At 63.5% G+C, this 89,053-nt stretch carries 81 protein-coding genes, 4 tRNA genes, 2 pseudogenes and 1 riboswitch; of the genes and pseudogenes, 28 read left to right on the top strand and 59 right to left on the bottom strand.

The genetic code is table 11. The features are described from left to right. From B5G12_RS08330 to B5G12_RS08295, 7 genes and pseudogenes are all read right to left on the bottom strand, one after another. A partial coding sequence (locus B5G12_RS08330; RefSeq protein ID WP_242955979.1) for an alpha-amylase family glycosyl hydrolase occupies positions 1 to 575 on the bottom strand: 575 nt, incomplete at its 3' end. A gap of 241 nt (positions 576 to 816) precedes the next feature. Continuing rightward, a pseudogene (locus B5G12_RS14950) lies at positions 817 to 2,372 on the bottom strand (alpha-galactosidase). A gap of 166 nt (positions 2,373 to 2,538) precedes the next feature. Beyond that, positions 2,539 to 3,361 (bottom strand): annotated as a pseudogene (locus B5G12_RS08315) (glycoside hydrolase family 130 protein). Further along, positions 3,348 to 4,064, bottom strand: coding sequence for an AGE family epimerase/isomerase (locus tag B5G12_RS08310; protein ID WP_087324581.1), 717 nt, complete (start codon positions 4,062 to 4,064; stop codon positions 3,348 to 3,350). The pseudogene B5G12_RS08315 and the gene B5G12_RS08310 overlap by 14 nt, the downstream one beginning before the upstream one ends. A gap of 72 nt (positions 4,065 to 4,136) precedes the next feature. Beyond that, a complete protein-coding gene (locus B5G12_RS08305; protein ID WP_204245667.1) occupies positions 4,137 to 5,126 on the bottom strand; it encodes a glycoside hydrolase family 130 protein in 990 nt (329 codons plus the stop codon). A 239-nt stretch (positions 5,127 to 5,365) separates the two neighbouring features. Beyond that, positions 5,366 to 6,403, bottom strand: coding sequence for an ABC transporter substrate-binding protein (locus B5G12_RS08300; RefSeq protein ID WP_087324580.1), 1,038 nt, complete (start codon positions 6,401 to 6,403; stop codon positions 5,366 to 5,368). A 271-nt stretch (positions 6,404 to 6,674) separates the two neighbouring features. Then, a complete protein-coding gene (locus B5G12_RS08295; protein WP_087324579.1) occupies positions 6,675 to 7,670 on the bottom strand; it encodes a LacI family DNA-binding transcriptional regulator in 996 nt (331 codons plus the stop codon). Between the two features lie 625 nt (positions 7,671 to 8,295). Between B5G12_RS08295 and B5G12_RS08290 the strand changes: the two genes are divergently transcribed. Together B5G12_RS08290 and B5G12_RS08285 are read left to right on the top strand one after the other, a co-directional pair. Next, positions 8,296 to 8,871 carry an SGNH/GDSL hydrolase family protein gene (locus B5G12_RS08290; protein ID WP_158099701.1) on the top strand — a complete coding sequence of 192 codons (576 nt, stop codon included), beginning with the start codon at positions 8,296 to 8,298 and terminating at the stop codon, positions 8,869 to 8,871. Then, positions 8,808 to 9,599, top strand: a complete 792-nt coding sequence (locus B5G12_RS08285; protein WP_242955978.1) for a phosphohexomutase domain-containing protein — start codon at positions 8,808 to 8,810, stop codon at positions 9,597 to 9,599. Before B5G12_RS08290 ends, B5G12_RS08285 begins: the two co-directional genes overlap by 64 nt. An 86-nt stretch (positions 9,600 to 9,685) precedes the next feature. Here the strand turns inward: B5G12_RS08285 and B5G12_RS08280 are convergent, their stop codons facing one another. The 6 genes from B5G12_RS08280 to B5G12_RS08255 all read right to left on the bottom strand — a co-directional run bounded on the left by B5G12_RS08280 (position 9,686) and on the right by B5G12_RS08255 (position 13,104). Then, positions 9,686 to 10,270, bottom strand: a complete 585-nt coding sequence (locus B5G12_RS08280) for a macro domain-containing protein (RefSeq protein ID WP_087324577.1) — start codon at positions 10,268 to 10,270, stop codon at positions 9,686 to 9,688. Next, entirely contained in the window at positions 10,267 to 10,890 is a 624-nt protein-coding gene (locus B5G12_RS08275) for a 4Fe-4S binding protein (RefSeq protein ID WP_087324576.1), read from the bottom strand. The genes B5G12_RS08280 and B5G12_RS08275 overlap by 4 nt, the downstream gene beginning before the upstream one ends. Before the next feature lie 5 nt (positions 10,891 to 10,895). After that, complete coding sequence (locus B5G12_RS08270; protein ID WP_087324575.1) at positions 10,896 to 11,117, bottom strand: nitroreductase family protein; 222 nt, start codon at positions 11,115 to 11,117, stop codon at positions 10,896 to 10,898. Then, positions 11,098 to 11,616 (bottom strand): SPASM domain-containing protein, encoded by a 519-nt coding sequence (locus B5G12_RS08265; RefSeq protein ID WP_087324574.1) that lies wholly within the window; start codon positions 11,614 to 11,616, stop codon positions 11,098 to 11,100. Before B5G12_RS08265 ends, B5G12_RS08270 begins: the two co-directional genes overlap by 20 nt. A 571-nt stretch (positions 11,617 to 12,187) precedes the next feature. Then, positions 12,188 to 12,541: a type II toxin-antitoxin system PemK/MazF family toxin gene (locus tag B5G12_RS08260; protein ID WP_087228910.1), complete on the bottom strand. Its 354-nt coding sequence runs from the start codon at positions 12,539 to 12,541 to the stop codon at positions 12,188 to 12,190. 155 nt (positions 12,542 to 12,696) lie between these two features. Next, the gene (locus B5G12_RS08255) at positions 12,697 to 13,104 is read right to left on the bottom strand and encodes a holo-ACP synthase (RefSeq protein WP_087324573.1); all 408 of its coding nucleotides are present in this window, start codon (positions 13,102 to 13,104) and stop codon (positions 12,697 to 12,699) included. 173 nt (positions 13,105 to 13,277) lie between these two features. On the opposite strand from B5G12_RS08255, the gene B5G12_RS08250 reads away from it, so the two are divergent. Then, entirely contained in the window at positions 13,278 to 13,523 is a 246-nt protein-coding gene (locus tag B5G12_RS08250) for an IreB family regulatory phosphoprotein (RefSeq protein ID WP_087228904.1), read from the top strand. 52 nt (positions 13,524 to 13,575) lie between these two features. On the opposite strand, the gene B5G12_RS08245 is transcribed toward B5G12_RS08250, so the two are convergent. Next, positions 13,576 to 14,508, bottom strand: coding sequence for a tRNA dihydrouridine synthase (locus B5G12_RS08245; RefSeq protein WP_087324572.1), 933 nt, complete (start codon positions 14,506 to 14,508; stop codon positions 13,576 to 13,578). 120 nt (positions 14,509 to 14,628) lie between these two features. Further along, on the bottom strand, positions 14,629 to 15,246 hold the full coding sequence (locus B5G12_RS08240; protein WP_087324571.1) for a flavodoxin family protein: 618 nt from the start codon (positions 15,244 to 15,246) through the stop codon (positions 14,629 to 14,631). Between the two features lie 364 nt (positions 15,247 to 15,610). Here B5G12_RS08240 and B5G12_RS08235 point away from each other — a divergent pair, with 364 nt between their 5' ends. Then, positions 15,611 to 16,966 (top strand): MATE family efflux transporter, encoded by a 1,356-nt coding sequence (locus B5G12_RS08235; protein ID WP_087324570.1) that lies wholly within the window; start codon positions 15,611 to 15,613, stop codon positions 16,964 to 16,966. A 288-nt stretch (positions 16,967 to 17,254) separates the two neighbouring features. Here B5G12_RS08235 and B5G12_RS08230 read toward each other — a convergent pair whose 3' ends face one another. Further along, positions 17,255 to 18,250, bottom strand: coding sequence for an alpha/beta hydrolase (locus tag B5G12_RS08230; protein ID WP_087324569.1), 996 nt, complete (start codon positions 18,248 to 18,250; stop codon positions 17,255 to 17,257). A 16-nt stretch (positions 18,251 to 18,266) separates the two neighbouring features. Continuing rightward, positions 18,267 to 18,503, bottom strand: coding sequence for a hypothetical protein (locus B5G12_RS08225; protein ID WP_087228888.1), 237 nt, complete (start codon positions 18,501 to 18,503; stop codon positions 18,267 to 18,269). A gap of 167 nt (positions 18,504 to 18,670) precedes the next feature. On the opposite strand from B5G12_RS08225, the gene B5G12_RS08220 reads away from it, so the two are divergent. Then, positions 18,671 to 19,564, top strand: a complete 894-nt coding sequence (locus B5G12_RS08220) for a LysR family transcriptional regulator (protein WP_087324568.1) — start codon at positions 18,671 to 18,673, stop codon at positions 19,562 to 19,564. A gap of 53 nt (positions 19,565 to 19,617) precedes the next feature. On the opposite strand, the gene B5G12_RS08215 is transcribed toward B5G12_RS08220, so the two are convergent. The 3 genes from B5G12_RS08215 to B5G12_RS08205 form a co-directional block, all read right to left on the bottom strand. Beyond that, the gene (locus B5G12_RS08215) at positions 19,618 to 20,178 is read right to left on the bottom strand and encodes an ECF transporter S component (protein WP_087228882.1); all 561 of its coding nucleotides are present in this window, start codon (positions 20,176 to 20,178) and stop codon (positions 19,618 to 19,620) included. A gap of 179 nt (positions 20,179 to 20,357) precedes the next feature. Continuing rightward, complete coding sequence (locus tag B5G12_RS08210; RefSeq protein ID WP_087324567.1) at positions 20,358 to 20,978, bottom strand: cytidylate kinase-like family protein; 621 nt, start codon at positions 20,976 to 20,978, stop codon at positions 20,358 to 20,360. 41 nt (positions 20,979 to 21,019) lie between these two features. Continuing rightward, positions 21,020 to 22,363, bottom strand: coding sequence for an MATE family efflux transporter (locus tag B5G12_RS08205; protein ID WP_087324566.1), 1,344 nt, complete (start codon positions 22,361 to 22,363; stop codon positions 21,020 to 21,022). Positions 22,364 to 22,801: 438 nt separating this feature from the next. Between B5G12_RS08205 and B5G12_RS08200 the strand changes: the two genes are divergently transcribed. The 10 genes from B5G12_RS08200 to B5G12_RS08155 all read left to right on the top strand — a co-directional run bounded on the left by B5G12_RS08200 (position 22,802) and on the right by B5G12_RS08155 (position 31,140). Beyond that, positions 22,802 to 23,284 (top strand): YbaK/EbsC family protein, encoded by a 483-nt coding sequence (locus B5G12_RS08200; RefSeq protein ID WP_087324565.1) that lies wholly within the window; start codon positions 22,802 to 22,804, stop codon positions 23,282 to 23,284. A 19-nt stretch (positions 23,285 to 23,303) separates the two neighbouring features. After that, entirely contained in the window at positions 23,304 to 24,218 is a 915-nt protein-coding gene (locus B5G12_RS08195; RefSeq protein WP_087324564.1) for a ribonuclease Z, read from the top strand. Next, positions 24,215 to 25,426 carry a CCA tRNA nucleotidyltransferase gene (locus tag B5G12_RS08190; protein WP_087324563.1) on the top strand — a complete coding sequence of 404 codons (1,212 nt, stop codon included), beginning with the start codon at positions 24,215 to 24,217 and terminating at the stop codon, positions 25,424 to 25,426. The genes B5G12_RS08195 and B5G12_RS08190 overlap by 4 nt, the downstream gene beginning before the upstream one ends. Beyond that, entirely contained in the window at positions 25,423 to 26,193 is a 771-nt protein-coding gene (locus B5G12_RS08185) for a tRNA threonylcarbamoyladenosine dehydratase (RefSeq protein WP_087324562.1), read from the top strand. The genes B5G12_RS08190 and B5G12_RS08185 overlap by 4 nt, the downstream gene beginning before the upstream one ends. 15 nt (positions 26,194 to 26,208) lie before the next feature. Continuing rightward, on the top strand, positions 26,209 to 27,090 hold the full coding sequence (locus B5G12_RS08180; protein ID WP_087324561.1) for an HAD family hydrolase: 882 nt from the start codon (positions 26,209 to 26,211) through the stop codon (positions 27,088 to 27,090). Further along, positions 27,087 to 27,572 carry a DNA-deoxyinosine glycosylase gene (locus B5G12_RS08175; RefSeq protein WP_087324560.1) on the top strand — a complete coding sequence of 162 codons (486 nt, stop codon included), beginning with the start codon at positions 27,087 to 27,089 and terminating at the stop codon, positions 27,570 to 27,572. Before B5G12_RS08180 ends, B5G12_RS08175 begins: the two co-directional genes overlap by 4 nt. Positions 27,573 to 27,687: 115 nt before the next feature. Continuing rightward, a complete protein-coding gene (locus B5G12_RS08170; protein WP_087228854.1) occupies positions 27,688 to 28,311 on the top strand; it encodes a 5-bromo-4-chloroindolyl phosphate hydrolysis family protein in 624 nt (207 codons plus the stop codon). Between the two features lie 45 nt (positions 28,312 to 28,356). Beyond that, complete coding sequence (locus B5G12_RS08165; RefSeq protein ID WP_087228851.1) at positions 28,357 to 29,511, top strand: toxic anion resistance protein; 1,155 nt, start codon at positions 28,357 to 28,359, stop codon at positions 29,509 to 29,511. A 1-nt stretch (position 29,512) separates the two neighbouring features. Next, positions 29,513 to 30,235 carry a LemA gene (locus tag B5G12_RS08160; RefSeq protein ID WP_087324559.1) on the top strand — a complete coding sequence of 241 codons (723 nt, stop codon included), beginning with the start codon at positions 29,513 to 29,515 and terminating at the stop codon, positions 30,233 to 30,235. Continuing rightward, complete coding sequence (locus B5G12_RS08155) at positions 30,232 to 31,140, top strand: TPM domain-containing protein (protein WP_087324558.1); 909 nt, start codon at positions 30,232 to 30,234, stop codon at positions 31,138 to 31,140. Before B5G12_RS08160 ends, B5G12_RS08155 begins: the two co-directional genes overlap by 4 nt. A 396-nt stretch (positions 31,141 to 31,536) precedes the next feature. Here B5G12_RS08155 and upp read toward each other — a convergent pair whose 3' ends face one another. The 5 genes from upp to B5G12_RS08130 all read right to left on the bottom strand — a co-directional run bounded on the left by upp (position 31,537) and on the right by B5G12_RS08130 (position 35,077). Then, positions 31,537 to 32,163, bottom strand: coding sequence for a uracil phosphoribosyltransferase (gene upp, locus B5G12_RS08150; RefSeq protein ID WP_087233081.1), 627 nt, complete (start codon positions 32,161 to 32,163; stop codon positions 31,537 to 31,539). 34 nt (positions 32,164 to 32,197) lie between these two features. Beyond that, positions 32,198 to 32,644: a ribose 5-phosphate isomerase B gene (gene rpiB, locus B5G12_RS08145; RefSeq protein ID WP_087233078.1), complete on the bottom strand. Its 447-nt coding sequence runs from the start codon at positions 32,642 to 32,644 to the stop codon at positions 32,198 to 32,200. Between the two features lie 9 nt (positions 32,645 to 32,653). Continuing rightward, positions 32,654 to 33,361, bottom strand: coding sequence for a tRNA (adenosine(37)-N6)-threonylcarbamoyltransferase complex dimerization subunit type 1 TsaB (tsaB, locus tag B5G12_RS08140; protein WP_087324557.1), 708 nt, complete (start codon positions 33,359 to 33,361; stop codon positions 32,654 to 32,656). Then, positions 33,358 to 33,783: a tRNA (adenosine(37)-N6)-threonylcarbamoyltransferase complex ATPase subunit type 1 TsaE gene (tsaE, locus tag B5G12_RS08135; RefSeq protein ID WP_087233072.1), complete on the bottom strand. Its 426-nt coding sequence runs from the start codon at positions 33,781 to 33,783 to the stop codon at positions 33,358 to 33,360. Before tsaE ends, tsaB begins: the two co-directional genes overlap by 4 nt. 88 nt (positions 33,784 to 33,871) lie before the next feature. Then, positions 33,872 to 35,077: a hypothetical protein gene (locus B5G12_RS08130; protein WP_242955977.1), complete on the bottom strand. Its 1,206-nt coding sequence runs from the start codon at positions 35,075 to 35,077 to the stop codon at positions 33,872 to 33,874. A gap of 223 nt (positions 35,078 to 35,300) precedes the next feature. Here B5G12_RS08130 and B5G12_RS08125 point away from each other — a divergent pair, with 223 nt between their 5' ends. Then, positions 35,301 to 36,521 (top strand): FtsW/RodA/SpoVE family cell cycle protein, encoded by a 1,221-nt coding sequence (locus tag B5G12_RS08125; RefSeq protein WP_242955976.1) that lies wholly within the window; start codon positions 35,301 to 35,303, stop codon positions 36,519 to 36,521. Between the two features lie 57 nt (positions 36,522 to 36,578). Here B5G12_RS08125 and B5G12_RS08120 read toward each other — a convergent pair whose 3' ends face one another. The 8 genes from B5G12_RS08120 to B5G12_RS08085 form a co-directional block, all read right to left on the bottom strand. After that, on the bottom strand, positions 36,579 to 36,962 hold the full coding sequence (locus tag B5G12_RS08120) for a DUF5655 domain-containing protein (protein WP_087233069.1): 384 nt from the start codon (positions 36,960 to 36,962) through the stop codon (positions 36,579 to 36,581). Between the two features lie 20 nt (positions 36,963 to 36,982). Continuing rightward, on the bottom strand, positions 36,983 to 37,336 hold the full coding sequence (locus tag B5G12_RS08115) for a DUF2200 domain-containing protein (protein WP_087324556.1): 354 nt from the start codon (positions 37,334 to 37,336) through the stop codon (positions 36,983 to 36,985). 161 nt (positions 37,337 to 37,497) lie between these two features. Further along, positions 37,498 to 38,253, bottom strand: coding sequence for a pyruvate formate-lyase-activating protein (pflA, locus tag B5G12_RS08110; RefSeq protein ID WP_087233063.1), 756 nt, complete (start codon positions 38,251 to 38,253; stop codon positions 37,498 to 37,500). After that, positions 38,240 to 40,492, bottom strand: a complete 2,253-nt coding sequence (gene pflB / locus B5G12_RS08105; protein ID WP_087324555.1) for a formate C-acetyltransferase — start codon at positions 40,490 to 40,492, stop codon at positions 38,240 to 38,242. The genes pflA and pflB overlap by 14 nt, the downstream gene beginning before the upstream one ends. A gap of 546 nt (positions 40,493 to 41,038) precedes the next feature. After that, the gene (locus B5G12_RS08100; RefSeq protein WP_242955975.1) at positions 41,039 to 42,091 is read right to left on the bottom strand and encodes a lysylphosphatidylglycerol synthase transmembrane domain-containing protein; all 1,053 of its coding nucleotides are present in this window, start codon (positions 42,089 to 42,091) and stop codon (positions 41,039 to 41,041) included. Positions 42,092 to 42,345: 254 nt separating this feature from the next. Beyond that, on the bottom strand, positions 42,346 to 43,959 hold the full coding sequence (locus B5G12_RS08095; RefSeq protein WP_087233057.1) for a glycosyltransferase family 4 protein: 1,614 nt from the start codon (positions 43,957 to 43,959) through the stop codon (positions 42,346 to 42,348). Positions 43,960 to 43,983: 24 nt separating this feature from the next. Continuing rightward, a complete protein-coding gene (locus B5G12_RS08090; RefSeq protein ID WP_087233054.1) occupies positions 43,984 to 44,778 on the bottom strand; it encodes a hypothetical protein in 795 nt (264 codons plus the stop codon). 141 nt (positions 44,779 to 44,919) lie between these two features. Next, complete coding sequence (locus B5G12_RS08085; protein ID WP_144064121.1) at positions 44,920 to 46,050, bottom strand: acyltransferase family protein; 1,131 nt, start codon at positions 46,048 to 46,050, stop codon at positions 44,920 to 44,922. 520 nt (positions 46,051 to 46,570) lie between these two features. Between B5G12_RS08085 and B5G12_RS08080 the strand changes: the two genes are divergently transcribed. The 7 genes from B5G12_RS08080 to B5G12_RS08050 all read left to right on the top strand — a co-directional run bounded on the left by B5G12_RS08080 (position 46,571) and on the right by B5G12_RS08050 (position 52,455). Beyond that, a complete protein-coding gene (locus tag B5G12_RS08080; protein ID WP_242955974.1) occupies positions 46,571 to 48,034 on the top strand; it encodes a class I adenylate-forming enzyme family protein in 1,464 nt (487 codons plus the stop codon). 84 nt (positions 48,035 to 48,118) lie between these two features. Next, the gene (locus tag B5G12_RS08075; protein ID WP_087233048.1) at positions 48,119 to 48,361 is read left to right on the top strand and encodes an acyl carrier protein; all 243 of its coding nucleotides are present in this window, start codon (positions 48,119 to 48,121) and stop codon (positions 48,359 to 48,361) included. Between the two features lie 3 nt (positions 48,362 to 48,364). Then, positions 48,365 to 49,600, top strand: coding sequence for a condensation domain-containing protein (locus B5G12_RS08070; RefSeq protein WP_242955973.1), 1,236 nt, complete (start codon positions 48,365 to 48,367; stop codon positions 49,598 to 49,600). A gap of 185 nt (positions 49,601 to 49,785) precedes the next feature. Beyond that, complete coding sequence (locus B5G12_RS08065) at positions 49,786 to 50,325, top strand: RNA polymerase sigma factor (RefSeq protein ID WP_191425959.1); 540 nt, start codon at positions 49,786 to 49,788, stop codon at positions 50,323 to 50,325. Next, positions 50,312 to 50,821 (top strand): anti-sigma factor, encoded by a 510-nt coding sequence (locus tag B5G12_RS14790; protein WP_204245666.1) that lies wholly within the window; start codon positions 50,312 to 50,314, stop codon positions 50,819 to 50,821. The genes B5G12_RS08065 and B5G12_RS14790 overlap by 14 nt, the downstream gene beginning before the upstream one ends. Positions 50,822 to 50,837: 16 nt before the next feature. Beyond that, positions 50,838 to 51,458: a hypothetical protein gene (locus tag B5G12_RS08055; RefSeq protein ID WP_087233045.1), complete on the top strand. Its 621-nt coding sequence runs from the start codon at positions 50,838 to 50,840 to the stop codon at positions 51,456 to 51,458. After that, complete coding sequence (locus tag B5G12_RS08050) at positions 51,439 to 52,455, top strand: hypothetical protein (protein ID WP_087324553.1); 1,017 nt, start codon at positions 51,439 to 51,441, stop codon at positions 52,453 to 52,455. The genes B5G12_RS08055 and B5G12_RS08050 overlap by 20 nt, the downstream gene beginning before the upstream one ends. Positions 52,456 to 52,540: 85 nt before the next feature. On the opposite strand, the gene B5G12_RS08045 is transcribed toward B5G12_RS08050, so the two are convergent. Together B5G12_RS08045 and B5G12_RS08040 are read right to left on the bottom strand one after the other, a co-directional pair. Continuing rightward, positions 52,541 to 53,683, bottom strand: coding sequence for a glycoside hydrolase family 88/105 protein (locus B5G12_RS08045; protein WP_087324552.1), 1,143 nt, complete (start codon positions 53,681 to 53,683; stop codon positions 52,541 to 52,543). 3 nt (positions 53,684 to 53,686) lie between these two features. After that, positions 53,687 to 55,243 carry a glycoside hydrolase family 28 protein gene (locus tag B5G12_RS08040; protein ID WP_087324551.1) on the bottom strand — a complete coding sequence of 519 codons (1,557 nt, stop codon included), beginning with the start codon at positions 55,241 to 55,243 and terminating at the stop codon, positions 53,687 to 53,689. A gap of 83 nt (positions 55,244 to 55,326) precedes the next feature. On the opposite strand from B5G12_RS08040, the gene B5G12_RS08035 reads away from it, so the two are divergent. Then, positions 55,327 to 56,139 carry a helix-turn-helix domain-containing protein gene (locus B5G12_RS08035; protein ID WP_087324550.1) on the top strand — a complete coding sequence of 271 codons (813 nt, stop codon included), beginning with the start codon at positions 55,327 to 55,329 and terminating at the stop codon, positions 56,137 to 56,139. A gap of 88 nt (positions 56,140 to 56,227) precedes the next feature. On the opposite strand, the gene B5G12_RS08030 is transcribed toward B5G12_RS08035, so the two are convergent. From B5G12_RS08030 to B5G12_RS08005, 6 genes are all read right to left on the bottom strand, one after another. Beyond that, on the bottom strand, positions 56,228 to 57,079 hold the full coding sequence (locus B5G12_RS08030) for a carbohydrate ABC transporter permease (RefSeq protein ID WP_522731431.1): 852 nt from the start codon (positions 57,077 to 57,079) through the stop codon (positions 56,228 to 56,230). Positions 57,080 to 57,096: 17 nt separating this feature from the next. Continuing rightward, positions 57,097 to 58,023 (bottom strand): carbohydrate ABC transporter permease, encoded by a 927-nt coding sequence (locus B5G12_RS08025; RefSeq protein ID WP_087324548.1) that lies wholly within the window; start codon positions 58,021 to 58,023, stop codon positions 57,097 to 57,099. Positions 58,024 to 58,231: 208 nt separating this feature from the next. After that, a complete protein-coding gene (locus B5G12_RS08020; RefSeq protein WP_087324547.1) occupies positions 58,232 to 59,590 on the bottom strand; it encodes an ABC transporter substrate-binding protein in 1,359 nt (452 codons plus the stop codon). 400 nt (positions 59,591 to 59,990) lie between these two features. After that, entirely contained in the window at positions 59,991 to 60,611 is a 621-nt protein-coding gene (locus B5G12_RS08015; protein ID WP_087233025.1) for a thymidine kinase, read from the bottom strand. A 109-nt stretch (positions 60,612 to 60,720) separates the two neighbouring features. After that, on the bottom strand, positions 60,721 to 61,362 hold the full coding sequence (locus B5G12_RS08010; RefSeq protein ID WP_087324546.1) for a redox-sensing transcriptional repressor Rex: 642 nt from the start codon (positions 61,360 to 61,362) through the stop codon (positions 60,721 to 60,723). Positions 61,363 to 61,649: 287 nt separating this feature from the next. Then, positions 61,650 to 62,378, bottom strand: a complete 729-nt coding sequence (locus B5G12_RS08005) for a ClpP family protease (protein WP_087324545.1) — start codon at positions 62,376 to 62,378, stop codon at positions 61,650 to 61,652. Between the two features lie 199 nt (positions 62,379 to 62,577). On the opposite strand from B5G12_RS08005, the gene B5G12_RS08000 reads away from it, so the two are divergent. Then, positions 62,578 to 63,936 (top strand): sodium-dependent transporter, encoded by a 1,359-nt coding sequence (locus B5G12_RS08000; RefSeq protein ID WP_087324544.1) that lies wholly within the window; start codon positions 62,578 to 62,580, stop codon positions 63,934 to 63,936. Positions 63,937 to 64,016: 80 nt separating this feature from the next. On the opposite strand, the gene B5G12_RS07995 is transcribed toward B5G12_RS08000, so the two are convergent. The 5 genes from B5G12_RS07995 to B5G12_RS07975 all read right to left on the bottom strand — a co-directional run bounded on the left by B5G12_RS07995 (position 64,017) and on the right by B5G12_RS07975 (position 73,158). Then, the gene (locus B5G12_RS07995) at positions 64,017 to 64,322 is read right to left on the bottom strand and encodes a hypothetical protein (RefSeq protein ID WP_087233013.1); all 306 of its coding nucleotides are present in this window, start codon (positions 64,320 to 64,322) and stop codon (positions 64,017 to 64,019) included. Positions 64,323 to 64,455: 133 nt separating this feature from the next. Beyond that, positions 64,456 to 65,454, bottom strand: coding sequence for an ABC transporter permease subunit (locus B5G12_RS07990; RefSeq protein WP_087324543.1), 999 nt, complete (start codon positions 65,452 to 65,454; stop codon positions 64,456 to 64,458). A 19-nt stretch (positions 65,455 to 65,473) separates the two neighbouring features. Then, a complete protein-coding gene (locus B5G12_RS07985; RefSeq protein WP_087324542.1) occupies positions 65,474 to 67,015 on the bottom strand; it encodes a sugar ABC transporter ATP-binding protein in 1,542 nt (513 codons plus the stop codon). Between the two features lie 127 nt (positions 67,016 to 67,142). Further along, positions 67,143 to 68,201, bottom strand: a complete 1,059-nt coding sequence (locus B5G12_RS07980) for a substrate-binding domain-containing protein (protein WP_242955972.1) — start codon at positions 68,199 to 68,201, stop codon at positions 67,143 to 67,145. Between the two features lie 454 nt (positions 68,202 to 68,655). Then, complete coding sequence (locus tag B5G12_RS07975; RefSeq protein WP_087324540.1) at positions 68,656 to 73,158, bottom strand: acyl-CoA dehydratase activase; 4,503 nt, start codon at positions 73,156 to 73,158, stop codon at positions 68,656 to 68,658. A 422-nt stretch (positions 73,159 to 73,580) separates the two neighbouring features. On the opposite strand from B5G12_RS07975, the gene B5G12_RS07970 reads away from it, so the two are divergent. Next, positions 73,581 to 75,131, top strand: coding sequence for an alkaline phosphatase (locus B5G12_RS07970; RefSeq protein ID WP_087324539.1), 1,551 nt, complete (start codon positions 73,581 to 73,583; stop codon positions 75,129 to 75,131). Positions 75,132 to 75,245: 114 nt separating this feature from the next. Here the strand turns inward: B5G12_RS07970 and B5G12_RS07965 are convergent, their stop codons facing one another. The 7 genes from B5G12_RS07965 to B5G12_RS14350 form a co-directional block, all read right to left on the bottom strand. Continuing rightward, positions 75,246 to 76,937 (bottom strand): M3 family oligoendopeptidase, encoded by a 1,692-nt coding sequence (locus B5G12_RS07965; protein ID WP_087324538.1) that lies wholly within the window; start codon positions 76,935 to 76,937, stop codon positions 75,246 to 75,248. A gap of 118 nt (positions 76,938 to 77,055) precedes the next feature. Further along, complete coding sequence (locus tag B5G12_RS07960; protein ID WP_144064120.1) at positions 77,056 to 77,454, bottom strand: hypothetical protein; 399 nt, start codon at positions 77,452 to 77,454, stop codon at positions 77,056 to 77,058. A 310-nt stretch (positions 77,455 to 77,764) separates the two neighbouring features. Then, on the bottom strand, positions 77,765 to 79,153 hold the full coding sequence (locus tag B5G12_RS07955) for a Sapep family Mn(2+)-dependent dipeptidase (protein WP_087324536.1): 1,389 nt from the start codon (positions 79,151 to 79,153) through the stop codon (positions 77,765 to 77,767). A gap of 125 nt (positions 79,154 to 79,278) precedes the next feature. After that, a complete protein-coding gene (locus tag B5G12_RS07950; RefSeq protein ID WP_087324535.1) occupies positions 79,279 to 80,694 on the bottom strand; it encodes an MATE family efflux transporter in 1,416 nt (471 codons plus the stop codon). A 23-nt stretch (positions 80,695 to 80,717) separates the two neighbouring features. Further along, positions 80,718 to 81,470, bottom strand: coding sequence for an exodeoxyribonuclease III (locus tag B5G12_RS07945; RefSeq protein WP_087324534.1), 753 nt, complete (start codon positions 81,468 to 81,470; stop codon positions 80,718 to 80,720). Positions 81,471 to 81,495: 25 nt separating this feature from the next. Beyond that, positions 81,496 to 82,875 carry an MATE family efflux transporter gene (locus B5G12_RS07940; protein WP_087324533.1) on the bottom strand — a complete coding sequence of 460 codons (1,380 nt, stop codon included), beginning with the start codon at positions 82,873 to 82,875 and terminating at the stop codon, positions 81,496 to 81,498. An 11-nt stretch (positions 82,876 to 82,886) separates the two neighbouring features. Beyond that, positions 82,887 to 83,237, bottom strand: a complete 351-nt coding sequence (locus tag B5G12_RS14350; protein WP_144064119.1) for a hypothetical protein — start codon at positions 83,235 to 83,237, stop codon at positions 82,887 to 82,889. A 252-nt stretch (positions 83,238 to 83,489) separates the two neighbouring features. After that, positions 83,490 to 83,590, top strand: a riboswitch (THF riboswitch). Positions 83,591 to 83,738: 148 nt separating this feature from the next. Between B5G12_RS14350 and B5G12_RS07935 the strand changes: the two genes are divergently transcribed. Both B5G12_RS07935 and B5G12_RS07930 read left to right on the top strand, forming a co-directional pair. After that, entirely contained in the window at positions 83,739 to 84,281 is a 543-nt protein-coding gene (locus B5G12_RS07935) for a folate family ECF transporter S component (RefSeq protein ID WP_242955971.1), read from the top strand. Further along, positions 84,278 to 85,555 (top strand): bifunctional folylpolyglutamate synthase/dihydrofolate synthase, encoded by a 1,278-nt coding sequence (locus B5G12_RS07930; RefSeq protein ID WP_087324531.1) that lies wholly within the window; start codon positions 84,278 to 84,280, stop codon positions 85,553 to 85,555. Before B5G12_RS07935 ends, B5G12_RS07930 begins: the two co-directional genes overlap by 4 nt. Before the next feature lie 51 nt (positions 85,556 to 85,606). Here B5G12_RS07930 and B5G12_RS07925 read toward each other — a convergent pair whose 3' ends face one another. The 6 genes from B5G12_RS07925 to B5G12_RS07900 all read right to left on the bottom strand — a co-directional run bounded on the left by B5G12_RS07925 (position 85,607) and on the right by B5G12_RS07900 (position 89,010). After that, positions 85,607 to 86,335: an acyl-[acyl-carrier-protein] thioesterase gene (locus tag B5G12_RS07925; protein ID WP_087324530.1), complete on the bottom strand. Its 729-nt coding sequence runs from the start codon at positions 86,333 to 86,335 to the stop codon at positions 85,607 to 85,609. 16 nt (positions 86,336 to 86,351) lie between these two features. Next, positions 86,352 to 88,415: an ATP-dependent DNA helicase RecG gene (gene recG / locus B5G12_RS07920; protein WP_087324529.1), complete on the bottom strand. Its 2,064-nt coding sequence runs from the start codon at positions 88,413 to 88,415 to the stop codon at positions 86,352 to 86,354. A 173-nt stretch (positions 88,416 to 88,588) separates the two neighbouring features. Continuing rightward, positions 88,589 to 88,663, bottom strand: a tRNA-Cys gene (locus B5G12_RS07915). 27 nt (positions 88,664 to 88,690) lie between these two features. After that, positions 88,691 to 88,766: transfer RNA gene (locus B5G12_RS07910), tRNA-Gly, on the bottom strand. A gap of 62 nt (positions 88,767 to 88,828) precedes the next feature. Next, a tRNA-Asp gene (locus B5G12_RS07905) sits at positions 88,829 to 88,905 on the bottom strand. Positions 88,906 to 88,934: 29 nt separating this feature from the next. Continuing rightward, positions 88,935 to 89,010, bottom strand: a tRNA-Gly gene (locus tag B5G12_RS07900). Positions 89,011 to 89,053: the final 43 nt, after the last annotated feature.

Raw genomic sequence — 89,053 nt, 5'->3', positions numbered from 1 at the left:
ACGATCTCGCAGATCATCCGGATCATCCGCACGATGGTGTGGACCTGGGGCAGGTTGCGGCAGCTGGTGCCCAGCTGCTTCCAGATGTAGGGCACCGCGTCCAGCCGCACCACGTCCACCCCCTGGTTGACAAGGTAGAGCAGGTTGCCCGACATCTCGTTGAAGACCACCGGGTTTGCGTAGTTCAGGTCCCACTGGTAGGGGTAAAAGGTGGTCATCACCATCTTCCGGCAGTCGGGCAGCCAGGTGAAGTTGCCCGGCGCGGTGGTGGGGAACACCTGCGGGCAGGTCTGCTCGTACTGGTTGGGGATGGTGTCGTCGTCAAAGAAGAAGTACCGGTCCTGGTATTCTTTCTCTCCGGCGCGGGCGCGGCGGGCGGCGATCCGCTGGTTCCAGTCGTCCACGCTGGCCTGGTAGGCGGCGCATTCGGCCTCGAACTGGGCGTCGGTCTTGCCGCCCACACGTCCATCGTACCAGCGGATCCGCTCCTGCCCCTCGGGAAAGGTCTCCAGCAGGCTGCGGGGCATCCAGCAGTGGGCGTAGGTGCCGCCCCAGAAACATTCCAAGATGCCCACATGGACATCCAGAGCCCGGGCCAGGGCCGCCGGCGGGCAGGGCCGGCAGGCCGGCGCGCCAGCATCCGCTGCCGTCGGCCTGGCAGCAGGCGGTGACGGCGGCGGGATCGAGCCGGCAGGTCACCTGTGCGCCGGGCGCAGCCGTGCCCCAGACGGGCACGGTCCGGTCCCGCTGCAGCACCATGTGGTCGGAAAAAACAGCGGCAGGTCTCAGCGTCATATCTTGCAATACTCCTCTCAGTCAGGGCTGCGGCCATCCGCGCTTCGATGGTGGAGACATGGCCGCTGCAGTGGTTGGGCACCGCTGAGAAGTGGGCCCCACGACACAGCCGGGATAAAACAGGCTGGTGCCGTACTGGATGGTCAGCCAGGCCCGGGCGTCGGTGTTGTCGCTGCACCAGATCTGGGGGCTGTAGTAGAGCATCCCGCAGTCGAAGCGGGCGCCGCCGCCGGCGCAGTTTTCCAGCAGCAGGTCGGGGAAGGTCTCGGCCAGACGCCGCTGCAGCTCGTACAGGCCCAGCACATAGCGGTGGTAGACTTCCCCCTGACGTGCAGCCGGCAGGGCCGTGCTGTAAACATCGGCCAGGGCGCGGTTCATGTCCCATTTCAGATACCGGATGGGACAGCTGCGCAGCACCTGCTCCAACTGCTGCCAGATGCCGTCCACCACATCCGGGCGGCTGAGGTCCAGGGTGTACTGATGGCGGATCTGGACAGGCCGGCGCCCCGGCACCGCAAGGGCCCAGTCCGGATGGGCACGGTACAGGTCGCTGTCGGGGCTGACTGCCTCCGGCTCGACCCAGAGGCCCAGCTCCATGTCCATATCGTTCAGTCTGGCGCACAGCTCGGGCAGGCCGCCGGGCAGCTTGTTCCGGTCTGCGGTCCAGTCCCCCAGGCTGGAGGTGGTGTCGCTGCGCCCCTTGAACCAGCCGTCGTCCAGCACGAACAGGTCGATGTCCGCCTGCCGGGCCGCGGCGGCCAGGGCCAGCAGTTTTCCTGGTCAAAGTCGAAGTAGCAGGCCTCCCAGCTGTTGAGCAGCACCGGGCGGGGGACGTGCATATCCTGCCAGCGGGGCGGCAGCAGCCGGGTGCGGATGGCCCGGTGGAAGCGGCGGCTCATCTCGCCCAGGCCCTGGCCGGAGTAGACCATCGCGGCCTCGGGGGCGGCAAAGCTGCCGCCGGGCTCCAGCTGCCAGTGGAAGTGGTAGGGATGGATCCCCATCACCAGCCGCTGGCCGCCGTCGGCCCGCTGGGCCTCGATGAGAAAGCTGCCGCTGTACACCAGGGCGAAGCCCCAGCAGGAGCCGGTGGTCTCGGTGCAGTCGGGGGTGCAGAGGATGGCGGCGGGGTTGTGGGCGTGGCCGGGGATGCCCCGGGTGCTGCCGACGCTCTGGATGCCCCAGCGGAGAGGCCCGCGCTCCGGGGTGCGCTCGGCGGCCCAGGTGCCGTTCAGGGTGATCAGGTCCATGGGGCCGGGCGCAAAGTCCAGACAGAGGGAAGCCGCCTTGTGCAGCGTCAGCGGGCGGGAAGATACGTTGGTATACACCGCCGTCCGGGTGATCAGGTCCTCAGCCTCGTAGACCGTGTACCGCAGCTGCACTTCCAGGCCGAAGGCATCCCGCAGGGTGACGGCCAGGGTCTCGACCCCCGCGCCGTCCCGGAAGGCAGGCAGGCCGGGCAGCGCCGGCTTGCCCGCCGTTACCTCCGCCTGCACAAAGACCGGTTCGGCGGTCTCGGAACCGTCGGCAAAGGCGGGGATACAGGGGGGCGTGCGATGGTCGGCCGCGCCGGGGGCCATAGTAGGTGTGCAGCAGCACGCCTCCGGGGCCTACGGCCAGCTGATAGCTGGTGTGGGCGGTGTGCAGGGTATAGCAGGTATCGGTATGGACGATCATAAACAGCATCCTCTTGTCCGGAGCGGGCAAGCTGTCCGCACAAAGATGGGGACGGCCGCTCTCAGGGTGTTATTGATTTAAATTTGCCAGAAAAGCGCGGTTCTTGTCAATGAGGGCGCACCGCTGGGCCACGCAGTCGCGGCTGCGCAGGGGATCGGCCGGGGTGTTGAAGGCAAAGTCCAGCAGGCGGTCCACCGTGGTGCTGGCCACGTGCAGCCGGGTGTCGCTGGCGGCGTAGTAGATGTACACTTCGCCGTTGTCCCGCGCGATGGCGCCGTTGGTGAACACCACATTGGACACATCGCCCACACGCTCCCAGCCCCGGGGCGCGATCAGGAAGCCCGAAGGCTCGGCGATCACCTTCCAGGGCTCGGCCAGGGCGGACGATGCCGGCGGCGGCCACGGCGGCGGACAGGTCGGGGTTGGAGGTGTCCTTGCTCTCGGAGCAGAACACGCCGTAGATCCAGCCGTCCTCGTGCTTGGTCAGCCGCATATCGTAGACGTTGGTCTCCTCGGGGCAGGTGTCGGGCAGCTCGATGGGCTTGTCCCAGAAGCGAAAGCCGTCCACCGGGGAGTCGCTCTCGGCCACCGCAAAGAAGCTCTTGCGGTCGTTGCCCTCCACCCGGGCCACCAGATAGAACTTGCCGTCCAGCTCGATGGCGCCGGCGTTGAACACCGCGTTCACGCCCAGCCGCTCCATAAAATAGGGGTTTGCGGCGGGGTCAAGGTCGAACCGCCACTCCAGAGGGATGTGCTCGCGGGTGAGGACCGGATGCTCCCACCGGTCGTAGATGCCGTTGTACCAGTCGGACTTGTGGTTCTTGCGGGCCAGAAGCGCCTCTTGCAGGGCCTTCTGGCGCAGGTATTCGGGGTGCAGCTCAGACTTCGACATGGGGGTCCCTCCTGATCAGTTCCATACACATACGCCCGTTGTGGTAGGGGCATTTCCACGGTTCCACGATGGGCTGGCGGCTGGCCGGCTGGCCGCTTTCATCCACCGACCAGAACCACTCGCCGCCGGGGCGCTTGTCCACCAGCTTGTCGGTGATGTAGTGCCAGATCTGGGCGGCAGCGGCGGCATATTCCTGCCCGCCGGATTTTTCGTATTCGTTTACAAAACCCAGCACGGCCTCGGCCTGCACCCACCAGACGCGGGTGGTGTCGTCCACCCCGCGCTCACACTCGTTGAGCAGGGAGGAGCCGCGGTAGGCGTGCCGGTACACGCTGCGGGCCAGGTCCGAGTCGATGGCCGCGATCCGGGCGGTCAGCGCCTCGTCGCCCAGCAGGGCGCAGCCCCAGTCGATCAGCCAGCTGGACTCGATGTCGTGGCCGTAGCTGTACAGGTCGATGATGGACTGGTAGTGCTGGTCAAAAAAGGCCAGCTGCCGGTGCAGCGCGGGGGAATAGACCCTGGTGGCGTAGATGTCCAGGATGCGGCTGTTGAGGATGCAGCCCTTTTCGGCGGTCTTGTCCACCCGGAGGTCAAAGTCCACCAGGCCGTAAAAGCCGCCGTGGACCGGGTCTTTGAGGGACATCCAGAAGGGCAGGATGACGTCGTTCAGCATCTCCTGCGCCGCCTGCTTGATGCGTGGCATGAAGAAAACCCTCCTTTTTCACACAGGCGCCTGCCCCGGGCAAAAGCCGGAGCGGGCGCCGGGCTGTTATATTCAGCGCAGTCCCAGTTCGCGGTCCGCGCAGCTGGTCTCGTCGTGGGCTTTGATGTAGTCGGTCACCTCATCGACCGTGGTGAAGGCCAGGCCGACATAGCTGTCCGCGCAGCCGTAGTAGAGGGCGATGCGCCCGGTGGCGGCGTCCTGCAAGGTCGCGCAGGGGAAGCAGACGTTGGGCACAAAGCCGCGCTCCTCATAATCGGTCTCGGGGGTCAGCAGGAAGGTGGAGCAGCGGTGCAGCACACGGCTGGGCTCGTCGCGGTCCAGGATGGCGCCGCCGATGGAGTAGACATAGCCGTTGCAGGTGCCGGTGACGCCGTGGTAGAACAGCAGCCAGCCGTCGCTGGTCTCGATGGGGGCGGCGCCACCGCCGATCTTCAGGTTCTCCCACCAGTTGCCGCTTTTGCCCATCACATGGCGGTGGCGGCCCCAGAACTCCATGTCCGGGCTCTGGCTGAGGAAGATGTCGCCGAAGGGGGTGTGGCCCGAGTCGGAGGGGCGGCTGAGCAGGGTGAACATCCCGTTGATCTTGCGGGGGAACAGCACCGCGTTGCGGTTGAAGGGGACGAAGGGGTTTTCCACACGGGTGAAGGTCTTGAAGTCCTGCGTCCGGGCGATGCCGATGGAAGCGCCGTAGAAATCCTGGCACCAGATGATGTAGTAGGTATCCTCCACCTTGACCAGGCGGGGGTCGTAGGCATAGGGCGGCATGAAGGACTTGCCCTTTTCGTTCACAAAGGGGATCTTGTCCCGGTCGAACGTCCAGTGGATGCCGTCGGCGCTGCGGCCCAGGTAGATGAAGGGGATGCCGTTGGTCTGCTCGCCGCGGAACACGCCGATGAAACCCTCCTCAAAGGGGACCACCGCGCTGTTGAAGATGCGGGCCACGCCGGGCAGGGGGTTGCGGCGGATGACGGGGTTATCGGTGTAGCGCCACAACAGCGAGCAGGCCACAAGGACGATGTTGTTGATGGATTCATCCCGCAGCCAGTAGGGAAGGGTATCGACGTTGAAGCCCACCCAGCTCAGCAGGGTGTCCAGCACGAAGCCGTGGGTGAAGAAGAACTTGAAGATGAAGCCCACCGAGATGCCGCAGATCAGGCAGGGGAAGTAGAGCGCGCCCCGGAAGAACTTGCTGCCCTTGGTCTTGAAGCTGAGCAGGGTGGCGAACAGCAGGGCCAGGGCCATCTGGATCACCGAACCGGCCATGTAATACAGGCTCAGGGTCAGGGCGTGGAAGATATCGTCCCGGGTGAAAACATCGATGTAGTTCTGCAGGCCGACAAAGATGCGCCGGCCGATGTAGCGCATTCGGGGTTGGGCCCGGCGTCCTGCATCTGGACGATGGCCCAGCTGCCCAGCACCATGACACCGATCTCGCCGTTGTTCATGCGGGTCTTGCTGCCCTCCCAGTCGGTGGTGGTGGGGTCGGCCTCGGTCAGGCCGCGCTTGACGGCCTCATACAGGATATTGTAGACGGCGTAGGGACCGCTCTCGGGGTCGCCGGTGGGCACGCCGGGCGAGAAGGGGTCCATGGTCTGGGGCATAGTGATCCCCATCCAGTCGGGATCACCGGTCGCGCCGCCGCCAATGTAGGCGTCCCAGGCGCTCATGGTCCAGCCGGCGGCGTAGTTGGTGTACAGGGGATCGATGCTGGGATCGTAGTCCCGGATCTTCTGCAGCGCGTCCAGGAACTCGGTGGGAGTCTTGGGGAGGGAAGTGATGCCGGCCTCCTCAAAGACGCGCTTGTTGTAGATGACGCCCTGGGCGTTGCCGGTGGAGGGGATGCCATACACCTTGCCGCCAAAGGCGCGGTTGGCGGCGAAGTTGTAGTCCTCCTGAATGCCGCTCAGATCGCACAGGGGATAGAAGTAATCCGACAGCTCGGTCAGGGGAATGGTGGTGGGGATCATGCAGACATCGCCCCACTCCTGCGAGGTCAGACGGGTGGTCATGTCGCCGGCGTAGTCGGTGATCCCCTCGTACTCGATGGTGATGTTGGGGTACAGCTTCTGGAACTCGGCCACATAGCCGTCGAAGATGCCGTCCTGGATCAGGTCGGTGCGGTGGTTGATGACCTTGATGGTGGCGGTCAGGTCGGTGTGGTCGGTGTCGACGGTCAGCTCGTTGTAGGCGGGCAGATCGCTGGCGGCAGCTCCTGCGCCGGTGTCCGAACCACCGCAGCCGGCCAGCAGACTGCCGGCCACTGCAGCCGACAGGACGCCTGCAGCCTTCAGGAAATTACGACGATTGATCTTTCGCATGGTGTGTCCTCCTTTTTTGGATGAAAAGCTGGATGAAGGGCGTGTTCCCTCCACCCGGGTGATGGGTGCGGACGGCTGCCCGCACCGATCTGTCTGCATGCTCGGTATATTATTTAACTAACTTAAAGTCAATATATAAGCTAATAATTCGGCGCAATAACCTATAATTTAGCCTAAAATTTGGTTATCCTGCAACGTCCAGGGAGGAGGCGCACAAAAAAAGCAGGCAAACCAAACGTTTGCCTGCATGGATGAAAAAAGAAAAGTTAATTTATTTAGTCAGGGTGGAGTCCCGGTATACGATGGTGCCGGGCACCAGGGTGATGGGCGCGGGGATGGTCTTGCCGTTCAGTTTGCGGGCCAGCAGGGTCACGGCGGCGTTGGCCATCCCGTCCACGTCCACCCGGTAGCTGGTCAGCTGGGGGGTGCAGATGGTGGAGAAGCGGTGGTCGTCGTAGCCGGTCACGGCGATATCCTCGGGGATGCGGTAGCCCTCCTTTTTGAGCTTTTCCACCAGGTTGAAGGCTACCTCGTCACAGTTGCATACAAAGCCGTCCGGCATCTCTTTGGGCAGACACAGGGGGATCCAGCTGCCGTCGGCGTCGCGGTCCTCCAGCCGCCAGTCGGCCCGGGGCTCGATGCCGGCCTGCAGCAGGGCCCGGCAGTAGCCCAGATACCGGTCCATGATCGAGCTGGTGGCCCGCACGCTGCCCACAAAGGCGATCTTGCGGCAGCCCGTCTGCAACAGGTGCTCGGTGATCTGGAAGCTTCCGCTGACGTTGTCGCTCTGGACGCTGTCCCCGGCGATGACATCGTCATAGAAGTCCAAAAGGACGAAGGGAAGATTGTTTTTGAGCATGGCGGCAAGGTAGCTGCGGTGGAACTCGCCCATGAATACCAGCGCGTCCACGCTGCCGCCCGCCAGAATCAGCGGCAGGACACAGCCGTCCTCCGCATGGGGCATGACGATCTCCAGCATACACTGGTATTTCAGCCGGTTGCAGTGACTGACCAGGGAGCGGTAGAGATTGGCATAAAAGGTATTGTCCCCAAAGTGGCGGTCGGCCACCAGGATGCCGATGTTGATGCTGCGCTGCGCCGCCGTGGACTTGGCCGGCGGGAGATAGCCCATCTCCTTGGCTGTCTCCAGGATCTTCTCGCGCATTTCCTCGCTGACGCCGTCTTTGCCGGCCAGCCCTTTGCTGACGGATACGATGCTGATGCCCAGCTTCTCTGCAATATCCGCCATGCGCACTCGCTTTGCCATAAGATTCCTCTTTTCTGTCGTTTGCACCTGAAAATGGACGGTCGACCCAAAGCCTCTGTGGACTCTCAGGAAAGATACCACGGAAGTTATTAGTTAAAGTAAAGTATAACAGCACTGGGCGGCAACGTCAATGGCTGTTAAATTTGTTTGGGCTTTGATTGAATTTAAGAAAAAACTATTGAAACGATAAGCTAAATGTGATAAGCTATAACTGCAAAGTAAATTTTATAATTTTTTAGGTAAATATGGAGGCTTTCTATGACGACTGCACCGATCCGTTCCCTGCCCGCCGTGCGGCTGCTTGGCTGCCAGCCGGTGAGCCAGGGCCCCGTCCCTTGTTTTTACACCGCCTGCGGCATCGAGTGCCTGTTCACCGGCAGCGAGCTGGCCCTTTGCCTGGATGCAGGCTTTACCTTATATGAACCCTGGATCAGCGTGGAGCTGAACGGCGCATGGATCGCCCGGTTCCCGGTGCAGGCGGGCCGCAGCCGCGTCACCCTGTTCCGGGGCATGACCCCCGGGGTGCCCAAGCACGTCCGGGTGCTGAAGGACGTGCAGGCCATGCACGACGATCCGGACCACTTTTTGCTGATCGAGGCCCTGGCCTTTGAGGGGGGGCACGTTTTTGCCCCTGCCGGAGCCTGCGTACCGGCTGGAGTTTGTGGGCAACAGCATCACCAGCGGGGAGGGAGCCATCGGCGCAGTCTGCGAGGAGGACTGGGTCGCGCCGTTCTTCAGCGCGGTCAACCACTATGCCCGGATGACCGCCGACGCCCTCCAGGCCGAGTGGCGGATCGTGAGCCAGAGCGGCTGGGGCCTGCTGTCCAGCTGGGACAACGACCCCCGCCGCCGGGTGATGGATCACTACGACACCGTCTGCGGGCTGGCGGCCGGGCCGCACAACGAGGCGCTGGGGGCGCAGCAGCCCTACCGCTTTGACAGCTGGAAGGCCGATGCGGTGATCCTCAACCTTGGCACCAACGACGACGGCGCCATGGGCAACCCGCCCTGGACCGACCCCGAGACCGGCAGGACCTTCGCCCAGCGTCCCACCCCCGAACACCTGGCCGAGCTGGAACAGGCCGCGGTGGACGCGCTGAAAAAGGTGCGGGCCCGCAATCCGGATGCCTGGATCGTGTGGGCGTTCGGGATGCTGGGCGAGGGGCGGATGGGCCGGACGGCCAGGGCGGCTACCGTCTGATCACCGGCAACGAGATGGGAGTGCTGCTGCTGGATTACATCTGCCGCACCCGGCTCCAGACAGGCACCATGCCCAGGGACTCTGTGGCGGTGACCACCATCGTCTCCACCGACATGGCTACCCCCATCTGCGCCAAATACGGCGTGGAGCTGCGCCGCACCCTGACCGGCTTCAAGTTCATCGGCGAGCAGATCGGACTGCTGGAGGCCGCCGGCCAGAAGGAGCGCTACATCTTTGGGTTTGAGGAGAGCTACGGTTACCTGTCCGGCGCCCATGTCCGGGACAAGGACGCGGTCAACGCCGTAATGCTGGCCTGTGAAGCCGCCGCCTACTATGCAGGCAAGGGGATGAGCCTGCTGGATGCCGTCAACGCCCTGTACGACGCGTACGGCTGGTATCGCAACGCGCTGTGCAGCTTCTCCTTTGAAGGCGCTGCCGGCATGGCGGTGATGCAGTCGCTGATGGCCGGCCTGCGCAAAAATCCCCCGGCCTCCATCGCCGGACTGGCTGTGGAGTCGGTGCTGGATTACAGCGCCGGCGGCACCGGCCTGCCCGCTGCGGATGTGCTGGAATACCGCCTGGCAGGCGGGGCCAAGTTCATGGTGCGTCCCTCCGGCACCGAGCCCAAGATCAAGGTCTATCTGTCGGCCGTGGGCAAGAGCGAGGCCGAGGCAGACGCAGTGAACGAACGCCTTGCACAGGCCGCCGCCGCGATGATGCAGGGATAAAAGCCGCGCGTTGTTTTTGCGGCACGCGGACGCCCCCGTCTTTCCGTTTGGGAAAGGCGGGGGCGCTTTTTGGCGTATATGGACTTTCAGACGCATCCCGATGCTTCCCGGCAGTCGGCCAGGGCGGCCCGGTCCCGGCGGGTCACGCGCCCCTGGACGATGGGGCCCACCGTGTGCAGCACATAAGAGGCGGGCAGGTTGTAGCCGGGGGTCAGCTTGGCCCGGCCGCAGGGTTCGCAGCCGCCCTGGGCTTCCATCAGGCGGCGGCAGGCTTCCCGCAGCTGCAGACCCGCCGCCGAGTGGATGGCGTTGTCGATGCAGCCGTGGCAGGGCACGAAACAGCCCAGCAGCTGGCTGTTGGCGGCGTTGACGATGGCGTCTGCCCGCAGCCGGGTGATATCCCCCTGCCAGAGCGCCAGCCGCGGGTCGGCCGGAGCGGCGGGCAAAGCGTCTCCCTCCACCACCCCTTTGGCCTCCCGTTCGGCCGAGAGGAAGGCGTCCTGCCCTTCCAGAAAGGCCGGGTCGAGGGGCCAGGGCGGACGGACGTTCATCAGGGCCCGCAGCAGCCGGCGCTTTTCCTGCGGGCCGGCGGGGCGGGGGATGTCCTGGCGGTCGGGCCGCTCGCGCAGCAGAGCCTCCAGCAGGATGTCCAGGCGCTGCTCCTGTGTCATCGCGGCGCCCACCTCTCCACCGCCCCGACCGGGCACGCCTCAAAACAGGCGCCGCAGTGCAGGCAGTGCTCCTGCCGGATGACCGCCGGCTTTTGGGTGACGTCGATGCACCCCTGGGGGCAGTGGGCCGCACACCGCTTGCAGCCGATGCAGGCGTCGGTGACGCGGTAGCCCTTGGGCTTCGCCTGGCCCGCGCCGATGGTGTAGCTCTGGCGGAAGATGGGGCTGACCCCCAGGTTGAAATATTCGATGTCCATATCCCGGATGCGGAAAACGATACCGATCTGCCGGGTAGCCCCCGGGTAGACGTTGGCCAGGTAGGGCTGCTCCGCAAAGATGCGGTCCCGCCATGCGGCCTGCTCTGCGTCGGGCACCGGTTCGGCTGTGCCCGACAGGCGGATCATCTCTTTGTACATGGTGTAGCCCAGCACCTGCACCTTGGGGGAAGCCAGCAGCTCCCGGCAGAAGTCCTTGCCCCGGGCGGTGAAGAAATACAAGGCGTCCGGTTCATAGTGGATGGCGCTGATGTTCCGCACCTGGGGGCCGCCCGTTTCATCCACCGTGGCAAAGGCGAGCACCCCCACATAGCTCAGTTTTTTCAGACAGGTTTGCGCGTCCATCTTAGTCACTCCTTTGGCTCAATGATCCTGGTCCGCCCCGGGCGCCGGGGCTTGGGCTGGGGATAAGGCCCTTCCACATAGCCCAGTGTCACAAAGCAGCGGGCCGTATATCCTTCGGGGATGTCCCATTCCTGCATCAGGCTGCGGCCCAGTGGGGTGTCGAAGGTCTCCTCGGCCCGTGCGACGATGCAGGAGGCGATCCCCCGCTCATAGGCGGCCAGCGCCATGCTGGAGGCGCAGCAGTTCGCACCGGGAGCACTTCTCAAACTTTTCGTATACACGGTATTTGTCAAAGGCCGGGCCGGTGAACAGGCTGTACAGATCGTCGGTGAGGGCATTGCCCACCTTGCTCTCCATCCGGCGGCAGGCGTAGACCGCCCCGTCGGACAGGATGGTCATATGGCAGTTGCCGCAGTTGCAGCCGTCGTAGACGTATTCGTCGTCGGGGTAGGCCTTGGGATCAAAGATCCCTTTCTCGTACAAAAACAGCGTCCACAGGTGGTCTTTCAGGTTGAAGGTGGTCTCGCAGCCTTCCGCCTTGTATTTCTGGAATTTCTCCCAGCACAGCTCCATCATATGGCGGTACTCCGCCGGGGAGCAGCACACGTCCCGGTCCTTCTGCGACGGGCAGTAGCGTGCAAAGGCGAAGATATCGGCCTTGTTCCGGACCACCTCGTCCACCAGAGGGGGGATGTCCTGCACGTTCCAGCGTGAGACGGTGGTCATGATGGCCACATCGTCGTGGGCCCGCGGGGGGCCCGGGATCGTTATGTGAACGCCAAAGCGCGGTCACCGATGATGCAGGGAGCGGAGCGGGGGCCGTCCGCTTCCCTTTGCGGCTCCATTCTAATGCCGCTTTGCCGGACTGTAAAGTACGCACAATTTTGTGGCATAGTTACCGGGAGGTAACAAATGGACGGTTACCTGCGGGTAACTTTTTGACCGCCAGCGGCTTTTTGGCCGCCGCGCCGGTGCAAAAAATTTTTGGGAGCATTCCGGCCGGGCGGCACGGTAAAGGCGGATCGGAAAACCGCCTTTTGGGCAGGCGCATCAAAAAAGTCCCGTCCAGCCGACATGTGCGGATGGACGGGACACATACAGGGAAATTTGGCGCTGAGAGTGTGCGAGCCGCTTTGCGGCGAGTGCGCGGTTCAGCGCCAAATTTTGTCCCCAGGGGGATACCAGGGGGAAGGAATTTCTGTCCCGCGACTGCGGGCAGAAATGGGTTCCCCCTGGAGCGTGTCGTTTTTCGACACGCTGAAAAATGCCCCGCCGGCAGGGCGGGGCATTTTGGGGGTCAGGTGGCGCTGTCCAGCCCAAGGCTGACGTCCAGGGCCTGGTTGACCCGTTTTTGGTCTTCGGGGGTGATCTGCCCGGCCCGCTGGCGCAGGCGGTGCTTGTCAAGGGTGCGGATCTGCTCCAGCAGTACCACGCTGTCCTTGGCCAGGCCGGTGTCCGCCGCACGGATGTTGATGTGGGTGGGCAGGCGGGTCTTATCCAGCCGGGATGTAATGGCCGCCGCGATCACGGTGGGGCTGTGGCGGTTGCCGATCTCGTTCTGGACGATCAGCACAGGGCGGACGCCGCCCTGCTCCGAGCCGACCACAGGCGACAGGTCGGCATAGAAAACTTCTCCTCTGTGTACCTCCATGGAACTCCCTCCTTGCAGTATGGGGGGCGCGGTGCTTGGCCGCTCTATGTGCCGGCGTGCCAGCGGCCCGCAGCCCTTTGGTGGACACCAGAAGTATGCCCCGACCGGCCGCGGGTTATGCACGGGTGTTGTTCCATTCTATGCGGCGGCCCCGGTCAGTTATCGCTGCTCTCCAGCAGGCAGACCGCCATGGCCATGCCGCCGTCGTGGCTCAGCGTCAGATGGGAGGTCAGGCGGCGCTGCGCCACCCATTGGGCGGTGCGACCCGAAAACCGGTAGGCCGGCGCCCCCGAGGGCAGCCGCACGGCCTGGATCTCGGCCAGGGCAAAGGGACCGGCCAGCCCGGTGCCGGCCGCTTTCAGAAAGGCTTCCTTGGCGGCAAAGTTGGCGGCGGCGCTGGCTATCCGCCGGGCCGGCAGGCTCTCGGCCTGTTCCGACAGGCCAAGAGCCTCCCGTTCGTCCGGACCGAACACCCGCCGCGCAAAGGCCCCGCCATGGGGCCCGGTCAGGCTTTTTTCCATCCGGGGGATGGCGCACAGGTCGCATCCGATGCCGTAGATCATGATGACCTCCTTAAAACAGCGCTGCATCTGCTGTTTTTGTATCCGTTTTGTAAATATTTGCCCGTGTACTTGAAGTTTGCCCCTGATTCGTGTAGAATAAGAGGTACATGAATGCGGCGGGCCCCAGCCGCACAGCGCCTTGTTTTCACAAGGCAGAAGGGAGTGGATTGTTTATGAGTGAACCTACTGCTATTTTTTCGATCCACGATGAAAAGGACGAGCAGATCCGCGAGATATTGCAGCAGGTCTATGCTGCGCTGAAAGAAAAGGGCTATAACCCAGTCAACCAGCTGGTGGGCTATATCCTGTCGGAAGACCCCACCTACATCACCACCCACAACGGTGCGCGCTCCCTGATCCGCAAAGTGGACCGGGACGATTTGCTGCAGGCGCTGCTGCGCAGCTACCTGGGTGACTGACCCCACCGGCATCCGATCCGCCGCCCCGAGAGGGCGGTGGTTTTTTTATGTCCTAGCGCAGGGGCAAAGTAAAGATCTGGGAGGCCACCACCTCGTACTCCCAGGGGTCGCGCAGCTTTTTCAGCTGCTTTTCCAGCTTGCCTGCCCCCTCGAACAGGCCGATGGTATAGGACCAGAACCCCTTCATCCGGCTGATGGCGGCCTGGGGGCTGCCAAAGGCGGCGGTGTAGCCGGCGTACAGGTCGTTCATGTACCCCTGCAACTCCTGCCGGGAGGCAGGGGGACCGCCCCGAGCCTTGCGGAAAAGCGCCGGGTCAGCGATGAGGCCCCGGCCCGCCATCAGGCCCGACAGGCCGGGCCAGCGGGCCTGGGCGGCGGCCAGCTCCCCGGGGGAAGCCAGATCCCCGTTGTAGCACACAGGGGCTTTGCAGGCGGGCAGGGCGGCCTCAAAGGCGGCGCGGTCAGCCTGGCCCCGGTAGAGCTGGCGCATCACCCGGGGATGGATGATCAGCTCGGCGATGGGATAGCGGCCGTACACCTCCAGGATGGGGCCGAATTCCTCGGGCTTTTCCACCCCGATGCGGGTCTTGACCGAAATGGGCCCGCCCGCCTCGGAAAAGACGGTGTCCAGGAAGCGGTCCAGGGCGTCCAGATCCCGCAGCATCCCGGCCCCCTTGCCCTTGGCGGTGACGGTGCCCGAAGGACAGCCCAGGTTCAGGTTGACCTCCCGGTAGCCCATCTGCCGCAGCGCCCCGATCATCCAGGCGGCGCAGCTGCCGTCCTTTGCAAGCAGCTGGGGGATCAAAGGCGCGCCGGGGTTGGCCTGGGGCAGAAGCTCGGCCATCTTCTTTTTGACGGGCACCCGGTTTTCGGGCGGCGAGAGGAAGGGGGCGTAGTAGCGGTCGGCCCCGCCGAAATAGCGCTGATGGGCCTGCCGCCACACCAGATCGGTGAGGCCCTCCATGGGGGCTGCGTAATAGCGCATAAAATGTCTCCTTTGGGCTTATTCCTCGACACAATAGCATAAGCGGCCCCCTTTGTCAAGCGGCAGCAAAAAGCCCGCCCCGGGTGGGGCGGGCTCAGTATGCCGCAAAAGCGCCGCGCTTTAGCGGATGAAGTTTGTGAACTGAACGGGCTCCTTCTGGGGCAGGCCGTATTTCTCCTTGCCCAGGGCGATGCTCTTGATGAGGAAGGACATATTCCGCGCCAGGGTGCGCATGGTCTGTAAGCCCTCGGCGTCCTGGGCGGCCTCGCCGGGGGCGCGGCCATGGACGCTGTTCCAGTACTGGCTGGAGGCGACCGGCATCCCTGCGATGGTGAAGTATTTGTTCAGCTCGTCAAAGGTGGCGGAAAGGCCGCCCCGGCGGGCCACCACCACGCTGGCCCCTACCTTCATGCTCTTGTCAAAGCGGCAGCTGTAAAACAGGCGGTCCAGGAAAGAGATCAGGGTGCCGTTGGCCGAAGCATAATAGACCGGGGACGCGATGACCAGTCCGTCACAGGCCTCAAACTTGGGGGCCGTCTGGTTGACCAGATCGTCAAAGACGCACTTGCCCCGCGTGAAGCAGGTGCCGCAGGCGATGCAGCCCCGGATGTCCTTGCCGCCCACCTGGATGGTCTCGGTCTCGATGCCCTCCTGGGCAAAGACCTGCTCCATTTCCTTCAGGGCGATGGATGTATTGCCCCCTACCCGGGGGCTGCCGTTGATGATGAGAACGTTCATGGTTTGCACCTCTTTTTTCGGATTTGCTCAGAGAGCGGTATGGAGAACAGGCTCAGGGCCTGTTGAACGGCGGAACGGTTCCGGCCAGGTGGTCGGGATAGAGCAGGCGGATGGTCTTTTGCATGGGAGCGGCCTCCTTTGTCATAGCAGTTTGCTCTGATTGTAGCACAATGAAGCGGGAAAGGAAAGCGCGCCCGGGCCATTTTGGATATTGACAACCGGCCCCGGATATATTACAATAACAACGCCCAAGAGCTATATATTTTCCTGTTTCTGAATCAAACAGGAAGGTATATGGCTTTTTTTGATGTGTGCCTTCCCGGCGGGAGGGCGAAACGTGAAAGGAGAAAACGGAAGACCGTTTATGCAGCAGAGCTTTATGAAAACAAGACCGATCCTGCCGCTGGTGCTGTCCATGTCGCTGCCGATGGTGCTGTCCATGATGGTATCGTCGCTGTACAACATCGTGGACAGCTACTATGTGGCCCGGATCAGCGAGGACGCCATGACCGCCCTGTCGCTGGTGTATCCCGTCCAGAACCTGATCAATGCGGTGACCATCGGCTTTTCGGTGGGGGCCAACGCAGTGATCTCCTATCACCTGGGAGCCCAGGAGACCCGGAAGGCCAATGCCGCCGCCGCCCAGAGCGTGGTATGGAACGTCCTGCACGGGCTGGTGCTGACGGTGGTGTGCATCGCCGTGATGCCCGCTTTCCTGCGGATGTTCACCCAGGATGCCGCCATCGTGGATATGGGGGTGCGCTATTCCAACATCGCCTTTTTGTTCTCGGTGGTGATCGCCGCCTCCATGTCCCTGGAGAAGATCTTCCAGGCCACCGGCAGGATGCTGCTGACCATGGTGTGCATGATGTCCGGGTGCGTGGCCAACATCATCCTGGACCCGGTGCTGATCTTTGGCCTGGGACCCTTCCCGGAGATGGGCATTGAGGGCGCGGCCCTGGCCACCGGCATCGGTCAGGTGCTCAGTCTGCTCATCTATCTGGGGTGCTATATGACCCACAGGATCCCCATCCGCATCCGGCCGGGCCGGGATATGCTGGACCGCTCCATCACCAAAAGAATGTATGCGGTGGGGGTGCCTGCCACCCTGAACCTGGCCCTGCCCTCCCTGCTCATTTCCTGCCTGAACATCATCCTGGCGGGCTATTCTCAGGTATATGTGCTGGTGCTGGGGGTCTACTACAAATTACAGACCTTTTTGTATCTGCCCGCCAACGGCATCGTACAGGGGATGCGCCCCATCGTGGGCTACAACTACGGCGCCCGGGAGTATGGCCGGGTGCGCAGGATCTTCTTTACCGGCCTGGCTTTGTCGGCGGGCATCATGGTGGCGGGCACCGTCCTGTGCTGGGCGGTGCCGGGCAGCCTGATCGGGCTGTTCTCCACAAATGCCGAGACCATCGCCGCAGGCAGCACGGCGCTGCGGATCATCAGCATCGGGTTCATCATCTCGTCGGTGTCGGTGATCTCCTGCGGCGCCCTGGAAGGCCTGGGGATGGGCGGTCCCTCCCTCCTCATCTCCCTGCTGCGGTATGCGGTGCTCATCATCCCGGCGGCCTTCCTGCTCAGCCGGGTGCTGGGAGCCAGCGGCGTCTGGCACGCCTTCTGGGTCACCGAGGCGGTAGCCGCAGCGGTCAGCTGGAGCATCTGCCGCAGGAAAGTCTTTTCCGGGCAGACCATGGAAAACACCGAAACCTGAACCTGTTTCATACGCTGAAAGCCAGACCCGCCGGGTCTGGCCCAGACTGTCGAAAAAGTCCCGTCCAGCCGACATGTGCGGATGGATGGGACACATACAGGGAAATTTAACGCAGAGAGTGTGCGAGCCGCCTTGCGGCGAGTGCGCGGTTCTGCGCTAAATTTTGTCCCCAGGGGGATATTAGGGGGAAGGAATTTCTGACCCGCGTATGCGGGCAGAAATGGGTTCCCCCTAAAGCGTGGCGCTTTTGCGACACGCTCAGCCAGACCCGCCGGGCCTGGCTTGTTTTTATGCGTGCAGATGGGCGGAGAAGAACGCCTCCATCTTGTCAAAGGGGATGACATCCAGATTGTCGTACAGATCGATGTGAGACGCGCCGGGGACGATCAGCAGTTCCTTGTTGGCCGTGTAGGCATTGCCCTTGACCATGTTGGCAAAGGCGTCCCGGCCAAAGTAGCAGGAGTGCGCCTTTTCCCCGTGGATGACCAGCACCGCGCTGCGGATCTCGTTGGCGTATTGCAGGATGGGCTGGTTGATAAAGGACATACAGCCGGTGACGTTCCAGCCGCCGTTGGAGTTGAGGGACCGGGGATGGTAGCCCCGGGGGGTCTTGTAGTAGGTGTGGTAGTCCTTCACAAAGGCGGGGGCATCCTCGGGCAGAGGGTCCGCCACGCCGCCGCCCAGGGCATAGCTGCCGCTTTGGTAGTCCTGTGTGCGCTGGCGGTTGAGGGCCTCCCGCTTGGCGTGGCGGTCGGCTTCGCTGTCCTCGGCGTCAAAATAACCTTTGGCGTTCACCCGCGTCATGTCATACATGGTGGAGGCCACGGTGGCCTTGATCCGGGTGTCCAGGGCGGCGGCGTTCAGGGCCATGCCGCCCCAGCCGCAGATGCCGATGATGCCGATTTTGTCGGGGTCCACGTTGTCCTGCACCGACAAAAAGTCCACGGCAGCCTGGAAGTCCTCGGTGTTGATGTCGGGGGAGGCCATATACCGGGGCTGGCCGCCGCTCTCCCCGGTGAAAGAGGGATCAAAGGCAAGGGTCAGAAAGCCCCGCTCGGCCATGGTCTGGGCATACAGACCAGAGGCCTGCTCTTTGACGGCGCCAAAGGGCCCGCAGACCGCGATGGCGGGCAGCCTGCCCTGGGCGTCTTTGGGCTGGTAGAGGTCGGCGGCCAGGGTGATGCCGTACCGGTTGTGGAAGGTCACCTTCCGGTGGTCCACCTTGGCGCTTTGGGGAAAGGTCTTGTCCCATTCTTCGGTCAGGTGCAGCTTTTCTTCTGTCATAGCAAAAACCTCCGTTTCATGCGTCCTCTTTGTGCAGGATATAGACCAGGTGGTCCAGACAGTCGATCTGGTATTCCAGCTGGTGCAGCGCCTCCAGGAGGGCGGCCTTGTGCCGCGCCAGCAGCCTGTATTGCCGGCAGCGGCAGCCCCTCTGCTCCAGCTGGAAAAACTGTTCGATCAGCTCCCGGCTGCAGCCCGCGTCGGTCAGGTTCCGCTCCAGGCGAAAGGCCCGGTCCTCTGTGATGGCTTTCATCTGCCATGCCTCCTTCAGAATATGTCCGGGAAGCACCCCGCTGGGTCTATTGTAGGCCAAGGGGAACGAAATAGCAAATACTTGCTTTTTATTGCAAGAAATGCTTGGCAGGCATACCAGATCGGGTGTATACTGGATCTGAACATCAGCAAAGGAGGGCGCATAACATGGAGATACGGACGCTGCGCTATTTTCTGGCGGTGGCCCGGGAGGGCAGCATCACCCGGGCCGCCAATTACCTGCACCTGACCCAGCCCACCCTGTCCCGGCAGATCCAGGACCTGGAGGACAGCCTGGGGCACCCCCTGCTGATACGCCGCAGCCACCGGGTGGATCTGACCCCCGAGGGGATGCTGCTGCGCAAGCGGGCTGAGGAGATCGTGGCCATGGTGGACAAGACCGAGGCCGAGTTCACCGCGATGGAGGACACCGTCAGCGGGGATGTGTACATCGGGGGCGGGGAGAGCCAGGCCATCCGCCTCATCGCCGGGGTGATCGACGGGCTGCGGGCCGAATACCCCGGCATCCGCTTCCACCTGCACAGCGGCAACGCCCAGGATGTGACCGACCGGCTGGACAAGGGCCTGCTGGATTTCAGCATCCTGATCCAGCCCGCCAACATCGACAAATACGACTGCCTCGACCTGCCCGCCCAGGACGTGTGGGGGGTGGCGCTTCCCAAGACCCATCCGCTGGCCGCCAAGCCCAGCCTCGAAAAGCAGGACCTGCTGGGCCTGCCTTTGCTGCTGTCCAGCCAGGCCATCAGCCCCCAGCCGGGGGGCAACGCCTTTTTGGAGTGGTTCGGGGAGGATTTTGACAAGCTGGAGGTGGCCGCCACCTACAACCTGTTCTACAACGCCTCGATCCTGGTGGAGGCGGGGGTGGGCTGCGCCGTCACCCTGGAAGGGCTGGCCAATACCTCCTGTGAAAGCGACCTGTGCTTTCGGCCCCTGCAGCCGCGGCTTGCCGCAGGGCTGAATGTGGTGTGGAAGAAATACCAGGTGTTTTCCCCGGCGGCCGAGCTGTTTCTGGAGCGGCTGCGCCAGGCCGCAGAAGGATAAAAAAAGGCCGGAGCCTCTAAAAGGGCTCCGGCTTTTTGTGCACCGCTAAGGGATCATACCTTGCGGGCGTCGGGCTGACTTTTGCGGAAGGGCACCAGGCCGGTGCGGTTGAGAGCCAGCATCACAACAGGGATCAGGATGAGCTGTACGATGATGCCCGGGATGGCGTTGAGGAAGGCGCTGGCCATAAAGACCTGCATGGTCAGGCTGCTGCCGGTGGCGCCCAGCAGCACCGCCTGCACTACGCCCCACACGGCCCGGCCTGCCAGCATGGCGGCGATGAGGCAGCGGTAGAGGGCGCGGACGCACTGCCAGCGGGACCGGCTGTACAGCAGGCCCACCACCAGGCCGTAGGTCAGCAGCTCAAAGGCCATGGAAGTGGCGGTGGGGAACAGGGGCGGCATACCAAACAGCACCGACCGCAGCAGGGGCACCACAAAGCCCACAGCCGCGCCGTACTGCCAGCCGCAGATCAGCCCGCACAGAAAGACAGGCAGGTGCATGGGCAGCAGCATACTGCCGATCTGGGGGATCTGCCCGGTAAAGAAGGGCAGCACGAGGCCCAGTGCCAGGAACAGGGCGGCAAGGGTCAGGTTTTTGATCTTGGTGTGCATAGACATTCTCTCCTCGCTAAGCTGGTTGGATCGGGGGCAGGTGCCGGAGCTATTGTACCAGAGCCGCCGCCCGCAGGCAACCCGTTTTTTTCAACGCAACTATAACACAGGGCAGACCAAAAAACAAATACTTCCTTAGAATATGCAGCCATGCGGTTTGCGTATATCTCCGCCCGCCGTTACCTGCGCCGCAGCGCAAACCACGCCTCGGCGTACCCCGCCAGGTGGGGGATCAGCTGCTTGATCTCCAGGCCAGTGGTGTTGATGCACAGGTGGTAGCCTGTCTTGTCGCCCCAGCGCATATCGGAGAACATACTATGGTACTGGGCCCGGCGGGCGTCCACCCGTTTGATCTCCCGCTCCAGCTGGCGGGGGGAGGACAGGCGGCCGGCCTCCTCATACTGCTGGCAGCGCGCCACCTTGTGATCCATGTCCGCGTAGACGAACAGCTTGAGGGGGTCGTCGCCGCTCAGGATGACGTCGGCGGCCCGGCCCACGATGACGCAGTCGGAGGCTGCGGCCAGCTCTTTGAGCAGCTTCTGCTTTTCCACCAGGATATCCACCTGCTGTTTATACAGGGAAGGGCTGGAGATGGTGCGTCCAAAGTGGAGCGGGATGCTGGTGAGGATGCCGTTGCCGATGGCGCGGGCGACGTAGCCCTGGTCCAGGTTCATCTGCCGGGCCAGGCCCGCCTCGATCTCGCTGTCGTAGTAGGCGCAGCCTAAAGTGTCGGCCAGCCGTTTGCCGACCTCCCGCCCGCCGCTGCCAAACTCGCGGCTGATGGTGATGATGCGATTCATACGCTTTGCCTCCTCGGATGGCTCAAAGGGTTGGATGACGTTCACGATGCGTCGGGCTGGTGCAGGCTGGACCAGTTCAGGCGCAAAGTCAGCAGGGCCAGCGCCGCCGCCAGCAGGGCGGTAGCGGGGAAGTTGATCCACAGGCCGTCCAGACCCAAAGGCCACAGGACGACCAGCAGGATCACCGGGAAGATCAGGGCTGTGGACACCGAGATGATGGAGGCCGCCAGGGATTTTTCTACCGCCAGCATATAGCTCTGGGTGGCGAAGGACAGCCAACGGGTCAGGTAGGTCAGGCTGAACACCTGCAGTGCCCCCACCGACAGGGCCAGGGCGTCTCCTTCAGCCCCGGTGATGAACAGATGGGTGATCTGGACCGGGAACAGCCGGATGACCACCACCGACAACAGGGAGATGACGGCCGCCGCCGTGAAGCAGCATTTCTCGATGGCCCGCACCCGGGAGTATTTCCGGGCGCCCCAGTTGTAGCCCACGGCGGGCTGCAGCGAGTCGCACATACCGTACATCAGGGGCTGGATGAAGCCGTCCACATACATCAGCACGCCGTACACCGACACCGCCAGCTCGCCTCCCAGGCGCACCAGGAAAAGATTCATCAGGATGGAGGTCAGACGTCCGGCGATGTTGTTCAAAAAGCTGGGGCTGCCGCAGGCGATGATCTGCCGCAGCAGGTCCAGGTCGAACCGGGGTTTGCAGAAGTGCAGCAGGGCTTTGCCCCGCACAAAGGGGATGAAGGCCAGCAGCACGCAGATGAACATACCCAGCGAGGAGCCCAGGGCCGCGGCCCAGATGCCCCAGCCGAACACGCCCAAAAACAGGAATTCAAAGCCGACGCACAGCACCGACATCAGGATGTTGAGCGCCATGCTGCCCCGGATATATCCCGAGATGCGCAGGTAGTTGTCCACAGCGTACAGGATGGTGGTGAAGGGAGAACACAGCGCGTAGGTGCGCAGGTATTGCACCGCCTGGGCGGCAAACTCGCCCTCTGCCCCCATCATCCCGATCAGGAAGGGGGCGGCCGCGAACATGACCGCGCCGATCACCGCGCCGGCCCCCACGATCAAAAAGCAGGCGCAGGTGAAGATATTGTTGGCTTTCTGCCGTTCATTCTGGCCCAGGGCCACCGAAATGGGCACGGACGAGCCCACACCCACCAGGTCGGCCAGGGAAAAATTGATGATGACAAAGGGCATGGCCAGGTTGAGGGCGGCAAACGAGGTGGAGTCCAGAAAATTGCCCACCAAAATGCCGTCGATCAGCTGGTACAGCGAGGAGGCCAGCATGCCCACCGCGCCCGGAAGGGAGGCGATGAAGAACAGTTTCAGGGGCGGCGTTTTGGAAAACAGTGCGGTAGAATCCATAAAAAGCGAAAAGTCTCCTTTCTCCTGTGGGCCCGCAGCGGAGCGCTCTGCAAAAAAAGCGCCCGGCCATTGCAACAACGTAACAACAACCGAGCGCACTCGTCATCTTATCCGATCAGGGATGCGGCATCCCTCTTGTGTATTGCGATACACGATCCTCCGATGGAGCCATATTCTGTTTGGATGCAGCGGGGCGTATCTGTGTGCCGGCAGGCGCGCCAAACGGGCCGTCCGGGGCAAAATCGGACCATACCGGGAACATTTCAGATCCACGCCGGGACCATTATAGCAGAGGCGGCCGGCAAAAGTCAAGCGCGGCGGGATGCGGCAAACGGGAGGGGCGCCCGTCTGGCGTTTTTGGGCCCGGTATGCTATTATAATAGAATCGGGCGCGGCGCGCCGCGCATCTTTCTTTATTTGAGCAGAGGGGTAATGACAATGTCGATCGAGCGTGTAAGAGACTATTTCAAGACCTATGGCATGGATGGGCGCATTCTGGAGTTCGATGTCTCCAGCGCCACGGTGGAGCTGGCCGCCCAGGCGCTGGGGTGCGAGGGCTGCCGCATCGCCAAGACCCTGTCCTTCATGGTGGACGGCGGACCCATCCTGATCGTGGCCGCCGGCGACGCCAAGGTGGACAACCACAAATACAAGCAGCAGTTTGGCACCAAGGCCAAGATGCTGACCGCCGACGAGGCCGCCCAGCTGGTGGGCCACGCGGTGGGCGGGGTGTGCCCCTTTGGTGTCAACCCGGGGGTCAAGGTATACCTGGATGAATCCCTCAAGCGGTTCGAGACGGTGTTCCCGGCGGCGGGCAGCAGCAATTCGGCCATCGAGCTGACCATCCCCGAGCTGGAGCGGTACTCCGGCTGCACTGCCTGGGTGGACGTCTGCAAGAACTGGCAGCCCGCAGAGGGCTGATAAGAGAGGAGGGGGCCCTATGGTCACGGTGACATTGCTGGGCACGGCGGCTACCATGCCGCTGCCCCAGCGCGCCCTGACGGCGGCGCTGCTGTCCTGGCAGGGGCACAGCCTGCTGTTCGACTGCGGCGAGGGCACCCAGGCCGCCGCCATGCGGGCGGGTGTGGGGCTGTCCCGGTTGGAGGCCATCTGCCTGACCCACTACCACGGGGACCATGTGTTCGGGCTGCCCGGCCTGCTGCAGACCATCGGCTGTCAGGGGCGCACCCGGCCTTTGCTGCTGACCGGCCCCCGGGGTCTGGAGCAGTTCTGGTCCGTCATGCGGGTGCTGGCGGGGCCGCTGCCCTACCAGGTGCTGCCGGCCGAGATGGGGTCCGATGGGCTGTGGTTCGAGGGCGGGGCCGAAGTGCGCGCCATCCCCACCCGGCACCGGGTGCCCAGCCAGGGATACCAGTTCCTGCTGCCCCGGGCGGGCCGGTTCGACCCTGCAAGAGCCAGGGCCCTGGGGGTGCCGCTGAAATACTGGAAGCAGCTGCAGCAGGGGAAAGCGGTGCAGCTGCCCGGAGGCCCTGTGGTCCCCCAGCAGGTCTGCGGACCCGTCCGGCGGGGGATCAAGGTGGTGTTCTCAGGGGACACCGCCCCCTGCCCTGCCCTGGAGGCCGCCGCCCGGGACGCCGACCTGCTGATCTGCGATGCCACCTATGCGGAGGACGAGCTGGCCTCCGAGGCCGCCAGATATGGCCACAGCACCTTCCGCCAGAGTGCGGAGCTGGCCGTCCGGGCGGGGGTGCGGCGGCTGTGGCTGGCCCACTATTCCCCCCGCATCGAGGACCCGGAGGCCTTCCTGCCCCTGGTGCAGTCCATCTGCCCGGCGGCGGAGTGCGGCCTGGACGGCAAGAGCATCACCCTGCGCTTTGAGGAGGCGGAGCCATGACCCTTTGGATCGACCCCGGGGCAGGGCAGGTGCTGGAGGTCCTGCGCCGGGCCGGCCACAAGGCGTACCTGGTGGGGGGCTGCGTGCGGGACAGCCTGGCAGGCCGCACCCCCCAGGACTGGGACATCTGCACCAGCGCCCGGCCCCGCCAGACCATGGAGCTGTTCGGGACGGAGCGGTGCATCCCCACCGGGCTGCAGCACGGCACCGTCACCGTCAGGCAGGGGGAGGGCCTGTACGAAGTGACCACCTTCCGGGTGGAGGAGGGCTATTCCGACGGGCGGCACCCCGACCGCGTGTCCTTTGTGGGGGAGGTGGAGGCGGATCTGGCCCGCCGGGATTTTACCATCAACGCCATGGCCTATGCCCCCGGTGAAGGTCTGATCGATCCCTTTGGGGGCCGGGAGGACCTGCTGGTGCGCCGGCTGGTGCGGGCGGTGGGGGACCCGGTCCGCCGCTTTGAGGAGGACGGGCTGCGCATCCTGCGGCTGTACCGCTTTGGCGCCCGGGAGCAGCTTGCCGTCGAACCCGCCACCGGCGCAGCCGCCATAGCGGAGCGGGCCCGGCTGGACTGCGTCTCGGCCGAGCGGATCTGGCAGGAGCTGTACAAGCTGCTGGCGGCCCCGCGGCCCGGCTCCTGGATGCCCCCCGAGATTCTGGGACAGGTGCTGCCCTGGCTGGACACGGCGGGGCAGCCGGCCCGCTATGCCGCCTCGCTGGCGGTGGTGGACGCCCTGCCCCCCGACCCTCTGGTCCGTCTGGCGGCTCTGCTGGCTCCCGCCGGCCCCGGGGCTGCGCGGCAGGCGGTGAACGCCCTGCGGTGCTCCCGGGCCCAGGGGGAGGAGGTGTGTGCCCTGGCGGCAGACAGCGCCCTGCCTCTGACCGGTGAACCGCTCCGCCTCCAGGCTCGCCGCCTGCTGGCCCGGATGGACGCACGGCGGGCCGGCCGGCTGCTGGCGCTGCGCCGGGGACAGACCGGGGACGAGGGCTTTGCCCGTCTGGCCGGGGAGGTGCGCCGTCTGGAACAGGAAGGGGCCTGCTGCCGTGTGGGGCAGCTGGCGGTGAACGGCAAAGACCTGCTGGCTTTGGGGGTCCGGCCGGGGCCCGGGGTGGGCCGTCTGCTGGAAGCCGCCCTGCAGCAGGTGATCGAGGAAAAACTGCCCAACCAGCACGACCCGCTGCTGGGATGGCTGAAGGAGAACCTATGACGACAGATACTGCAAGAGAACAATATTCCCGCACCCGGCTGCTGCTGGGGCAGCAGGGCATCGACCGCCTGCGTGCCGCCCGCGTGGCGGTGTTCGGGGTGGGCGGCGTGGGCGGCTATGTGGTGGAAGCCCTGGCCCGCAGCGGCGTGGGCGCGCTGGACCTGATCGACGACGACAAGGTCTGCCTGTCCAACCTCAACCGCCAGATCATCGCCACCCACTCCACCCTGGGACAGTACAAGGTGGACGCCGCCGCCGCCCGGGTCCGGGACATCGACCCGGATATCCAGGTGCGCACCTACAAGATCTTTTACACCCCCGAGACGGCGGACCAGTTCGATTTTTCCCAGTACAGCTATGTGGTGGACGCCATCGACACGGTGAGCGGCAAACTGGCCCTGGTGATGCAGGCCAGGGCGGCCGGGGTGCCGGTCATCTGTTCGATGGGGGCGGGCAACAAGCTGGACCCCACCCGCTTTGAGGTGGCAGATCTGTACGAGACGTCGGTGTGCCCCCTGGCGCGTGTGATGCGCGCCGAATGCCGCAAGCGGGGCATCGACCATCTGAAGGTGGTCTATTCCAAAGAACCGCCCATGGCCCCCCGCCCGGAGGAGGCGATGCCCGCCGGGACGCCGGACAGCAGCCCGGCCCGGCCCGGCGCGCCCAAAAAGAGGGCGCCCGGCTCCAATGCCTTTGTGCCCTCGGCGGCGGGGCTGATCATCGCCGGACAGGTGGTCTGCGACCTGACCGGCTGCCGCAACGACTGACACTGTGAGGATAGCATGAAATACAAGATCTTATCCAGCGACTACGACAACACCCTTGTCCCCTTCGGGGAAAAGCGCCCCCGTCCCGCAGTGGAGGCGGCCGTGCGGAAGATGCAGGCCGCAGGGGGCAAGTTCGTCCTCAGCACCGGGCGGGCCTGGCCCGCCGTCAGAAACCCGGGCCAGCTGGGGGCCATCCGCTTTGACTACGCCATCACCTGCAACGGCGCCTATGTGGTGGACCGCAGCGGCGCCGCCGTCTATGAGCGCCCCCTCACCAACGAGGAGATGTACGCGCTGGTGGACTTCTGCGAGGATTACGACTACCTGCTGCAATTCAACTTCCGGGATGGGTACTATGCCTACTGCGGCTATGAGGCCCTGCGCAGCCGCTACGAACAGATGGGCAGCCCGGGGCTGGCCTGTGTGGACGGGGAAGACCAGGACCGCCACCTGATCGATATGCCCCACGCGGCCTTCATGGTCTGTCCGGAGGAGGCGGTGGAGGCCTTCCAGCGCAAATATGGCCACCTGAAGCTGCACATGATGCGGGTGGGCGGCCGGAACGCCAACGGCTGGTGCTGCTACGATGTGGTGCGGGACGGCGTCGATAAAGGGGCGGGCCTTGCCAGCCTCTGCGCCGCCATGGGCCTGTCCCTGGACGAGGCGGTGGCCGCCGGGGATTCGGACAACGACATCGGGATGCTGCAGGCCGCAGGGCTGGGCTGCTGTATGGCCAACGGCAGCCCCGCAGCCCTGGCCGCCGCCGACCGCGTCATCGGGGATGTGCGGGAGGACGGCCTGGCCGCCCTGATCGAGGAGCTGTGGTTCGACGGACCGCGGGCGGAGCCTTCCGGCTGCGACCTGGGTTCGGCCTGGGGAGGGGTGTTCCGCCCGTGAGCTTCGCCCCTGTGTATGGCCCGCAAAGCCGGGCGCTGATCCTGGGCAGCTGGCCCAGCCCCAAAAGCTGGGAGATGGGGTTCTATTACGGCCACCCCCAGAACCGGTTCTGGCCACTGCTGGCCGCCCTGACCGGCGAGCCGGCGCCCCGGCGGGAGGACGTTGAGGCCAAGCGCGGCATCATCCTGCGCCACGGCCTGGCCCTGTGGGATGTGCTGGCCAGCTGCACCATCCAGGGCGCGTCGGATGCTTCCATCCGGGACGCCGTCCCCGAGGATATCGCGGCCCTGCTGGCCCGCGCCCCCATCCGGGCGGTGTTCTGCAACGGGGCCCAGGCCCACAGGCTGTATGTCCGGTATATGCAGCCGGTCAGCGGCATACCGGCGGCGCGCCTGCCCAGCACAAGCCCCGCCAACGCCGCCTGGAGCCTTGCCCGGCTGCGGGAGGCCTGGGGGGAGGCTCTGGGCCTGTACCTTTTGTAAGGGCTGTGTAAAATCATTTCCAACCTGTAAAATCTTTGCCCAAGGCCTTGCGTTTTTGCCAAAAGGCTTTATTATGGTATTGACAGGGCTTTTTTGCCCCAAAGGAGATAGGACCATGAGTAAGATCATCCGCACCGAAAAGCCCAGCGTCCTGCCATTTTATGCGGCGGCTGCGGCGGGGCTGGTGCTCAGCGCGCTGCTGCCGGTGTACAAACTGTGGGCATTGGCGGTGGCGCTGGCCGGCGCAGCGGCCGTGTTCCTGGCGGCCAGGCGGGTCTGTCCGCCCCAGGTCATCCTGCGGGAGGTCCCCTTCCACACCGGCAGCGGGGACGTGGACCAGATGCTGGCTGACATCCAGCAGAAGCTGGACACCCTCCACGCCCTCAACGACGCGCTGCCCGACCCGGAGCTGTCCGCCGCCATGGACCGGATGGAAAAGGCGGGCCGCTCCATCATCGAGGTGGTGGAGGCCGCCCCCGCCAAGGCCAAGCAGGTGCGCCGCTTCGCCAACTATTACCTGCCTGACGCGGTGCATGTGCTGGAGCAGTACGCCGCCATGGCCCGCCAGGGGGTGCGGGGCGAAAACGCCGCTGCCGTCCGGGCGCAGGTGGAAAAGAACGTGGGCACCATTGCCACCGCCTTTGAAAACCAGCTGGACGCCCTCTATGCCTCGGAGAGCATGGACCTGTCGGCGGACCTGGCGGTGCTGGAGACTCTGATGAAGAACCAGGGCCTGTAAAGGGCCTGACCTGCGGTATGAACATTGAGAAAGGACGAATCTTGTATGGCAGACAACAACACTTTGAACTTTGACTTCGACGCCCCCGCCACCCCCTCCCTGACGCTGGACCCCGCGGCCGACCTGGCCGTCCCCCAGGAGGAACAGCAGCAGCCGGCCCAGCCTCCCCAGCAGGAGGTGCGCCTGACCCCCGAGGAGCAGAAGATGGTGGACGACTTCGCCGAGAAGATCGACATCACCAACAGCCAGCAGGTGCTGCAATACGGCGCGGCCAGCCAGAAGAAGATCGGCGACTTCTCGGAGGCGGCGCTGGCCAAGGTGTCCACCAAAGACCTGGGCGAGGTGGGGGAGATGATCACCGACCTGATCGGCGAGCTGAAGAGCTTCGACGCCGCCGAGGAGGAAAAGGGGATCTTTGGCTTCTTCAAGAAAAAGTCCAACCAGCTGGACCAGCTCAAGACCAAGTACAACAAGGCCGAGACCAACGTGGAGAACATCCAGGCCATGCTGGAGGGCCACCAGGTGCAGCTGCTCAAGGACATCGCCATGCTGGACAAGATGTACGAGCTGAACATGGCCTATTTCAAAGAGCTGTCCATGTATATCCTGGCAGGCAAGAAAAAGCTGGAGCAGGTGCGGGCCCAGGAGCTGCAGCAGGCCATGGACAAGGCCAAACGCAGCGGCCTGCCCGAGGACGCCCAGGCGGCCCGGGACCTGGCCGATCAGTGCGAGCGGTTTGAGAAAAAGCTCTATGATCTGGAGCTGACCCGCAACATCAGCCTGCAGATGGGCCCCCAGATCCGGCTGCTGCAAAACAACAACACCATGATGGCCGAGAAAATCCAGTCCACCATCGTCAACACCATCCCCCTGTGGAAGAACCAGATGGTGCTGGCTCTGGGCCTGGCCCACAGCCAGCGGGCCATGGAGGCCGAGCGGGCGGTGACCAACATGACCAACGACCTGCTGAAGAAAAACGCCGAGGCCCTCAAGATGGGCACCATCGAGACGGCCCGGGAGTCCCAGCGCGGCGTGGTGGATATCGAGACGCTGCAGCAGACCAACAAGAGCCTCATCGAGACGCTGGACGAGCTGAACAAGATCCAGACCGAGGGCCGGGCCAAGCGCCAGGCGGCCCAGCAGGAGCTGACCCGCATCGAGGACGAACTGAAACAAAAGATGATGGAGATCCGCGGCTGATATGGCAAATGCAGATTTTGAACCCGGACGTCAGACCCCCGGCGGTTTTGACGCTTCCAGTTACCGCAGCGCCCCCCGGGAGGCTGCGGCCCCGGCTCTGACCCCTTTGCAGAAAAAACTGGCCAAAATGGAAAAGGCCCTGCCTGCCCCTCTGCGCACCCGGGCCGTCGCCCTGGTGCTGGCAGTGGCGGTGCTGGCAGGGGCCGCGGCGGGCCTGGGCGGCGTCAAGCTGCGGGGCCGCTACCATGAAGCCAGAAGCTGGTACACGGTGGGCGCGCCGGGCGACAACGGCTACAACCTGAACGACGAACTGTCCGAGCGGGCCAACACCGCCGCCAACGTCATCACCAGCGCCCTCAACACCCCCGGCCTGGGGGCGGAGAGCAGCGCGGTGACGGCGGCCCAGGTGGCCCTGGACGGATTTACCGCCTGCCAGGAGGCTCTGGACAGCGGCGGCGCCGGGATGTCCGAGATGTATCGGGCCAACGAGGCGCTGGGCAGTGCCATCGACCTGCTGTACGGGGAGATGCAGGCCCTGGCCGACGACCCCCTGAACATGGGGGCGGTGGGCACCCAGTACGGCCTGTTCAACAGTGCCGGCACCATCCTGGGCAGCCTGCACTACAACCAGGCCGTGATGGACTATCAAAATGAAACCGGCGGGCCCTGGGCCAGTGTGCTCAAGGGGCTGTTCGGTGTGGATGAGATCGAGGTGTTCGGATGAAAAAACTCCTGCAAAAGCCCGCTGCATGGGGCCTGGCCCTGGTGCTGGCGGCAGGGGCGGCGGCGCCTGCCGGTGCCGCCGTCAGCCTGCCTGACCTGCCGGCGGACCAGTGTGTGGTGGACGCGGCCAATGTGCTGTCGGATGACACCGCCGCGTACATCGACCAGCTCAACGGCCAGCTGGAAGCCAGCTGCCAGGGGGCTCAGATCGGGGTGCTGACGGTGGACTACACCGGCAGCGCCACCACCGAGGAATACGCCCTGGAGGCCTTCAATACCTGGGGCGTCGGGGATCAGGACCAGGATAACGGCATCCTTCTGCTGCTGGTGATGGAGTCCCCCCTTTACGCCGACGGCGACTATTACCTCACCTACGGGGACGGCTTCCGCAACACCACGGTGGAGCGGCAGGCCAGCCCTCTGGCCCAGACCATGGAGAGCGACTTTGCCGCCAAAGATTACGACGGCGCGGTCCAAACCTGCGCTGCGGCGGTGGCTGACGCCGTCGCGGATGTGTACGGGGTCAGCCTGACCGGGGACGGCAGCGCCCCCGCCCCCGAACCGGACCTGCTGACCCGAGTCTCGGAGGCCTTTGGGGCGATCGTGCTCGGCTTTATCTTTCTGCTGGCGGTGATCATGGTGGCCCGCAGCGTGATGGGGAATTTCTTCCCCTTCTGCTTCGGCTGGTGCCTGGGCAGCAACTTCCGCGGGCCCCGGCCGCCCAGAGGGCCCCGGCCGCCCCGGGGAGGCGGCTTCGGCGGCATGGGCGGAGGCAGTTTTGGCGGCGGCTTTGGCCGTGGAGGTTTCGGCGGCGGCGGCTTCGGAGGAGGCAGCTTTGGCGGCGGAGGCTTCGGCGGTATGGGCGGCGGTTCCAGCCATGGCGGCGGCGGTGGCCGCGGCCGCTGACCTGCGATCCAAAAGACAGAAAAAGGCCCTGGCGCTGCATCGAGCGCCGGGGCCTTTAGCGTGTCGCAAAAGCGACACGCTTTAGGGGGAACCCATTTCTGCCCGCAGTCGCGGGCCAGAAATTCCTTCCCCTTGGCTCTCTTGCGCTTAGCCGATTTTCGCAACGCGCCATAGTAGGCGCTTGCGAAAACCGGAGCGCTGCGCCAGCCGCACCTTCGCTGTTTCGTCCGCAGGACGCGCTCGGCGCGGCTGCCCCCTGGGGACAAAATTTGGCACTGAACCATGCACTCGGCCTTGCGGCCTCGCACACTCTCAGTGCCAAATTTCCCTGTAGGTGTCCCGACCGTATGCGCATGTCATCCGGTCGGGACTTTTTGAAAAATTTGATTGCCGGGATTATTTGGTGCCGTAGATGCGGTCGCCTGCGTCGCCCAGGCCGGGCACGATGTAGCCCTTCTGGTCGAGGCACTCATCCAGAGCGCCCAGGTAGATCTGAACGTCGGGGTGGGCGGTGCGCAGCGCTTCCACGCCCTCGGGGGCGCCGATCAGGCCGATGAACTTGATGTGCTTGGCGCCCCGCTTCTTGATCATGGTGATGGCGTCCACGGCGCTGCCGCCGGTGGCCAGCATGGGGTCCAGGACCAGCACGTCCCGCTCATCGATGTCGGAGGGCAGCTTGCAGAAATATTCCACGGGCTGCAGGGTCTCCTCGTTGCGGTAAAGGCCGATGAAGCCCACCTTGGCGGCGGGGATCAGGGTCAGCATACCGTCCAGCATGCCCATGCCGGCCCGCAGGATGGGTACCAGGGCCAGTTTGCGGCCGGCCAGGACCTTGGTCTTGGCCATGGTGATGGGGGTCTCGATCTGGACCTCCTCCAGGGGCAGATCCCGGGTGGCCTCGTAGCACAGCAGGGTGGCGATCTCGCCCACCAGGTCACGGAACTCCTTGGTACCGGTCTGCTTGTTGCGCAGCAGGCTGATCTTGTGCTGCAGCAGGGGGTGCTCAACGATCATGGGGTTCATAACTACACGCTCCTTTGAAGGTTTTGATACTGGGTCAGCGCTGCTCCAGCGCCATCAGCTTCTCGATCCGTCCGGTGTGCCGCCCGCCCTCAAAGGGGGTGGCCAGGAACAGGTCCACCAGCTGGCAGGCCAGGCCGGGACCCACCACACGGCCGCCCATGCACAGGGCGTTGGCGTCGTTGTGGCGGCGGGTATACTCGCAGCTGAAGCTGTCCGAGCAGCAGCAGGCGCGGATGCCCTTGATCTTGTTGGCGGCCATGCTGATGCCCACGCCGGTGCCGCAGAACAACAGGGCTTTGTCGCACCGGCCCGAGACGACGGCGTCGCAGGCGGGCACCGCCATGTCGGGATAGTCCACGCTGGCGGTGCTGTGGGTGCCAAAATCGATGTAGGGGATGCCGGCCTCCTCCAGATGGGCGCGGACGGCTTCCTTCAGTTCAAAGCCGCCATGGTCGGCGGCCAACGCGATGGGTTTTGCCATGAAGATACCTCACTCACTCTTTTCGGTTTGGGCGGCCAGACGCTCTGCGCGTTCCCGTTCGGCCTGGCTCAGCCGGTGATAGTCGGGCAGCAGGGCCTCGGGGGAGACGGCCAGGCCGGCATCGGCCATCCGCCGTGCAGCCAGGGCCACTCCCACGGCGTGCCCGCCCCGCAGCGCGGGGGGCATGGGCAGGACGCCTTCCACCTCACTGTACATATTATAGCACAGATAGGCCCCATCACCAACAAAAAACAGGGGCTTTTTGCAGCTTTTTACAAAATCCTCCAGCGAGGCGGCGGCCCGGGCCTCGTCCTCCAACAGACGGGCGTGGGTGGCAAGGTCGAAGGCGGCGGCGTACACCTGCCCCCGCCGGGCGTCCAGGGCGCACAGCACCGTCCCTGTGCCGACGTGGCTGGCGGCCAGGGCCTCCAGGGTGGAGACGGGCGCGCAGGGGACGCTGCCGGGGAAGGCCAGCCCTTTGACGGCAGCCAGTCCGATCCGCAGCCCGGTAAAGCTGCCCGGCCCCGCATTGACCCCGTACAGGCCGATGTCGGCGCAGGTGAGGCCGCAGGTGCGCAGGGCGGTGTCGATCATGGGCAGCAGGGTCTCGCTGTGGGTCAGCCCCCCGTCCAGATAGACCTCGTACAGAAGGCGGTCATCCCGCATCAGGGCCACGCCGGCGGTCTTGCCCGCCGTATCAACGCCAAGGACGATCATAGCTGCACCCCCTCGATGGTGATCCTGCGGGTGGTGGGGTCCACCGTCCGGATGTCCACCCGGATGGGATCTTCCTGGTCCAGCAGGGAAGCCAGGTTCTCGCTCCATTCGGCGGCCACCACCGCTCCCTGGTCCAGATAGTCGTAAAAACCGGCGGCGGCCAGATCGTTTTCGGTGTGGATGCGGTAAAGGTCGAAGTGGGCCATAGGCCTTGGCCCGCGGTAATAGTTGACGATGGCAAAGGTGGGGCTGCTGACCGGGTCGGTGCAGCCCAGGCCCTCGGCCAGGCCGCGGCAGAACGCAGTCTTGCCGGCCCCCAGCCCGCCGGTAAAGGCGATCAGCGCCCCGTCCGGCACGGCGGCGGCCAGGCGGCGGCCCAGCGCCGCAGTCTCCTCGGGGGAGCGGGTGATAAATTCAGCCATGATAATACCTCAAACAGACAGGAAATGCGGCAGAGGAACCACCCTGCCGCATTCAGTATAGTATAAATCGGAAAAAAGTGCAATCGGGTCACGCCGCTTCGGATTCCTCAATGGTGTACAGGGTGGCGGTGTCGTTGCCGTGTACCAGGGCAAAGGAGGCGTAGCGGTGGGGCGTGGTGCCGCCCTGGGACAGATACCAGTAGATATCGTCGGGGCCGTAGGTGGCCGCCGCCGCGTCCACGGCCTGCAAAATGTTTTTGCCCATGATCAGCTGGTTGACGGTGCCCCACAGCATACTGCGGGAATAGATGGCGTAGACGTTGTTCACAAAGCCGGCCACGGCGCTGGCCCCGCCGTCCAGCAGGGCGGTGGACATGGACAGGTCGATGACGTTGCCGGTGCCAAAGAACTCGCAGGCCTCCGAAAAGATCATGGTGCCGTTGAGCTGGCCGCCGCGGTAAGCCGATTCAAAGAAGCTGGGGGTGATGCAGTAAACGCCGTTCACCTTGATGACCCGGTGGGTCAGCAGGTCGAAGCCGTAGCGCAGATCGTCCCAGAACGAGGACTCCTCCCGCAGCACCAGGATGGGGGAGGTGTGCACCTGCTTGAACAGCCACCCGGTGGTGTAGGAATAGTAAACCCCGTGGGTGCTGATGATGCACAGGTCGTAGTCATCCATATGGCGCAGGTCGGACACCGTGACGTCGTTGTCGATGGTGGTGGAAAGGCCCCAGCCGTTCCAGTACTCCTGCATGGTGGTGTAGTAGGGGTAGCGGTTGGAATCCACCGTGTCATCAAAGGCATAGTAGACGATCGCGTTGCCCAGGGGCATCACATCGTTGGTCTGGTCCAGGGGATTGAAGGCCAGCTCATCGGGGACGGTGAGGGGGAGCTGGACCAGTTCCTCGTCCTCGTCCTCCCAGTCGGTCAGCAGGATGCCTCCCAGCACCCCGCAGTCGTAGGTGAAGGAATACAGATTGTTCTCCTGGTCGTAGCGGACCGAATCGGCCTGGATGAGGCCCTGACTGGCCAGCTGGTCCAGCTGTTCCTGAGCGGCGGCCTGCCGCTGCTGCAGGTCCATGGCGTCATAGGCGCTGCTGTTGACCAGTGCTTCCACCGCCGCATCGGCCTGGGCCATCTGGGCGGCATCGGCGCGGGACAGCGTTGCCTGGGTGTTGTCGGTGGACGCGTCCCCGGCGGCCAGGGCCGCAGGGCTGGCCATGGCCAGCGCCAGTGTGAGGGCGCAGACGGCGCAGAGGGTGCGCCGCAAGAGGTGCGAACGGTTCAGATCCATTGTTTATCCTCCCAATATAAGGCTGGGCCGGCGGCCCGTCGCCTGCTTTCATTGTAGGAGCACGGGGCGGCTTTGTCAAGAATCTGCATTTCGTTTTGGCCCGTTTTTGCAAAGCTGTCACAGATCGGCGCCCCCTCCCGCTTGAACGGGAGGGAAAAATGCGGTATACTGATTTGAAACCGCCCCGCATCGGGGCGTTCTGCGAGAGAAAGGCGGTGCTTTTGTGCTGGAAAGCGTTCGTGTATATGCCAAGCGGACCGACAAGATCTATCTGCTGCTGTGCCTGTTCAGCAGCGCCATGGCCGTGCTGATGCTGGCCTCGTGGGCGGCGGAGCAGGGCGGGGGCCTGGCGGTGGATGAGATCACCGGCCAGGTGACCGGCATCGGGGACTTCCGCCGGGCTTTGGTGCAGGCCGGCGCCGCCGGGATCGGGGTGCTGATCGCCCTGGCCCTGTCCACGGTGGATTACCGCAGCCTGGTCAAGATATGGCCGGTGCACGTGATCTTTACCTGGGGGCTGGTGCTGCCCACCCTGGTGATCCACAATCTGGATCTGGGGCCGCTGACCATCGGCTACAACGCCGGCGACACCGACAACTATTCATGGTACAGGCTGGGGGGCTTCACCTTCCAGCCCACCGAGCTGGCCAAGATCAGCTTTATCCTGACCTTTGCCATGCACCTCAACAACGTCCGCAGCAGGATCAATGAGCCCAAAGAGCTGGCCAAGCTTCTGCTGCACCTGATGGCGCCCATCCTGCTCATCCACATCCAGGGCGACGACGGCACCGCCATCATCTACGGCATCATCGGCTGCTGCATGATGTTCACGGCGGGGCTGAGCTGGAAATATATCATCGGGGCTCTGGCCGCAGGCATCACGGCGGTATCGGCGGCCTTCATGTTCCTCAGCGACAGCATAGGCAAGAGCTACCAGTGGTACCGCATCCTGGCCGTGATCGACCCCAAGAACGAGACGGGCTGGGCCCCCAGCGAGGACGTATGGAGGAACATCGTCTACCAGCAGGACCGGGGCGAAGTGGCCCTGGGCTCGGGCAGGATCTTTGGCAACGGGATGTTCAGCGGGGACTATTACAGCGTGCCCAACGCCCACAACGACTTTATTTTCAGCTGGGTGGGCAACGCCCTGGGCTTTGTGGGGTGCATGGTGGTGCTGGGGGTGCTGATCGCCCTGGTGATCCGCACTTTTGCGGTGGGCGCCCGCAGCGAGGATCTGCTGGGCAGCTTCATCTGCGCGGGCGTAGGGGGCGCGCTGCTGGCCCAGATCGCCGTCAACGTGGGAATGAATCTGCGGGTACTGCCGGTCATCGGCGTCACCCTGCCCTTCTATTCGGCGGGCGGCAGTTCGGTGCTCATGCTGTATATCTGCGTGGGGCTGGTACTGTCGGTGCATATGCACAACAAAAAGAAACTGTTTGGTTAAAAAGCATATCGAAAAGCAAAAAGGCGTGCCGCGAAGGCGCGCCTCTTTGCTTTTATTTTACTTGGCGGCCGCAAAAGCGGCGGCTTCCCTGACCCAGCCCATCAGCTCGTCGTCGATCTCCTCCGGGCCGGCCACCACGATGTGGTGGGTCCAGCGGCCGGGATAGGGCTCGGTGGCCACCGCAATGCGGGGACTCTCCACCTTGCGGGCCAGCCCCACCGTCACCACGATGTAGCAGGGGGGCAGCTGGGCCTTTTTCCGCACCCGGACATAGGACACGCAGGCAAACAGATGCTTGTTGTAAAAGGTGATCTGGCTTTTCTGCACCTTGATGCGCACATCCGGGATCTCGGCGAGGATGCGCGCCTCCAGCGCCTCGTAGAGAGGCGCCGCGTCCGGGTGCTTTTGCAATTCGAAAAATTGCAGGACGTTCACATCCATAAGATCTCCTCCTTGCCGGCTCATGACTTGCGCAGGATCTTCTCCATAGGCTTGCCCTTGGCCAGCTCGTCCACCAGCTTGTCCAGATAGCGGATCTCCTGCATCAGGGGCTCCTCGATGTTCTCCACCCGGACCCCGCACACCACCCCGCGGATCAGCCTGCGGTCGGGGTTGAGGGCCGGGGCCTGCCGGAAAAAGTCCCCGTAGGTGACCCCGTCCGCCGCGGCCTGGGCGATCTGCTCCGGGGTATAGCCGGTCAGCCAGCTGGTCACCTCGTCCACCTCGCCGGGGGTGCGGCCTTTTTTCACCGCCTTGCTTACCAGCAGGGGGTAGACCTTGGAAAAAAGCATCCCATATACTTTGTCGTTGCTCATAGCATACATTCTCCCCTTTGGAAAAGATACAGGGCCGTTGACCGGCGACCTCCATCTATACAATACCATACGGCACTGCGAAAAACAAGCCGCAGCGCAAAAAGCCCGGAGCCTGCTTAGAACAGGTTCCGGGCTTTCGCCATAAGGGAAAAAGAGGAAGGTCAGCCGGGGTAGCGGTCGGTCATCAGCAGCTCCTCGGCGCGGCGGACCTGCTCGTCGGTCGGGGGAACGGCGTCCGCCAGAGAATAGGGGATGCCCAGCTTCTGCCACTTGAACAGGCCCAGAGTGTGGTACGGCAATACCTCCACCCGCTGGACGGTGGGCAGGCTGGCAATGAACTGCCCGGTCTGGCGCAGGCCCTCCTCATCGTCGGTGAGGCCGGGCACCAGCACATGGCGGACCCAGAGGGGCACGCCCCGCCCGGCAATGTACCGGGCCATGGCCAGGATGTTCTCGTTGGTCCGGCCGGTCAGCCGGCGGTGCTTTTCGGGGTCGATCTCTTTCAGGTCCAGGATCACCAGGCTGGTCACGTCCATCAGCTGGTCAAAGGCGGCCAGATACGCCGGGTCGTCGGGCCGGAAGGGCTCGCCCGCCGTATCGATGGCGGTGTGCACCTTTTTGGCCCGGGCCAGGCGGAAAAACCGGGTCAGGAACTCCATCTGGAGCAGCGGTTCCCCGCCGCTGACCGTGATGCCGCCCTTTTTGCCCCAGTAGTTGCGGTAGCGCCAGACGTGCTGGAACAGGCTCTCGGCGGTCCATTTCTGGCCGCCCCCGCAGGCCCAGGTCTCGGGGTTGTGGCAGTAGCGGCAGCGCAGATTGCAGCCCTGTAGAAAGACCACAAAGCGCACCCCCGGCCCGTCCACCGAGCCAAAGCTCTCCAGGGAGTGGACCAGCCCTTCGGGATTACAGCCGGCCATGGCAGGTGCGGCTGATGACGTCCATCTGCTGCTCGCGGGTCAGGTCGATGAACTTGACGGCGTAGCCCGACACCCGGATGGTGAAGTTGGCGTACTCCTCCTTCTCGGGGTGCTCCATGGCGTCGATCAGCTTCTCTTTGCCAAAGACGTTGACGTTCAGGTGGTGGGCGCCCTGATCAAAGTAGCCGTCCATCACCTGCACCAGGTTCTCCACCCGCTCGCCTTCGCTGTGGCCCAGAGCGTCGGGGTTGATGGTCTGGGTGTTGGAGATGCCGTCCAGGGCCCAGTGATAGGGGAGCTTGGCCACCGAGTTGAGAGAGGCCAGCAGGCCGTTCTGTTCGGCGCCGTAGCTGGGGTTGGCGCCCGGTGCAAAGGGAGTGTAGGCCGGGCGGCCGTCGGGCAGAGCGCCGGTGTACTTGCCATAGACCACGTTGGAGGTGATGGTCAGGATGGAGGTGGTGGCCTCGGAATGGCGGTAGGTGTGGCGCTTCTTGATCATCTCCAGGAAGGTGCGCAGCAGCCACACGCCGATGTCGTCGGCGCGGTCGTCGTCGTTGCCGTACTTGGGGAAGTCGCCCTCGATGGCGTAATCCACCACCAGGCCGCTGTCGTCCCGGATGGCCTTGACCTTGGCGTACTTGATGGCGCTGAGGGAGTCGATGACGTGGGAGAAGCCTGCAATGCCGGTGGCAAAGGTGCGGCGCACGTCGGTGTCGATCAGGGCCATCTCGGCTTCTTCATAGTAGTACTTGTCGTGCATATACTGGATCAGGTTGAGCACGTTGACATAGAGGCCGGCCAGCCAGTCCAGCATCTGGACATACTTGGGCAGCACCTCGTCGTAGTTGAGGTACTCGCTGGTGATGGGGGCGTAATTCGGGCCGACCTGCTCGTGGTTCTTTTCGTCCACGCCGCCGTTGATGGCGTACAGCAGGCACTTGGCCAGGTTGGCCCGTGCACCGAAGAACTGCATCTCCTTGCCGGTCTGGGTGGCGGACACGCAGCAGCAGATGGAGTAGTCGTCGCCCCATACCGGCTTCATCACGTCGTCGTTCTCATACTGCACCGAGCTGGTGTCGATGGAGACCTTGGCGGCGTACTTCTTGAAGGTCTCGGGCAGGTGGGAGGAGTACAGGACGGTGAGGTTGGGTTCGGGGGCGGGGCCCATATTCTCGAGGGTGTGCAGGAAGCGGAAGCAGGTCTTGGTGACCATGCTGCGGCCGTCCATCCCGATGCCGGCCACTTCCAGGGTGGCCCACACCGGGTCGCCCGAGAACAGCTGGTTGTAGCTGGGGATGCGGGCAAACTTGACCATGCGGAACTTCATCACCATGTGGTCGATCAGCTCCTGGGCCTGGCTCTCGGTGAGGGTGCCGTTGTCCAGATCACGCTGGATGTAGATATCCAGGAAGGTGGAGATGCGGCCTACGCTCATGGCGGCGCCGTTCTGGGTCTTGATGGCGGCCAGGTAGCCGAAGTAGAGCCACTGGCAGGCTTCCTTGGCGTTGCGGGCGGGCTGGGAGATGTCATAGCCGTAGAGCTCGGCCATCTTCTTCATCCCCTTCAGGGCGCCGATCTGCCGGGCGATCTCCTCCCGCAGGCGGATCACGTCGTCGGTCATGGTGCCGTCGCCGCAGTTGTTGAAGTCGTTCTGCTTGGCCTCGATCAGGTAGTCGATGCCGTACAGGGCCACCCGGCGGTAGTCGCCCACGATGCGGCCGCGGCCGTAGGTGTCGGGCAGGCCGGTGATGATATGGCTGTGGCGGGCCCGCTTCATCTCGGGGGTGTAGGCGTCAAAGACGGCCTGGTTGTGGGTGCGGGTGTATTCGGTAAAGATCTTGTGCAGCTCGGCGCTGGGCTGATAGCCGTAGGTGGTGCAGGCCTGCTCCGCCATCTTGATGCCGCCGTAGGGCATGAACGCCCGCTTGAGGGGCTTGTCGGTCTGCAGGCCCACGATCTGCTCCAGATCCTTCAGCTGTTCGTCGATGTAGCCGGGGCCATAGGCGGTCAGGCCGCTGACCACGCTGGTCTCCATGTCCAGCACGCCGCCTTTGGCGCGCTCTTCCTTTTGCAGCTTCTGCAATGCGCCCCAGAGCTTGTTGGTGGCCTCGGTGGGGCCTGCCAGGAAGCTCTCGTCCCCGTCGTAGGGGGTATAGTTTTTCTGGATGAAGTCCCTTACGTTGACTTCTTCTTTCCAGATGCGGCCTTCAAAACCTTCCCACTGGGCATAATCCTTCATGCGGTTACCTCCTTGTTGGTTGGGTAAAAACAGAGAAGTTAGATAAAACTAACTACTTTGAACAATAGAAAGGGCACTACCATCGGGCAGCCCCTTCCGACGACGGCATCGCCGCCCGGCAAAGCCGGCCCGCAGCACTGCGGACCCTTGCCTTACTTATCATAGCATGAAACCCGGAAAAATCAAGAGGAAAGTACTAGGATTTCCCGGCCTTTGCGAAAAGTTGTTACTTTGCACAAAGGGGGGCGAAAGGGCCTTTTGGGTTTGTGCCAAACGGTCAGGATGAAAGTTTTGCCCATTTTTTTGCAAATAGGGGTTGACAGATACCCACAAGTATGGTATGCTGTTGGTGCGCCGAGGTTAGAAAAAACTAACCAAGGACGCACCAGAATGGGCGCAACGGCGCGCCCAGCGATACGAGAACTCCTCCATTCCATTCTCTCTTTTCTCCGGGGTCAGGCGGTTTTGGTTTGCGCCGCCTGCCCCAAACGGCAGAACAAAAAGCGGGTCATCCGGTCTGACCAACCGGGTGCCCGCCTTTTTGTTTTATGCGGCGGCCTGTTTGCCCCTGGCCCACCGCCTTTGGATGAAGAAGAACCCCACGCAGCTGACCGCAAAGGTGAAGTAGTAGGTGGCCGCGCGGTACAGCAGCAGCACCGACATGGTGCCGCTCTGCCCCAGAAAGCCGGTGAACACCAGATAGAAGGAGGCTTCCACCGAGCCCATGCCCCCCACGTTGGGCAGGGCGTTGGACAGCAGCATCATCAGGGCGGCCAGGGTCTGGGCCTGCCAGAACGTCAGGGGGCCAAGGTCCATAAAATCCGTGCCCAGCCAGACGATGGCGTACATCAGGGCCAGCTTGACCACCTGCAGCAGGAACATCTGGATGCACAGCTTCCGGTCGGCCAGCAAAGAACGGCTCTCGGCGGCCAGGCCGTCCAGCTGGCGGGTCCAGCTTTGGCGGCGGGCCTGCCACTTGCCGGAGTCGGGCAGGCGGCCCAAAGCCCAATAGGCCGCCCTTTGGACGGTGCGGCTGGTACAGACCAGGACCAGTGCCAGGATGATGGCCGCCACCATCAGGCAGGCGGGCAGCAGATAGCGCATCATCCCCGCCGCGTCGGCGGCCAGCAGCCACCGCCCGTTCAGGGCCAGCAGCAGGACGGCGTACACCATCACCGCTCCTTTGTGGAACACATATTGCAGGGTCATCAGGCCCATGCCGGGGACGGCGGGCAGTCCGCTGAGGCTGATATCATAGCCCTGCATGGGCAGGGTGCCCGCTCCAAAGGTGACCACGTTCCCGAAGGCGCCCAGAAAGGCCAGGTCCAGCCCGCGCCGGAACGAGAACCCCGGCACCCTGCTGGCCAGGACCCGCTGGCTGATCACCCCTTCGATGAGCGGGTAGGTGAGGGCGAGGGCCAGCAGCAGGCCCAGCTGGGCCGGGCTGAGTTTGCCGATGGCCTGCCGGATCTCGGGCAGATGGTCTTGGAAGATCAGGAACATCAGGCCGGTGAGGAGGAGAAGGGTCAGGACCGACAGCAGGCTGCGCCGGAACGAGAGTCCGCCCGAAGGCTGTCCCTGGTCTGTGTGCTGTGTCAAAGGGAGTACGCTCCTTTCTCAAAACAGGCCCCCGGAAAAGGCCGGGGGATCTGTCTCTCAGTATACCACGGGCCGGCGGGCTTGTTGATAAACAAAAGGTAAACTTTGCGCAAAAAATATACTTTTGCGGCCGGATGTGCCCGAAAACAAAGGATGGGTCCTCCAATACAAAAATACAGCCCGGACAAAATCCACGGGATCGTCCGGACTGTCAAACGGCTTGATTCTACTTTCTGTGATCTTTTGCGGTTGCATTACGCTTCGTTTTCGGAAGTCTGGGCCAGCAGGGCCTGGATCTGCTCCCGGAGGGTGTCGGCGAATGCCTGCTTGGAATAATACCGCTGGTAAAGGGCGCGGCAGGCGGGAGCCATCCGGGCGGCCAGGCCGGGATGGTCGATCAGCTTGGCCATGGCTTCGGCCAGCTGGCTGGGGCTGTCGCTGTGGTAGACAAAGCCGTCCACCCCCTCGGTGATCAGCCCGGCGGTGCCGGTGTGTTCGGATACGATGCCCGGCTTGCCAAAGATCAGGCCCTCGGTGACAAAGGTGGGCATGGGATCATCCCGGGAGCTGCACACCGTGCAGGCGCACTGATCCATCAGGGACTTGATCTCGTCCCGGGTCAGGCGCTCCACATAAAAGACGTTGCGGGGATACTCCTCGGCCAGCTGCCGCACCTGGGCCAGCAGCCGCTTGTCGGCCCCCTTGCCCACGAACAGAAAGGCTGCTTTGGCCCGGGTGGAGGCCGGCAGCAGGCGGATGGCCTCCACCAGCACGTCCTGGCCCTTGCGCATTTCAAAGGCCCCCACGCTGACGAACAGGGGAAGCCCCCCTGCATAGCCGATGTCGTAGGGGGAGAAGGTGTCCTGCGCATAGTCGGGCAGGCCGTAGACCAGCTGGCCGATCTCGAAGTCGGGGCGGTGGGTGTGCATGGCGGCGGTGGCATGGCTGCCCACCGCGCAGACCCGGATGTTCCGCTCCAGGGTGCGGGGGATCAGGTGGGACAGATAGCCGTAGCCCACAAAGGCGTCGTGCAGCCACCAGAGCACCGGCACCGGCGCGCCGTTCAGGGCGCGGATGGCCTTGACTTCCACGATGGTGTTGGCGATGACCAGGTCGGAGGAGATGGCCAGATCCCACAGCATGGAGGAGTTGACGCAGTCGGGGTGGGTGACGGCGGTGGCGCCGGCCTCCACGAACAGGCCCAGCGAACCGCTGTCTCCCGGGCCCAGCACCGCCACTTCGTAGCCCATCTGGAGCAGCACCGGCACGGCGCTGACCAGCACGATGGGCGCGCCGGTCATGTCCAGCACATGGCTGAGCAGCAGGGCCCGTTTGCCATGGGCGGAGAAAATGTCCCCTGCATGGGGCTGGCGGCGATAGCGCAGCAGCGCCTGGGGGATGTGCACCGGATGCCGGGCCAGCCCGGCGGCCAGACACAGCAGGGAAGCGGGGTCGTCGGGGTCACGGGCGGCGGCCCGGCAGCGCTGCAGCAGCTCCCGGGAGAGGACGGCGCACTTACAGCCCTGGGGCCTGTCCGCGGCGCGATAGACCAGGGTATCCCCCTCAAAGCCGAACACCGCGTCGCAGAAGGCGAAATCCGCCCCGCCCTGCAGCGCCGCCGCAAAATAGGAGAGGGTGGTGCTCAGGCATTCCCCATCCTCGGCCGCCAGCACCACGCCGTCCAGCCCGTCGGGCAGGGCGTCCAGGCTGTCGGTCAGCCGGAACTTGCGGTGGAGCTGTAACTCCATGCTGTAAGCCAGGGCCGTGCAGCGCCCTGGGGCATAGACGGCCAGCCAGGTGCGCTGGGTGTCCTGATAGGGCTGGCTGGCCAGCTGGAACTGCTGGAATTGACTGTAACTGGAATACATAGCATACCTCTTTAGGGCGTATGTTTATTTTTTGCGGCCGAACAGGGCGCGGATGGGGGCGGTCAGCTTCCAGCAGGAGCTGGAGAGCACTGCCTCATAGCTCACCCGGAAGTGCTCTTTCTCCGCGATGGCGGCGGCCAGCTGTTCTTCCAGATGGGCGGCGCGGCGCTCCTGACCGGCCAGCTGTTCGCCATAGTTCTGGGCCAGGGCCCGCTGTGCGTCAGCCGCCGCCGAGGCCTGGGCGGCCCGGTCCTGCATGAGCTGGATGCCCTGGCGCATGGCGTAAAAGACGGTGTCGTCGGCGCCCAGCTGGAGGGGATAGTAGGTGTAGGTGACCGACAGCTTGGTGCCCGCCGGCAGGCCCATGGGACACTCGACCAGGAACTGGGGATCGAAGCTCAAAAACAGGGACTTGTCCTCGTCCAGAGACAGCGCCGAAAGGGGGACAGCCTGGAGCCGCTGGTCGGAAAGGGCGATGCCCGCCACATAGCAGGGCAGCTCCCCGGGGTCCAGACGGATGGCCCTGACTTCCCGCGGCATCTCAAAGATGGCCGAGACGGTGTGGTTGGAGGCCGAATAGGCCGACACCGGCGCGCTGAGGGTATCCTGCTGAGAAAAGCCCAGTCCGTAGTCGTAGTACAACGTCAGCCGGAACAGGGACATATTGTCATAGGTCTCGTGCTTTTCCAGCGCGGCCAACTGCTGTTCCAGGGCCAGGCAGCGCTGGGCCAGCTTGGATACGCCCTGGTCGGAAAGGGAGAGCTGTTCCTCCAGCTCGGCGATCCGTTCCTCTGGAGTCTGTTTGGTTGCAGGGGGCATGAATCTTCACCTCATATCCATAGTGTGCCCGGGCTGAGGGCCCGGGAATCCTTCGCGCAGGGGACATCCGCAAAAAATCATACAAAAAGTTCTGCGGCGGGGGCGGGCCCTGCCGCAGAATACGGGAGACAGGATAACGGCTCAATGCCGGGCCACATACCGCTGGAAGCGGGCGCGGCTGCGCTCCAGCCGGGCCTTTTTGGTCCGGCCAGGGACAAAACGCTTGCGCAGCTCCAGCAGCAGGCAGATCAGCGCCACAAAGCTGCATCGCAGGACATATTGGGCGCCCAGGCCCAGCAGGGGGCTGGAGACGAACTGGGCCGCAAACAGATACCAGGGTACGGCGATCAGCTCGATGGTGTGGACACAGAAGATGTTGAGAGAGCGGCGGCCCACCGCTTCCAGGGTGTGGGTGAGGAAGTTGTCTGCCCGGGCGCTGAGCCGGACGAACAGGTTGACGATCCACAGGCCGATCATCCCGTTGACAAAGATGCCCACAGGACCCAGGGCCCAGTGGCCCATCGACATATTGTCGGTGGTGCCCGAGAGGATGGCCCCTCCGGCGGAGACGACCATGCACACAAGGGCGGCGGGGAACAGCCAGCGCAGGCGGGGCTGGTCGAACCAGCGGCGCTTTTTGGCCACATGGCCCAGGTACAGATAGGGGACCACCGTCATGCCCTGGGACAGGCAGAAGGGCAGCTCCCACACCAGACAGGTGCCCCAGCCCAGCACGGCGGTGATGGCCACTGCGGCGGGTATGTACCGCTCAGGGAAAGCGTTGAACAGGATATCCAGGATGATCCAGCCCACCGCCATGGTCAGCAGATACCACATGGGCCCGCAGGAGAAAATGCTCATCCCAAAATAGGTGGAGGTGTGGGGAAGGCCCAGCAGAAAGCCGGCCAGGACCTTCTCGCTCTCTGCGACGGCGTCCGTCCAGGAGCCGAAGAAATGGTGGTGCAAAAGCAGATGCAGCCCTGCCGTGGCCAGCGCCGTGTAGAGGAAGGGGGGCAGGATGCCCCGCAGCTGCTGCTGGACGCATTTGCCGATGGAGCGCTTGCGGAAACCGAAACCGCTGGCTATGTAGAAAGCCGACATCAGCGCTTCGCGGTAGATGAACAGCAGAAAGCTGGTGACGCTCAGCCCGCTGCCCAGGTCGATGGAATAGGCTTCGGCTGTGTGTACAAAGATGACGGTGGCCATGCCTATGCCTTTGAACAGGTCAAACATCCCGAGGGAGTTGACGGTACGCGTTTTGGTTCCTTTCATCAAAGGGGTCCTCCTCGCAGAAACAGTATTCCTTCCACAGCAGGCCCGCAGAAAAAAGGAAGGATCGGCAGGATATACACATCATACCCGTAGATTATGACAAAGATTTGTTTATTCTAGTATAATGCTTTTTATCCCGGCTGTCAATTTGTATCAGGGTTTTTGGCCGCTTTAAAAAGGTCGGCCGGGCGGGCCAAGCATCAGTTTAACAGAAATTTCGTCCCATCCAAGCGATCGGCAATATTTGCCTCTGAAAAGGTTTTCCAGATGCCTTTTTGACGTTCTGCCGCATCCTATGCAAAGGCGGCGCGGAGTGTGTGCCCCCTTGCGGCCGGCCGCTTTTGCAGCGGCGGCCCATTGACAGCCGGGCAGGGGCGTGGTATGCTGTTGACGTACCTGTAATACAGGTAGACGCAGTCTGCCGCAGACGGGCTTTTTCCGGTTGCAATGGAATGCGCCATCCTATATAATGAATACAATACCGGTGGGCGCCGCAGCCCCACAGACAGGAGGATGAACGATGATCTCGACTGCATACCAGGTAGTCACCAACATGGAAGCCAATCTGGCCGAAAAAATTGCCATCCAATATTACGATGAGGCAAAAGAGGGGGTCGTCAGCATCCGCTACGGCCAGTATGCCCAGGATATCCACCGGGCGGCGGGACTGCTGCTGCATCTGGACCCGGATATCCGCGGCCGGAAGGTCTGCCTGCTGGCCCGCAACAGCTACGATTACCTTGTCAACATCTATGCCATCCTGCTGACAGGCGCGGTGCTGGTGCCCCTGAACCTGAACAAGGACTGGGACGAGATCCGGTATGAGCTGGATCTGGTGGAGCCGGCTTACATTTTCCACGACGGGGAGTTCGCCGACCGGGAACCCGCCATCCTGGAGGCCTGCGGCGGCAGGATGCTGCCCATCGACAGCTACAAGACCTCGGCCTGGAGCGAGACGGGCAGCGAGTGCCCCGACCGGGACGCTTTGTCGGTGATCCTGTTCACCTCGGGCACCACCGGCCGCAGCAAGGGGGTCATGCTCAGCCACCGCAACCTGTTCGCCCCCATGGATTTCTTCTGCCTGCCCTTTGAGGACATCGCCATGCAGACCGGCTGGGACACCAGCAAGTTCCGCTCTTTCTCGGTGCTGCCCATGTTCCATGTGGCTGCCCTGACCAGCTCCATCTCCTGGGCCATCATGGGCAACACCATCAACCTGTGCAACGACCTGAAGCACTTCTACCGTGACCTGGCCGCCATGGACAGCGAAGTGATGGCGGTGGTGCCGGTGCTGCTGCAAAGCATCCACCGGGATGTGGTGCGGGGCCGCCGGGACCGTCTGGGCAGCCTGAAGGCGCTGACCTGCGGCGCGGCGTCGATGGATGCCGAGACCATGGCCGACCTGATCAAGGCGGGCTTCTTCATCTGCCAGATGTACGGCCTGACCGAGACGGTGGGGGACGGCGCCTGGAACAACTCCCAGGACCTGGCAGACATCCACTCGGTGGGCCTGCGGGACCCCAAGCGGGAATACAAGCTGGACGACGGCGAGCTGTGCATCCGGGGCGACTCGGTGATGATGGGCTATTACAAGGACCCCGAGGGCACCGCCGAGGTGCTGGACGCCGAAGGCTGGCTCCACACCGGCGATTTGGCCCGCATCGATGAGCGGGGCTACATTTTCCTGACCGGGCGCAAAAAGAACGTCATCATTCTGAGCAGCGGCGAGAACGTCAGCCCCGAGGAGCTGGAGGCCAGGCTGAACCAGTGCGAGGGCGTCACCGAGAGCCTGGTGCGGGAAGAAAACGGCAAGATCGGCGCGTTGGTCTACTGCGGCGAGAATGTCCCCGGCGCGGCGGAAAAGGTGCAGGCCTATGTCACCGAGCTCAACCGCACCCTGCCCCTCTACAAGCGCATCTCTGCGGTGCACCTGTCGGACGGCCCCCTGCCCCGCAACGCCGCCGGCAAGCTGCTGCGCAGCTGATATGCATACCTCTGCGGTCCGGATGGGATACTAAATTCGGGCCGCTTTGTGAGCGACCAATACAGAATGAAAGGAAGTTTTGCTATGAGCCGTACTGAGATCATTGCCCAGATCGTGGGCATCCTGGAGGATGTGGCTGAGATCAGCCCCGATGAGGTGTCGGAGGACAGCGTCCTGATGGACGATCTGGACCTGTCGTCCATGGAGATCCTGACCATCGTGGCCGACCTGGAGGAGACCTTCGGCATCCGCATCCCCGAAAAGGAGCTGCGCAGCTTTGTCACCATCAGCGACCTGGCCGACTATCTGAGCACACGGGTGGGCTGATCCATGACAGAGACGATGACCCCCGGCGCCTCTTATATCCTGCAGGGGGCCATGTACTTTTACCGGGACAAGAACATCTATTGCCGGTATCAGTACACCCTGCGGGACGCGGTGGACCCTGCCCTGCTGCAGCAGGCGGTGGACGCCGCCCTGGCCGAAGCGGATTACTTTAAGACAAAACTGGTGCAGGAAAAACGGGTAGTATACCTTGCCCCCAACGACCAGCCCTTTACGGTCTGTCGGGACAGCCGCCTGCGGGCCATGCCCGAGGAGACGGCAGGGTATCTGTTCAATGTGTCCTGCGAGGATCGGGAGCTGTTTTTCGACTGGTTCCACTTCATCGCGGACGGGCACGGGGTGTCCCGGTTCCTCACCCGCATCCTGATGGAATACTGCAACCGGCGGTATGGGACCGGCTTTGCCTGCCCGCCCCTGGCCTCGGCCCCCGCCTACGATATGCAGGCCCTGCTGGCCCACGACCCCACCGCAAATGCCGAGGGCCTGCCCGAGATCCAGCCGGTGGAGGTGGAGGAAGGCCAGCTGCGGCGCAGCATGGTCCGCCTGGACAAACAGAGTCTGGTGGATGCGGCCCTGCGCTGCCAGGTCAAGCCGGTCAGCGCCCTGTTCGGGCTGCTCTGCCTGGCCATCCAGCCCTTCATCGGCCGGGACAAGGTGGAGTACTGTTACTCCACCGATACCCGCCAGGCGGTGGGGGTGCCCGACGCCTTTTACAATTGCGTGGCCTCCTTCCGCAACGGGGTGCAGGCCGGGCCGCAGGTGCGGCTGGCCGACATCGCCGCCGGCATCGACGCTGACCTGCGGGCCAGCATCGACCACCCCCGCCAGCTGGCCCAGATGGCCAAAATGATGAGCTGGGTCTGCCGGGTGGACGCCCTCAAAGCCCCCCTGCGGATCAAGAAGCGGGTGTTCAGCATGGGGGAGCGAATGGGAGACTTCCCGGCCGACTTCTGGATCAGCTATCTGGGAGACCCCCTGGACCCCGGCCGCAACTATCCCGCCGCCCTGGCCGACTACATCCAGGACTTTGAAGTCTGGGTCCCGCCCGACGGGGCCTCGGTGGGGTTTGAGGTGGCCAGCTTCCGCGGCCAGCTGATCCTCTGCATCCAGGACAAGCTGGGGCGCGCCGGCATCCCCCAGGCCATCCGCTCGGTGATGGAGCGGGAAGGGGTGCGGGTGCTGTCCGCCCTGGACGTAGGCGACGGCCTGCCCGGCCAGTAACTTATACATAGCCGACAACGCAAAAGCGCCCCGGAGAGCAGAACTCTTTGGGGCGCTTTTTTGATATGGGCGCGGCGGCAAAAAAAGATCTGCGCTTTTTGCAGAAAAAACGGCCCCTGTCTCGTATTGATAGATAGAACGGGCCGTTCGCAGTAGATACAGGAGGGAGGCGGGGACGCAGTGGTATGACGACGCAGGAATTTACGGCGCTGGTGCGGCAGTATCAGGGCCTTGTCTATACGGTCTGCCACCAGCTGGTGCCCGACGAGGGGGTGGCCCAGGATCTGGCCCAGGAGACCTTTCTGGCGGCCTGGCGGGCCATCGACCGCTGCCCGCCCGGATGTGAGAAACAGTGGCTGGCCCGCATTGCAGCCAACAAGGCCAAGGACCATCTGCGCAGCGCCTGGGCCCGCCGGATGAGCACCCCCGGGGACGATGTGCTGGCGCTGGCCGGCGCCCCTGCCGACCAGGGCCCGGAGGCACAGGCCCTGGCCCAGCTGGGGGCCGAGGAACTGGAACAGAAGATCCTGGCCCTGCGGGAGCCTTACCGGACCCCGTGCAGGCTGTGCCTGCTGGAGGGCTACACCCCCGCAGAGGCCGCCCGCATCAGCCGGCGCCCTGAAAAGACCCTGAACGCCCAGCTGTGGCGGGCCAAAAAGATGCTGCGGGCCCAGATCGAACAGGAACAAAACCAGGAAAGGAGGATCGGGGATGGAACTGTTTAGAGAGGACGGATGCCTGACCGACGAGGGGCTGCAGGCCCTGGTCGAGGGCAGCCTGGATGAATGGGGCCGGCTGGAAGCCGCCGAACACCTGTCCTACTGTGACCGGTGTATGGACCGCTATACCGCCCTGCTGACCGGCGCTGTGCTGGAGCAGCCGCCCCGGGACCTGAGCCGCCCGGTGAGCCGGGCCATCCTGATCCGCCTGATGCAGAACGTCTATGGGCGTATGGCGGTGGCGGGGGTGGCGGCAGTGCTGGCGCTGACCATCTGGCGCAGCGGCAGCTTGGGGCTGATCCTGGCCCAGGGGGACCCGCTGGAGACTTACACCCCCCAGCAGATCGATCCGCCAGCCTCCACTGTGGTGCCCAAGCCCAAAAACGATCCGCCGCCCCGCCCCGGTGAGGAGGGCGGCATCGCCCAAAAGGCATACCAGGCCGTCACCGGCCTGTGGAACACCCTGACCGGCCCGGACAGCGGGCCCCAAACGACCAACTGATGGGAGAGAGTTTACGATGAAAAAGAATGGTTTTCTCACCTTTTGCTTTGCCTTTATCCCGGGCGCAGGGGAGATGTATCAGGGGTATATGAAGCGGGGGCTGTCCCTGGTGGGGATCTGCGCGGCGGCCATCGGGCTGGGGTCCATCTTTGAGCCGCTGGTGGGCTTTGCCTTTGCCGTCTGCTGCGTGGTGTGGATGTTCAGCTTTTTCGATACCTTCAACCTGCGCAGCCAGCTGCTGGCGGGCACCGCCCCCGCCGACGACTACCTGTTCCACCTGGGCCGCGACCTGGGCCGCGACGAGATGCTGGATAAGCTGCTGTCCCGCCGGCACAAGCTGCTGGGCTGGGCGCTGGTGGCCGTGGGCCTGTACAGCCTGTACGAAGAACTGGTGATGAACTTTCTGCGGGAGCTGTACTGGAACGTGGAGAACAGCTGGATCATCCGGCTGATCTACAATGTGATGGACGAGGTGCCCACTGTGCTGGTCTGCCTGGCCCTGATCGCTCTGGGCGCCTGGCTGGTCAAGGGACCCAAGGCCGGCGGCCCGGCCCGCAGCGACCAGCTGGGGGAGTTCTACGAGTACGGGGAGTACACCGAAAAGGAGGAGGACAGCGATGACGGACAAAAAGATTGATCCGGCTTCGGCCGGTTTGCCCAAGGACCCGCCGGAGGCCCCGGCCCAGCAGCCTCCCGGGACGCCCCGGGGAGCCGCGCCCCAGACGCCCAAAGAGGATAACCGCCCGGTGCGCCGGGTGGGCAGCATCACCCTGGGGCTGTGCCTGATGGCGGTGGGCGTGTGCTTCCTGCTGTACTACTTTGTGCCGGGATTCAACTGGCTTTTGGTGTCCAAGGTGGGCGCGCCCCTGGCCCTGGTGGCGTTGGGGGTGGAAGTGATCTGGTGCGCGGCCCATCCCGGCCGGTGGAAATACGATTTCCTGGCTGTGATCAGCAGCCTGGTGCTGATGAGCGGCGCCTTCTGCCTGACTCTGCTGCCCCTGTTCTGGCAGGAGGTGTCCCCCGAACGGCGCATCCAGACCGAGAGCCTCAAAGACGAATACGAGCAGGCGCTGTACGGATCGCTGCAGGATACGAAGATCCGGCTGTTTTCGGTGCACACCTATATGGATACGGGATATGGCGTGCAGCCGCAGACCCTTGCCGAGCTGAACCAGCCTGGCGTATTCCTGTCGCTGGGGATCGACCTGTATGGGCCTTACGACCGGACGGCCGACTTTGCGAAGGACTGCGCCCTGCTGCGCGACGCCGTAAAGCAGGTGGCGGCCCAGTGGGGCCCGATGCCCGAGAAGATCGAGTTCGAGTGGGTGAACGCAGAAGAAACGGTCAAAATGAGCATCAGCCTGCGGGACCCGGTCCAGATGGACTGGACCACGGAACAAATGGCCGAGCAGGTCTATTGCTGGCTGGACGACAGTGACGACGCTGTTGAGGCCTATCCTGCGGAGGATCTGGCGCAGGAGAACGCTTCGGGCGGCGAAACGGCGCCCGCCGCGCCCGAGTCCCCGGACGCCCCTGCCGCGCCTGCCGCGTCGGATGCAGTGCAGGCCGGTTCTGCCGCCCACGATGTGCCCAAGGCCCCGGAGATCCGGGAAGCCGACCCGGTCATGCCCTGAACGGCGTCCAGGACACGCCTGCGATCGAGATAGAGAAAAGCCCCTGCGGTCCGTGGTTGGCGGGCCGCAGGGGCTTTGCTTGTGGTTATTCGGCGATCATCTCGGTGTAGGCCAGGATCAGGGGGCCTACGCCCTTGGCGTCGTTGCAGACCACCGGCTCACTGTAATAGTAGGCCAGGCTGCCGTCCCGGTGCTGGGGGCCGCCCAGACCCGCCACCAGACAGATGCCGTCCAGCTGGAGGCTGCCGTCGGGGTTCTTGGACAGATATTTGTCGCAGGTGCCGTAGAAGGCTTTCTCGGCCCAGGCGCGCATCCGCTCGGGCAGCAGGCCCAGGCGTACGCCCTTGAGCACCGCGTAGGCGAACAGAGCGGTGCCGCTGGTCTCCAGATAGTTGCCCTCCTCGCCGCCGTGGTCGATCACCTGCCAGAACATGCCGGTCTGCTCGTCCTGGTATTTGTGGATGTCCTCGATGGTCTGCTTGAGCATGGCCTGGATGGTGCGGTACTCGTTGTACAGCTGCTCATCCATCCGCTCCAGCACATCCACCATGGCCACCATGAACCAGCCCATGGCCCGCAGCCAGAAGTTGGGGCTGCACCCGGTCACGGGGTCGGCCCAGTACATCGCACGGCTCTCGTCGTAGCCATGGTAGTACAGGCCGGTCTTTTCATCCCGCATATGCTTCTGGATGTTCATGAACTGGCGGAAGCTGTCGATGCAGCCCCCCATCTTGTTGAAGCGGGTCTCATACTCCATGTAGAAAGGCTGGGCCATGTAGGCGCCGTCCAGCCACACCTGCCAGGGATAGATCTTTTTGTGCCAGAAGTTGCCCTCTTTGGTCCGGGGCTGGCCCTTGAGCTGGCTGTCGATCACCTCGATGGCCTTGCGGTACTTCTCGTCCCCGAAAATGTCGTAGAGGATGAACAGGTTCTTGCCCTGGTTGACGTTGTCCAGGTTGTACTCCTCAGGATCGTAGGTCTTGATGCTGCCATCGGGCTGCACGAACCAGTCGATGAACTCCCGGGAGAAGTCGAGGTATTTCTTGTCCCCGGTGGTCTTGTACAGGCTCAGGCAGGCGGTGATCATGCAGCCGTCGATGTAGTTCCACTTGTTGGGCTGGCCGCTGCGCACCTTTTCGATGTTCCACATGGGGGCTTCCGCGCTGGAATTGGCGATGAGATAATCCACATACTCGCCCAGCATGGTCAGAATTTCCTGATGGGTCATGGTTCAATCCTCCTCAAAGCTGCCGACATTGGCAAACTGGAGCCGCTCGCCCTCGTATCCCTCGATCTGGACGTTGTGCAGCTCGATCCGGTTGACGTTCTCCGCATAGATGGCCAGCTTTTTCACCGCCGGGCGCCCGTCTGCCATGGCGGCCTGGCCGGCCTGGGCGTTGGGGTCAAAGCAGATGCGGACGTTTTTCATGACCACCTGGCCGATGGGCATTTCGGGCAGGCCGTCAAAGTAGCACCCGGCGTACTGGGCGTCGGTGGCCACGATATCCTCCATGGTCAGGCTGCCCAGCCGGGGGGTGAAGTCGTCCACCGGCATGGCCTGGCGGCACTGGACGTAGTCGCTGTGGCCGTCGGGGTCGCAGAAGTAGAACATATTGATGACGAAGGGCGCTTTGACCCCCCGCATCTCCACATTGTGGAACACCAGTCCGTCGATGACGGCGGTCTTGCCCCGGCCCCGGCGGGTCTTGACCCGCAGGCCACGGTCGGTGTGGTCCATCAGGCACTGGGTGACCACCATGTCCTTGACGCCGCCCGACATCTCGCTGCCGATGACGATGCCGCCGTGGCCCTTGTCCAGCAGGCAGTTGCGGATGACGGTGTTCTTGCAGCTCTTTTTCAGCCGCATCCCCAGGAACACCTTGCTGGCCTTCATGGCGATGCAGTCATCCCCCACATGGATGTCCGCCCCGATGATCCGGGTGTTGACGCAGCTCTCGGGGTCGATGCCGTCGGTGTTGGGAGCGTCGTAGGGGTTGCGGATCTTGAAGTCCAGCAGGTCCAGCCCGGTGGAGAACATGGGGTGGATGGTCCAGGAGTAGCTGTTCTTGACCGTCACCCCGTGCAGCACCACATAGCGGCTGTCGGTGATCGAGACGGTGCGGGGCCGCCAGGCGATCTTCTTTTTCTTCACGTCCTGCCACCAGTCCCCATGCTGGGCGTCGGCGTCGATCTCGCCCTGGCCGGTGATGGTCACATCCTCGGCCTGGGTGATGTTGATGAGGCTGGCCAGGCTGTCCAGGGGGTTGCCCTCCCAACCGGTCAGATAGTACTCATCCACCTCGTTGTGGCTGCCGATCACACCGGGCAGGATGGGATAGTGGGTGCGGTCGTTGTCGCCCAGGATCACCGCGCCCTGCTCCAGATACAGGGTGGTGTGGCTCTTGAGGAACAGGCTGGCGGTGCGGTAGCGGCCGGCGGGCAGGTAGACGGTGCCGCCCGGCGGGCAGGTGGACAGGGCGGCCTGCAGCTTGGCGGTGTTGTCGGTGACGCCGTCCCCCACCAGTCCGTAGCGGGAGGCGTCCACAAAAAAGCTCTCCTCCCGGGTGACGAAGCTGGCGGTGAGCGTCTCGCCGCCGGCGCGCACGGTCAGGGTGTAGGGATGGGCGGGCTGGAGGGAATAGACCGAAAAGACGTTGGTGTTGCAGGCGTCATAGACCTCTTTGCCGTCCAAAAGGACGGTGAAAGGCTCCGCCGGGCGGAAGCACAGGCCGTTTTCCAGCTCAAAGACGGCGCTGCGGGTCATGGCGCGGATCAAGGTCAGTTTCATAAAAAAATCATCCTCTCGCTATTGTTTCGGGTGGGCAAAGTGTGCTATGATGGTAAAAATATGGAAAGAAAGGGGGAACAGCCATGAAAAGAGAATCCGACAGTGCCGGGATGCAGGTGCAGCGGCTGCGTCTGGCCGGCCCGGTCTGTCTGCTCCGGGCGGGCAGCGGGGAAGGAGGGCTGTATATGCTGCTGGAGGGCAGCGGCATCCTGCACTGGGGCCAGGGCATGGACAGCGGCCTGGGGGCCGGACCCGGCGCCGTGATGGTGCTGGGCCGGACCGACTGCGTCTTTGAGCCGGCCGGCGGCCGGGCCGTGCTGCTGGGCTGCCGGTTCCCCCTGGAGATGCTCAGCGAAGCCCAGAAAGGGCGGCTGTTCGGCTCCGGCAAGCCCCCGCTGGTGCTGATGGGAGAGGCGGCCTGGTGCAAGCAGATCAACACCCTGCTGGAACTCCTGGCCGACGACTGGGAGAATGCCGACTGCCCCTACCGGCTGTACCTGTCGCTGCTGATCCATTATATCAACCGGCAGGCCGATGCCCAGAGCGGCGGCGGATCCCAGCCGCGGAATGAGACGGTGGACAAGATCTGCGCCTATCTCATCGCCAACTACAACCAGAAGCTGACCCTGGGCGGGGTAGCGGCCCGGTTCTACCTGTCGCCCTATTATCTCAGCCGCCTGTTCCGCCGGGTGACCGGACAGTCCATCGTGGACTTCATCAATGTGCGCCGGATCGAGGCGGCCCGCCATCTGCTGGAGACCACCGATCTGCGGATCAGCGCGGTGGCCGAGGAGACCGGCTTTTCGACCACCGCCCACTTCCGGCGGGTGTTCCGGGAGCAGGTGGGGGTCAGCCCGGTGCAGTACCGGGCCGTCCACCGGGGCGGCAAAAGCTGACAGCCTTTCACAAAGAATCCCCTGTGCCAAAGGGCGGCACAGGGGATCTGTTTTTCCGTGAGCCATCGCGGGCTCCGGGGCAGGGGGCTTAGCCCTTGACTGCGCCGGCGGAGATACCCTCGACGAACTGATCCTGTGCACAGAAGAAGACGATCAGCTGCGGCAGGATGGAGATCAGGGACAGGGCCAGGATGCGGTTCCACTGGAAGCCGGTATCACCGTCCATCGACAGCTTGACGAACAGGGACATGGGGTACTTGGCGGGGGTGGAAACGTAGAGCAGCGGGCCCATGAAGTCGTTGCAGCTCCACATGAACTGGAACAGAGCGCAGGAGACCAGCGCCGGGGCCAGCATGGGGACGATGACCTTGTACAGCGTCTGGAAGGAGGAGCAGCCGTCGATGGCGGCAGCTTCGTCCAGGTCGCGGGGGACGTTGCGCATGAACTGGATCAGCTGGTAGACGAAGTAGGTCTCAGTCGCAAAGGCGGTGTGCACCCAGATGGCCAGGTAGAAGGGGCTGTTGATCCAGCCGAAGCTGTTGTACAGCAGGAACTGGGGCACGTTCAGAACGACCTGGGGCAGGAACAGAGTAGCCAGCATGATGCTGAACATCAGCTTGCGCCCGGGGAAGTCGAACCGGCCGAAGCCGTAGGCCGCGATGCAGGAGGAGACCACCGTGCAGATGACCTTGGGGATCACGTAGCTGTATGTATTGACCATGGCCTCCAGGATGTTGATGGAGCCGCCGAAGTCGTTCAGCGCGTTGCGGTAGCCGTCCAGGGTGGGGTTCTTGATCCACAGGCTGATGCCTGCGAAGATCTCGCTGTTGTCCTTGAAGGTAGCGCTGACCATCCACAGCAGAGGATAGATCATGATAAAGCCCACCAGGATCAGGACAAAGTATTTAAAGAAGGTAGCGACGCGATGCGCAGCTTTCATTCCCATACGTTTACACCTTACCTTTCATCCGAGTAGTAGACCCACTTCTTCTGGCTGGTGAATGCGATGACCGTCAGCACGCAGACGATGACGAACATGATCCAGGCCAGGGCCGAAGCCATGCCCATCTCGTTCTGCTGGAAGGCGTACTGGTAAACCAGCAGGGAGATCAGGGTCGTCGCGTTGCGGGGGCCGCCGTTGGTGATGATGTAGGGGCCGTTGAACTCCTGGAATGCCTGGCAGATCTGAGTGACCAGGTTGTAGAAGATGATGGGGGTGATCATGGGAACGGTGATGGAGAAGAACTGACGCCACTTGCCTGCGCCGTCGATGGTGGCGGCCTCGTACAGGTCGGCGGGCACGCCCTTCAGAGCGGCCAGGAACAGCACCATGGCCGAGCCGAACTGCCAGATACGCAGGATGCAGATGACCCACAGCGCGTAGCCCGGATCCGACAGCCAGGAGGGACCCTCGAAGTGGCCGAAGGTGACCATCTTGATGATAGTGTTGATCAGGCCGTCATCGCGGAAGACCGCGCGCCACAGCACGGCGATGGCCACAGAGCCGCCCAGGATGGAGGGGATGTAGTAGGCCGTACGGAACGCGTTGACGAACTTGATGTTGAAGTTCAGGATGTAGGCGATGAACAGCGCGAAGATCAGCTTCAGGGGCACGGTGATGAAGGAGTACTGGAAGGTAGTGATCAGCGCCTTGGTGATACGGTTGGTGGTAAAGGCGTCGATGTAGTTCATCAGGCCGTACTCGGAGATGCCCGAGAAGAAGTTCATGTCGGTGAAGCTGTAGAACAGCGACTGGCCGAAGGGGATCGCCTTGAAGACGATGAAGCCGATGATCCAGGGGATCAGATAGAACAGGCCCTGGTATTTGTCGCACCACTTCTGAAACGGTGTGCGCCCGACCGCAGGCGCATGGTTTGCTTTCATCAGGGGATTCCTCCTTTTAGGTGTGATCGGATACAAACACCGGCGAACTGCTGTGAATTTATCAACAAACGGTATGAATACCAAGCAAAAAGCTCTTTTTCTGCCTGAAAAAGAGGGGCACCCGGTTCAAAGGGAACAGGCGCCCCCCGTTTTGATCCATGACAGCAGGGCCGATTTTCTTACAAAAGGAGCCTCAATCGATCCTGGATCAGGCGTTGATGGTGTAGCCAACGCCCTCCATGCCATCCAGCAGGATGTCCACGACGTCAGCGCCGCCGACGCCATCGTAATCCATGGTATCGAACACTTCCTGGTAGACGCCGGTGCCGTCTGCCTTCAGGGTGTCATTCTCGAACAGGGGATCCAGCTGGAAGGCGCAGGAGGCAATGACCTTGCTGTTGGCCTCGGCGGTCAGCTCGTTGACGGTGCCGGCGGCCTCAGCGGCAGCCAGGCCGGAAGCGGAAGCGGGGATGCCGCACTCGGAGCCCATGATGGAGGCGCCTGCTTCCTCGTTCAGCAGGAAGTTGATCAGCATGGCAGCCTCGGCGGGATGCTGGCAGGTCTTGGTAATGGCCAGAGCCATCGAGACCTTGGTGAAGCCGCCGTTGTACTCGCCGTACTTGATCTCGTCGCCCACGGTGAAGCCGTCGCGGTTCTCGGTGTCCAGGCCCTCCAGATACTTCAGAGCGCCGGAGTCCCACTCAAAGATACCTGCCAGCTGGCCGGTGATCCACTCGTTGGACTGGCTGGCGGCGGTGGAGCCGTTGTTGCCGTAGTAGGTGGGCAGGGGCATGATGACATGGCGGTCCACCAGGCTCTTGATGAAGTCCAGGCCCTCGATGATCTCATCGCGGGTGTAGTTCAGGGTGGAGGTGGTGGGATCGGCCCAATCCTTGCCGTAGATGGACTCCAGATAGAAGACCATGGCGATCATACGGTCGTAGCCGCCCAGGTGCAGGGGATAGTAGTCCTCGCCCAGGTTGTTCTGGAAGGCCTCGCCTGCGGCGTACAGCTCGTCCAGGGTCTTGGGATACTCGGTGATGCCGGCCTTGTTGAAGCTGGTCATGTTCCAGTAGAAGATACGGCCGGTCATCGAGACAGGCACGGCCTGCTGGGAGTTGGCCACATAGCAGGCGCCCAGAGGACCTTCCTCCCACTGGGAGAAGTCGATGTAGTCGGACACGGTGTTCAGGTCGATGAAGGTCTGGGCGTTGGCGGAGTAGTTGTACAGCCAGTTCCAGTTGATCTGGCAGACATCCTCGGCCACGCCAAACTTGGTGGACATGGTGTCTTCCCAGTCGGACCATGCGGCAAAGGTGGGATTGACGGTGATGTTGGTGTGCTCCTCAGAGAAAGCGGCGATGGCTTCCTGATAGGCGTTGTGGCGGGACTCGCCGCCCCACCAGCTGATGGTCAGGCTGACGTCGCCCTCGGCGGGAGCGGCCACGGAAGCAGCGGTAGAAGCAGTAGAGGAACTGCTGCCGCCGCCGCAGGCAGCCAGCAGACCGGCTGCGCCAACAGCGCCGGTGACCTTCAGGAAGTCACGACGGGAAATTGCGTTGCTCATTGTTTCTCCTCCTAAATAAAAACACAAAACTGATCAGGGACGCCCTGGCCCCTTGTATACAAATGTGATAGCAAAAAACCGCGCCGAGAGAAAGACGCAAATTGTGGTTATACGCGCAAAAACGCGCATATCTTGCTGTGTTTTCAGACCCCTTCGGAACGGCCTTGTTGAAATATCCAAACTTGCGCTGAAAAGTTGTGCAACTTGCATACAACGTGCTTTTGTACAGATTTGCTGGAAAAGAGGGGAGAATCATTTTGAAATTGCTGATATATTAACGATTTTGGGAGAGGCGCACCCCGGTCCATCCCGGCGCCAAGGATAAGAAAACGCCGCAGCAACGTACTGCGGCGCAAAATGAGATATCAGCAAAATTTGTGCGGGTGGGCGCGGGACGCCGTCAGGCATCCTGCCCGGCGCGGCGGCGCGCATAAAATGCACGTCTTTCGCGGAAATAGCACTGGGGACACATACTGACGTACTGGACGTCGTTTTCCATGTCGATGGCCACCTGCTCCCCCTCAAAGACGAACTGGCCTGCCACCTTGCGTGCGTTGCAGATGGCTTTGCGCCCGCAGGTGCAGATGGTCTTCATCTCCTCGATGGTGTGGGCCAGCTCCATCAGCCGGGTGGAGCCGGGGAAGCCCTTGAGGGAGAAATCGCTGCGCAGGCCGTAGCAGATCACCGGGACCCCCAGGTCCACCGTGACCATGAACAGCTGCTCGGCCTGGGCCGGGGTAAAGAACTGGCTCTCGTCGCAGAGCACGCAGGCCAGGGGCCGGTCGTGGGAGGCGCGGTCGGCTTCCACGGCGGCAAAGATATCGTCCTGGGGCTGGATGAGCAGGTCGGCCTTGCGCCGCACGCCCAGCCGGCTGACCAGTTCGCCCCCGCCCTTGGAGTCCACCTGGGGCTTGAGGATCAGCACCCGCATCCCCTGTTCTTCGTAGTTGTGCGCCACCTGCATCAGGGCGGTGCTCTTGCCGCTGTTCATGGCGCCATAACGGAAATAAAGTTTAGCCATACCGTGCCTTTCTTGCAATGCAAAAGCCCGGATGCACCGGGCCGTACGCCGAATGCGGGGCGCAGAAAACCGCGCCCCGCCCGGGATGTATGGAATGTGCGTCAACGCTTCAGTCCTGGTTGCGCAGACGGTAGCCCAGGCTCATCAGGCTGTCCCCCAGGTGGACGTTCTCCACCACCGCGTCGGGGTAGGGGACGGACAGGTCGTAGTGGGAAAAGTTCCAAAAGCCCTTGATGCCCAGTTCCACCAGCCGTCCGCTGATCTGCTGGGCCCCGCTGCGGGGCACGCACAGAACCGCCACATGGGGGTTGTGCTGGGCGCAGAAGGACTCCAGATCGTCGATGTGGCGGATGGGGATGCCGCTGATGCTCTGGCCGATCAGGGCGGACTCCACATCAAAGGCGGCTATGAGGGTGAAACCGTTGTTGTTGTTGGCGATGAAGCTGCTGACTGCCTTGCCCAGCCGGCCGCAGCCGATCAGGATGGTGGACAGGCGCTGGCCGTCGCCGAACAAAAGGCCCTCCAGGATGGTCAGGAGATTGTCCACCGAATAGCCGATGCCCTGCCGGCCGTTGACGTCGCCGATGCAGTTGAAGTCCTGCCGGACCTGGGATGCGGTGGTGCCCATCTGGGCGGCCAGTTCCCGGGAGGAAATGCTGGTGATCCCCGAGTCCTTCAGCGCGCGCAGATAGCGGTAATACTTGGGCAGACGCCGGATGACCGGCACCGATGCCTTGACGGACGGATGCATGGCAAGACCCCCCTCTTGCAGTTTGCCCGGAATTTTGGATATCTTTACCGGAAAGTGGATGCCAGGAATGGCCACATTGTCTAATTACTAGTATACAGCATTTGGAGAGAATGTCAAACCCTTGTCAATGTTTTTGAGGAAATTTCATTTTTGTCCGGCGCATCCGGGCGCAAAAAAGCCCCTGCACGAAGCAGGGGGGAGCAGCGTGCCGAAAACGACACGCTCCAGGGGAACCCCTTTCCGCCCGCAGCCGCGGGCCGGAAATTCCTTGCAAAGCAGGGGACGGGTCAGCTTTCGATCTGCCGGTACAGCCAGCGCATGGCCTCGGACAAGCCGCCCAGCTGGTCGATCAGGCCCTCCTCCACGGCGCGGCGGCCGTCCAGCACGGTGCCCATGTCCATCACCAGCTCACCGGTGTGGAGCATCAGCTGGTTGAAGCGGTCGGCGCTCATCCGGCTGTGGCCTGCCACAAAACCGGTGATCCGCTCCTGCATCTGCTCAAACCAGCGCATGGTCTGGGGCACCCCGAGGATCATCCCCGAATGGCGCACCGGGTGTACGGTCATGGTGGCGGTAGGGACGATGAAACTGCGTCGGGCGCTGACCGCCAGAGGGATGCCGATGGAATGCCCGCCTCCCAGCACCAGGGTGGCGCTGGGCTTGGAGATGCTGGCGATCAGCTCGGCCAGGGCCAGCCCGGCCTCCACATCGCCACCCACCGTGTTCAGCAGTACCAGCAGCCCCTCGATGGCGGGATCTTCCTGCACGGCCACCAGCTGGGGGATGACGTGCTCGTACTTGGTGGTCTTTTGGCCCTGGGGGGCCTCCACATGACCTTCCACCTGCCCGATGACGGTGAGACAATGGATGGTGTGGGCGCCTTTGGTCAGGTTGAGGGCGCCCAGCTCCTCCAGCTGGCTCTGCTCAAAGGCGCGGCGGTCGGTGTCGGCGCTGACGGCTGCGGCCTCGGCTTCCCCCGCGGAAGCCTGGGGATTTGGATTCTTCTTTTTGCTCATACGATGCGGGCCTCCTTTTTGTTCAGGATGCCCGGAACCGCCGCCGGATATGCCAGAGGGGAAAAAGGCCCTGCCTTGCCCCGATTTTGTAACAAAAAGTTCAAAATGTTGACTTTCCCTCTTGCATCCGGCCCGTGATACAGATACAATAGAGGAGCGACTTTTCGCTCAAAAATTACAGAAAGAAAAGAGGAAAATCATGAAACGTGAAACCTTTGGCTCGCGGCTGGGATTCATCCTGGTCAGCGCCGGCTGTGCCATCGGCATCGGGAACGTGTGGCGGTTCCCGTTCCTGGCCGGGCAGAACGGCGGCGGCCTGTTCGTCCTGTTCTACCTGATGTTCCTGATCATCATGGGCGTGCCCGTTTTGACCATGGAGCTGGCCGTGGGCCGCGCCAGCGGCAAGAGCGCGGTGCAGGGCTATAAGGCCCTGGAGCCTGCCGGCAGCAAGTGGCACATCCACGGCTGGTTCTGCATGGCAGGCTGCTACTTGCTGATGATGTACTACACCACCGTGGCCGGCTGGATGCTGGACTACTTCGTCAAGTTTGCCTCCGGGCAGCTGGTGGGGATGGAGAGCGGCGCCGCTTCGGACGTGTTCAACACCATGCTGGCCAACCCCGCGGAAATGGGCATCTGCATGGTGCTGGTGGTGGTCGCCGGCTTTGCGGTGGTCAGCTTCGGGCTGCAGAACGGCCTGGAGCGGATCAGCAAGTGGATGATGATCGCCCTGCTGGCCCTCATCGTCATCCTGGCGGTGAACAGCGTGCTGCTGCCCGGCTCGGGCGCAGGCGTCCAGTTCTACCTGCTGCCCAGCGTCGAGCGCGCCGCCCAGGTGGGCATCGGCAACGTGGCCATGAACGCCATGAACCAGTCCTTCTTCACCCTCAGCCTGGGCATTGCCGCTATGGAGATCTTCGGCAGCTACATGAAGCGGGATCACACCCTGCCCGGCGAGGCCATCCGCATCTGCGTGCTGGACACCTTTGTGGCCCTCATGAGCGGCATGATCATCTTCCCGGCCTGCTTTGCCTACGGCGTCCAGCCCGACCAGGGGCCCTCGCTGATCTTCATCACCCTGACCGAGGTGTTTGTGGATATGCCCGCAGGCCGGCTGTGGGGCAGCCTGTTCTTTGTGTTCATGTTCTTCGCCAGCTTCACCACCGTCATTGCGGTGTTCGAGAACCTGCTGGCCATCTGCTGTGATAACTTTGGCTGGAGCCGCAAGAAATCCTGCGGCATCAACCTGATCTTTGTGCTGGTGGCCAGCGTCCCCTGTGTGCTGGGCTACAACATCTGGAGCGGCCTGACCTTCCTGGGCGGCAAGAATGTGCTGGATACCGAGGACTTCCTGGTCAGCAACCTGCTGCTGCCCATCGGCTCGCTGATCTTCCTGCTGTTCTGCGTGTCCAAGTGGGGATGGGGCTACGACAAGTACTACGCCGAGGCCAACACCGGCGAGGGCATCAAGCTGCCCAAGTCCCGCTGGTTCAAGCGGTATCTGCAGTTCGTTCTGCCCATCCTGATCATCATCATCCTGGTGCAGGGCCTGATCTGAGCAGCGATAAAACGGAACGAAACCAACGAGACCCGCCCGGACACACCGTCCGGACGGGTCTTTTTGTACCTGTGCGCAGCTCAGAACAGCCCGAAAAAGCTGATCTGGTTGACCCCCAGAAAGACGAACAGAACGATCAGAGCCACCAGCACCCCGATCAGGATATCCATTTGGTGGACGCTGAGGGGGAAGTGGTCGTAGATCTTCTCCTTGGAGTTCTTGAAATGGGGGTCGCCGTTGTTCAGCAGGCTGTGTTTTCCTTCGTCGGTATGGGCGGCCTGGGCCTCCCGGGCCTCCAGCTCGGCTTCCCGGGCAGCCAGCGCCGCCTCCCGTGCGGCCAGGTCTGCCTCCCGCTGTTCCTGGGTGCGCTCGTCGTGTTCAGGCATGGCAGTTCCCTCCTTTTGCAGATATTGTAAGTATAAATCCTCCCGGCGCAAAACGCAACCGTCCGGGCTGCAAAAAAAAGGGCCGCCGGCGTGCCGGCAGCCCCATAGAGGATGCGTTTGAAAAGCGCGGGGATCACTTCTTGGCCAGGTACTTGCGGATATCGATGGCCACAGCCAGGATGATGACAAGGCCCTGGACGATGTAGGTGTAGGAGGAGTTCACGTTCATGAACTGCAGAGCCACCTTCATCAGCTCGAAGACCAGCACGCCCACCAGGATGCCGGGCACGGTGCCCACGCCGCCGGTGGTGGAAACGCCGCCGATGGTGGCAGCCGCGATGGCGTCCAGCTCATAGCTCTGGGCGGTGTTGACCGATGCGCCGCCGGACTTGGCAGCCAGCAGGCAGCCGGCCAGACCGAACATGCAGGAAGCCAGCACATAGATGCGGATCTTGGTGGCGGCCACGTTGACGCCGGCCACCTCAGCGGCTGCCTCGTTGCCGCCGATGGCGTACATGTACTTGCCGTGGCGGGTCTTGTTGTACAGGAACCAGAAGCAGACAGCCACGATGATGGCGATCCAGATCAGAACGGGGATGAACAGGATGGTATCGGATGCCAGGGAGGTGAAGTCACGGTTCAGAGAGCCGATGGGGGTACCGCCGGTGTAGACCAGGCAGATGCCGTAGACCACCTGCTGCATGCCCAGGGTAGCGATGAAGGGCTGCACCCGCAGGTAAGAGACCACCAGGCCGTTGCACAGGCCGACCACCGCGCAGATGGCCACCACCAGCAGGAACACCACGGGGGTGGGCAGGGTGGGCAGGCCGGGATAGAACTTGTTGGGCGCGTCGGAGGTCTGGGCGAAGATGCAGGCCAGGCAGGCCGCAAAACCAGCCAGACGGCCGGCAGACAGGTCGTTGCCGGTGGTGATCAGGCAGCCGGAAATGCCCAGGGCGATGATGTAGCGGATGGACACGTTCTTCAGCAGGTTGATGATGTTGGTCATGCCGAAGAAGTTGGGGTGGATGATGCCGACGATGAGGGAGACCAGCACCATCAGCACGATGATAGCATTGTTGCCCAGCCAGCTTTTAAAGATCTGGCCGGTGGATTTCTTGGTAGCTTCCACGATTAGACTGCCTCCTTATTCACTGATTGGCCGCAGCCTTTTCGGGTGCGGTCTCAAACTGAGTGGCCAGGGCCATGATGTTCTCCTGGGTGGCGTCCTTGCCGTCGATGAAGCCGGTGATGCGGCCGTCGCACATGACCATCACCCGGTTGGACATACCGATGATCTCGCTCATTTCGGAGGAGATCATGATGATGCTCTTGCCGGCTTTGGCCAGTTCGGCAATGATGCAGTAGATCTCATACTTGGCGCCGACGTCGATGCCGCGGGTGGGCTCGTCCAGGATCAGGATGTCGGGGTTGTTGGCCAGCCACCGGGCGATCAGGACCTTCTGCTGGTTGCCGCCCGACAGGCTCTTGATCTGGGTCTTGGGGCTGGGCACCTTGATGGCCATTTTTTCCTTGTTGGACTGCACCAGATCCAGGATCTTCTTGTTGTCCAGCATGATGGGGCCTTTGCGCAGGTCGTCCAGGGAGGCGATGGAGATATTGTCGGCAACGCTGAGCACGCCCATGATGCCGGTGGCGCGGCGGTCCTCGGTCAGCAGGGCCAGGCTCTTGGCGATGGCGTCCCGGGGCTGCTTGATGTGCACTTCCTGGCCTTTGATCCAGACTTTGCCCGCCGAATGGGCGCGCAGGCCGAAGATGCCTTCCATCAGCTCGGTGCGCTGTGCGCCCACCAGGCCGGCCACGCCCAGGATCTCGCCCTTGTGCAGCTCAAAGTTGCAGTGGCGGAAACTACGGGGATGGATGGAGGTGAAGTCCTCCACCTTGAGGACCACGTCGCTGGAGGGGTGGTTCTCCAGCGGGGGATACTGGTTGGAAAGTTCGCGGCCCACCATCTTGGCGATGATCTCCTCTTTGGTGATGGTGGACACGTCCCACTTGCCGATGTACTGGCCGTCGCGCATGATGGTTACTTCGTCCGCGATCACCTTGATCTCGTCCATCTTGTGGCTGATGTACACCAGCGCCACGCCCTGGCTCTTGAGCTCCCGCATGATGCGGAACAGGGATTCCACCTCATTGGAGGTCAAAGAGGAGGTGGGCTCGTCCAGGATCAGGACCTTGCAGTTGGCCGAGACCGCCTTGGCGATCTCCACCATCTGCATCTGCGCGATGCTCAGGCTGCCAAGCTTGGCCCGGGGATTGATGTCCAGCTTGAGCTTTTTCAGCAGCTCCTCGGTGTCCTTGTACATTTTGGGGTGGTCCACCGTGACGATGGGCCCGAAGCGTTTGGTGGGATAACGGCCCAGCCAGATATTCTCTGCAACGGTGCGGGCCGGGATGGGCTGCAATTCCTGGTGCACCATGGCGATGCCCCGGTTCAGTGCGTCCAGCGGGGTGGGGATGGTGACCTTCTGCCCTTCGTACTCGATCTCGCCTTCGTCCATCTTGTAAATGCCGAACATACATTTCATCAGGGTGGACTTGCCGGCGCCGTTCTCGCCCATCAGGGCCATGACCGAGCCGGGGCGGAGCTCAAGCCGGGCATGGTCCAGAGCTTTGACGCCGGGGAAGACCTTGACGACGTCTCGCATGACCAGACGGTACTCTGCCATTCCGTAGAGCCTCCTTTTCTGCTAAAATAACACAACACACAACAAAGAGGGCGTGCGCGAGAAGCAGCCGCTTCCACGCACGCACCTCCCATTCCTTATCAGCGGTTCCGTTCAGACGGCACGCTCATCAGAGATACTCTGCGGCGTTCTCCGTGGTGACCTTGACGTAGTCGACCCAGTAGTACTGCTCCACGGGCTCGCCTTCCACATACATACGGGTGGCCTCGGTGGCGGCGGTAGCCTGGCCCACATCGTCGTTCAGGACGGTACCGGTCATGCGGCCGTCGATGACAGCCTGCACGGCCTCTGCCAGAGCGTCAACACCCACCAGGTAGATGTCGGTGCCCACGGTGCGGCCGGCCTGCTCGATGGACTGCAGAGCGCCCAGAGCCATGGCGTCGTTGTTGCAGAAGACCACTTCGATCTGGTCGCCGTACTGTGCCAGAGCGTTGGCCACGTCCTGCTGGGCCAGGGTCTGGTCCCAGTTGTCCAGGTACTCGTACAGGCAGTTGACGGTCTTGCCGGCGTCTTCCAGAGCCTTGATGGAGTACTCGGTGCGGTACTGGGCGTCGATGTTCTCGGGGTCGCCCTTGCACATGATGTAAGTAATGGTGCCGTCGCCGTTGATATCGCCCTCGGTATCGGTGGCGAGGATCAGCTCGCCCTGGTAGGTGCCGGACTGGCGGGCGTCAGCGCCCACGTAGCAGCACTTGTCGGGATAGCTGTCCAGCACGCTCTTGTCGGGCTCGCGGTTGATGAAGACGATGGGGGTGTTGGAGGGCGAGATGGTGTCCACGATGGTCTGGGCCGAGGTGGTCTGCACCGGGTTGATGATCAGGACGTCCACGCCCTGCTGCAGGAAGGTGCTGATCTGCTCGGTCTGGGTATTCTGGTCGTTCTTGCCGTCCATGATGGTGACGCTGTAGCCCAGCTCGCCCAGATACTCCTCCAGGTCTGCACGGTACAGGGTCATGAAGTTGTCGGCGAACTGATAGATGCACACGCCGATGTCGGCGCTGCCGGAAGCTGCGGCGGCCGAGGGAGCCGTGGAAGCAGCAGAGGAAGCAACAGAAGTCGCGGTGGAAGCAACGGAGCTGGAATCACCGCCGCCGCAGGCTGTCAGGGCAGCAGTCGCGCCGACAACGGCAGATGCCTTCAGAAAGTCGCGGCGAGAAATCATTTTCATAATAGCATTCTCCTTCATCAAATACACTCGTTTCGGGCAGGCCCCCCACACGCTAAGGGACAAGCCCTGTACTGAATCTATTATACATTTGGTCTGAAACTGTGTGCAATAGTAAAAACAGACAAGGTTATATTAAAAGTTTTGTGCCGGTTGTACAACAAAAACAAGGTAAGCTTGTACTTTTTACCATAAACGGCACAAAATTGCATGTACAAGCATCATATGTACAAAAGTTTCGCTTTGGAACGATCTTCTCCGGCGGCCCGCCAGCCTGCTTGTCTGGAAAACAAGCGGGATTTCACACAGGGAACAGCCATGTGGTTTTGCGCTATTCGCATGGAGTATTGTTGTTTTTAACAAACTGAGGTAAATTGCTAAAGTTTCGTGCTGCTCCCGCCTGCCGCCCGCGCAACAAAAACAGCGCATGGAAAACTCCATGCGCTGCCTTTAGGGGTTAAGATTGTGCCGGCACTACGGCGGCGGTCCGTCCGCCCCGGCGCTGGCGGGCGGCAGGTTTTTCCTGCTGCTCCCGGGGGGCCAGAGTGGGGGCCGGCGGGGTGGCGCTGCCGGGCCTGTCGTTCCGGGCGGCGGACTGGCTGCGGGCCTTTTCGGTCATGATCAGCATTTGCAGCCGGTTTTCCAGGTTGGCAAAGCTGACGTCGGGATCGTAGTCCAGGGGCAGGATCTGGGCGTCGGGATACATCTCCTTGAGGCGCTTGGCCACGCCGCGGCCCACCACATGGTTGGGCAGGCAGCCAAAGGGCTGGAGGATGATGAAGTTGCGGCAGCCCTCTTTGGCGTGGTGGAGGATCTCGGCGGGGATCAGCACCCCTTCGCCCGCGTCGAAGGTGTGGTGGATGATGGGGTCGCTGGCCCGCACGATGTCCTGCATCCGGGCAGCCCCATGGTACAGCGGATGCTGCTTGGCGATGGAATCGGTCAGGGCGTGGGCCGCGTTGAACACCTCGTCGGCGGTGCGGTACCACAGCTTTTCACCCAGGGGCTTGGAGATGCGGTACTCTTTGATCTGGGAATCCATATAGAAATAGGTCTTGCGGATGACGTCGGTCATGCGGGCCTCGATGATCTCGAAGCCGTTGGATTCCAGGTATTTTTCGATGTCGTGGTTGGCTCCGGGGTGGAAGTTGAGCAGGTACTCGCCCACGATCAGGACGGTGGGGCGGGGCCGGCTGCGGTCGTACTCCACTTCTTTCATCAGCCGGATGGCCTGTTCGAAGCCCTTTTTCAGGCCGGGGATGCCGCGGCGGGTCATCCCGTCCACAATGGCGTCCATCCCGGCCTCAAAGGCCCGGTCGGCGGCGCCGGGGACCTTTTCATAGGGACGGATCTTCCGCAGCAGCTCCTCCATCACGTCGATCATGGGGAGGGAGAAGGCCAGGTTGACCGAGGATACCAGGTTCATCTTGAAGCCGGGGTGCATATTGTGGCTGTCCTTGTCGTCGTTGGTCAGGATGGGCACGTCGGCATAGCCCGCGTCATCCAGGGCCTTGCGCAGCAGGGCGCTGTAATGGGTCAGGCGGCAGTCGCCGATGTACTTGGCCATAGCCACCGCCACTTCGCTGTTGTCGTACTGCCCGCTGCGCAGGGCGGCCAGGGTCTCGCCAATGACGATCTGGGCGGGGAAGCAGATGTCGTTGTGGACGTACTGCTTGCCCAGGCGGATGGCCTCCTCCCGGCCCACGGCCAGGGGCACTGCCCGAAGGCGCTGGGCCGCAAAGGCCGCCGACATCACCCGGCAGAAGGCGTGGGAGGTGTTGGGCACCAGGACCACGCGGTCCTTCTTGTCCTGCCGGGTGAACTTGACCGGGTAGGGGTCGGGCAGCTGGTGGACCGGATGGCGGATGCCACGGGCCCGGCGGATGGCCGCCGTCTCCACAAAGGACCGCACCCGGATGCGCAGGGAGCCCTGGGCGTCGCTCTCGTCCAGCTTGAGGATCAGGGGGCTCTTGCCCGAGATCTCGTGCATCATGCGGGTGATCTCATCGGAGAGGTAGGCGTCATGGCCGCAGCCAAAGCTGACGATCTGCACATACTCCAGGCACTCATCCTGGGCGGCCAGCACCGCCGATGCAAGCATCCGGGCGTGGTAGTTGTTGACGATGTCCAGGCGGCTGCGGCTCAGGTCCACCTTGTTCACATCGGGCAGGGAATCGTTGGTCAGCACCGGGATGCCCAGGCTGACGAACAGCTCGGGCAGGGCGTGGTTGACCAGCTCGTCGTTCTGGTAGGGACGGCTGGCCAGCACCACCGCGTAGCGGTTTTCCTGATGGCAGTGGTGCAGCACCGCCTGGCCCGCCGCCTTGAGCTGGGCCGAGAAGCTGGCCTGGGCCGCGTCGCCGGCGGCAATGGCCCGGCCGGTCAGCTCCCGGCTGATCCCAAAGGCGGCAGCCATATAGTCGGCCAGCTGGCGGTCCCGGTCGGCGTGGCGGTGCCAGTGGAACAGGGGCGCGTCAAAGGGGATGCCCCAGCGGCGCTGGGGATCGTCCGAATTGCGGATGACGATGGGATACCCCTTGACCACCGCGCACATGGACTCGCTGGTGGAAGCGGTGCCCTCGGGCTGGACGGTGGTGATGGTGGGCATGAAGATGCGGTCCACCTTCTTTTTGGCCAGATCGCGCAGGTGGCCGTGGACCAGCTTGGCGGGGAAACAGACGGTGTCCGAAGTGACGGCGGACAGCCCTTCCTCATACATGGGGCGGGTGCTCTTGCCCGACAGCTGGATGCGGAATCCCAGGCTGCGCCAGAAGGCGTTCCAGAAGGGCATGGTCTCCCAGAAGGACAGCACCCGGGGGATGCCGATGGTGACGCCCCGGTCGGGGGCCAGGATGGGTGCGTCGTAGTCGGCAAAGAGCAGCTTTTCCCGCACGGCGAACAGGTTGGGGATCCGCTGCATGGACTGATTGGCCTGGCGCACCTTGTCCTGTACGGCCTTGTCTTTGGGGTCTCCCAGGATCTCGCCCCGCTCACACCGGTTGCCGGTGACAAAGCTCTCGCCCCCCGGAAAACGGATGACGGTGCGGCTGCAGTGGTTCTGGCAGAAGGGGCAGGGCTCGTTCTGGCTCTGGGTATAGGTAAAGGCGTCCAGCGCCGCAAAGCCGATGAAATGGCTGGCGGGGAAGCCGCTGGCCTCGGCCTGGCGCTTGGTCAGCAGGGCGGCGCCGATGGCGCCCATCTCGCCGGGATAGGGGGCCCGGGTGACGGTGCGGCCCAGATACTGCTCCAGAGCCCGCAGCACCGCGTCGTTTTTAAAGGTGCCGCCCTGCACCACGATGCGGCTGCCCAGCACGTCGGTGTTGGGGATGCGCACCACCTTGGTGAAAACATTTTTGATGATCGAGCGGCACAGCCCCGCCATAATGTCATCGGGGGTGCGGCCGTTCTTCTGTTCGGTGATGATGCTGCTGTTCATAAAGACGGTGCAGCGGCTGCCCAGCTCGGCGGGGGTGGAGGCCCGGAACGCCGCATCGGCAATGCCGTCCACCGGGATGCCCAGGGAGGCGGCGAACTCCTCCAGAAAGGAGCCGCACCCCGAGGAGCAGGCCTCGTTCAGCAGCATATTGGTGACCACGCCGTCCTGGATCCAGATGGCCTTCATGTCCTGGCCGCCGATGTCCAGCAGGAAGGTGACGTCGGGTACATAGTGGCAGGCGGCTGCGGCGTGGGCCACCGTCTCCACCGTGTGGTAGTCGCCCCCGAACGCCTTGCTCAGCATCACCTCGCCGTAGCCGGTGGTGCCCAGGCCCAGCACCTCCAGCGTGACGCCCTGGAGGGCGTATTTCCGGTGCAGCTGCTGCAGGCCGTGGCGGATCACCTCGATGGGGTCGCCCCGGTTGTTGGCGTAAAAGCGGTCCACCACCTGCTCGTTTTCGTCCAGCAGGACCAGCTTGCCGGTGGTGCTGCCGGCGTCCACGCCGATGTAGACCCGCAGGGTGTCCCCGGCCTTGACCTGAGGAGCCGCCAGCTCGGGCAGGGTATGGCTGGCCTGCCATTCCTGCCGCTCGGCGTCGGTGGCAAAGTACCGCTCAGCGGTGTGCTGTTCGGCGGCGGGAGGCGCGGCGGACAGCCGCTCCAGAGCCTCCTCGGGGGTGATGGGCGCCGCCCGGCCCACCGGCAGGGGATACAGTTCCTCCATGGCCAGCGCGGCACCCAGGGCCACGATGGTGTCGGCGTTGTCGGGGCGGATGATCTGGTCCTGGGACAGGCCCAGCCGCTGGGCGAATACCTGCACCAGGGTGGGATTGTAGGTCAGGGGGCCGCCCTCAAAGATGACCGGCGGGGTCATCTCCAGGCCCTGGGCCAGGCCGCCGATGGTCTGCTTGGCGATGGCGTGGAAAGCCGACAGGGCGATGTCGGCCCGGCTGGCGCCCTGGTTGAGGAGGGTCTGGATGTCGGTCTTGGCAAAGACGCCGCACCGGCCCGAGATGCTGTACACCTGCCTGCCCTGGGCCGCCAGGGCCTCGAACTGGTCCGAGGGCACCCGCAGCAGGGCGGCGATCTCGTCGATGAACGCGCCGGTGCCGCCGGCGCAGCTGCCGTTCATCCGCATATCCGAGGTGGTGAGGGTGCCGTCCTCCTCCTGTCGGAAAAAGATGACTTTGGCGTCCTGGCCGCCCAGCTCGACGGCGGTGCGGGCGGCGGGGTAGAGGGCACGGACGGCGGCGCCGTTGGCCACCACTTCCTGCACATAGCATACGCCCATCTGGTCGGCCAGGGGGCGTCCGCCCGAGCCGCATACCGCGATCCGCATGGGCCTGCCTGCAAATTTGGCGCAGATGGCGTCCAGCAGGCTGCACAGGGTGCGGCGCTGCTCGGCGTGGTGGCGCTGATAGCGGCGGAACAGGGTCCGGCCGGTGACCCGGTCGGTCAAAACGGCCTTGACGGTGGTGGAGCCGACGTCCAGGCCAAGGGTCAAACGTTCTAACAATTCTTTCATTGTATTACCATCTTATATCGTGCTGTTTGTGTGGATCGGGCGCAGGGACGTGAAAGTCCCTGTATCGTTCGATATCACACAGAATACCACGGCAATGTGAACATTTCAACAATTTGAGGCAAGTTTTGCGCTTTTTTGTAGCATTGCTCAGAATTCTTGCGGATCTTAAAATGCTTTTTGGACTGGATGCGGCAAATGCGCCAAAATTTTACACGGGGCACCAGGTTTTTACATTTGCCGCCCAAACAGGCTCCGTTTTTTTACCAAAGCTTTGCGCGAATATGGTTTCGCCCCGTCGGGGCCTTGAGTACAATAAAACCGTCCCACACAGAGCAAGCAAAGGCCCGCCGGACGGGCCGGGGCGCGCCGCAAGACGCGCCGGATGATAGATTGGGTACCGTAGAGAGAAAGGAATTATGGTTATGAAAAACGCTAAGCTTTCCCGCCGCAGCTTTCTGAAGGCCGGCGCCGCCGCTTCGGTGGCGGGCCTGGTGGCCGCCAACGCCGCAGCTGCTTCTGCCGCTGAGCCCAAGGCTGCCGCAGCCCAGGAGAACGGCCTGCTGGACGGCCTGTTCGGCGGCAAGACCCCCAAGTACATTTTCCTGTTCATCGGCGACGGCATGGGCCTGCCCCAGATCCAGTCCGCTTCCTTCTATAAGGGCACCGTCGAGAACAACGGCGCTGTGATCCCCGCTGAGCTGAGCTTCATGAAGTTCCCCTTCACCGGCAGCGTCACCACCTATGACTCCACCTCTTTCTGCCCCGACTCCGCCTCCACCGCCACCTCCATCGCTTCGGGCGAGAAGACCGAGTCCGGCGTCATCAACATGACCCCCTGGACCCGCGACGTCCCCTTTGAGACCATCGCGGAGAAGCTGCACAAGCAGAAGGGCTACAAGATCGGCGTTCTGTCCACCGTCAACATCGACCACGCCACCCCCGCTGCCTTCTACGCACACCAGGCCAAGCGCAGCAACTACTACGAGATCGGCCAGGAGCTGGCCAACAGCGGCTTTGAGTACTTTGCCGGCGGCGACTTCCAGAAGCCCCGCGGCGGCGCTGTCTCCAACTACGACATGGCCATCGCCAACGGCTACAACCTGGTGACCACCCAGGCCGGCGCTGAGGCCCTGAAGGCCGGCGCAGGCAAGACCCTCATCATTGCCGAGCACCGCGCCGACGCTGCCGCCATGAATTACAGCATCGACGCAGCCGCAGGCGAGTGGCAGCTGTCCGACTACGTCCGCAAGGGCATCGAGCTGCTGGACAACCCCACCGGCTTCTTCATGATGGCGGAGTCCGGCAAGATCGACTGGGCCTGCCACGCCAACGACACCGCTGCTTCCATCCACGACGTGCTGGAGATGAGCAACGCTGTGCAGGTGGCTGTGGACTTCTACAACCAGCACCCCAACGATACCCTGATCCTGGTCACCGCTGACCATGAGACCGGCGGTATGACCATCGGCTTCACCACCACCAACTACGACACCTATCTGACCAACCTGACCAAGCAGACCACCTCCTTTGTCAAGTTCGACAGCGAGCACATCGACAAGCTGCGCGCTGTGGGCGCTTCCTTCGAGGAGGCCCTGACCGATGTCAAGAACTGCTTCGGCCTGATCACCGCCAACGATCCCGATGCGTCCAACCCCGAGTACGAGAACCTGATCCTGACCGACTACGAGCTGGATCAGCTGCGTGAGGCCTATGAGCGCAGCATGACCGTGGGCGCTTCCAGCCAGGACGAGATGAGCCAGCGCGACTACGAGCTGTACGGCACCTACCAGCCGTTCTCCGCCGCCCTGTGCCATGTGCTGAACCACAAGTCCGGCATGGACCACACCACCTGGTCCCACACCGGCGCCCCCGTCAACATCTATGCCATCGGCGCCGGCAGCGAGAAGTTCACCGGTGCGTTCGACAACACCGAGATCTTCCACAAGCTGGCGGAACTGACCAACGTGCAGTGATGCACTCTGCTCCTGAAAACACAAAACTCCTTCTTTACCTTCTTTAAAGCATAAGACAGCCCCCCGCCGGGGCACCGCGCGACACGGTGCAGGCGGGGGGCTTCTTTGTGCTGGTTAGACCTGGTGCCGGCGGATCCACTCGGCCACCGGCTGGGCGATGGCCTTGACGCTGCCCGGCTCAAAGGGGGTGCGCAAGCCGGCGGTGGCGCACAGCTCGGTGTAGCTGGCGGTGCCGCCGCGGCGGCACAGTTTGAGATACCGCTGCCAGGCGTCGGCATGGTCGGCCTCGCTGAGCAGGAAGAACTGCAGGGCCGCCATGGTGGACAGGCAGTAGTCGATATAATAGAAGGGGCACTCGTAGATGTGCAGCTGCCGCTGCCAGCCCGCGCCCCGGCCGTAGAAGGGCAGGCCGTCGAAATCGATCCAGGGGCGGTATTTCTTTTCCAGGCGCAGCCATACGTCGTTGCGCTGGTCCGGCGTCAGGTTGGGGTGCTGGTACATGATGTGCTGGAACTCGTCCACCTCGCAGCCATAGGAAAGGAAGATCAGGCTCTCCTCGGCGTGGGTCAGGGCGTATTTGGGGGTGTCGGCCCCGAACAGCAGCGAATGCCAGGGCGCAGTGAGGAACTCCATGGCCATCGAGTGGATCTCGGCGCTCTCCATGCTGGGGCATTTCAGATCCTCGGGAATGGACGCATCCCGGGCGGCGATATAGCCCTCAAAGGCGTGGCCGGCCTCGTGGGTCAGCACGTCCACATCCCCGGCGGTGTCGTTCCAGTTGGCAAAGATAAAGGGTGCTTTGTAGTCGGGCAGGATGGTCATATAGCCGCCGTTGGCCTTGCCCGGGCGGCTGAGCACGTCGAACAGCTCGTTGTCCTGCATAAAGTCGATGAATGCGGCGGTCTCGCTGCTCAGCTCGTGGTACATGGTGCGGGCGGCGTCCATCCGCACCTGATACCCCTTCACCGGCACCGGGTTGCCGTCGGGGAAGGCCACGTTCAAGTCGGCAAAGGTGGGGTGCTGGATGCCGGCCCGCTGGGCCCGGCGGGCCACCACCTCGGCCAGCAGGGGCACCACGTCCTGCGCCACCTGGTCCCGGAAGGCGCGGATCTCCTCGGGGCCGTAGCCGATGCGGTTCATCCGGGCGTAGGACAGCTGGCTGTAGTCGGCGTAGCCCAGGACGGCAGCCTGCTGATTGAGGTTTTGGACGGTGCGCTCGTACAGCTCGTCGAACTCGACGCGGTGTGCGTCAAAGTAGCCCGCTTCGGCCTCAAAGGCGGCGCGGCGGACCGAGGCGTCCAGGCTCTGCTTGTAGGGGCCCAGCTGGGGGATGGTCAGCTCTTTGCCGTCCAGCTGCACCAGGGCGCCGCCGTACAGACGCTGGTACAGGCTGGAGATGGTGTTGGCCTCCTGCTGCAGGGCGGTGACCCGGCTGTCCACCGACAGCACCGCGTTGCGCATACCGGGCACACAGGTGGAGCCGTAGGCCCGGGTCAGGGCGTCCAGATGGGGGTTGGCCAGGATGGCCCGGTAGATCTCGGTGACGGCGTTGGAGACGGCGGGGCTGTTGGTGTCGAAAAAGTCCTGCTCGGCCTGCCAATAAGGGTCCCGGGTGTCGCAGGTGTAGTGGATATTGGCCAGGTTGGCGGCCGTGGAAAAGCCCGCCAGGGCGGCGCTTTGGTCGTAGTACAGCTTGACCAGGGCATCGCCGGTGGAGGCGGCTGCGGCGTCAGCGGCAAACCGGGCGCACTGGGCCAGGATGGCATCGATGTCGGGGCGTGCATAGGGCATTTCGCTGAACTTCATAGGGTGTGATTCTCCTTCCTATCTGCAATAGGATTCCTGATAATAGCTCTAGCATACCACGGAACTGTGAAAAAGGGAAGGGAAAACAAAAAGCCCCCGCCGAAGTGGGGACCGGAAGTTACAGGGTGCTCAGAATATACTGGATCTCGGGAGGTAAGGTGTGGTGCCAAGTCAACGCGACGGCATAATACGAGCCGTCGAAGGTTTCGACCATGGCAATGCAGCCCTCGTCCTGCTTGCCCGGAAGGCTGACCAGGACCCGCTGGGCCATTTGCCGGGCGGCTTCTTCGGGGCTCAGATGGCTGTCGGCAGTATAAATGCCGAGCTGACCGCCCTCCAGCCTATCTGCCAGTCTTTCGTCGTCATAAATAGCGTTCATCAGCTTGCCGGGACTGGTGGTAACGTTCAGGGTGTCTTTCAGGGAGCGGGCCAGGTCCTGGTCGGCAGAGAACACGACAGAGACTGTGTTCCCCTGGGCCTCGTTGACAGCCTTGGCGGCCAGCTCAGAGTGGTCCACTCCGCCGCAGCCTGACAGAATCAACACCGCAACGGCAGCAGATAACAGGAGTGATGTGTATTTTTTGACGTTCATACGTTTGACTCCATGCGCAAAGTAGAATTTCAGCCGGAGGTTTGGCGGGGTATACAATTCCGGACGGACAATTTTGTGTGGTACACAACGATTTTTTGTTGCGAAGTATACGACTTTGTGTTATAATTTTTGCAAAGAATGGATGGTTTGGGCCGATTTTAAAACGTATACTTTTTCAAACATAAAGAGGCGGGACCCCAAAGGGTCCCGCCTCTTTTCCACTCTATAAGATTCCTCAGAAATCGATCTCCTCCAGACGCAGCAGGGCCAGCACATAGATCTTGACCGACTGCAGCAGGGCGTCCACCGGGGCGGACTCATTGGCGCCGTGCATGGGGCCGCCAAAGCTGGGCAGGACCATGTCATGGCTCTCGGGACCGAAACTGACCGCATAGGGGAAGTGGCGGGCATAGGTGCCGCCGCCCATGGTGAAGGGCTTCTCGTTTTTGCCGGTCACCTCGTTGTAGGTGTCGATGCAGGCCCGGATGGCAGGGGTGTCCGCCTCGATATAGAAGGGGTCGGCGGCGTCCACGTCCTCCAGGGAGGCGCCGGTTCCGATGGCGGCCCGGATGGCGGCTGCAAGGACGTCTCCGTTGGTGGAGGTGGGGTAGCGGCTGTCCATGGTCTGCACCATGCGGCCCTCCTGCATATACATCCGCCCGCCAATGATGGTCAGGGGACCGAAGGGACCGTCGGAGGTGGCAATGCCCAGGCCCTCGCCGGCGGTGGAGCTGTGCAGCTTGTGCAAAACCTCCAGATAGCTGCGCTCGGCCTCGTTGCACAGGCCGTTGGCCAGCAGATAATCCGCCACCAGGCCGATGGCGTTCACGGTGCCCTCGGGGCTGGCTGCGTGGCCCGACTTGCCCCAGCCGCGCACGCGGACGCAGCCGTTCTCGGGTTCCAGGGTGATGTTGGGGGCGTTTTTCAGCCCCGCCATGTCGGCCTGCACCAGGGCGCTGGCCCGGTCGGGGACGGCGTTGTTGGCCACGCCGCCCTCAAAGGCCAGGATCTTGCCATGGCACACCGGGCTGACCAGCTTGCCGTGGAAGTGGCCCTTCTCGCCGTTGCAGACGGGGAACTCGGCGTCGGGGGTGAAGCAGAATACCGGGGCCGGGTTGTGGGCCAGATAGTATTCCACATCCTCCATCCCGGTCTCCTCGTTGGTGCCGGCCAGGGCGCGGATGGGGTAGCGCAGCGGCACCCCCAGCTCCTTGAGGCACTTGAGGGTGTACAGGGTGGCGACCATGGGGCCCTTGTCATCCAGCACGCCCCGGCCCAGGATCCATTCGTCCTGCCGGCGCATGGCAAAGGGGTCCCCGGACCAGCCTTCGCCGGCCGGCACCACGTCCACATGGCAGATGGTGGCCAGATACTTGCCGGCTTCCCGGCCGGGCAGCTCGGCATAACCGATGTAGCCTTCGCAGTTGTGGGTGTCCAGGCCCAGCCGGCCGGCCAGCTCCAGGGTCTTGTCCAGGGCAGCCCGGGCACCCGGGCCGAAGGGCGCGCCCTCGGCGGGAGCGGCCTCCACACTGTTGATGGCGACCAAAGCCCCGATGTCCTTGAGCATCTGTTCCTTGTTGGCCTCCAGGAAGGCATCTATCTTCTGGTCCAGTATCTGATCCATAGTATCATTTTCCTTTCCTTCAAAGTCTGTCAAAACGCAGCAAGGCGGGGCCGCCGTCTGGGACGGCCGCCCCGCCTTAGCATACCCATTCTAACACATTTTGCAGCCCAATGCTAGGTGCAATCTTACTGCGCCGTCCGGGGACTGTCCTTCAGCTTTTTCCACTCGATGACAAAGAACAGGATGGTGCAGGTGGAGGCCGACACGATGTCGCTGATGGGTTCGGCCAGATACAGGCCCAGCAGCTGGCTCAGGCCCAGAGCGCCGAACACCCGCGGGATGACCAGCGACAGGGGCAAAAGCAGGATCACCTTGCGCAGCAGGGCGATGAACATACTGATCCGGGCCTCGCCCAGACCCAGGAAGGTCTGCTGGCAGGCCAGCTGCGCGCCCATGAAGAAGTAGCCCAGCATGTAGATGCGCAAAGGCGCGGTGCCCAGGGCGATCAGGCCGGCGTCGCTGGAGAACAGGCCCAGGAACAGCTGGGGCGCGATCTCAACGGCGCCCACCACCACCGTGGTGACCCCCATCGAGACGGCCAGCATGATCTTGAAGGCCTGCCGCACACGGGCCAGCTTCTGGGCGCCGAAGTTGAAGCCCACCACCGGCTGCGCGCCCTGGCAGAAGCCCTGCACCGGCAGGTTGGCGATCTGGGCCACCGAGAACAGGATGCTCATGATGGCCACGGCGCTGTCGCCGCCGTAGGTGGCCGCGCCGGTGTTGAAGGCCAGCTGGATGACGCACTCGGTGGCGGTCATCAGGAAAGGCGAGACGCCCAGGGACAGCACAAGGGCCAGGGTCTTGCCGTCGGGGGCGAGGTTTGCCTTGCGGATCCGCAGGACGCTGCGCTTGCCGGTGAAAAAGGCCAGCACCCATACGGCGCTGATGGCCTGGCTGAGGATGGTGGCGATGGCCGCGCCCTGCACCCCCATGTTGAACCCGAAGATGAACACCGGGTCCAGGATGATGTTGCTGATGGCGCCGATGCAGGTGGTGGCCATGCTGGTCTTGGCAAAGCCCTGGTTGGTGATAAAGGGGGTCATGCCCAGGGTGAACTGCACGAAGAGGGTACCCAGCAGGTAGATGCGCAGGTAGGATATGGCATAGGGCAGGGTGTTCTCACTGGCGCCGAAGGCCATCAGGATGGGCTCGCCAAAGATGGTGAACACCACGCTGAGCAGGACCGACAGGACCACTAGCAGGGTGATGCAGTTGCCCAGGATCTTTTCGGCGGTCTTGTAGTCTCCGCGGCCCATGGCCACCGAGGCCCGGGGCGCGCCGCCCATGCCGATCAGGTTGGAGAATGCGGTGATCAGCACGATGATGGGGTAGGTGACGCCCAGGCCGGCCAGAGCCAGACTGCCCGTGCCGGGGATGTGGCCCACATAGATGCGGTCCACGATGTTGTACAGCATATTCACCAGCTGTGCCAGGGCGGTGGGCAGGGCCAGACTGAAGATCAGCGGCACCAGCGGCGCTGTGCCCAGCCTTTGGTCCACCGACGCGGCAGCTTTGGCCGCCGCGGATTGATGTTCTTCCATGATCGATACGCTCCCTTCTTCTTTTACAGGTCGATCACAAGTTCCACAGGGCAGTGGTCGGAGCCCAGGATCTCATTGTGGATCCCGGCCGCCTGCACCCGGTCTGCGATCCGCCGGGAAACTAAAAAATAATCGATGCGCCAGCCGGCGTTCCGCGCCCGCGCACGGAAGCGGTAGCTCCACCAGCTGTACTTGACCTCGTCGGGGTGCAGCATCCGGAAGCTGTCCGCAAAGCCCGCATCCAGCAGCCGGGTCATGGCCTCCCGCTCCTCGTCGGTGAAGCCGGCGCTGCGGCGGTTGGAGGCGGGGTTCTTGATGTCGATCTCCTGGTGGGCCACGTTCAGGTCCCCGCACAGGATCACCGGCTTTTTGGCGTCCAGGTCCAGCAGGTACTGCCGGAACATCGCCTCCCACTCCATCCGGTAATCCAGCCGTTTCAGCTCCTCCTGGCTGTTGGGGGTGTAGCAGTTGACCAGATAGAACCCGGGATATTCGAGGGTGATCACCCGGCCCTCCTGGTCGTGCTCGGGCCGGCCCACCCCCATGGTCACCTGCAGCGGCTTGACGCGGCAGTAGCAGGCCGTGCCCGAATATCCCTTGCGCTGGGCCGAACAGAAATACTCCTCATACCCCTCGGGGTGGAAATCGGCCTGGCCGGGCTGCATCTTGGTCTCCTGCAAACAGAACACGTCTGCATCCAGGGCGGCAAAGCTCTCGGCAAAGCCGTGGGACAGGCAGGCCCGCAGGCCGTTGACATTCCAGCTGACTAGCTTCATAGCGGCAGTTTTCCTTCCTTGCATCTCATTCGGTGTATTTGGTCTTCCACACCCCGCTGGTGAACCGCCACACAAAGCAGATGGAGCGGCAGACCCAGTCCACCACCATGGCGATCCAGACGCCCACGGCGCCGTAGCCCATCTGGACGCCCAGCAGGTAGCTGAAACCGATCCGCCACACCGCCATGCTCAGCACCGATACGGTCATGGTGAACTTGACGTCGTTGCCGGCCCGCAGGGCGTTGGGCAGCACGAACGCGATGGGCCACAGCAGGATGCCGCAGCCGCAGTGGATGCGCACCAGCAGGATGGCCAGATCCATGGTCTCGCCCGACAGCGCATAGATGCCCACCAGAGGCCCTACCAGCAGCAGGATGGCCCCGTTGAACAGGCCCATGGTGATATACGTCCACTTGAGCAGCTTTTTGGCGTAGGCGGTGGCCTGTTCTTCCTCCCGGGCGCCGATGCACCGGCCCACCACCGTGATCATGGCCAGGCTGATGGCCTGCCCCGGGATGCAGCCCATGCCGTCCAGGTTGTTGGCCACCGCATTGGCGGCGATCTGCACCGTGCCGAACAAGGAGATCATGCTCACCACCAGGATGCGCCCCGCCTGGAACAGGCTGTTCTCAAAGGCGGAGGGGATGCCGATGCCCAGAATGCGCCGGGCCAGCGCCCCGTCCAGCCGGAAGGTGATGCGGGCCTGGACGGTGTTGGTCCTGCGGCCGCAAGCGGCCAGGATCAGCACGGCGGCCAGCGCGCGGCTGATGACGGTGGGCCAGGCCACGCCCTCCACATACATATCCAGCCCAAAGATGCACACCGCGTTGCCGATGATGTTGACGATGTTCATCAGCAGGCTGACCTGCATCGAGATCTTGGAGTTGCCCATGCTGCGGAAGATGGCCGCCCCGGCGTTGTACAGCGCCAGGAAGGGATAGCTGAGGGCGGTCACCTGCAAATAGCGCACCCCGGCGTCCAGCACGTCCGCCTCGATGGTGCCGTAGAACAGCCGCAGCATGGGCCGGGCCAGCGCAAAGCAGAACAGCCCCAGACCCAGGCCCAGCAGCAGGCTGAGCAGGATCAGCTGGCCGGCGCTCTTGTCGGTCTCCTTTTTGCGCACCGCCCCCAGGTACTGGCTGACCACCACCGCGCCGCCGGTGGCCAGCGCCGCCAGCAGGTTGATGACAAGGTTGTTGATCATGTCCACCAGGCTGACGCCCGAGATGGCCGCCTCGCCGCAGCGCGACACCATCATGGTGTCCGCCATGCCCACGGTGGTGGCCAGCAGCTGCTCCACCAGCAGCGGACCGATCAGCCGCAGCAGCTCGTGATTGGTAAAGATAGGCCCATGGGGGCCGTTTTTCAAAATACTGGGGCTGCGCGCCCCTGCCGCATGTTCCATTGGACTCTCTCTCATCTCTGCCGCCCGCCCGGGACCGGGCAGGCAAAATTCTGGTATACTTTATAATGATAGCATACCCCCACCGGATTGTAAAGCGCGACGCGGCCTGCGGGCGATTGTTCCGGGCTGGACAAGTTCGGCATTTGTTGCAGGAAACGGCCGGTATATTTGTGCGCTTTCACGAAAATACGTTTTGACGCTGTTTCAAACCGTTTTTTCTTCAAAAAGCTCTTGCAATCCGGCGCAAAAAGTGGTATGTTGTATCCCAGCGGAACAGGGCTTGGATACATCTTTGCCCGGATGCCGGGGCTGCCTGCACAGTCCCGGAGGCGCTCCGCGCAGATCATTGCTATTTTCTTCATTTACCTTCTTATCATTTACCCTGCCTGCCCGCAAGGGCGAAAGCGGCGGCCCAACCTGCACGGGCCGTCGTTTTTTGTTGGGGGTGCTCGTCGCTTTCTACAAAAACAGGAAAAATATTTTGGGAAAGCTGTCGGGTTCTCTGCTTGCAGGGCGGAGCAAATAGGAGTATAATACAACCCAGACAGGCATCCGCCTGCCACCCGCCCCGGCAGGGCGGGCGCCGGTTAGCAGCCGGCGCAGACGTAAAGATCAACAGAGTAAGGCTGTGCGCGTTAAGTGCCGCATCAACGGGGAGTTGTGCTGCGGACGAAGGCGAAGTTTTCCCGCGGTGCACAGCCTGCATCCCGCTGCTGCATGGACTTGGGCGCGGGCCGCAGGGATGTCCCGCGGCCCGGGTGTGAAGGCTGCCGGATTTCACGGCCCTCCTTTGTGCGGTTTTCGCATGGGGGAGGGCTGTTTTTTTGTGCCCTCCCCGCCGGATTCAGAATGAGGAGGCGTTTATGATGAATCCCAACCGTTCCCACTCCCTTCGCACCCTGACCTTCTGCGCGCTGCTGGTGGCCATGAGCATCGTGTTCAGCCGGGTGCTCAGCATCTCCACCGGTTTTCTGCGCTTCAACCTGGGCAGCCTGCCCGTGGTGCTGGCCGCGGTCCTGTTCGGGCCGGGGGCCGGCTTTGCGGTGGGCGCCCTGGCCGACGCCATCGGCGGGGTGCTGGCAGGCTATGCCATCAACCCCCTCATCACCCTGGGCGCCGGGGCGGTGGGTTTCTTTGCCGGATGGGGCTGGCGGCATCTGCCCGCCCGCCGCGAGAACGTCCGCCTGGCCGGCGGCATCCTGCTGGGCCACATGGTGGGCTCGATGGTCCTCAACTCGCTGGCCCTGCGGCTGTTCTACGGCTATGCCTGGGCGGTGCTGGCCGCCCGCATCCCCAACGCGCTGATCCTGGCAGGGGCCGAGTTCGTACTGGTGCGGATCCTGCTGGAAAACCACGCCCTGATGGCCGCGGCCCGGGGCAGCCACACCGGGAGGCGTTCGCAATGACCTATCAGGAAGCTCTGGACTACATCCACGCGGTCCACTGGCAGGGCCACCGTCCCGGCCTGGAGCGCATCCGCACCCTCTGCGGCCTGCTGGGCGATCCCCAGAAAGACCTGCGCTTTGTGCACGTGGCGGGCACCAACGGCAAGGGCAGCACCGCCGCCATGCTGGACAGCTGCCTGCGTCAGGCAGGCTATAAGGTGGGGCTGTTCACCTCGCCCTATATCCTCCGGTTCAATGAGCGGATCCAGGTGGACGGCGCGCCCATCCCCGACCGGGACCTGGTGGATCTGGTAGAGCAGGTGCAGCCGGCCGCCGCGGCCATGGCCGACGTGCCCACCGAGTTCGAGCTGATCACCGCCCTGGGCCTGCTCTATTTTGCCCGGACCCGGTGCGACATCGTGGTGCTGGAGGTGGGGCTGGGGGGCGCGCTGGATTCCACCAACGTCATCGACCCGCCCGAATGCGCCGTCATCACCGCCCTGGGGATGGACCACGTCAGGGAGCTGGGCCCCACCCTGGCCGACATCGCGGCGGCCAAGGCGGGCATCATCAAGCCGGGCAGCCCGGTGGTCAGCTATGGGGGCCAGCCCGAGGCCGACCGGGTGATCGCGGCCGCAGCCGCCGCCCGGGGCGCGCCCCTGACGGTGGTGGACTTCTCCCGGCTGCACCCGGTCAGCGCCAGCCTGGAGGGCCAGACCTTTGATTTTGACGGTCTGGACGGCCTTTCCCTGCCCCTGCTGGGCAGCTACCAGCCCAACAATGCCGCTGTGGCCATCACGGCCCTGCGGGCGCTGCGGGCCCGCGGCTGGGATATCCCCGACAGCGCCATCCGGCAGGGGCTGGCCCGGGTGCGCTGGCCCGGCCGGTTCGAGCTGCTGCGGCGCGACCCGCCCTTTATCCTGGACGGCAGCCACAACGCCCACGGCATGAGAGCCACAGCGGACAGCCTGCGCCGGCAGTTCCCGGGACAGAAGTTCGTCTTTATCACCAGCATCATGGCGGACAAGGATTCGGATGAAATGCTGCGTCTGCTGCTGCCCCTGGCCAGGTCCTTTGTGACGGTGACCGCTCCCAGCCCCCGGGCCATCCCGGCCCAGGAGCTGGCCGGACGCATCTGCGCTTTGGGCGGGCAGGCCCGGCCGGCCAGCTCCATCCCGCAGGCGGTGGCCCTGGCTGACACTCTGGCCGCAGGGGGGCCGGTGGCTGCCCTGGGCACCCTGTATTTCTCAGGGGAGGTGCGCCAGGCCGTCTGCCCCGGCAGCGGAACCAAATAAAAAAAGCGGAGCCCTTCGCGGAGTTCCGCTTTTTTTGTTCGGGGGAGGCGTTCACAGCGGGGCCAGCTGTTCGTTGATGGCCACCACGGCGCATACCTCGTTCTGGCGGACAAAGGAGGCCGCCCAGCCGCCGTCCTTGGGGGCGGAACAGAGCGTCAGCTCGTCCCCCAGCTGCAAAGGGCTGCGGTAGGAGATGCGAAAACTGTGCACCCCGCCGCTGCGCACCTGCTGGGGGGCGGCGTCCAGAGCCAGGGAGAGATAGGCGGTGTTGTGCATATGGCCGTTGTAGTCCATGTCGCTGCGGCGCAGCTGGACGGGCTGCCGGTCGGTGTAGCCGGCAGGGGGACGCAGCCGGGGCAGCCGGTCGCTGAAAGCGGTGGTCTGCTCGGGCTGGTAGGCGGCCAGACGCTCGGGGGTGGGCAGGCAGGGCTTGCCGGTGCTGCGCTGGACCAGAGCCAGCCTGGCCTGGCCCCGGGCCAGGACCTCCCCCTCCCGGGTGCGCAGCAGCATCTCACGGGTGGCCAGCCGGGGATTGACGCACAGCCAGGTGCTGGCCTGGAAGGACTCGTCGTAGGCGGGGGCGCGCAGCACGGCGGCCCGCCAGTTGGTGATGACCCAGGACATACCGTTCTGCAGACTGTCCGCCATGGGGGAGTAGCCCACCGTGTTGGCGTGGCGGACCGCCGTATTTTCAAAGATGGAGAGGAGGGCCGGCGGGGTCAGCAGGCCGTTCTGGTCGAAATCCTCGACCCGGGTGGTGACAGGGATGGTGAAGATCATGGACTTGGCTCCTTTATCAGTTCATGGGTCCGGCGCGGTCGAACATGCGGGCCACCTGGTCCGCCAGAAGCCGGTGCTGGGGCTGGTCCAGCAGGGGGTCGGCGGACAGGATGGCGGCGGCTTCGCTCTGGGCGGCGTGGAGGGGGCGGGTGTTGGCGGCGAGGTCGGCGATCTGCAGCGTGGGCAGACCGTGCTGGCGGCTGCCGAAAAAGTCGCCGGGGCCGCGGGTCTCCAGGTCGTACTGGGCTACCGCAAAGCCGTCGGTGGTGGAACAGAGGAACCGCAGCCGATTCTGGACGGCGGGGGCGGTGTTGTCGCTGACCAGGAAGCACCAGCTCTCGGCTGCGCCCCGGCCCACCCGGCCCCGCAGCTGGTGCAAAGCGGACAGGCCGTAGCGCTCGGCGTTCTCGATCACCATGACGGTGGCGTTGGGCACATCCACCCCCACCTCGATGACGGTGGTGGAGACCAGGGCGTCCAGCCGCCCGGCCCGGAAGTCCTCCATGACGGCGGCCTTCTCTTTGGGTTTCAGCTTGCCGTGCATCAGGCCCACCCGGCGGTCGGGCAGCAGGGCCTTGGCGGTCTGCTCATAATAGGTCTTGACCGGGGCCAGCCCTCCGTCGGGGCCTTCCTCGATGGCGGGGCAGACGATGTACACCTGACGCCCGGCGCCGATCTCCCGGTCCAGAAAACCGTACAGGTCCCGGCGGCGTGCCCCGCCCATCACCCGGGTCTTGACCGGGGTGCGGCCGGGGGGCAGCTCGTCCAGGATGGAGATATCCAGATCGCCGTAGATCAAAAGCCCCAGGGTGCGGGGAATGGGGGTGGCGCTCATGACCAGCAGGTGAGGGGAGGCGCCTTTCTCGGCCAGGGCGCCCCGCTGGCGCACCCCGAAGCGGTGCTGCTCGTCGATGACGGCCAGGCCCAGCCGGGCAAATTCCACTCCCTCGGACAGGATGGCATGGGTGCCCACCACCAGGTCTGCCTCTCCGGCGCGGATGGCCGCCAGGGTGGTGCGGCGGGCGGCGGCTTTCAGCCCGCCGGTCAGCAGGGCCACCCGTATGCCGAAGGGGGCCAGCAGCCGGTTGAGGGTCTCGGCGTGCTGCTGGGCCAGCAGTTCGGTGGGGGCCAGCAGCGCCCCCTGATACCCTGCGCCCACGGCGGCCCAGAGGGCGGCCGCGGCCACCAGGGTCTTGCCGCTGCCCACGTCCCCCTGCAGCAGGCGGTTCATCGAGCGGGGTCCGGCCATGTCCTCCAGGATCTGGTCCACCGCACGGCGCTGGGCCCCGGTGGGCGCAAAGGGCAGGCTGGCCCAGAAGGGGGCGGGGTCGGCCCGGCGCATGGGCGCGCCGGTGGAGGCGGAACCCCGGTTTTTCAGCAGGCCCATCCCCAGCTGCAGCACCAGCAGTTCCTCAAAGATCAGGCGGCGGCGCGCCTCCTGGGCGGCCTGGGGGGTGGCAGGGGTATGGATGTCCCGCACGGCCTGGGCCTTGGAAGGCAGGCGGTATTTTTGCAGCAGGGCAGGGGGCAGAGGGTCTCCCAGCAGCTCGGCGTGGGGCAGCAGCTGGGCCACGCACCGGCCGATGGCGCCGCTGTTCAGTCCGTCGGTCTGGGGATAGACCGGGATGAGCGGCACGGCCGATACCTGTGCGGCGGTGCGGACCTGGGGGTTGACCATCTGGCGGCGCAGCAGCCCGCCGGCTACCACCCCCTGAAAATAGTATTCCTGGCCGATCTCCAGCTTCTGGATGGTGTAGGGATTATTGAACCAGGTCAGCTCGAGGGTGGCCACGTCATCCCCGGCCGTGGCCTTTTCCACCCGGCGTCCCCCTGCGGCGTAGCGGCCCCCCTGCTTTGCCAGCAGCTGGGCCCGGACCACGCACTCCACCCCGACCGGGGCTTCGGCCGGGGGGTAGGGGTGGGTGAAATCCAGATAGCGCCGCGGATAGTGCTGCAAAAGGTCGGCCAGGGTGCGGATGCCCAGCTTTTCGAACCGCTGGGCCAGCTTGGGCCCCACCCCCTTGAGGTATTGTACGGGGGTGTCCGGGGTCAGGGTGGTTCGGTTTTCGGTTTCTGGCACAGGCACGCCTCCTTTCGCGGTCTATTGTAGCACTGAACGGCCCAATGGGCAAGAAAGGGGGACGATCCGACACAAAAAGCCGCCTGCTTGGCCGGCGGCGCGAAAGTTCCCCCTGGAGCATGCCGGTTTCCGGCACGCAAAAAAAGGCCCCCGTGCAGAGCACGAGGGCTTTTTGGAGGTGGCGACCAGATTTGAACTGGTGAATGAAGGTTTTGCAGACCTTTGCCTTACCACTTGGCCACGCCACCGTATGAAGGGCGGTGAACGCCCCTGTTTGGAGCGGCCGACGAGGCTCGAACTCGCTACCTCCACCTTGGCAAGGTGGCGCTCTACCAGATGAGCTACGGCCGCATAGCGACGCATTTGTCCCTGCGTCCATCCTGCGTAGGATGCCCCGTGACGGGGTAGGATGTTGGCGACCCGGATCGGGCTCGAACCGACGACCCCCAGCGTGACAGGCTGGTGCTCTAACCAACTGAGCTACCGGGCCAAAATAAGGAGTGACGCTTGCCACTCCCATGGAGCGGCCGACGAGGCTCGAACTCGCTACCTCCACCTTGGCAAGGTGGCGCTCTACCAGATGAGCTACGGCCGCATATGGTGCCTCCGATCGGAATCGAACCAATGACACGGGGATT

It is taken from the genome of Faecalibacterium sp. An58 (assembly GCF_002161515.1).
Lineage (GTDB): Bacteria > Bacillota > Clostridia > Oscillospirales > Ruminococcaceae > Faecalibacterium > Faecalibacterium avium.
Note: the sequence above shows the minus strand (reverse complement) of the source record. Positions and strands in the feature narration are given on the sequence as shown.

Coding starts and splice junctions, on each gene's coding strand:
- B5G12_RS08310 (WP_087324581.1), bottom strand. CDS start 4,064: ATGCCACGCATCAAGCAGGCGGCGCAGGAGATGCTGAACGACGTCATC.
- B5G12_RS08300 (WP_087324580.1), bottom strand. CDS start 6,403: ATGCGAAAGATCAATCGTCGTAATTTCCTGAAGGCTGCAGGCGTCCTG.
- B5G12_RS08295 (WP_087324579.1), bottom strand. CDS start 7,670: ATGGCAAAGCGAGTGCGCATGGCGGATATTGCAGAGAAGCTGGGCATC.
- B5G12_RS08280 (WP_087324577.1), bottom strand. CDS start 10,270: ATGACACAGGAGCAGCGCCTGGACATCCTGCTGGAGGCTCTGCTGCGC.
- B5G12_RS08275 (WP_087324576.1), bottom strand. CDS start 10,890: ATGGACGCGCAAACCTGTCTGAAAAAACTGAGCTATGTGGGGGTGCTC.
- B5G12_RS08270 (WP_087324575.1), bottom strand. CDS start 11,117: ATGGCGCTGGCCGCCTATGAGCGGGGGATCGCCTCCTGCATCGTCGCA.
- B5G12_RS08265 (WP_087324574.1), bottom strand. CDS start 11,616: ATGACCACCGTCTCACGCTGGAACGTGCAGGACATCCCCCCTCTGGTG.
- B5G12_RS08260 (WP_087228910.1), bottom strand. CDS start 12,541: ATGGAGGTACACAGAGGAGAAGTTTTCTATGCCGACCTGTCGCCTGTG.
- B5G12_RS08255 (WP_087324573.1), bottom strand. CDS start 13,104: ATGATCTACGGCATCGGATGCGACCTGTGCGCCATCCCCCGGATGGAA.
- B5G12_RS08250 (WP_087228904.1), top strand. CDS start 13,278: ATGAGTGAACCTACTGCTATTTTTTCGATCCACGATGAAAAGGACGAG.
- B5G12_RS08245 (WP_087324572.1), bottom strand. CDS start 14,508: ATGCGCTATTACGCAGCCCCCATGGAGGGCCTCACCGATCTGGTGTGG.
- B5G12_RS08240 (WP_087324571.1), bottom strand. CDS start 15,246: ATGAACGTTCTCATCATCAACGGCAGCCCCCGGGTAGGGGGCAATACA.
- B5G12_RS08235 (WP_087324570.1), top strand. CDS start 15,611: ATGCAGCAGAGCTTTATGAAAACAAGACCGATCCTGCCGCTGGTGCTG.
- B5G12_RS08230 (WP_087324569.1), bottom strand. CDS start 18,250: ATGACAGAAGAAAAGCTGCACCTGACCGAAGAATGGGACAAGACCTTT.
- B5G12_RS08225 (WP_087228888.1), bottom strand. CDS start 18,503: ATGAAAGCCATCACAGAGGACCGGGCCTTTCGCCTGGAGCGGAACCTG.
- B5G12_RS08220 (WP_087324568.1), top strand. CDS start 18,671: ATGGAGATACGGACGCTGCGCTATTTTCTGGCGGTGGCCCGGGAGGGC.
- B5G12_RS08215 (WP_087228882.1), bottom strand. CDS start 20,178: ATGCACACCAAGATCAAAAACCTGACCCTTGCCGCCCTGTTCCTGGCA.
- B5G12_RS08210 (WP_087324567.1), bottom strand. CDS start 20,978: ATGAATCGCATCATCACCATCAGCCGCGAGTTTGGCAGCGGCGGGCGG.
- B5G12_RS08205 (WP_087324566.1), bottom strand. CDS start 22,363: ATGGATTCTACCGCACTGTTTTCCAAAACGCCGCCCCTGAAACTGTTC.
- B5G12_RS08200 (WP_087324565.1), top strand. CDS start 22,802: ATGTCGATCGAGCGTGTAAGAGACTATTTCAAGACCTATGGCATGGAT.
- B5G12_RS08195 (WP_087324564.1), top strand. CDS start 23,304: ATGGTCACGGTGACATTGCTGGGCACGGCGGCTACCATGCCGCTGCCC.
- B5G12_RS08190 (WP_087324563.1), top strand. CDS start 24,215: ATGACCCTTTGGATCGACCCCGGGGCAGGGCAGGTGCTGGAGGTCCTG.
- B5G12_RS08185 (WP_087324562.1), top strand. CDS start 25,423: ATGACGACAGATACTGCAAGAGAACAATATTCCCGCACCCGGCTGCTG.
- B5G12_RS08180 (WP_087324561.1), top strand. CDS start 26,209: ATGAAATACAAGATCTTATCCAGCGACTACGACAACACCCTTGTCCCC.
- B5G12_RS08170 (WP_087228854.1), top strand. CDS start 27,688: ATGAGTAAGATCATCCGCACCGAAAAGCCCAGCGTCCTGCCATTTTAT.
- B5G12_RS08165 (WP_087228851.1), top strand. CDS start 28,357: ATGGCAGACAACAACACTTTGAACTTTGACTTCGACGCCCCCGCCACC.
- B5G12_RS08160 (WP_087324559.1), top strand. CDS start 29,513: ATGGCAAATGCAGATTTTGAACCCGGACGTCAGACCCCCGGCGGTTTT.
- B5G12_RS08155 (WP_087324558.1), top strand. CDS start 30,232: ATGAAAAAACTCCTGCAAAAGCCCGCTGCATGGGGCCTGGCCCTGGTG.
- upp (WP_087233081.1), bottom strand. CDS start 32,163: ATGAACCCCATGATCGTTGAGCACCCCCTGCTGCAGCACAAGATCAGC.
- rpiB (WP_087233078.1), bottom strand. CDS start 32,644: ATGGCAAAACCCATCGCGTTGGCCGCCGACCATGGCGGCTTTGAACTG.
- tsaB (WP_087324557.1), bottom strand. CDS start 33,361: ATGATCGTCCTTGGCGTTGATACGGCGGGCAAGACCGCCGGCGTGGCC.
- tsaE (WP_087233072.1), bottom strand. CDS start 33,783: ATGGCTGAATTTATCACCCGCTCCCCCGAGGAGACTGCGGCGCTGGGC.
- B5G12_RS08130 (WP_242955977.1), bottom strand. CDS start 35,077: ATGGATCTGAACCGTTCGCACCTCTTGCGGCGCACCCTCTGCGCCGTC.
- B5G12_RS08120 (WP_087233069.1), bottom strand. CDS start 36,962: ATGGATGTGAACGTCCTGCAATTTTTCGAATTGCAAAAGCACCCGGAC.
- B5G12_RS08115 (WP_087324556.1), bottom strand. CDS start 37,336: ATGAGCAACGACAAAGTATATGGGATGCTTTTTTCCAAGGTCTACCCC.
- pflA (WP_087233063.1), bottom strand. CDS start 38,253: ATGGCCGGCTGTAATCCCGAAGGGCTGGTCCACTCCCTGGAGAGCTTT.
- pflB (WP_087324555.1), bottom strand. CDS start 40,492: ATGAAGGATTATGCCCAGTGGGAAGGTTTTGAAGGCCGCATCTGGAAA.
- B5G12_RS08095 (WP_087233057.1), bottom strand. CDS start 43,959: ATGTATTCCAGTTACAGTCAATTCCAGCAGTTCCAGCTGGCCAGCCAG.
- B5G12_RS08090 (WP_087233054.1), bottom strand. CDS start 44,778: ATGCCCCCTGCAACCAAACAGACTCCAGAGGAACGGATCGCCGAGCTG.
- B5G12_RS08085 (WP_144064121.1), bottom strand. CDS start 46,050: ATGAAAGGAACCAAAACGCGTACCGTCAACTCCCTCGGGATGTTTGAC.
- B5G12_RS08080 (WP_242955974.1), top strand. CDS start 46,571: ATGATCTCGACTGCATACCAGGTAGTCACCAACATGGAAGCCAATCTG.
- B5G12_RS08075 (WP_087233048.1), top strand. CDS start 48,119: ATGAGCCGTACTGAGATCATTGCCCAGATCGTGGGCATCCTGGAGGAT.
- B5G12_RS08070 (WP_242955973.1), top strand. CDS start 48,365: ATGACAGAGACGATGACCCCCGGCGCCTCTTATATCCTGCAGGGGGCC.
- B5G12_RS08065 (WP_191425959.1), top strand. CDS start 49,786: ATGACGACGCAGGAATTTACGGCGCTGGTGCGGCAGTATCAGGGCCTT.
- B5G12_RS14790 (WP_204245666.1), top strand. CDS start 50,312: ATGGAACTGTTTAGAGAGGACGGATGCCTGACCGACGAGGGGCTGCAG.
- B5G12_RS08055 (WP_087233045.1), top strand. CDS start 50,838: ATGAAAAAGAATGGTTTTCTCACCTTTTGCTTTGCCTTTATCCCGGGC.
- B5G12_RS08050 (WP_087324553.1), top strand. CDS start 51,439: ATGACGGACAAAAAGATTGATCCGGCTTCGGCCGGTTTGCCCAAGGAC.
- B5G12_RS08045 (WP_087324552.1), bottom strand. CDS start 53,683: ATGACCCATCAGGAAATTCTGACCATGCTGGGCGAGTATGTGGATTAT.
- B5G12_RS08040 (WP_087324551.1), bottom strand. CDS start 55,243: ATGAAACTGACCTTGATCCGCGCCATGACCCGCAGCGCCGTCTTTGAG.
- B5G12_RS08035 (WP_087324550.1), top strand. CDS start 55,327: ATGAAAAGAGAATCCGACAGTGCCGGGATGCAGGTGCAGCGGCTGCGT.
- B5G12_RS08030 (WP_522731431.1), bottom strand. CDS start 57,079: ATGAAAGCTGCGCATCGCGTCGCTACCTTCTTTAAATACTTTGTCCTG.
- B5G12_RS08025 (WP_087324548.1), bottom strand. CDS start 58,023: ATGAAAGCAAACCATGCGCCTGCGGTCGGGCGCACACCGTTTCAGAAG.
- B5G12_RS08020 (WP_087324547.1), bottom strand. CDS start 59,590: ATGAGCAACGCAATTTCCCGTCGTGACTTCCTGAAGGTCACCGGCGCT.
- B5G12_RS08015 (WP_087233025.1), bottom strand. CDS start 60,611: ATGGCTAAACTTTATTTCCGTTATGGCGCCATGAACAGCGGCAAGAGC.
- B5G12_RS08010 (WP_087324546.1), bottom strand. CDS start 61,362: ATGCATCCGTCCGTCAAGGCATCGGTGCCGGTCATCCGGCGTCTGCCC.
- B5G12_RS08005 (WP_087324545.1), bottom strand. CDS start 62,378: ATGAGCAAAAAGAAGAATCCAAATCCCCAGGCTTCCGCGGGGGAAGCC.
- B5G12_RS08000 (WP_087324544.1), top strand. CDS start 62,578: ATGAAACGTGAAACCTTTGGCTCGCGGCTGGGATTCATCCTGGTCAGC.
- B5G12_RS07995 (WP_087233013.1), bottom strand. CDS start 64,322: ATGCCTGAACACGACGAGCGCACCCAGGAACAGCGGGAGGCAGACCTG.
- B5G12_RS07985 (WP_087324542.1), bottom strand. CDS start 67,015: ATGGCAGAGTACCGTCTGGTCATGCGAGACGTCGTCAAGGTCTTCCCC.
- B5G12_RS07980 (WP_242955972.1), bottom strand. CDS start 68,201: ATGAAAATGATTTCTCGCCGCGACTTTCTGAAGGCATCTGCCGTTGTC.
- B5G12_RS07975 (WP_087324540.1), bottom strand. CDS start 73,158: ATGAAAGAATTGTTAGAACGTTTGACCCTTGGCCTGGACGTCGGCTCC.
- B5G12_RS07970 (WP_087324539.1), top strand. CDS start 73,581: ATGAAAAACGCTAAGCTTTCCCGCCGCAGCTTTCTGAAGGCCGGCGCC.
- B5G12_RS07965 (WP_087324538.1), bottom strand. CDS start 76,937: ATGAAGTTCAGCGAAATGCCCTATGCACGCCCCGACATCGATGCCATC.
- B5G12_RS07955 (WP_087324536.1), bottom strand. CDS start 79,153: ATGGATCAGATACTGGACCAGAAGATAGATGCCTTCCTGGAGGCCAAC.
- B5G12_RS07950 (WP_087324535.1), bottom strand. CDS start 80,694: ATGGAAGAACATCAATCCGCGGCGGCCAAAGCTGCCGCGTCGGTGGAC.
- B5G12_RS07945 (WP_087324534.1), bottom strand. CDS start 81,470: ATGAAGCTAGTCAGCTGGAATGTCAACGGCCTGCGGGCCTGCCTGTCC.
- B5G12_RS07940 (WP_087324533.1), bottom strand. CDS start 82,875: ATGGAACATGCGGCAGGGGCGCGCAGCCCCAGTATTTTGAAAAACGGC.
- B5G12_RS14350 (WP_144064119.1), bottom strand. CDS start 83,237: ATGAAGAAAATAGCAATGATCTGCGCGGAGCGCCTCCGGGACTGTGCA.
- B5G12_RS07935 (WP_242955971.1), top strand. CDS start 83,739: ATGATGAATCCCAACCGTTCCCACTCCCTTCGCACCCTGACCTTCTGC.
- B5G12_RS07930 (WP_087324531.1), top strand. CDS start 84,278: ATGACCTATCAGGAAGCTCTGGACTACATCCACGCGGTCCACTGGCAG.
- B5G12_RS07925 (WP_087324530.1), bottom strand. CDS start 86,335: ATGATCTTCACCATCCCTGTCACCACCCGGGTCGAGGATTTCGACCAG.